Origin of the sequence: Shimia sp. CNT1-13L.2 (assembly GCF_024331145.1) — a bacterium.
Lineage (GTDB): Bacteria > Pseudomonadota > Alphaproteobacteria > Rhodobacterales > Rhodobacteraceae > Shimia.
In genome coordinates this window covers 1-111441 of the sequence record NZ_JANDJO010000001.1, presented here as the reverse complement: position 1 = coordinate 111441, position 111441 = coordinate 1, and the positions used below count along the sequence as shown (strand labels likewise).

At 62.2% G+C, this 111441-nt stretch carries 105 protein-coding genes and 1 riboswitch (1 of these 106 only partly in view); of the genes, 56 read left to right on the top strand and 49 right to left on the bottom strand.

What is annotated here, in order from left to right:
- The 4 genes from NNA36_RS00525 to NNA36_RS00510 all read right to left on the bottom strand — a co-directional run.
- Positions 1 to 228: the 5' end (the start) of a 1-phosphofructokinase family hexose kinase gene (locus NNA36_RS00525; RefSeq protein ID WP_255103248.1), read on the bottom strand. The gene continues 735 nt to the left of window position 1, outside the view; the window shows 228 of its 963 coding nt (coding positions 1–228); it begins with the start codon at positions 226 to 228; the stop codon falls past the left edge of the window.
- 11 nt (positions 229 to 239) lie between these two features.
- On the bottom strand, positions 240 to 1160 hold the full coding sequence (locus tag NNA36_RS00520) for an MBL fold metallo-hydrolase (protein WP_255103246.1): 921 nt from the start codon (positions 1158 to 1160) through the stop codon (positions 240 to 242).
- Between the two features lie 117 nt (positions 1161 to 1277).
- Positions 1278 to 2939: a tetratricopeptide repeat protein gene (locus NNA36_RS00515; protein WP_255103244.1), complete on the bottom strand. Its 1662-nt coding sequence runs from the start codon at positions 2937 to 2939 to the stop codon at positions 1278 to 1280.
- A gap of 110 nt (positions 2940 to 3049) precedes the next feature.
- On the bottom strand, positions 3050 to 3790 hold the full coding sequence (locus tag NNA36_RS00510) for a polysaccharide pyruvyl transferase family protein (RefSeq protein ID WP_255103242.1): 741 nt from the start codon (positions 3788 to 3790) through the stop codon (positions 3050 to 3052).
- Positions 3791 to 3892: 102 nt separating this feature from the next.
- Between NNA36_RS00510 and NNA36_RS00505 the strand changes: the two genes are divergently transcribed.
- The 3 genes from NNA36_RS00505 (at position 3893) to NNA36_RS00495 (ending at position 6896) form a co-directional block, all read left to right on the top strand.
- Complete coding sequence (locus NNA36_RS00505; RefSeq protein ID WP_255103240.1) at positions 3893 to 4813, top strand: hypothetical protein; 921 nt, start codon at positions 3893 to 3895, stop codon at positions 4811 to 4813.
- A 189-nt stretch (positions 4814 to 5002) separates the two neighbouring features.
- The gene (gene gltX / locus NNA36_RS00500; protein WP_255103238.1) at positions 5003 to 6328 is read left to right on the top strand and encodes a glutamate--tRNA ligase; all 1326 of its coding nucleotides are present in this window, start codon (positions 5003 to 5005) and stop codon (positions 6326 to 6328) included.
- Between the two features lie 151 nt (positions 6329 to 6479).
- Complete coding sequence (locus NNA36_RS00495) at positions 6480 to 6896, top strand: VOC family protein (RefSeq protein WP_255103237.1); 417 nt, start codon at positions 6480 to 6482, stop codon at positions 6894 to 6896.
- A 62-nt stretch (positions 6897 to 6958) separates the two neighbouring features.
- On the opposite strand, the gene NNA36_RS00490 is transcribed toward NNA36_RS00495, so the two are convergent.
- Both NNA36_RS00490 and NNA36_RS00485 read right to left on the bottom strand, forming a co-directional pair.
- A complete protein-coding gene (locus tag NNA36_RS00490; RefSeq protein ID WP_255103235.1) occupies positions 6959 to 8134 on the bottom strand; it encodes an acyl-CoA dehydrogenase family protein in 1176 nt (391 codons plus the stop codon).
- Between the two features lie 96 nt (positions 8135 to 8230).
- On the bottom strand, positions 8231 to 8803 hold the full coding sequence (locus NNA36_RS00485; protein WP_255103233.1) for a gamma-glutamylcyclotransferase family protein: 573 nt from the start codon (positions 8801 to 8803) through the stop codon (positions 8231 to 8233).
- Between the two features lie 95 nt (positions 8804 to 8898).
- Between NNA36_RS00485 and NNA36_RS00480 the strand changes: the two genes are divergently transcribed.
- The 4 genes from NNA36_RS00480 to gcvP all read left to right on the top strand — a co-directional run bounded on the left by NNA36_RS00480 (position 8899) and on the right by gcvP (position 14103).
- Positions 8899 to 9345 (top strand): Rrf2 family transcriptional regulator, encoded by a 447-nt coding sequence (locus NNA36_RS00480; protein ID WP_255103231.1) that lies wholly within the window; start codon positions 8899 to 8901, stop codon positions 9343 to 9345.
- A gap of 52 nt (positions 9346 to 9397) precedes the next feature.
- A riboswitch (glycine riboswitch) is annotated at positions 9398 to 9484 on the top strand.
- A 164-nt stretch (positions 9485 to 9648) separates the two neighbouring features.
- Entirely contained in the window at positions 9649 to 10773 is a 1125-nt protein-coding gene (gcvT, locus tag NNA36_RS00475) for a glycine cleavage system aminomethyltransferase GcvT (protein WP_255103229.1), read from the top strand.
- A 21-nt stretch (positions 10774 to 10794) separates the two neighbouring features.
- Positions 10795 to 11154 carry a glycine cleavage system protein GcvH gene (gene gcvH, locus NNA36_RS00470; protein WP_255103227.1) on the top strand — a complete coding sequence of 120 codons (360 nt, stop codon included), beginning with the start codon at positions 10795 to 10797 and terminating at the stop codon, positions 11152 to 11154.
- A gap of 123 nt (positions 11155 to 11277) precedes the next feature.
- Positions 11278 to 14103: an aminomethyl-transferring glycine dehydrogenase gene (gcvP, locus tag NNA36_RS00465; protein ID WP_255103225.1), complete on the top strand. Its 2826-nt coding sequence runs from the start codon at positions 11278 to 11280 to the stop codon at positions 14101 to 14103.
- A 122-nt stretch (positions 14104 to 14225) separates the two neighbouring features.
- Here the strand turns inward: gcvP and NNA36_RS00460 are convergent, their stop codons facing one another.
- A complete protein-coding gene (locus tag NNA36_RS00460; protein WP_255103223.1) occupies positions 14226 to 16751 on the bottom strand; it encodes an ABC transporter permease in 2526 nt (841 codons plus the stop codon).
- Entirely contained in the window at positions 16748 to 17431 is a 684-nt protein-coding gene (locus NNA36_RS00455; RefSeq protein WP_255103221.1) for an ABC transporter ATP-binding protein, read from the bottom strand. The genes NNA36_RS00460 and NNA36_RS00455 overlap by 4 nt, the downstream gene beginning before the upstream one ends.
- Before the next feature lie 15 nt (positions 17432 to 17446).
- Here NNA36_RS00455 and NNA36_RS00450 point away from each other — a divergent pair, with 15 nt between their 5' ends.
- Positions 17447 to 18106: an arylesterase gene (locus tag NNA36_RS00450; RefSeq protein WP_255103219.1), complete on the top strand. Its 660-nt coding sequence runs from the start codon at positions 17447 to 17449 to the stop codon at positions 18104 to 18106.
- A gap of 66 nt (positions 18107 to 18172) precedes the next feature.
- Here the strand turns inward: NNA36_RS00450 and NNA36_RS00445 are convergent, their stop codons facing one another.
- Positions 18173 to 18379, bottom strand: coding sequence for a cold-shock protein (locus NNA36_RS00445; protein ID WP_255103216.1), 207 nt, complete (start codon positions 18377 to 18379; stop codon positions 18173 to 18175).
- Positions 18380 to 18695: 316 nt separating this feature from the next.
- On the opposite strand from NNA36_RS00445, the gene NNA36_RS00440 reads away from it, so the two are divergent.
- The 3 genes from NNA36_RS00440 to NNA36_RS00430 all read left to right on the top strand — a co-directional run bounded on the left by NNA36_RS00440 (position 18696) and on the right by NNA36_RS00430 (position 22432).
- Entirely contained in the window at positions 18696 to 20018 is a 1323-nt protein-coding gene (locus tag NNA36_RS00440; RefSeq protein WP_255103215.1) for an NAD(P)-dependent oxidoreductase, read from the top strand.
- Positions 20019 to 20036: 18 nt separating this feature from the next.
- Positions 20037 to 21341 carry an NAD-dependent dihydropyrimidine dehydrogenase subunit PreA gene (gene preA, locus NNA36_RS00435; RefSeq protein WP_255103213.1) on the top strand — a complete coding sequence of 435 codons (1305 nt, stop codon included), beginning with the start codon at positions 20037 to 20039 and terminating at the stop codon, positions 21339 to 21341.
- 200 nt (positions 21342 to 21541) lie between these two features.
- The gene (locus NNA36_RS00430) at positions 21542 to 22432 is read left to right on the top strand and encodes a DMT family transporter (protein WP_255103211.1); all 891 of its coding nucleotides are present in this window, start codon (positions 21542 to 21544) and stop codon (positions 22430 to 22432) included.
- Between the two features lie 5 nt (positions 22433 to 22437).
- Here the strand turns inward: NNA36_RS00430 and NNA36_RS00425 are convergent, their stop codons facing one another.
- Together NNA36_RS00425 and NNA36_RS00420 are read right to left on the bottom strand one after the other, a co-directional pair.
- Entirely contained in the window at positions 22438 to 23061 is a 624-nt protein-coding gene (locus NNA36_RS00425) for a TetR family transcriptional regulator C-terminal domain-containing protein (protein ID WP_255103209.1), read from the bottom strand.
- 83 nt (positions 23062 to 23144) lie between these two features.
- On the bottom strand, positions 23145 to 23792 hold the full coding sequence (locus tag NNA36_RS00420; RefSeq protein ID WP_255103207.1) for a TetR/AcrR family transcriptional regulator: 648 nt from the start codon (positions 23790 to 23792) through the stop codon (positions 23145 to 23147).
- A 140-nt stretch (positions 23793 to 23932) separates the two neighbouring features.
- On the opposite strand from NNA36_RS00420, the gene NNA36_RS00415 reads away from it, so the two are divergent.
- From NNA36_RS00415 to trxC, 7 genes are all read left to right on the top strand, one after another.
- A complete protein-coding gene (locus NNA36_RS00415) occupies positions 23933 to 25183 on the top strand; it encodes a Zn-dependent hydrolase (RefSeq protein ID WP_255103205.1) in 1251 nt (416 codons plus the stop codon).
- A 96-nt stretch (positions 25184 to 25279) separates the two neighbouring features.
- Complete coding sequence (gene hydA, locus NNA36_RS00410; protein ID WP_255103203.1) at positions 25280 to 26737, top strand: dihydropyrimidinase; 1458 nt, start codon at positions 25280 to 25282, stop codon at positions 26735 to 26737.
- 76 nt (positions 26738 to 26813) lie between these two features.
- Positions 26814 to 27599, top strand: coding sequence for an ABC transporter ATP-binding protein (locus NNA36_RS00405; RefSeq protein ID WP_255103201.1), 786 nt, complete (start codon positions 26814 to 26816; stop codon positions 27597 to 27599).
- Between the two features lie 42 nt (positions 27600 to 27641).
- Positions 27642 to 28529 (top strand): ABC transporter permease, encoded by an 888-nt coding sequence (locus tag NNA36_RS00400; protein ID WP_255103199.1) that lies wholly within the window; start codon positions 27642 to 27644, stop codon positions 28527 to 28529.
- Positions 28526 to 29365, top strand: a complete 840-nt coding sequence (locus NNA36_RS00395) for an ABC transporter permease (RefSeq protein ID WP_255103198.1) — start codon at positions 28526 to 28528, stop codon at positions 29363 to 29365. The genes NNA36_RS00400 and NNA36_RS00395 overlap by 4 nt, the downstream gene beginning before the upstream one ends.
- Before the next feature lie 62 nt (positions 29366 to 29427).
- Complete coding sequence (locus tag NNA36_RS00390) at positions 29428 to 30417, top strand: ABC transporter substrate-binding protein (RefSeq protein ID WP_255103197.1); 990 nt, start codon at positions 29428 to 29430, stop codon at positions 30415 to 30417.
- Between the two features lie 131 nt (positions 30418 to 30548).
- The gene (gene trxC, locus NNA36_RS00385; RefSeq protein ID WP_255103196.1) at positions 30549 to 30980 is read left to right on the top strand and encodes a thioredoxin TrxC; all 432 of its coding nucleotides are present in this window, start codon (positions 30549 to 30551) and stop codon (positions 30978 to 30980) included.
- On the opposite strand, the gene NNA36_RS00380 is transcribed toward trxC, so the two are convergent.
- Positions 30977 to 32140: a geranylgeranyl reductase family protein gene (locus NNA36_RS00380; protein WP_255103195.1), complete on the bottom strand. Its 1164-nt coding sequence runs from the start codon at positions 32138 to 32140 to the stop codon at positions 30977 to 30979. The genes trxC and NNA36_RS00380 overlap by 4 nt on opposite strands.
- Positions 32141 to 32213: 73 nt before the next feature.
- Between NNA36_RS00380 and NNA36_RS00375 the strand changes: the two genes are divergently transcribed.
- From NNA36_RS00375 to NNA36_RS00365, 3 genes are all read left to right on the top strand, one after another.
- On the top strand, positions 32214 to 32600 hold the full coding sequence (locus NNA36_RS00375; protein WP_255103193.1) for an acyl-CoA thioesterase: 387 nt from the start codon (positions 32214 to 32216) through the stop codon (positions 32598 to 32600).
- A 123-nt stretch (positions 32601 to 32723) separates the two neighbouring features.
- A complete protein-coding gene (locus NNA36_RS00370) occupies positions 32724 to 33068 on the top strand; it encodes a BrnA antitoxin family protein (protein ID WP_255103191.1) in 345 nt (114 codons plus the stop codon).
- Between the two features lie 68 nt (positions 33069 to 33136).
- Positions 33137 to 33829: a DUF1353 domain-containing protein gene (locus NNA36_RS00365; protein WP_255103189.1), complete on the top strand. Its 693-nt coding sequence runs from the start codon at positions 33137 to 33139 to the stop codon at positions 33827 to 33829.
- Between the two features lie 21 nt (positions 33830 to 33850).
- Here the strand turns inward: NNA36_RS00365 and NNA36_RS00360 are convergent, their stop codons facing one another.
- The 3 genes from NNA36_RS00360 to ettA form a co-directional block, all read right to left on the bottom strand.
- A complete protein-coding gene (locus NNA36_RS00360; protein WP_255103187.1) occupies positions 33851 to 34219 on the bottom strand; it encodes a hypothetical protein in 369 nt (122 codons plus the stop codon).
- A gap of 127 nt (positions 34220 to 34346) precedes the next feature.
- Positions 34347 to 35051, bottom strand: a complete 705-nt coding sequence (locus NNA36_RS00355; protein ID WP_255103185.1) for a hypothetical protein — start codon at positions 35049 to 35051, stop codon at positions 34347 to 34349.
- A 155-nt stretch (positions 35052 to 35206) separates the two neighbouring features.
- Positions 35207 to 36874: an energy-dependent translational throttle protein EttA gene (ettA, locus tag NNA36_RS00350; RefSeq protein WP_255103183.1), complete on the bottom strand. Its 1668-nt coding sequence runs from the start codon at positions 36872 to 36874 to the stop codon at positions 35207 to 35209.
- 359 nt (positions 36875 to 37233) lie between these two features.
- Between ettA and NNA36_RS00345 the strand changes: the two genes are divergently transcribed.
- Both NNA36_RS00345 and NNA36_RS00340 read left to right on the top strand, forming a co-directional pair.
- Positions 37234 to 38535, top strand: coding sequence for an alpha/beta hydrolase (locus tag NNA36_RS00345; RefSeq protein ID WP_255103181.1), 1302 nt, complete (start codon positions 37234 to 37236; stop codon positions 38533 to 38535).
- Complete coding sequence (locus tag NNA36_RS00340; RefSeq protein WP_255103179.1) at positions 38535 to 39023, top strand: MOSC domain-containing protein; 489 nt, start codon at positions 38535 to 38537, stop codon at positions 39021 to 39023. The genes NNA36_RS00345 and NNA36_RS00340 overlap by 1 nt, the downstream gene beginning before the upstream one ends.
- Here the strand turns inward: NNA36_RS00340 and NNA36_RS00335 are convergent.
- Positions 39020 to 39895: a helix-turn-helix domain-containing GNAT family N-acetyltransferase gene (locus NNA36_RS00335; RefSeq protein ID WP_255103177.1), complete on the bottom strand. Its 876-nt coding sequence runs from the start codon at positions 39893 to 39895 to the stop codon at positions 39020 to 39022. The genes NNA36_RS00340 and NNA36_RS00335 overlap by 4 nt on opposite strands.
- A gap of 176 nt (positions 39896 to 40071) precedes the next feature.
- On the opposite strand from NNA36_RS00335, the gene NNA36_RS00330 reads away from it, so the two are divergent.
- On the top strand, positions 40072 to 40668 hold the full coding sequence (locus NNA36_RS00330) for a nicotinate-nucleotide adenylyltransferase (RefSeq protein ID WP_255103175.1): 597 nt from the start codon (positions 40072 to 40074) through the stop codon (positions 40666 to 40668).
- Here NNA36_RS00330 and NNA36_RS00325 read toward each other — a convergent pair.
- Positions 40665 to 41507, bottom strand: coding sequence for a DMT family transporter (locus NNA36_RS00325; protein ID WP_255103173.1), 843 nt, complete (start codon positions 41505 to 41507; stop codon positions 40665 to 40667). The two genes, NNA36_RS00330 and NNA36_RS00325, sit on opposite strands and share 4 nt — an antisense overlap.
- 94 nt (positions 41508 to 41601) lie before the next feature.
- On the opposite strand from NNA36_RS00325, the gene dacB reads away from it, so the two are divergent.
- The gene (dacB, locus tag NNA36_RS00320) at positions 41602 to 43092 is read left to right on the top strand and encodes a D-alanyl-D-alanine carboxypeptidase/D-alanyl-D-alanine-endopeptidase (RefSeq protein ID WP_255103171.1); all 1491 of its coding nucleotides are present in this window, start codon (positions 41602 to 41604) and stop codon (positions 43090 to 43092) included.
- Between the two features lie 25 nt (positions 43093 to 43117).
- Positions 43118 to 43885 (top strand): arginase family protein, encoded by a 768-nt coding sequence (locus tag NNA36_RS00315; protein ID WP_255103169.1) that lies wholly within the window; start codon positions 43118 to 43120, stop codon positions 43883 to 43885.
- Between the two features lie 2 nt (positions 43886 to 43887).
- On the opposite strand, the gene NNA36_RS00310 is transcribed toward NNA36_RS00315, so the two are convergent.
- From NNA36_RS00310 to NNA36_RS00300, 3 genes are all read right to left on the bottom strand, one after another.
- On the bottom strand, positions 43888 to 44328 hold the full coding sequence (locus NNA36_RS00310; protein ID WP_255103168.1) for a L,D-transpeptidase: 441 nt from the start codon (positions 44326 to 44328) through the stop codon (positions 43888 to 43890).
- Between the two features lie 77 nt (positions 44329 to 44405).
- Positions 44406 to 44828, bottom strand: a complete 423-nt coding sequence (locus NNA36_RS00305) for a tellurite resistance TerB family protein (RefSeq protein WP_255103166.1) — start codon at positions 44826 to 44828, stop codon at positions 44406 to 44408.
- 67 nt (positions 44829 to 44895) lie between these two features.
- The gene (locus tag NNA36_RS00300; protein ID WP_255103165.1) at positions 44896 to 45339 is read right to left on the bottom strand and encodes a cupin domain-containing protein; all 444 of its coding nucleotides are present in this window, start codon (positions 45337 to 45339) and stop codon (positions 44896 to 44898) included.
- Positions 45340 to 45429: 90 nt separating this feature from the next.
- On the opposite strand from NNA36_RS00300, the gene NNA36_RS00295 reads away from it, so the two are divergent.
- The 4 genes from NNA36_RS00295 (at position 45430) to NNA36_RS00280 (ending at position 50977) form a co-directional block, all read left to right on the top strand.
- Positions 45430 to 46332 carry a LysR family transcriptional regulator gene (locus NNA36_RS00295; protein ID WP_255103163.1) on the top strand — a complete coding sequence of 301 codons (903 nt, stop codon included), beginning with the start codon at positions 45430 to 45432 and terminating at the stop codon, positions 46330 to 46332.
- Between the two features lie 124 nt (positions 46333 to 46456).
- Positions 46457 to 48100 carry a lysine--tRNA ligase gene (locus NNA36_RS00290; RefSeq protein ID WP_255103161.1) on the top strand — a complete coding sequence of 548 codons (1644 nt, stop codon included), beginning with the start codon at positions 46457 to 46459 and terminating at the stop codon, positions 48098 to 48100.
- Positions 48101 to 48197: 97 nt separating this feature from the next.
- A complete protein-coding gene (locus tag NNA36_RS00285; protein ID WP_255103160.1) occupies positions 48198 to 48593 on the top strand; it encodes a DUF4864 domain-containing protein in 396 nt (131 codons plus the stop codon).
- Positions 48594 to 48694: 101 nt separating this feature from the next.
- A complete protein-coding gene (locus tag NNA36_RS00280) occupies positions 48695 to 50977 on the top strand; it encodes a glycosyl hydrolase family 28-related protein (protein WP_255103158.1) in 2283 nt (760 codons plus the stop codon).
- Here the strand turns inward: NNA36_RS00280 and NNA36_RS00275 are convergent.
- The 8 genes from NNA36_RS00275 to NNA36_RS00240 all read right to left on the bottom strand — a co-directional run bounded on the left by NNA36_RS00275 (position 50974) and on the right by NNA36_RS00240 (position 59801).
- Entirely contained in the window at positions 50974 to 51117 is a 144-nt protein-coding gene (locus tag NNA36_RS00275) for a hypothetical protein (protein ID WP_255103155.1), read from the bottom strand. The two genes, NNA36_RS00280 and NNA36_RS00275, sit on opposite strands and share 4 nt — an antisense overlap.
- 82 nt (positions 51118 to 51199) lie before the next feature.
- Positions 51200 to 52198, bottom strand: coding sequence for a type I glyceraldehyde-3-phosphate dehydrogenase (gap, locus tag NNA36_RS00270; protein ID WP_255103153.1), 999 nt, complete (start codon positions 52196 to 52198; stop codon positions 51200 to 51202).
- A 142-nt stretch (positions 52199 to 52340) separates the two neighbouring features.
- Entirely contained in the window at positions 52341 to 53735 is a 1395-nt protein-coding gene (locus NNA36_RS00265; protein WP_255103152.1) for a deoxyribodipyrimidine photo-lyase, read from the bottom strand.
- A 70-nt stretch (positions 53736 to 53805) separates the two neighbouring features.
- Entirely contained in the window at positions 53806 to 54210 is a 405-nt protein-coding gene (gene cueR, locus NNA36_RS00260; protein ID WP_255103150.1) for a Cu(I)-responsive transcriptional regulator, read from the bottom strand.
- Complete coding sequence (locus NNA36_RS00255) at positions 54207 to 56660, bottom strand: heavy metal translocating P-type ATPase (RefSeq protein ID WP_255103147.1); 2454 nt, start codon at positions 56658 to 56660, stop codon at positions 54207 to 54209. The genes cueR and NNA36_RS00255 overlap by 4 nt, the downstream gene beginning before the upstream one ends.
- 151 nt (positions 56661 to 56811) lie before the next feature.
- Positions 56812 to 57867, bottom strand: coding sequence for an NAD-dependent epimerase/dehydratase family protein (locus NNA36_RS00250; RefSeq protein ID WP_255103145.1), 1056 nt, complete (start codon positions 57865 to 57867; stop codon positions 56812 to 56814).
- A 12-nt stretch (positions 57868 to 57879) separates the two neighbouring features.
- Positions 57880 to 58701, bottom strand: a complete 822-nt coding sequence (locus NNA36_RS00245) for an SDR family oxidoreductase (RefSeq protein ID WP_255103144.1) — start codon at positions 58699 to 58701, stop codon at positions 57880 to 57882.
- A gap of 101 nt (positions 58702 to 58802) precedes the next feature.
- Positions 58803 to 59801 (bottom strand): AraC family transcriptional regulator, encoded by a 999-nt coding sequence (locus NNA36_RS00240; protein WP_255103142.1) that lies wholly within the window; start codon positions 59799 to 59801, stop codon positions 58803 to 58805.
- 178 nt (positions 59802 to 59979) lie between these two features.
- Between NNA36_RS00240 and NNA36_RS00235 the strand changes: the two genes are divergently transcribed.
- Together NNA36_RS00235 and NNA36_RS00230 are read left to right on the top strand one after the other, a co-directional pair.
- Positions 59980 to 60438, top strand: coding sequence for a (2Fe-2S)-binding protein (locus NNA36_RS00235; protein ID WP_255103140.1), 459 nt, complete (start codon positions 59980 to 59982; stop codon positions 60436 to 60438).
- A gap of 3 nt (positions 60439 to 60441) precedes the next feature.
- Positions 60442 to 62682 (top strand): xanthine dehydrogenase family protein molybdopterin-binding subunit, encoded by a 2241-nt coding sequence (locus NNA36_RS00230; RefSeq protein ID WP_255103137.1) that lies wholly within the window; start codon positions 60442 to 60444, stop codon positions 62680 to 62682.
- A gap of 276 nt (positions 62683 to 62958) precedes the next feature.
- On the opposite strand, the gene NNA36_RS00225 is transcribed toward NNA36_RS00230, so the two are convergent.
- From NNA36_RS00225 to speA, 5 genes are all read right to left on the bottom strand, one after another.
- On the bottom strand, positions 62959 to 64032 hold the full coding sequence (locus tag NNA36_RS00225) for an AbrB family transcriptional regulator (protein ID WP_255103135.1): 1074 nt from the start codon (positions 64030 to 64032) through the stop codon (positions 62959 to 62961).
- A 77-nt stretch (positions 64033 to 64109) separates the two neighbouring features.
- Complete coding sequence (gene speB / locus NNA36_RS00220; protein WP_255103133.1) at positions 64110 to 64955, bottom strand: agmatinase; 846 nt, start codon at positions 64953 to 64955, stop codon at positions 64110 to 64112.
- Positions 64952 to 66121 carry a carboxynorspermidine decarboxylase gene (gene nspC / locus NNA36_RS00215; RefSeq protein ID WP_255103131.1) on the bottom strand — a complete coding sequence of 390 codons (1170 nt, stop codon included), beginning with the start codon at positions 66119 to 66121 and terminating at the stop codon, positions 64952 to 64954. The genes speB and nspC overlap by 4 nt, the downstream gene beginning before the upstream one ends.
- 96 nt (positions 66122 to 66217) lie before the next feature.
- Positions 66218 to 67429, bottom strand: a complete 1212-nt coding sequence (locus NNA36_RS00210) for a saccharopine dehydrogenase family protein (protein ID WP_255103127.1) — start codon at positions 67427 to 67429, stop codon at positions 66218 to 66220.
- Positions 67430 to 67453: 24 nt separating this feature from the next.
- Positions 67454 to 69343 (bottom strand): biosynthetic arginine decarboxylase, encoded by a 1890-nt coding sequence (gene speA / locus NNA36_RS00205; RefSeq protein ID WP_255103125.1) that lies wholly within the window; start codon positions 69341 to 69343, stop codon positions 67454 to 67456.
- A gap of 296 nt (positions 69344 to 69639) precedes the next feature.
- Here speA and NNA36_RS00200 point away from each other — a divergent pair, with 296 nt between their 5' ends.
- The 3 genes from NNA36_RS00200 to NNA36_RS00190 all read left to right on the top strand — a co-directional run bounded on the left by NNA36_RS00200 (position 69640) and on the right by NNA36_RS00190 (position 73704).
- Complete coding sequence (locus tag NNA36_RS00200; protein WP_255103124.1) at positions 69640 to 71553, top strand: AsmA family protein; 1914 nt, start codon at positions 69640 to 69642, stop codon at positions 71551 to 71553.
- A gap of 22 nt (positions 71554 to 71575) precedes the next feature.
- The gene (locus NNA36_RS00195; protein ID WP_255103122.1) at positions 71576 to 72775 is read left to right on the top strand and encodes a multidrug effflux MFS transporter; all 1200 of its coding nucleotides are present in this window, start codon (positions 71576 to 71578) and stop codon (positions 72773 to 72775) included.
- Between the two features lie 185 nt (positions 72776 to 72960).
- Complete coding sequence (locus NNA36_RS00190) at positions 72961 to 73704, top strand: prephenate dehydrogenase/arogenate dehydrogenase family protein (RefSeq protein WP_255103120.1); 744 nt, start codon at positions 72961 to 72963, stop codon at positions 73702 to 73704.
- A gap of 62 nt (positions 73705 to 73766) precedes the next feature.
- Here NNA36_RS00190 and NNA36_RS00185 read toward each other — a convergent pair whose 3' ends face one another.
- Complete coding sequence (locus tag NNA36_RS00185) at positions 73767 to 74351, bottom strand: GcrA family cell cycle regulator (RefSeq protein ID WP_255103118.1); 585 nt, start codon at positions 74349 to 74351, stop codon at positions 73767 to 73769.
- A gap of 128 nt (positions 74352 to 74479) precedes the next feature.
- Between NNA36_RS00185 and NNA36_RS00180 the strand changes: the two genes are divergently transcribed.
- Positions 74480 to 75280, top strand: a complete 801-nt coding sequence (locus tag NNA36_RS00180; RefSeq protein WP_255103116.1) for an ABC transporter permease — start codon at positions 74480 to 74482, stop codon at positions 75278 to 75280.
- A 4-nt stretch (positions 75281 to 75284) separates the two neighbouring features.
- On the opposite strand, the gene NNA36_RS00175 is transcribed toward NNA36_RS00180, so the two are convergent.
- A complete protein-coding gene (locus tag NNA36_RS00175; protein ID WP_255103114.1) occupies positions 75285 to 76166 on the bottom strand; it encodes a DMT family transporter in 882 nt (293 codons plus the stop codon).
- A gap of 301 nt (positions 76167 to 76467) precedes the next feature.
- Between NNA36_RS00175 and NNA36_RS00170 the strand changes: the two genes are divergently transcribed.
- From NNA36_RS00170 to gndA, 4 genes are all read left to right on the top strand, one after another.
- On the top strand, positions 76468 to 77649 hold the full coding sequence (locus NNA36_RS00170) for an aspartate aminotransferase family protein (RefSeq protein WP_255103112.1): 1182 nt from the start codon (positions 76468 to 76470) through the stop codon (positions 77647 to 77649).
- 4 nt (positions 77650 to 77653) lie between these two features.
- The gene (gene argF / locus NNA36_RS00165; protein WP_255103110.1) at positions 77654 to 78580 is read left to right on the top strand and encodes an ornithine carbamoyltransferase; all 927 of its coding nucleotides are present in this window, start codon (positions 77654 to 77656) and stop codon (positions 78578 to 78580) included.
- A gap of 221 nt (positions 78581 to 78801) precedes the next feature.
- Positions 78802 to 79830: a 2-dehydropantoate 2-reductase gene (locus tag NNA36_RS00160; protein ID WP_255103108.1), complete on the top strand. Its 1029-nt coding sequence runs from the start codon at positions 78802 to 78804 to the stop codon at positions 79828 to 79830.
- 79 nt (positions 79831 to 79909) lie between these two features.
- Positions 79910 to 81313, top strand: a complete 1404-nt coding sequence (gndA, locus tag NNA36_RS00155; protein WP_255103106.1) for an NADP-dependent phosphogluconate dehydrogenase — start codon at positions 79910 to 79912, stop codon at positions 81311 to 81313.
- A gap of 60 nt (positions 81314 to 81373) precedes the next feature.
- Here the strand turns inward: gndA and NNA36_RS00150 are convergent, their stop codons facing one another.
- From NNA36_RS00150 to NNA36_RS00135, 4 genes are all read right to left on the bottom strand, one after another.
- On the bottom strand, positions 81374 to 82861 hold the full coding sequence (locus NNA36_RS00150; RefSeq protein WP_255103103.1) for an inorganic phosphate transporter: 1488 nt from the start codon (positions 82859 to 82861) through the stop codon (positions 81374 to 81376).
- Between the two features lie 91 nt (positions 82862 to 82952).
- Positions 82953 to 83411 (bottom strand): NUDIX hydrolase, encoded by a 459-nt coding sequence (locus tag NNA36_RS00145; RefSeq protein WP_255103101.1) that lies wholly within the window; start codon positions 83409 to 83411, stop codon positions 82953 to 82955.
- A 104-nt stretch (positions 83412 to 83515) separates the two neighbouring features.
- Positions 83516 to 85960: an ATP-dependent helicase HrpB gene (hrpB, locus tag NNA36_RS00140; RefSeq protein WP_255103099.1), complete on the bottom strand. Its 2445-nt coding sequence runs from the start codon at positions 85958 to 85960 to the stop codon at positions 83516 to 83518.
- 32 nt (positions 85961 to 85992) lie between these two features.
- Entirely contained in the window at positions 85993 to 86661 is a 669-nt protein-coding gene (locus tag NNA36_RS00135) for a DUF3108 domain-containing protein (protein ID WP_255103097.1), read from the bottom strand.
- 131 nt (positions 86662 to 86792) lie between these two features.
- On the opposite strand from NNA36_RS00135, the gene meaB reads away from it, so the two are divergent.
- The 5 genes from meaB (at position 86793) to NNA36_RS00110 (ending at position 90083) form a co-directional block, all read left to right on the top strand.
- Complete coding sequence (gene meaB, locus NNA36_RS00130; protein ID WP_255103095.1) at positions 86793 to 87770, top strand: methylmalonyl Co-A mutase-associated GTPase MeaB; 978 nt, start codon at positions 86793 to 86795, stop codon at positions 87768 to 87770.
- Positions 87767 to 88570 (top strand): alpha/beta hydrolase, encoded by an 804-nt coding sequence (locus NNA36_RS00125; protein ID WP_255103093.1) that lies wholly within the window; start codon positions 87767 to 87769, stop codon positions 88568 to 88570. The genes meaB and NNA36_RS00125 overlap by 4 nt, the downstream gene beginning before the upstream one ends.
- Positions 88571 to 88759: 189 nt before the next feature.
- Entirely contained in the window at positions 88760 to 89050 is a 291-nt protein-coding gene (rpmB, locus tag NNA36_RS00120) for a 50S ribosomal protein L28 (RefSeq protein ID WP_255103092.1), read from the top strand.
- 107 nt (positions 89051 to 89157) lie between these two features.
- Positions 89158 to 89505, top strand: coding sequence for a hypothetical protein (locus tag NNA36_RS00115; protein ID WP_255103090.1), 348 nt, complete (start codon positions 89158 to 89160; stop codon positions 89503 to 89505).
- Positions 89506 to 89582: 77 nt separating this feature from the next.
- A complete protein-coding gene (locus tag NNA36_RS00110; RefSeq protein WP_255103088.1) occupies positions 89583 to 90083 on the top strand; it encodes a copper chaperone PCu(A)C in 501 nt (166 codons plus the stop codon).
- 57 nt (positions 90084 to 90140) lie between these two features.
- Here NNA36_RS00110 and NNA36_RS00105 read toward each other — a convergent pair whose 3' ends face one another.
- On the bottom strand, positions 90141 to 90839 hold the full coding sequence (locus NNA36_RS00105; protein ID WP_255103086.1) for an NAD-dependent deacylase: 699 nt from the start codon (positions 90837 to 90839) through the stop codon (positions 90141 to 90143).
- Positions 90840 to 90953: 114 nt separating this feature from the next.
- Between NNA36_RS00105 and NNA36_RS00100 the strand changes: the two genes are divergently transcribed.
- Both NNA36_RS00100 and NNA36_RS00095 read left to right on the top strand, forming a co-directional pair.
- Positions 90954 to 91655, top strand: a complete 702-nt coding sequence (locus NNA36_RS00100; protein ID WP_255103084.1) for a 2-dehydro-3-deoxygalactonokinase — start codon at positions 90954 to 90956, stop codon at positions 91653 to 91655.
- Positions 91652 to 92080 carry a low molecular weight protein-tyrosine-phosphatase gene (locus NNA36_RS00095; RefSeq protein ID WP_255103082.1) on the top strand — a complete coding sequence of 143 codons (429 nt, stop codon included), beginning with the start codon at positions 91652 to 91654 and terminating at the stop codon, positions 92078 to 92080. Before NNA36_RS00100 ends, NNA36_RS00095 begins: the two co-directional genes overlap by 4 nt.
- Positions 92081 to 92145: 65 nt before the next feature.
- On the opposite strand, the gene NNA36_RS00090 is transcribed toward NNA36_RS00095, so the two are convergent.
- The 3 genes from NNA36_RS00090 to NNA36_RS00080 form a co-directional block, all read right to left on the bottom strand.
- Entirely contained in the window at positions 92146 to 93111 is a 966-nt protein-coding gene (locus NNA36_RS00090) for a LysR family transcriptional regulator (protein WP_255103080.1), read from the bottom strand.
- 149 nt (positions 93112 to 93260) lie between these two features.
- Entirely contained in the window at positions 93261 to 93581 is a 321-nt protein-coding gene (locus tag NNA36_RS00085; RefSeq protein ID WP_255103078.1) for a hypothetical protein, read from the bottom strand.
- 119 nt (positions 93582 to 93700) lie between these two features.
- Positions 93701 to 94345 (bottom strand): hypothetical protein, encoded by a 645-nt coding sequence (locus NNA36_RS00080; protein WP_255103076.1) that lies wholly within the window; start codon positions 94343 to 94345, stop codon positions 93701 to 93703.
- A 124-nt stretch (positions 94346 to 94469) separates the two neighbouring features.
- Here NNA36_RS00080 and NNA36_RS00075 point away from each other — a divergent pair, with 124 nt between their 5' ends.
- The 6 genes from NNA36_RS00075 (at position 94470) to NNA36_RS00050 (ending at position 97754) form a co-directional block, all read left to right on the top strand.
- Positions 94470 to 94790, top strand: a complete 321-nt coding sequence (locus tag NNA36_RS00075; RefSeq protein ID WP_255103074.1) for an antibiotic biosynthesis monooxygenase — start codon at positions 94470 to 94472, stop codon at positions 94788 to 94790.
- An 82-nt stretch (positions 94791 to 94872) separates the two neighbouring features.
- Positions 94873 to 95283 (top strand): universal stress protein, encoded by a 411-nt coding sequence (locus tag NNA36_RS00070; RefSeq protein ID WP_255103072.1) that lies wholly within the window; start codon positions 94873 to 94875, stop codon positions 95281 to 95283.
- Between the two features lie 23 nt (positions 95284 to 95306).
- Positions 95307 to 95711 (top strand): universal stress protein, encoded by a 405-nt coding sequence (locus NNA36_RS00065; protein ID WP_255103071.1) that lies wholly within the window; start codon positions 95307 to 95309, stop codon positions 95709 to 95711.
- A 9-nt stretch (positions 95712 to 95720) separates the two neighbouring features.
- Positions 95721 to 96218, top strand: coding sequence for a hypothetical protein (locus tag NNA36_RS00060; protein ID WP_255103068.1), 498 nt, complete (start codon positions 95721 to 95723; stop codon positions 96216 to 96218).
- Between the two features lie 30 nt (positions 96219 to 96248).
- Positions 96249 to 96830 (top strand): rhodanese-like domain-containing protein, encoded by a 582-nt coding sequence (locus NNA36_RS00055; protein ID WP_255103066.1) that lies wholly within the window; start codon positions 96249 to 96251, stop codon positions 96828 to 96830.
- Positions 96831 to 96938: 108 nt separating this feature from the next.
- Positions 96939 to 97754 (top strand): sugar phosphate isomerase/epimerase, encoded by an 816-nt coding sequence (locus NNA36_RS00050; protein WP_255103065.1) that lies wholly within the window; start codon positions 96939 to 96941, stop codon positions 97752 to 97754.
- A 2-nt stretch (positions 97755 to 97756) separates the two neighbouring features.
- Here NNA36_RS00050 and NNA36_RS00045 read toward each other — a convergent pair whose 3' ends face one another.
- The 4 genes from NNA36_RS00045 to NNA36_RS00030 all read right to left on the bottom strand — a co-directional run bounded on the left by NNA36_RS00045 (position 97757) and on the right by NNA36_RS00030 (position 100472).
- Positions 97757 to 98251 carry a HugZ family protein gene (locus NNA36_RS00045; protein WP_255103063.1) on the bottom strand — a complete coding sequence of 165 codons (495 nt, stop codon included), beginning with the start codon at positions 98249 to 98251 and terminating at the stop codon, positions 97757 to 97759.
- A 90-nt stretch (positions 98252 to 98341) separates the two neighbouring features.
- Entirely contained in the window at positions 98342 to 98812 is a 471-nt protein-coding gene (locus tag NNA36_RS00040) for an aminoacyl-tRNA deacylase (protein WP_255103062.1), read from the bottom strand.
- Between the two features lie 241 nt (positions 98813 to 99053).
- Positions 99054 to 99833: a formate/nitrite transporter family protein gene (locus NNA36_RS00035; RefSeq protein WP_255103060.1), complete on the bottom strand. Its 780-nt coding sequence runs from the start codon at positions 99831 to 99833 to the stop codon at positions 99054 to 99056.
- Between the two features lie 210 nt (positions 99834 to 100043).
- Entirely contained in the window at positions 100044 to 100472 is a 429-nt protein-coding gene (locus NNA36_RS00030) for a hypothetical protein (protein ID WP_255103059.1), read from the bottom strand.
- Between the two features lie 357 nt (positions 100473 to 100829).
- Here NNA36_RS00030 and NNA36_RS00025 point away from each other — a divergent pair, with 357 nt between their 5' ends.
- Positions 100830 to 101894, top strand: coding sequence for a DUF4917 family protein (locus NNA36_RS00025; RefSeq protein ID WP_255103057.1), 1065 nt, complete (start codon positions 100830 to 100832; stop codon positions 101892 to 101894).
- Positions 101895 to 101927: 33 nt separating this feature from the next.
- Here NNA36_RS00025 and uvrB read toward each other — a convergent pair whose 3' ends face one another.
- Complete coding sequence (uvrB, locus tag NNA36_RS00020; protein WP_255103055.1) at positions 101928 to 104111, bottom strand: excinuclease ABC subunit UvrB; 2184 nt, start codon at positions 104109 to 104111, stop codon at positions 101928 to 101930.
- Positions 104112 to 104235: 124 nt separating this feature from the next.
- Between uvrB and NNA36_RS00015 the strand changes: the two genes are divergently transcribed.
- Together NNA36_RS00015 and NNA36_RS00010 are read left to right on the top strand one after the other, a co-directional pair.
- On the top strand, positions 104236 to 104589 hold the full coding sequence (locus NNA36_RS00015) for a DUF1353 domain-containing protein (RefSeq protein WP_255103053.1): 354 nt from the start codon (positions 104236 to 104238) through the stop codon (positions 104587 to 104589).
- Between the two features lie 427 nt (positions 104590 to 105016).
- Positions 105017 to 105328, top strand: a complete 312-nt coding sequence (locus NNA36_RS00010; protein ID WP_255103050.1) for an ETC complex I subunit — start codon at positions 105017 to 105019, stop codon at positions 105326 to 105328.
- Positions 105329 to 105443: 115 nt separating this feature from the next.
- Here NNA36_RS00010 and NNA36_RS00005 read toward each other — a convergent pair.
- A partial coding sequence (locus NNA36_RS00005) for an Ig-like domain-containing protein (protein WP_255103047.1) occupies positions 105444 to 111441 on the bottom strand: 5998 nt, incomplete at its 5' end.

Sequence of the window (111441 nt, the reverse complement as noted above, 5' to 3'; positions counted from 1 at the left end):
TTCGGCCAGCAGCAGGTGACGCAGTTTCTTGCCGGTGGGACCGCCGACGGCGACGAGGGCACGGGACTGACCGCCGAGGATGCGGATCGCGCGCGAGACGTTGATCCCGCCGCCGCCGGGATCGGTTTTGGGGGGCGCACACCGCAGTTTCGGGCCTGCCGAAACGGTTTCGGCCGTGGTCGAAAGATCCACGGCCGGGTTCAGGGTGATGGTCAGGATGTCGTGCATGGGCCTCCGGCTCAGAGCATCAGTTGGTAGCTCGCCGGAACATAGTGATAGCCTTGGCCGCGTTTTTCAACATAGCCAACGCCGGGCCAGGGCATGTGATAGCCGACAAAGGGGATCTGGTCGGCGGCCATCATGTCGAGCATGGCGCGTCGGGTTTTGGCGGCGGCTTCCTTGTCGCGGTCGAATTTCACCTCCCAGTCGGGGTAGGCCAGTGACCACACGTAGTGATTGGCAAAGTCGGCCCCGAGAACAAGTTGCTTGCCCTCGCTTTCGATACGGTAGGCCATGTGACCAAGGGTGTGGCCGAAGGCGGCCATGGCGGTGACGCCGGAGGCCACTGCGGCGCCATCGTCGATCATCGACATCTGTTCGGCCAGCGGGCGGACCTTGGCCTCGAAGGTGTCATTGCCGGACATGTCCCAAGCGTTGAACTCGGCCGCGCCGGTGACATAGCGGGCGTTGGGGAAGGTGGCCCCGCCCTCGCCGTAAAGGCCGCCGACATGGTCGCCGTGCATGTGGGTGACGACAACCACGTCGATCTGCTCGGCGCTGTAGCCTGCGGCGGCGAGGGCGCCAGTGATGCTGGCCGGGCTGAGGCCGGTGTCGAAGAGGATCAGTTCCGCGCCGGTGTTGACGACCGTGGGGGTGAAGAAGAACTGAGCCACGTCGGTGGGGATGTTGGCCTGCATCGAGGCCTTGGCGAATTCGTCGGCCGAGACGTTCATACCGAAGATCGACTGCGGATTCGGAACCGGGCGGGTGCCGGCGAGGAGTGTTGTCACTTCGAACCCGCCAACCTTCATGCGGTTGAAGCGGGTGCTGGCGACGCCCATCATCTCGGCGGCAGCCAGAAGTGGCGAGGCGGCCAGCGGGGTCATGGCGGCCCCCAGAAGGACAGAGCGGCGGTTGATGTGTGGGGTCTTGAGGGTCATGAGGGGTCTCCCAGTTCGCGTTTTCAATCCAGAGGGTAGCGCTGGTTTGGGGAACGGCCACTGCAAGACTTCGTGAGGTCGTCGGCAGGGCAGGCGGACCTGCCCTGCCTAAAGGTGTCAGGTTGTGGCCAACTGTTGCGCGCGAAGTGCGGCTTCCGCTTCGAGAATGACCGGCCTGTTTGCAATGCTTTGCGGTCGCCGTGCGAGGTATTGAAGTGCCTTTTCCGGCCCTTCAAGTTGTTCGACCACTTGTGAGAGCGCCAGCCATGTCTGCACGCGGTCCTGCGCGATGCGAAGGCTGGTCTCGAACTGGGCTTTTGCGCCAACGAGATCCCCCTGTGTCTGCAGCACGGTCCCCAGGAGGGCATTGGCGGCGGCGTTTCCGGGGTGATGACCCTGGTTTTGCGTCGCAAGGTCGAGCGCCTGGTCGAGCTGGCCCTGAGCCATCAGAAGTTTGCACAGGTGCATGCAGGCGTGCATCCGCGTCGGGTCTTGCTGCAGGATGGCGCGTAACAGTGGTTCGGCCTGTTCCGGTTTTTCCTGATCCAGAAATATGCTGGCCAGTAGTTCCTGAAGACTTAGGTGGTCCGGGTGGTCCTTGACGGCTTGGCTGACAAGGGCTTCGGCCTCGTCGAGCATGTTGCGTTCCTTGAGGATACGCACGCTGCGCAGGTAGCAGGCCAAGCGGGTCGGCTCGAGATGCAGGGCTTCCTTGAAGGCCGCAAGTGCCTTGAGCGGTCGGTTACGTTGGGCAAGGAAGATGCCATACATCTGATGATCGTCTGCTGTGGTCTTCGGGTAGCCATCGACGCGCTCGAACAGTTTTCTCAGACCACCTTTTTTCCCGTTTGCGCGAAGCAGCTTGGCAAGTTCGACATGGCAGTTTGACAGACCTGTCGAGAGTTGGATCGCGCGGCGCAGTGCAGAAATGGCGTCGTCCGTCCGGCCGGCGTCAGCCAGCGCCTGTGCCAGGTTGATGAAAAGCCACTCCGGTGGGGCGGTCATCATCTTGATTGCCCTTTCATAACCGCGAATTTCTTCCTCCAGATCGCCCTGTTTGCCCTTGGCAAAGCCGCGCCGGAATGCGGGTGGAAGATCGCTATGGCGCGGCGCGACAACCCGGTGGTTCGGCGCTTCGATATTGCCTTCAAGGATATTGGCCATCAGGTCGACCCATTCATCGCAGAAGGGGGCGACGACCATATCGTTGTGTCGAAACGGAAAATCGTAGACATCGAATGGGCGCCTCATGCGAAACTCCCAGTCGGAGGTTTCGCCGCTTTTTCGTTCCAGCCCCCAGTGGGTCGCCCTGAAGAGGGTCATCGGCCCTCCGAAGCTCGAGAGTTCGTTACGGTCCAGCACATAGTAACCGGCAAGTGAGAGAAATGACATGTCGGGCGGCGTGTTGGCGATGTTCAAGGCGCGGCGGTGGGTGTCGGCGTCGTCGTCGACCAAGAACAGGTGAACGTTTTTGCAGCCTTGGGCTTTCATGCGGGAGGCGAGCGTGAACCCGATCTGGCCGCCGAGGGAAAAGCCGACGATGTTGTAGGGGCCCTCAAAGCCCGCTGACTGGATGTCGGTAAGGTAGGTCTCGACGATCTTGTCGATGTCTCCGAGGTAGAGGCCATCTTCTTGCGGAAGGGAGAATTCGTAGATCGGGTTTTGAAGGCGCTTGGACCGCAGGATCGCGGCGGTGACCTTGTTCTCGGGGGCGAGGCCGGGCATCACGAGAAAGGGGGTTCCGCTCCCGTCGGGGCGGATCACTTCGAAGTTAGGCATATTCCTGAAAATCCATCCATTTTTCAGTTTCTACGCGCAGTGTGTTTGTGCGGTGTGAAGGTAGGGTGACATGATCGCCAGCAACTGTCCACGCGGTTTTGGCAGAAGAGTCAGACCATATTCATGACCTGCGCGTGGAATGCGCGGTTCAAAGAGCGGGCGGTTGTCAGCATCTCGGGGCGGGCCTCGGCGGTTTTGATTCTTGCGCGCCAGTCTTCCGGGGCGGTTATTGGCGGGTTGTCGGGGAAGTTCAGGAACTTGTTGCTGAACGGAAGGCACAGCACGCGGCGGCCAAGGCACATGGCCCAGTAGGTGCCATGGTAGGAGTTCGTGACCACGGTTGCGCCGCTGGCGAGGAAGGCAATCGCCTCGGCCATCGTGCCCTGATCGTTGCCACGTGAGGGGATGGCCGGATCGCGAGGAAGGTCATCGGATTTCCGGGCGTGGTAGAACAGCACAACCTCGTGTTCGGGGGCGGGCGGGGTGTCGAACAGGGGCGACATGGCCGAGGCGCAGGGCACGTAGGGGCATCCATCGATGCCCCAATTGCGGGTCGAGATCAGATCGCAGCTGCCGTTCAGAATGTCGAAGTCGATGCTGCGACGGTCTTTCTGCGAGATGCCAACGCCCCAGACCACGCGTTTGCGGGCCTTGGCGGTGTCGTAGACTGCTGCGGTGACGCAGTCCTGAAACACCTGCCCACCGCCCAGAACCGCGACTTTGCAGGCAGGCATGTCTTGGGAAAAATCGAGAAAGGTGCTTGGACCAAAATCGAAGTAATGGCCCGGGGAGCAGGCCAGATCGCCGACGTTTTGGTGCCGCCTGCGGTGCATGAAGGCGAAATCGAGCATGGGGTGTCCTGTGTGCGGGGCTGTTTGGCTCTTGTGTCTTGGTCACAAGTCACCACAATGCGGGACACAGAACAAGTATTGGCGCGCGGCGCAGGGGAGCAGATGCGGAACGCCCGGATTGTCAGGTTCTATCTTCACAAGACGCTGAAAGAGCGGGCGGAGACGGGAAACCACAATTTCATCAACAAGTTTTGCGCCGTGTTGGAGCGCGAGGGCTTTAAGGTGAAGTTCCACAATGACGGCCTTGAGGAGCAGATGAAATCACGGGTGCGGCCCGGGTATTCGGTGTTCCTGATGTCCGAGCCGACCGACAGCCGTGGGGTGAGCATTCGGCTCAACTATTTCTATCCGTTCTGGAATATCGAACAGAGCGGCAAGCGCTGGGAGTGGCCGGTCGCCAAGGCGCGATTTGATGCGAGTGAGGTGCCGGAGGAAGAGGCACAGCGATTTGCCCGGTTCTGGCGCAAGCGGCTGTTTGAAGGGGCGGCAGAGGAGACGACGCGGGAGGGGCTGGTCTATGTGCCGTTGCAGGGGCGGCTGTTGACCCATCGGTCGTTTCAGGCCTGCAGTCCGATCCACATGATCGAGCATGTCCTCGAACAGGATCGCGAGCGGGAGGTCGTGGCGACCTTGCATCCCAAGGAGCATTACGGCGACGAGGAGATCGCGGCTCTGGAGGCGCTGGAGGCGCGGCATGACCGGCTGACGGTGTCACGTGAGGGCATGGTGCCGCTGTTGCAGCGTTGCGATTATGTGGTGACGCAAAACTCGGCGGTGGCGCTGTCGGGGTATTTCTTTCACAAGCCGGCGGTGTTGTTCGGGAGGATCAACTTTCACCACATTGCGGCCAATGTACACGAACTGGGCGTTGCCGGGGCGATGGCCGAAGTGGTCGGGCTTGCGCCGGATTATGACGCCTATCTTTGGTGGTTTCTGCAACACATGTCGATCAACGCGGGGCATGACGACGCGGAGGGCAAGATCCGGGAGGCGCTGGTGCGTTCGGGCTGGCTGGAGGGGTAATTTCGCCCGAAGCATCGCCTCGCAGTGTGAGGGCAATGTTGGCCCGGCGGCATCGCCGGGCTGCGCCCGCCCAGGCAGGCACGGCCCTCAAGGATGGCTTTTGGGCGGCGATTGCGCGAATGAAATCTCCTTTTCTGGACAAAGCCTGCGCCATGTGACAGGTAGCGCGCGACGTTTGGAGACTCTCTCATGACCACGACCCGTTTTGCGCCCTCTCCCACGGGCTATATCCATGTTGGCAACCTGCGCACCGCGCTGATGAACTTCCTGATCGCCAAGAAGGCGGGGGGCACGTTCATCCTGCGGATCGATGACACCGATCAGGAGCGTTCGAAGCAGGAATACGTGGACGGCATCCAGGAGGACCTGGAATGGCTGGGCATCACCTGGGACAAGATCGAGTTCCAGTCGAAGCGCCTTGACCGCTATGAAGCCGCGGCTGACCGTCTGCGCGAGATGGGCCGTTTCTACGAGTGTTTCGAGACCCCGACCGAGCTGGACCTGAAGCGCAAGAAGCAGCTGAACATGGGCAAGCCGCCGGTTTATGACCGCGCGATGTTCTCGAAGACGGCGGAAGAGAAAGACGCCCTGCGTGCTGAACGCGGACAGGGCCACTGGCGGTTCCTGCTGGACCAGCAGCGGATCGAGTGGACCGATGGCATCCTTGGCGACCTGTCGATTGATGCGGCGTCGGTGTCGGACCCGGTTCTGATCCGGGGTGACGGCCAGATGCTCTATACGCTGGCCTCGGTCGTGGATGACACCGAAATGGGTGTGACCCACGTGGTGCGTGGCTCGGATCACGTGACCAACACCGCGACCCAGATCCAGATCATCGAGGCGCTGGGCGGCACGGTGCCGACGTTTGCGCACCACTCGCTGCTGACCGGCCCGCAGGGTGAGGCGCTTTCGAAGCGTCTTGGCACCCTGTCGCTGCGTGACCTGCGGGATGCGGGTGTCGAGCCGATGGCGCTGTTGTCGCTGATGGCGCGCCTCGGGTCGTCCGATCCGGTCGAGCTGCGCAGCAACATCGACGAGCTGGCGGATGGGTTCGATCTCGGGCATTTCGGGACCGCGCCGACCAAGTTCGATGCGGATGACCTCTATCCGCTGACCGGCCGTGTGCTGCATGACCTGCCGTTGGACGCCGTTGCCGAAGACATCGCGGCGGCCGGAGTGCCGGCTGACCAGAGCGCGCAGTTCTGGGAGGTTGTGCGCGAGAACATCACCACCCGCAAAGACCTGGCCACATGGTGGGACCTGTTTGCCAATGGCGCCGATCCGGTGATCGACGACGAGGACAAGGAGTTCGTCGCCGAGGCGATGGCGCTGTTGCCCGAAGGACCGTTTGACGGTGAGACCTGGGGTGTCTGGACCAAGGCCGTGAAAGAGGCAACCGGCCGCAAGGGGCGTGGTCTGTTCATGCCGCTGCGCAAGGCGCTGACCGGCCAGAGCCACGGTCCGGACATGAGCGCGGTGCTGCCGCTGCTGCAGGTGATCAAGGCCAAGGGCTGAGGGGGGTTGCGAGGCGCTGCCTCGCGCTCCGGGGTATTTAGCCAAGAAGAAACGCCGTGGCGCAAGCTGCGGCGTTTTTGTTTTGGAGCGATGGTCTTGCATGACGGGCTTTGGCGGGGTCCGATAGGGGGACCTTGGAGAGGAGGAGGGGATGATTGCTTATGTCACGGTGGGCGCGGATGACATCGCGGCGGCGAAACGGTTCTATTGCGCCTTTCTGCCCGCCCTGGGCTATGGCCTGAAGGAAGGCCCGGAGGGGTTGAGTTTCGCGCTGCCGGTGGCGTCCGGCGCGGTGCCGGTTTGCGCCGACTTTTACGTGAAGCCGCCGTTTGACGGGCGGCGGGCCTCGGTGGGCAATGGCACGATGGTGGCTTTCGAGGCCGAGGGCCAGGCGCAGGTGCGTGCGCTGCATGCCGCGGCCTTGGCGGCGGGCGGGTCGGATGAAGGCGCGCCGGGGTTTCGGGCGGACTATGGGCCGCGGTTCTATGTCGGTTATTTGCGCGACCCGCAGGGCAACAAGGTCGCGCTGTTTTCCAGCAATCCCGATGAACCGGGACGGGACGGGTAGGCCTTGCCGGAAACGGAAAGCCCCGCCGGGTGGCGGAGCTCCGTGAGTGGTCGGGACAGGGCTTAGGTTTCGCCGAAGCCTTTCGGGATCGGCAGGGGATCGAGTGTTTTTGCACGTTTTTGCAGGCTTCGGCCAATCACGACGCGGCTGATTTCGGTGGTGCCGTCGACAATGCGCAGCATCTGGGAGAGACGCGAGAGGCGGTCGAGGCCGTAAGGTTGCAAGAGCCCCATGCCGCCGAGAACCTGGGTGCAGGTGTTGGCTGCCTTGACCGCGCAGTCGGGCACGAAACGTTTGGCGTGGGCGGCCATCAGCGGGCCTTCGTCGGTGCCGAGGGCATGGGCCGCCTTGCGATAGAGCAGGCGCGAGGCTTCGAGTTCGGTGGCGACGTCGCCGAGCATCCACTGGATGCCGTCGAGATCAAGGTTCTTGCCGCCGAACATCTTGCGGTTCGAGGAATAGGCCAGCGCGGTATCAAGCGCCGCCTGCATCAGGCCACAGCATCCCGAGGCGATGGAGACGCGGGCGATGTCGATGGCCATCAGCGAGCCTTGCAGGCCCTGGCCCACCGGCAGGATGATGTTGTCTTCGGACGCCACCACGTTGTCCATGTACATCTCGGAGAGGGGCAGGAAGTTGTAGGAGGGGGTTTCGTAGCGCGGGCCGAAGCTCAGGCCGGGGGTGTCTTTCGGGATGGCGATCATCGCCATGTCCTTGTGGCCCGGTACATCGGTTGTCTTGACCACGGTGAAGTAGATGTCGGCTTCGCCAGCGAGGCTGACCCAGGCCTTGGCGCCGCTGATTGTCCAAGTGCCATCGTCGTTGATGGTGGCGCGGGAGTACATGTTGCCCGCGTCCGAGCCGGATTGGGGTTCGGTGAGGGCGAAGTTGGCGAGCTTGCGGCCGGAGGTCAGGTCGCGGGCCCATTTTTCCTTGAAGGCATCGGTGCCGAAACCGCAGCCGGCATAGGTGCAGATATTGTGCATCGAGAGCGCGAATGCGTAGGCACCGTCACCGTAGCCGAGTTCTTCGTAGACGCGGATGCCGTCGCCCAGCGACAGGCCCTGGCCGCCGAATTCCTCGGGGGCGTAGAGACCGGTGAGGCCAAGGGCGGCGGCCTTGTCGGATGCTGCGCGGGGCCAGACGCCGGCCGCGTTCCAGGCGTCGACGTTGGGGCGGATGTCTTCGGCGCAGTGGGCGCGTGCGTTTTCCAGAATCGTATCGAGCTTGTCGGTCATATGAGGGCCTCCCGTACCCGGCTTAAATGTCTGACATTCAAATGTCTGACATTTCGAGTCGGCTCAAGAGTGACCCCACGTCACAAATTCCGAAAATCATATATCAGGGTCGCGGAGGGAAACCTTGAGGGCCCTCAGGTGGTCATCGACCAGCCCCGTCTCATCGGAGCTCAGGCTCTGGTGGCGGGGGTAGACCGGATTGGCGCGGTCGTTGAGGATGGGGGCACTCCAGCCGGCAGTGGTGTCGAAGAAATGCGCCACGCCGGCCTCGCCGAATTCTTGCAGATAGCCCTGGGCGACCACGTCGATATAGCTCAGGAGGACCGGGTGTTCCTCGGTCGGGGTGCCGTGTTTGCCATGCGGCACGGTATAGACGGCGATGTTGATCGGGTCGGTCTTGGGGTGGGTGACCGCGTGGCAGACCGGTTCCCGATCATAGGCGCGTTCGCGGTAATCCAGCGCGTCCCAGTCGTTGTTGGGGACATGGGCGATGAGGCCGTCGATCTCGGACGCGGTGTCGGGGACGGCGGTCAGATAGGCCACGGGGCGCAGATTCGTGTGCCGCCAAACACGCCGCCACCCGCGCAGACGGGCCGGGTGGGCGTCTTCGTAGGTGTGGGTTTTGCGGTTCACGAGGCTGCCGTAGCCAAAGAAATAGGGTGCGCTCATGGGGCCAAGCTGAGCATCTGTTGACATATGTCAATACGAACTGGCAGAGAATCCGTGATAATCGTGTGATCTGAATGCAGGTTTTGGAGACGCTCTTGCGCATTACCAAACGAACCAACATCGCCATCCGAGTGCTCATGTTCTGTGCGGCGCATACCGGGCGACTTGTAACCAAGGCGGAGATTGCCGATGTCTGCAAGGCGTCGGAGAACCATCTCGCGCAGGTGATCAACCAGCTTGGGCAGATGGGCGTGATCCATACCCAGCGCGGGCGTAACGGTGGTCTGGAGCTGGCACGCGATCCCAAGGAGATCGAGATCGGACCGATTTTCCGGGAAATGGAATCGCCGGTTCCGCTGGCCGAGTGCTTTGCTGATGCCGACAGCACCTGCCCGCTGGTTGAGGCCTGCCGCCTGCGGTTGGCGCTTCAGGATGCGGCGGAAGCTTTTTATGATCGCCTTGATGGCGTCACGCTGGACGGGTTGGTCTGCAACAACACGGCGCTGCTCAATATTCTTGCACCTGAGCCGTGTCACCACTGATTTCACCTCAATGTGTCGCTTGTCAGCGATAACATGTCGTAATACGATGGAAAAACGACGAGTCGGGAGAACCGGGTAGACCGGTGCCGAAGGAGCAACCGCCCCGGAAACTCTCAGGCAAACGGACCGCTTGTCATCTGAAAAACTCTGGAGAGAGGCGCAACAGGCGTCCGCCGAAGGGATAACGATCTCAGGCAGAAGGACAGAGGGGGCATCGCCTGCACGGGGGCAATCCGTGCGCTGGGTAGATGCCGGTTGTTTCCAACACACATGGAACGCGCCGGAAAGTTAGGAGCGGCGTTCATGTCGGAACTGCAACGCACACCGTTGTTCGACCTTCACCAAGAGCTGGGGGCCAAGATGGTGCCTTTCGCGGGCTACGAGATGCCCGTGCAATACGCGCTTGGCGTGATGAAGGAGCATCTTCACACACGGGCGGCGGCGGGGCTGTTCGACGTGAGCCACATGGGGCAGGTCATCCTGCGCGGCGAGAGCTATGAGGCGGTGGCCGAGGCCTTCGAGGCGCTGGTGCCGATGGATGTTCTTGGGCTGGGTGAAGGGCGTCAGCGTTACGGGCTGTTCACCAACGCCGATGGTGGCATCGACGATGATCTGATGTTTGCCAATCGTGGGGATCACCTGTTCGTGGTGGTGAACGCGGCCTGCAAAGAGGATGACATCGCGCGCATGAAGGCGGCTCTTGAGCCGTCGGTCGCGGTGGAGGTGATCACGGATCGCGCGCTGGTGGCCTTGCAGGGGCCAGAGGCCGAGGCCGCGCTGGCCCGGCTGGCGCCCTCTGTGGCCGGGATGCGGTTCATGGATGTGGCGACGGTCGAGATTGCCGGTGCCGACTGCTGGGTTTCGCGGTCCGGCTATACCGGCGAGGATGGCTATGAAATCTCGGTGCCGGAAGCACATGCCGAGGCGCTGTGCCGGGCTTTGCTGGCGATGGACGAGGTCGAGGCTATTGGTCTTGGTGCGCGCGACAGCCTGCGGCTTGAGGCGGGGCTGTGCCTTTATGGCAATGACATTGACGCCAGCACTTCGCCCATCGAGGGCGGGCTGGTCTGGGCCATTCAGAAAGTGCGCCGCGCAGGCGGGGATCGCGAAGGCGGGTTCCCCGGTGCCGAACGTGTGCTGCGCGAGATGGCCGAGGGTGCGCCGCGCAAGCGCGTCGGGCTGGTGCCCGAGGGTCGCGCACCGATGCGGGCGGGGACGCAGATTTTTGCAGGCGCCGAGGGCGGTGAGGCGGTCGGGGTGGTTACCTCTGGCGGCTTTGGCCCGACCTTCGAAGGGCCGGTTGCTATGGGATACGTCACCGCGGGGTTCGCGGCGGACGGAACAAACCTTTTTGGCGAGGTACGGGGCAAACGGATGCCCGTGACGGTGGCGAAGATGCCGCTTGTGCCCGCCAATTTCAAACGTTGATCAACACGGGAGATGGATCAGATGAAATTCACCGAAGAGCACGAATGGCTGCGCGTCGAGGATGACGTGGTGGTTGTGGGGATCACCACGCATGCCAGCGAACAGCTGGGCGATGTGGTGTTCGTGGAACTGCCTGAGCCGGGCACCGAAGTGACCAAGGACGAAGAGGTCTGTGTGATCGAGTCGGTCAAGGCGGCCTCGGACATCCTTGCGCCGATCGATGGCGAGATCGTCGAGGTAAACGAAGCCCTGGCGGATGATCCGGGCAAGGTGAACGAAGACCCGATGGGCGATGCCTGGTTCTTCAAGATCAAGGCGGCGGATGCGTCCCAGATGGACGACTACATGGACGAAGCCGCCTACAACGATTTTATCGGCTAAGCGCCTTTCCCTTGTCCGCCCGCGCCAGGGAGCGGCGCGGTGCGGATGATTGCGGGACAACTTGAAGAGGGGTGGGGCGCGGCCGGAGACGGGCGCGTCAACAGAGGATTATTGGAGGACGACATGCCGTTCAAACCGACCGACTACTTGCCTTACGACTTTGCCAACCGGCGTCACATCGGGCCGTCACCCGAAGAGATGGCGGATATGCTCGAAGTTGTGGGGGCAGAAGATCTTGATGCGTTGATCGCCGACACGGTGCCAGAGAGCATCCGGCAGGAAAAGCCGCTGGATTTTGGACGCCCGTTGTCTGAACGCGAGTTGTTGCACCACATGCGGGTGACGGCCGCGAAGAACAAGGTGATGACCTCGCTGATCGGTCAGGGCTATCATGGCACGGTCACGCCGCCGGCCATCCAGCGCAATATCCTCGAGAACCCGGCCTGGTACACCGCCTACACGCCCTATCAGCCCGAGATCTCGCAGGGGCGTCTCGAGGCGCTTTTGAACTTCCAGACGATGATTTCGGACCTGACCGGCCTCGAGATCGCCAATGCCTCGCTTTTGGACGAGGCCACGGCCTGTGCCGAGGCGATGACGATGGCCGAGCGTGTGTCGAAATCGAAATCCAAGGTGTTCTTTGTCGACCGCGACTGCCATCCGCAGAACATCGCGGTGATCAAGACCCGCGCCAAGCCGCTGGGCATCGAGGTCGTGGTGGGAAATCCCGACAAGATGGAAGCCGACAAGGTGTTCGGTGCAATCTTCCAGTATCCCGGCACCTATGGCCATGTGCGCGACTTTACCGATCACATCACCGCCCTGCACGAGAACAAGGCCATCGGCATCATCTCGGCCGATCCGCTGTCGTTGACCCTGTTGAAGGAGCCGGGCGCGATGGGGGCGGATATTGCCGTGGGCACAACCCAGCGTTTTGGCGTTCCGATGGGCTATGGCGGCCCGCACGCGGCCTATATGGCCACCAAAGATGCCTACAAGCGCAACATGCCAGGGCGGATCATCGGCGTGTCGATCGACAGCCACGGCAACCGGGCCTACCGCCTGTCGCTGCAAACCCGCGAACAGCATATCCGCCGCGAAAAGGCGACATCGAACGTCTGTACGGCGCAGGCGCTGTTGGCGGTGATGGCCTCGATGTATGCTGTGTTCCACGGTCCCAAGGGCCTCAAGGCGATTGCGCAGCGCATCCATCGCAAAACCGTACGCCTTGCGAATGTGCTTGAAGACAACGGGTTCAAGGTTGATCCGCAATCCTTCTTTGACACCATCACGGTTGATGTCGGACCCCTTCAGGCCGCTGTCATCAAGTCGGCGCTGGACGAGAACATCAACCTTCGCAAGGTTGGCGAACGCCGGGTCGGCATCACGCTGGACGAGGCCACGCGGCCTGCGACCCTTGAAGCGGTGTGGCGCGCCTTCGGGATCGAACACAAGGACGATGATTTCACCCCGGAATACCGGGTGCCCGAAAACATGCACCGGCGCAGCGACTACCTGACCCACCCGATTTTCCACATGAACCGGGCGGAAACCGAGATGATGCGCTATATGCGCCGCCTTGCCGACCGCGACCTTGCTCTTGATCGCGCGATGATCCCGCTTGGCTCCTGCACCATGAAGCTCAATTCGGCGGCCGAGATGATGCCGGTCAGCTGGCGGGAGTTCTCGCTGATCCACCCGTTTGCCCCCAAGGATCAGGCGGCGGGTTATCACGAGATGTTCCGCGATCTGTCGGACAAGCTGTGTCAGGTGACGGGCTACGATGACTTCTCGTTGCAGCCGAACTCGGGCGCGCAGGGCGAATATGCCGGGCTCCTGACCATCAAGGATTACCATGCCGCGCGCGGCGAGGGGCACCGCAATGTCTGCCTCATCCCGATGAGCGCTCACGGCACCAACCCGGCCTCGGCGCAGATGGTCGGATGGAAGGTGGTGCCGGTGAAGTCGGCGGACAATGGCGATATCGACCTCGAGGATTTTCGGGCCAAGGCCGAGACGCACAGCGCCGATCTCGCGGGCTGCATGATCACCTATCCCTCGACCCACGGGGTCTTTGAAGAGACCGTGCGCGAGGTCTGCCAGGTGACCCACGATCACGGCGGGCAGGTCTATATCGACGGGGCCAACATGAACGCGATGGTGGGCCTGAGCCGGCCTGGCGATCTGGGGGGCGACGTGAGCCACCTGAACCTGCATAAGACCTTTGCCATTCCGCATGGCGGGGGTGGTCCCGGCATGGGTCCGATCGGTGTGAAGGCGCACCTCGTGCCGCACCTGCCCGAGAAGGCAGGCGCGGTAAGTGCCGCGCCCTTCAGTTCGGCCTCGGTGCTGCCGATTTCCTGGGCCTATATCCTGATGATGGGCGGCGAGGGGCTGACGCAGGCAACGCGAGTGGCCATTCTGAATGCCAACTACATCGCCAAGCGCCTCGAAGGGGCCTTTGAGGTGCTCTACAAGGGGCCGACGGGTCGGGTGGCGCATGAGTGCATCATCGACACACGCCCCTATGCCGAGAGTGCCGATGTGAGCGTGGACGATATCGCGAAACGTCTGATCGACACAGGCTTCCACGCGCCGACCATGAGCTGGCCGGTGGCGGGGACGCTGATGATTGAGCCGACAGAGTCGGAGACCAAGGCCGAGCTGGACCGTTTCTGCGATGCGATGCTGGCGATCCGCGAGGAAATCCGCGAGATCGAGGAAGGCCGCATGGATGCGCAGAACAACCCGCTGAAAAACGCGCCGCACACGATGGAAGACCTCGTGAAGGACTGGGATCGTCCCTATTCGCGCGAACAGGGCTGTTTCCCGCCGGGATCGTTCCGCGTGGACAAGTACTGGCCGCCGGTGAACCGGGTCGACAATGCCTGGGGGGACCGCAACCTTGTCTGTATCTGCCCACCGATGGACGACTACGTCGAAGACTAAGAAAAAGGCCCCGCCAGAGCGGGGCCTTTGCCTTCGGCGAGAGTATTTTTTGTGCATTGAAACAGAGGGGGCTTCAATGCACCGGAAATACTCCGGGGTCCGGGGCAGCGCCCCGGCCTTGCCTATTCGCGGGCGCGCAGGATGCGGGCCGGACGCGCCGCAAGGGGGGCGGCGGCAAAGAACAGGCTGGCCAGCAGGGTTGCCAGAACACCGCCGGTCACGATGGTCAGCGCATTTGGCCAGATCACTGCGAAATCGGTCTCCAGCACGAAGTAGGTCACCGCCCAGGCACCGGTGATGCCCGCGGCGAGGGCGACAAAACCGGCGGCCGCGCCGGTGAGGCCTGCGCGGATCGCGAAAGAGGCGAGAACCCGGGCGCGCGGCGCGCCGAGGGTTTTCAGGATCGCGGATTCATAGATGCGGCTGGTCTGGCTGGCGGCGGCGGCCCCGATCAGCACGAGGAAGCCGGTGACCAGCATGACAGAAGCACCGTAGGAGGTGGCGTCGGCCAGCCCCGACAGCAGGTCGGACACGCGCGAGATCGCGTCGCGCACGCGGATCGCCGTGATGTTGGGATAGGCATTGGAGAGGTCGCGCAGGATGGCGGCTTCGGCCTGTTCCTCGGCATAGACGGTGGCGATGAAACTGTGCGGGGCACCGGCGAGGGCGGAGGGGTTCATGACCATCACAAAGCCCATACCGGCGGTCGAGAAATCGACGTTGCGGAAGGAGGTGATGGTGCCGGTGATGTCGCGGCCAAGGATGTTGATGGTCAGGCTGTCGCCCAGTTTCAGACCCATCTCGGCGGCCTCTTCGGCGGCGAAGCTGATTTGCGGTGCGCCGCTGTAGTCGGCGGGCCACCAGGCACCTTCGGTGACTGAGGTGGTTCCGGGAATCTCTGCCGAATAGGTAACGCCGCGGTCACCGCGAATGACCCAGTGGTCGCCGGCGACCTCCTTGGCGGGGCGGTCGTTGATGCGGGTGATAAGGCCGCGCAGCATCGGCGCGGTTTCGGTTTTCGAGACGGCCGGATCGGTGTCGAGGCGGTCGAGGAAGGCGTCGATCTGGGTTTTCTGGATGTCGACGAAGAAATAGGAGGGGGCCACGGTGGGCAGGTCGCGGGCGATGGCGTTGCGCAGATTGCCATCGATCTGGCCCACGGCAGACAGGACCGAGAGGCCGAGACCGAGGGAGAGGACCACGGGCAGGGCCGGTTCATGTGCCGAGGAGATCGCATTCAGCGCCCAGCGCAAGGCCGGACGACGTCGGGCGCGAGGGGCCGCGGATTTGGCAAGGCGGCTGATGCCCGCGGCGGCAATGGCCAGAAGGATCAGCGCCCCGAGGATACCCACGGCGGACCAGAGCGTCAGCGCCCATGAGCCGGAGAGCCAGCCGGCCAGCGCGAGAAGCAGGGCCAGCAGTGCCGCCGTTGAAAGGATGTAGCGCGCGGCGGGCAGGGTTCGGGCCGCACCGGCGGCATCGCGGAACAGGGCGGCGGCGCGCACGTCCTCGGTGCGGGCCAGCGGCCAGAGGGTGAAGATCAGCGCGGTCAAGGCGCCGTAGGTGGCGGCTTCGATCAGCGGCATCGGGTAGAGGGTGAAGATGGCCGGGACCGGCAGGCGCGATTGCAGGATCGGGGCCAGCAGGAGGGGCAGGCCGGCACCGAGGATCAGGCCGAGCAGGATGCCGACGATCGACAGCACGCCGATTTGCAGGAAGTAGGTGAGGAAGATGGTTTTGCGCTCGGCACCGAGGCTGCGCAGGATCGCGATGACGGTTGTCTTGCGCGAAAGGTAGGCGCGGATCGCGGCGGAGACGCCGATGCCACCGACGGCAAGGCCGGACAGGCCGACAAGGATCAGGAAGGCGCCGAGGCGTTCGACGAAGGTGGCAATGCCGGGCGCGCCGTTGCGGCTGTCGCGCCAGCGCAGGCCGGTGGATTCAAAACGGTTCAGCGCGTCGGACTTGGTGGCCTGAAGGTCTGCGGTTTCGGGCAGGGTGAGGCGGTACTTGGTGGTAAACAGCGTGCCGGGGGCAAGCAGGCCCGCGTTTTCAAGCGCGGGGGTGGCGACGATGGTGCGCGGGGCAAGGCCGAAACCGCCCGCGTTGTCGGGTTCGTTTTCAAGTGCGGCGGTCAGGCGGAACTCCTGTGTGCCGAGTTTGAAAGTGTCGCCGATCTCTAGACCGAGGCGGTCGATCAGGAGTTGCTGCATCACGCCGCCGGGCAGGCCGTCGTGCTGACCAAGGGCGTCCTGAAGCGGGATATCGGGAGAGAGGGTGGCCCTGCCGATCAGGGGATAGGCGCTGTCGGAGGCCTTGACCTGGGTGAGGCCGCGTTCGGTCTGGTCGTCGCGGGTGACAACGGCCATCGAGCGGAAATCGACCACCTCGGAGATTGCCGTGGCGTTGGCATCCATCCATGCGCGTTCCTCGTTGGAGGCGAAGCGGTAGGTGAATTCCATCTCGGCGTCTCCGCCGAGCAGGGCGGCGCCTTCGGCGGCGAGGCCGGCCTCGATACTGGCGCGCACCGAACCGATGGCGGCGATGGTTGCCACACCAAGGGCGAGACAGGCAAGGAAGATGCGGAAGCCGGCAAGGCCACCGCGCAGTTCACGTCGGGCGAAACGCCAGGCCAGGGCGAGGCTCATGCGGCGGCCTCTTGCTGGTCGATGCGGCCATCGCGCAGGCGGATCACGCGGTCGCAGCGGTTGGCGAGGCGATGGGAGTGGGTGACCATGACGAGGGTTGCGCCGTGGCGGTCGCGCAGCGAGAACAGCAGGTCGATGATGGCTTCGCCGTTGGTCTGGTCGAGGTTGCCGGTGGGTTCGTCGGCCAACAGAATGTCGGGGCGCGGTGCAACGGCGCGAGCAAGCGCCACGCGCTGTTGTTCACCGCCTGACATCTGGCGCGGGAAGTGATCGGCGCGGTGGGCGAGGCCGACGGCGTCGAGTTCGTCCATCGCGCGGTCAAAGGCATCGCGGTCGCCCGCCAGTTCCAGCGGGGTGGCGACGTTTTCCAGCGCGGTCATCGTAGGGACAAGGTGGAAGCTCTGGAACACGACGCCCATGTGATCGCGGCGAAACCGGGCCAGCGCGTCTTCGTTCATGGCGCTGAGATCCTGCCCCAAGGCGGAAATCTGGCCGCCCGTGGCAAGCTCGAGCCCGCCCATAAGCATCAGGAGCGAGGATTTGCCAGAACCGGAGGGACCGACAAGACCGAGGGTTTCCCCTTTCGCAACGTCAAGCGAGATGCCATGCAGGATTTCGATCCGTCCGGCATTGCCATCCAGGGCAAGACGCGCATCTTTAAGGGAGAGTACCGTAGTCATGGGGGAACCTGTCTAATGAACCGTTCTAGGCAATATGGGGGACTGTCGCGTCTGAGCAAGGCAGCGGCACTGGTTTTTGCCCTTGCAGCACCGGTTTCGGCGGAACAGGTGAGTATTCTGGCGCTTGGTGACAGTTTGACCCAAGGCTATGGCCTGATCGAGCAGAACGGGCTGGTGCCGCAGATGCGGGTCTGGCTGGCGGAACAGGGCGCAGATGTGCGGCTTGTGAATGGCGGGGTCAGTGGTGACACGACGGCGGGCGGTTTCGCGCGGGCCGAGTGGAGCCTGACCGAGGACATCGACGCCATGATGGTGATCCTTGGCGGCAACGACATGTTGCGCGGCATTGCACCCGAGGCTGCACGGGCCAACCTTGCCGGTATTCTCGAGGTGGCAAAGGCCAAGGGGGTCGCGGTGCTTTTGGTGGGTATGAAGGCATCGAACAATTTCGGGCCCGACTACAAACAGGAGTTTGATGCGATCTATCCCGAACTGTCTGCAGAATACGGCACGCTTCTGACCGAGAACTTCTTTGCGGGGCTGGGCGTGCAGGATCCGAGTGCGCTGCGCGATCTGATGCAGCCGGATGGCATCCATCCCAACGCGGAAGGCGTGGCGCTGATCGTTGAGGGGCTGGGCCCGGATGTTTTGGCGCTGGTCGCAGAGATCGAATAACCCGCGCGCGGCAAAAAAGCGCCCCGGGTGAGGGCGCTTTCGGTGTTCAAAGCGATAGCCTGAAGATCAGGCCAGAGCGATGTTGGTCGCTGCTTCACGGCCGTTGCGGCCGGTTTCGAGGTCGTAGGTGACCTTCTGGTTGTCGGCCAGACCGGTCAGGCCTGCGCGCTCAACTGCGGAAATGTGTACGAATACGTCTTTGCCGCCATCTTCGGGCGCAATAAAGCCGTAGCCTTTGGTGGTGTTGAACCATTTGACGGTGCCAGTTGCCATCGTCGTTTCTCCTGTTTTTGCTGCCCACGGAATTGCGGCAGATCGGCTTAGTCAGAGCAAGATCGAGTGACTGAGCCGCAAGGAACAGGGTGTCGATAGAGGTAACGTTGCGGTTTTTATATGCGGGTCGTGGCTGCGAATCTCAAGCAAATTCGGATCATTTTCGGATCAATCCGTGGGATTGGGGCATGAATTTTTGATGAAGAATTGGGCGTTTGCGGGTTTTTGAATGGCATTCAAATTTTACCAGTTGATAAAAAAATAAACCCATGAGACGCTGTTCTCAAATAGCCAAACGATGACACGGGGAGAGAGAATGACCAAATCACCGTTGAGCGAAGGGGTTGTGGCCGGGCGATTGGCGCCCGGGCAACTTGCCGAGAACTTTGCGGATCTGCATCCGCAACTGGAAGACCACGAGGCGTTGGTGGCGGCGGATCGCTGCTATTTCTGCCATGACGCGCCCTGCATGACGGCCTGTCCGACAGACATTGATATTCCGCTGTTCATCCGCCAGATCGCGACCGGCACGCCGGAAGCGGCGGCGAGGACGATCCTGAGCCAGAATATCCTGGGCGGCATGTGCGCGCGGGTGTGTCCGACCGAGACCCTGTGCGAAGAAGTCTGCGTGCGCGAGGTTGCCGAGGGCAAGCCGGTCGAGATTGGCCGTTTGCAGCGCTATGCCACCGACACGCTGATGGCGGCGGATGTGCATCCGTTCGAGCGTGACACGGCAACCGGCAAGAAGGTGGCTGTTGTGGGCGCCGGGCCTGCGGGCCTGTCGGCGGCGCACCGTCTGGCGATGTATGGCCACGACGTGACCGTGTTTGACGCCCGCGCCAAGGCGGGAGGTCTGAACGAATTTGGTATCGCCTCGTACAAATCGGTCGAGAACTTTGCGGCGCGCGAAGTGGACTGGCTTTTGAAGATCGGCGGTATCACGGTGGAGACCGGTAAGAAGCTTGGCGATGGCCTGACACTGGATGGCCTGAAGGCCGAGTATGACGCCGTGTTCCTTGGTATCGGGCTTGGCGGCGTCAATGCGCTTGGCGTGGATGGTGAGGACAAGTCCGGCGTGCTGGATGCGGTGGATTTCATTTCCGACCTGCGTCAGGCATCGGACCTTGCCGATGTCGAGATCGGGCGCGATGTCGTGGTGATCGGCGGTGGTATGACGGCTGTGGATGCCGCGGTTCAGGCCAAGCTGCTGGGCGCGCTGAACGTGAGCCTTGTCTACCGTCGGGGACGTGACCGGATGAACGCCAGCGTGTTCGAACAGGATCTGGCGGCCTCCAAGGGCGTGCGGATCATCACCAATGCCTCGCCCAAGGCGGTGATCGGCAATGGTGCGGTGCGCGAAATCGAATTCGAGTATACTGGCGATGATCTCGCGCCAACCGGCCAGACCGTGCGTCTTGCCGCGGATCAGGTGTTCAAGGCGATTGGCCAGACGCTGGAAGGCGAGGGGCTGCCGGCGCTGGAAGGGCGCAAGATCGCGGTGGATGGCACCGGGCGCACCAGTGTTGATGGGGTCTGGGCCGGGGGCGACTGTGCCTCGGGAGGCGACGACCTGACCGTGACTGCCGTGGCCGAGGGCCGTGATGCGGCAGAAGACATTCACGCCACGTTGATGGCGTAAGACAAGGGAGATAGCGAAATGGCCAATCTCGAAAGTGATTTCATCGGGATCAAATCCCCAAACCCGTTCTGGCTGGCCTCGGCGCCGCCGACGGACAAGGAATACAACGTTCGCCGTGCCTTTGAGGCCGGTTGGGGCGGTGTGGTCTGGAAGACCCTCGGGTCGGAAGGTCCTCCGGTCGTGAACGTGAACGGGCCGCGCTATGGCGCGATCCACGGGGCGGACCGGCGTTTGCTGGGGCTGAACAACATCGAGTTGATCACCGACCGTCCGCTTGAGGTGAACCTTGAAGAGATGACGCGGGTGAAGCGGGATTATCCCGATCACGCCCTGATCGCCTCGGTCATGGTGCCCTGCGAGGAAGACGAGTGGAAGCGCATCCTGCCGATGATCGCGGAAACCGGCTGTGACGGGTTCGAGCTGAACTTTGGCTGTCCGCATGGCATGGCCGAGCGCGGTATGGGGTCGGCTGTCGGGCAGGTGCCGGATTACATCGAGATGGTGGCGCGCTGGTGCAAGGAAGCGACTGACCTGCCGGTGATCGTGAAGCTGACGCCGAACATTACAAACATCCTGTACCCGGCCGAAGCCGCGCTGCGCGGTGGTGCGGATGCGGTCAGCCTGATCAACACGATCAATTCGATCACCTCGGTGAACCTTGACGTGATGAGCCCGGAGCCGATGATCGACGGCAAGGGCACGCATGGCGGCTATTGCGGTCCGGCGGTGAAGCCGATCGCGATGAACATGGTGGCCGAGATTGCCCGCAACCCGGCCACGGCGAACCTGCCGATCTCGGGGATCGGTGGCGTGACCACCTGGCGCGATGCGGCGGAGTTCATGGCGCTGGGGGCTGGCAACGTGCAGGTTTGCACGGCGGCGATGACCTATGGCTTCAAGATCGTTCAGGAAATGATCTCGGGTCTGTCGCAGTGGATGGACGAAAAGGGCTATGAAAGCACCGCTGATTTCGTCGGTCTTGCGACGCCGAACGTGACCGACTGGCAGTACCTGAACCTCAATCACGTGACCAAGGCCGTGATCAACCAGGACGACTGTATCAAGTGCGGCCGGTGCTATGCCGCCTGCGAAGATACCAGCCACCAGGCGATCGAGATGAGCGAGGATCGCGTGTTCACCGTGAAGGACGATGAATGCGTGGCCTGCAACCTCTGCGTCAATGTCTGCCCCGTCGAGAACTGCATCACCATGCGCACGCTTGAGGCGGGCGAGATGGACGAGCGCACGGGCAAGCCGGTTGAGGCTGACTATGGCAACTGGACCGCGCACCCCAACAACCCGATGGCGCAGGCCGCGGAGTAACACAATGTGCAACCGGGGAGTGGCCCCTGGTTGCTGAAAGTGGCCCAGAGCCGCACCGGAAACCCGTCGCGTGACTGTCCTCCAGCGGCGGGTTTTCCTTTGCCTTGCAGAAACATGTCGCATTTCGTGCATATGTCGGAAACAAGACAGTTCCCCGCGTTTCCTCCCGTCAGGCTTGGCCTTGGAAACAGGAGGCGCAGATGGGAGATTGGGGACGCAACCGCGGCATGGTGCTGGTCTTCGTGGCGGGGATGCTGTGGTCTACCGTTGGTCTTGGCATTCGACTGATTGAAGAGGCGCAGGTCTGGCAAATCCTTTTGTATCGATCCATCAGCCTGTCGGTGTTCCTGTTTGTCGTGATCCTGGTTCGGACCGGTCGCAATCCGTTCCGCATGGCGCTCGAGACAGGGGCGGCCGGGGCGATTGGAGGGCTTGGGCTGGTGGCGGCCTATAGCGGGGCGATCTTTGCGATCCAGAAGACCTCGGTTGCCAATGCGATGCTTCTGTTTGCCTGCGCGCCGTTTGCCTCGGCGGTGCTGGCGCGGCTTGTTTTGGGGGAACGCGTTCGATTTGCGACGTGGGTTGCCATTGCGGTGGCGATGGGGGGCGTGCTGCTGATGGTTTCGGATGACAGCGGACAATCCTCGTTGATTGGCAATCTTGCAGCGCTGGGCTCTTCTGTCGGGTTCGCGGTGTTCACTGTTGCTCTTCGGTGGGGCAGGAATGTCGAGATGCTGCCAGCGGTGTTCCTGTCCGGCTTGTTTGCGATCGGCATTACCGGCGTGGTGTGTCTTGTGATGGGGCTATCCTTTGTCCTGACCGCGCAGGACGGGACGGTTGCCATGGTCATGGGCGTTGCGCAGGTGGGTACCGGCCTCGTGCTCTACACCTTGGGATCAAAAACGGTGCCTGCGGTCGAACTCACCCTGTTGTCACTTGCCGAGGTGGTGCTGGGCCCGGTCTGGGTTTGGGTGTTCCTGGGCGAGACGGCGTCGCGGGCGACATTGCTGGGCGGCGCGATCCTGTTGGCTGCGATCATCGGCAACGCGGTTTCAGGGGCGCGGCGCAAGCCGCCGATCCAGATGCCCTGAGGCGATCAGGGCGTCAGCATCTTGCGGAACATGGTTTCAAGATGCTGGCCGCCGCCGTCGATCACGCCTTTTTCTCCTGCCATCAGTACCCGCACCTGCGCGTCGAAATCGGCGTAGTGCTGGGTGGTGGCCCAGATCGAGAAGATCAGGTGGCGGGGATCACAGGGCGCGAGGCGTCCGGCGTCGATCCAGGACTGGATCAGGGCGCATTTCTGATCGAACAGCGGTTTCAGCCCGCTTTCGAGGTGCGGCCCCATGCGCGGCGCGCCTTGCAGGATTTCATTGGCAAACAGCCGGCTCTCACGCGGGAATTCGCGGGTCATGGCCACTTTGCGGCGGACATAGCCGAGGAGTTCCTCAAGCGGGTCGCCCTCGGGGTCCATATGGTCCAGCGGGTCGAGCCAGCTTTCCATCAACTGGTTGAGAAGGGTGACGTGGATGTCTTCCTTGCCGTCGAAATAGTAGAGGATATTGGGCTTTGAGAGCCCGGCTTCCTCGGCGATCTGGTCGAGGGTGGCCCCACGGTAACCGTGGCGGGAAAAGACCTCGAGGGCGGCATCGAGGATGCGCTTGCGGTTGCGCAGCTGGATGCGGCTGGGTTTCTTGGCCGTTGCCTCTTGGGATGCCATTGCGATCGTCCGTTGTCAGCGTTGACGGGCAGGATACGGCAGGAGCGCGGAGGCGTCCAGCGCCGAAACGGTGCTATCGGGCGTCAGTTTTCCGCCGCGATGTCGACCCCGATGCCGCGCAGGATGATCTCTTTCACGCTGGCCTTGGCCTCTTCCCACTGGGCGTCCGAGAGCTGTTGGCCGTCGTTCAGGGTTTCGATCTGGTGGCCGAAATCGGCGTAGTGCTGGGTTGTCGCCCAGAGCATGTAAAGCAGGTGGCGCGGGTTGATCGGGGCCATCCGACCCTCGGCGATCCAGCGTTCGATGATCCGCGCGCGCCCTTCGGTCCAGTCGCGCAGGGTGGTTTCGAGATAGTCCTGAATGACCGGCGCGCGGTGCATGACCTCGGAGGCCCAGACCTTGGAGCCGTTGGGATGACGGCGCGAGATTTCCATCTTGGCGTCGATGTAGGCGCCGATTCCTTCGGCAGGTCCCTCGGCCTGATCGAAGATGTCGGCGGCCTGCAACCAGACCTGGAAGATGTTCTGCACCACCTGTCGGTAGAGTTTTTCCTTGGTTGGAAAGTAGTAGTGCAGGTTGGCTTTCGGCAGCCCGGCCACATCGGCGATCAGCTGCATGGTGGCGCCGCCAAACCCTGCCTCTGCAAAGACTTTTTCCGCTGCTGATAAAATGAGCGCTTCGCTTTCCTGGCGACGTTCTTTTTTGCTGTTGGAGCGTTGCGCTTGCGACATGACAAATTCCCGTTGCAGAAAAATCTTGACCGGTTGGTCAGACTGTGGTGCCCTGAACTTGACCATACGGTCAGGATTGATCGATTGGCAAGAGGCCCGTGAAACAAGGGTCCGTGAACAAAGACATAGGGAGTGTTGAGATGGCCGCACCCGGCGAGAACATCAAGATCAATGGCGATCGGCTGTGGGACAGCCTGATGGAGATGGCCAAGATCGGCCCCGGTGTGGCCGGTGGCAACAACCGCCAGACCGTCACGGACGAGGACGGCGAGGGCCGTGCCCTGTTCCAGAAATGGTGTGAAGAGGTCGGCTGTACCATGGGGCTGGACACCATGGGCAACATGTTCGCCGAATATCCCGGCACCGACCCCGATGCGCTGCCGGTCTACATGGGATCGCATCTTGATACCCAGCCGACAGGTGGCAAGTACGATGGCGTGCTTGGTGTTCTGGGCGGGCTTGAGGTGCTGCGCACGATCAAGGACCTGGGGATCAAGACCAAGCATCCGATCGTGGTGACCAACTGGACCAACGAGGAGGGCACGCGGTTTGCCCCGGCGATGCTGTCGTCGGGCGTTTTCGCAGGTATCCACACCGAGGACTGGGCCTATGATCGCGAAGACGCCGAGGGGCTGAAGTTTGGCGACGAGCTGAAGCGGATCGGCTGGCGCGGGGACGAACCCGTGGGCCAGCGCAAGATGCACGCGATGTTCGAGCTGCATATCGAACAGGGACCGATCCTTGAAGCCGAGGGCAAGGATATCGGGGTTGTCACCCACGGACAGGGTCTGAGCTGGACCCAGGTGACCATCGAAGGAAAAGACGCGCATACGGGATCGACTCCAATGCCGATGCGCAAGAACGCCGGGTTGGGGATGGCCCGCGTTCTTGAAAAAGTGGATGAGATCGCATGGAGCCACGCCCCGCACGCGGTGGGCGCGGCAGGTCATATCGATGTCTATCCGAACTCGCGCAACGTGATCCCGGGCAAGGTGGTGTTCACCGTCGACTTCCGCTCGCCCGAGCTGTCGGTGATCACCGACATGGAAGAGCGTCTGCGTGTCGAGGGCCAGAAGATTGCCGACGAGATGGGGCTGAGCATCGCGTTTGAAAAGGTTGGCGGATTTGATCCGGTGGCCTTTGACGAGGGCTGTGTCACCGCGGTGCGCAATGCGGCTGAGCGGCTGGGCTATTCGCATCTCGATATCATCTCGGGTGCGGGGCATGATGCCTGCTGGATCAACCAGGTGGCGCCGACGGCGATGATCATGTGCCCCTGTGTCGACGGGCTTTCGCACAATGAGGCGGAAGAGATTTCCAGGGACTGGGCGGCGGCTGGCACGGATGTGATGTTGCATGCAGTTCTGGAGACGGCAGAGATCGTGGAGTGAGACACGGGCTGGATCGGGGGCGCTGCCCCCGGACCCCCGGGGTATTTTGACCAAGAAGAAGCCGGCCCAGGAGCCAGGCGCGCAGGGAGAAGAACAATGACAACCAAGGTTATCAAGGGCGGGACCGTTGTTACCGCAGACCTGACGTACAAGGCGGATGTGCTGGTCGAGGGTGGCCAGATCATCGAGATCGGGGCGGACCTGAAGGGCGACGAGGTGCTGGACGCGACCGGCTGTTACGTCATGCCCGGTGGCATTGATCCGCACGTGCACCTCGAGATGCCCTTCATGGGCACCTATTCCAGCGATGATTTCGAAAGCGGCACGCGGGCGGGTCTGGCGGGGGGCACGACGATGGTGGTGGATTTCTGCCTGCCAAATCCGGGTGAAAGCCTGCTGGACGCGATCAAACGCTGGGACAACAAGTCGACCCGCGCGAACTGTGACTACTCGTTCCACATGGCCGTGACCTGGTGGGGTGAGCAGGTTTTCAACGACATGAAAACCATTATCGAAGATCGCGGTATCAACACCTTCAAGCACTTCCTCGCCTATAAAGGCGCGTTGATGGTGAATGACGACGAGCTTTATGCGAGCTTCAACCGCCTGGCCGAACTGGGCGGGATCGCGATGGTACATGCCGAGAACGGTGACGTGGTGGCCGAGATGACCGCCAAGCTTTTGGCCGAGGGCAACACCGGCCCCGAGGCGCATGCCTATTCGCGCCCCACGCAGGTGGAAGGTGAAGCCACCAACCGTGCCATCATGATTGCCGATATGGCGGGCGTTCCGCTTTACGTGGTGCACACCTCCTGCGAGGAGGCGCATGAAGCCATCCGCCGCGCCCGCATGCAGGGCAAGCGTGTCTGGGGCGAGCCGCTGATCCAGCACCTGACGCTGGATGAGAGCGAATATTTCAACACCGATTGGGACCATGCCGCGCGTCGCGTGATGTCGCCGCCGTTCCGCAACCAGAAGCACCAGGATTCGCTCTGGGCCGGCTTGCAGTCGGGGTCGCTGAGCGTGGTGGCAACGGACCACTGTGCCTTTACCACCGAGCAGAAACGCTATGGCGTGGGTGATTTCTCGAAGATCCCGAACGGGACCGGCGGTCTTGAGGATCGTCTGCCGATGTTGTGGACCCACGGGGTGAACACTGGCCGTTTGACGATGAACGAGTTCGTGGCGGTGACCTCGACCAATATCGCCAAGATCCTGAACTGCTATCCCAAGAAGGGCGCGGTTCTGGTGGGGGCCGATGCGGACCTCGTGGTGTGGGATCCGGAGAAGGAGAAGACCATCTCGGCCGGGAGCCAGCAGTCCTCGATTGACTACAACGTGTTCGAGGGCCATCACGTGAAGGGCCTGCCGCGCTTTACCCTGACCCGTGGCCAGGTGGCCGTGAACGACGGGGTGATCCAGACGCAGGAAGGGCACGGCAAGTTCGTGGCACGCGAGGCCAACACCACCGTGAACAAGGCGCTGAGCACCTGGAAGGAATTGACGGCCCCACGTCCCGTGGAGCGCAGCGGCATTCCGGCAACCGGCGTATAAGACATATGCGCCCTGACCGGTTCGGACGGGGCGCAACACCAACAAGCAAGCCACATTCGGCCAGCGGAGCAAGACCTTGACCAAAGACCCTGTCATCAGCGCGAAGAACCTGTCGCTGACTTTCGAGACCAACGACGGTCCGGTGCATGCGTTGAAAGACGTGAATCTTGAGATCAACAAGGGGGATTTTGTCAGCTTCATCGGCCCGTCGGGGTGTGGCAAGACCACGTTCCTGCGGGTGATGGCGGACCTTGAAAAACCCACGGCGGGCGAGATCACGGTGAATGGCGTGAGCCCGGAAGAGGCACGCAAGGCGCGGGCCTATGGGTATGTGTTCCAGCATGCGGGCCTGTATCCCTGGCGCACCATTGGCGGCAACATCCGCCTGCCGCTCGAGATCATGGGCGTGAGCAAGGCCGAGCAGGATGCGGCCGTGAAGGAAGTGCTGGAACTGGTGCATCTTGATAACTTCGAGAAGAAGTTCCCTTGGCAGTTGTCGGGCGGCATGCAGCAGCGGGCCTCGATCGCGCGGGCGCTGGCGTTCCATGCCGATATCCTGTTGATGGATGAGCCGTTCGGGGCGCTGGACGAGATCGTGCGCGATCACCTGAATGAGCAGCTTCTGGAGCTGTGGGCGCGCACCAACAAGACCATCGGTTTCGTGACCCACTCGATCCCCGAGGCGGTGTACCTGTCGACCAAGATCGTGGTGATGTCGCCCCGTCCGGGCCGGATCACCGACGTCATCGAAAGCACCCTGCCGAAGGAGCGTCCGCTGGATATTCGCGACAGCCAGGAGTTCATCGACATCGCGCACCGGGTGCGGGATGGTCTACGGGCGGGGCATGCAGATGACGAATAGGTTTCAAGGCCCCGGATCAATCATGGGGCGGGAGGTGCGCCGATGAAGGCCGTCTGGTATCGCATAGGCCCCATTCTCACGGTGGTGATCGCCATCTTTGTGTTGTGGTACGCGGGCTCGGTCGCGCTGAATGCGCCCTGGGCGTATGACAAGGCGAAACGGGCCGGGGTGGAGTTGAGCACCTCGGAACTGATCGCCGATACGATGAATCAGAAAAAGCCCAAGCTGCCGCCGCCACATCAGGTGGGGGCGGAGATCTGGAAGACCACGGGGGACATGGTGGTGCGGGGACGTGCGTTTTCGAAACGCTCGTTGCTGTACCACAGCTGGATCACCCTGAGTTCGACGCTGCTTGGCTTTGTGCTTGGCACCGGGCTTGGCATCGCGCTGGCGGTGGGCATTGTCTATAACCGTACGATGGACATGAGCATCATGCCCTGGGTGATCGCGAGCCAGACCATTCCGATCCTTGCGATTGCGCCGATGATCATCGTGGTGCTGAACGCGGTGGGCATCTCGGGGCTTTTGCCGAAGGCTGTGATCTCGATGTACCTGTCGTTCTTCCCTGTTGTCGTAGGGATGGTGAAGGGGCTGCGTAGCCCTGACCATATGCAGCTTGACCAGATGAAGACGTGGAATGCGAGCGGCAACCAGGAGTTCTGGAAGCTGCGCCTGCCGTCGTCGATGCCTTACCTGTTCACCTCGCTGAAGATCGCGATGGCGGCGTCGCTGGTGGGGGCCATCGTTGGCGAGTTGCCGACGGGTGCCGTGGCCGGCCTTGGTGCGCGCCTGCTTGGTGGCAGCTACTATGGTCAGACGATCCAGATCTGGAGTGCGCTTCTTGTGGCGGCGGCACTGGCGGCGGCCCTCGTGGGACTGATTGGCCTCGTGCAGAACGTGGTGCTTAAACGGATGGGGATGGTGCGATGATCTGGGCAATCACAGGTATCATAGCGTGGCTGGCCGGGTGGCGCCTGAATGTCTGGCTGGCCAACCAGCCGAAAACCCGCGCAACACGGCTTGCGGTGCCCATCATCTTTGGCGTGACCCTCATCGTGTTGTGGGAATGCGTGGTGCGTGGCTTCGAGATTTCGCCGGTTCTGTTGCCGGCGCCCACGATGATCGCAGCGCGCTTTGCGGTGTCGACCGGCATCCTGTGGGAAGATTTCGTGCAGACCGTGATCAAGGGGGCCTTGTCAGGCTATGTCATGGGATGCGGCGCGGCCTTCCTGACGGCGATCGCGGTGGACCGTTTTCCGTTCCTGCAACGGGGGCTTTTGCCGGTGGGGAACTTCGTGGCGGCGCTGCCGATCATCGGCATGGCCCCGATCCTCGTGATGTGGTTCGGCTTTGACTGGCAGTCGAAGGCGGCGGTTGTGGTGGTCATGGTGTTCTTCCCGATGCTTGTGAACACGGTACAGGGCCTTCAGGCCACGGATCACATGCAGCGTGACCTGATGCGGACCTATGCGGCAAGTTATGCCCAAAGCCTCATCAAACTGCGGCTTCCCGCGGCGATGCCGTTCATTTTCAATGGCCTGAAGATTGCCACCACCCTTGCGCTGATCGGTGCGATTGTGGCTGAATTCTTCGGGTCGCCCATCAAGGGCATGGGGTTCCGCATCTCGACCTCGGTAGGCCAACTGGCGCTGGATCTGGTCTGGGCCGAGATCGTGGTGGCCGCAGTGGTTGGATCGGCTTTCTATGGGGGCGTTGCGCTCCTGGAAAAGGCCGTGACCTTCTGGCACCCGTCGCAGCGGGGCTGACATATACGTTAACGATAAGTCCAAGAATAACAGGACAAAACATTCAACAAGGAGAGTAAGACATGAAAACCATCATCAAGACTTTAGGCGCCGCTGCGCTTGGCCTTGCGGCCGGCGTGGCACAGGCCGCCGATGACGTGACCCTTCAGCTCAAGTGGGTGACGCAATCGCAATTTGCAGGCTACTACGTGGCCGCCGACAAGGGCTTTTACGAAGAAGAAGGTCTGAACGTTACCATCAAGCCGGGTGGCCCGGATATCGCGCCGGCACAGGTGATCGCGGGCGGTGGGGCCGATGTGGTTCTGGACTGGATGCCGTCGGCGCTTGCCAGCCGCGAGAAGGGCCTGCCGCTGGTGAACATCGCGCAGCCGTTCAAATCGTCGGGCATGATGCTGACCTGCCGCAAGGATGCGGGCGTCTCGTCGCCAGCTGATTTCGCCGGGAAAACCCTGGGTGTCTGGTTCTTCGGCAACGAGTATCCGTTCCTGAGCTGGATGAGCAAGCTGGGCCTGTCGACCGAAGGCGGCGCGGATGGCGTGACCGTTCTGAAGCAGGGCTTCAACGTTGATCCGATCCTGCAGGGTCAAGCGGCCTGTGTGTCGACCATGACCTACAACGAATACTGGCAGATCATCGACGCCGGCCTGAGCCCCGATGACCTCGTGGTGTTCAAGTATGAAGATCAGGGCGTGGCGACGCTGGAAGACGGCATGTACGTGCTGGAAGACAACCTGAACGATCCGGCCTTTGTCGACAAGATGGTGCGCTTTGTGCGTGCGTCGATGAAGGGTTGGAAGTGGGCCGAGGAAAACCCGGCTGACGCGGCGATGATCGTTCTGGACAACGATGCTTCGGGTGCACAGACCGAAGAGCACCAGGTGCGCATGATGGGCGAAATCGCCAAGCTGACCGCCGGTTCGAACGGCGCGCTGGACCCGGCCGACTATGAGCGGACCGTGGAAAGCCTGATGTCGGGCGGTTCCGATCCGGTCATCACCAAAAAGCCGGAAGGCGCATGGACCCATGCCATCACCGACAAGGCGCTGAACTAAGTTTTGCGTCAAACCGCGGGGAGCACGCGGGGGAAGGGCCGGGGATTTCCCCGGCCCTTTTTTCATGGGGTTCACATCGGGAGTGTTGCGCTTATATATGGAAAATAGAATGTAAATGCAGGAAGTCGAATATGAGCGGCAAGAAGCTGACATGTCTTGAATGCGGGCAGGTGAACCGCGTGCCGGAAGAGCGCCTTAGCGCCGGGCCGAAGTGCGGCACCTGTGGTGCCAAGCTGATGGGCGGCAAGGTGGCCGAGGTGGACCTTGCCACGTTGCAGAAAGCCGCGCGCAACGATGATGTGCCGCTGGTCGTGGATTTCTGGGCGCCGTGGTGCGGCCCCTGCCGCCAGATGGCCCCGCAATTCAGCCAGGCAGCGCAAACCCTTTCGGGGGATGTGCGGCTTGTGAAGCTGAACACCGAGGAACACCCGCAGGCGGGCGCGAAGTTCCGCATCCGGGGCATTCCTACCATGGCGGCCTTTGCAAAAGGTAAAGAGCAGGCACGCCAGTCGGGCGCGATGCCGGCCCCGGCCATCGTGAAGTGGATCAAACAGGCGGTCTAGCGCCGGAACCGGTTGACGATATAGCGCGGCAGGCGGCGCAACACGGCCCCTGCGAGGGCCGGATATTCGACCTCGCCCGCGAGCAACTGCATGTATTGCATCCGCACCGTGCCTGAACGTCGGAAGGTATTGGTAAACGCCGTTTGCCAGCGCGGTGCAAAGATGATCCGGCGTAGGGTGCGGGCGATTTTCAGGTTGCGGTGGATGTCTTTCAGGTTGCGCTGGTAACGCGGCAGCGCGGTTTCGGGGGTGTTTTCCGAAAGGGCCTCACAGGCGGCCTGCGCGGCGAGCTGCCCGCTTTTCATGGCAAAGGCGATGCCCTCGCCGGTGATCGGATCGACCAGCCCCGCCGCGTCACCGGCAAGCAGGATGTGGCCCCGCCCCGGCACCGTACGGAAATCGCCGAAGGGCAGGTAATGTCCCTTGTAACGGGTGCGGTCGGGATCGAGGTTCAGGGTGTCGAGATAGGCCGCGAAGTGGCCCTTCATATCGGGGTTCGGGTGCAATAGCCCGCCAACCCCGACGGTGGTGGAGCCCTGTTTCGGGAAGGACCAGCCATAGCCCCATGTCGCGGCGGCAAAGTCGATGCGCAGGGGCTGATCCTCGGGGGATTGTTCGGTGGTTGATGCTTCGATTTCGAGGCCGAAACCGATGGTATTCTTGTCAAAGGGCGCGCCGAAGAGGTGGCGGGCCGTGATGGAATTCACCCCGTCCGCGCCAATCAGAACGCGGGCAGTTACCGTGTGGCCGTCCCGAAAAGTGACCGTGTTATCCGTAAGTTGCGCGATCGGCTGGCCCGTCAGGTCTACCGCGCCCGCGTCGATGGCGTGCTGGTAAAGCGTGGCGTCGAGGTCGACGCGCATGGTGAGGTTGAAGGGCGGGACGTCGGTCAGGGTGGCGAGGCAGGTGCCGTCGTGGAAAAAGCTGATCTCGTCGCGGGTGACGGCCTTGGACGGATCGAAATCCTGGCCGAAAATCTCACGATAGTAGGTCCGGCTGCGACCGGTGAACAGGCCGCCACAGAGCTTGTTGCGGGGGAAGCGGGCCTTGTCGATCAGGCCGACGCGCGCGCCCTGTTTCGCAGCCCAACAGGCGGCGGCGCTGCCGGCGGGGCCGGCACCGATTACGAGAATGTCAAAGCTGTCCTGATCCTGAGACATGCGTGCTTCTACCAGCTTTCATGCGCTTTGCCATCGGGTTAGGGTGGGGCCAGCGAAAAAAGGAAGCCAGCCGATGACTGACGAGAAAAAACCAAGTGGCGAAGCGACGTTACGCGTTGCGGCGATGCCCGCCGATGTGAACGTGAACGGTGATATTTTCGGCGGTTGGGTGCTGGCGCAGATGGATATTGCCAGCGGAATCGTCGCCGCCGGGCGCGCCAGAGGGCGGGTGACAACCGTGGCCGTGGATGCGATGAAATTCATCCGTCCCGTCGGGATCGGTGATGTGCTCTGCGTCTGGGCCTGGGTGGAACGGGTGGGACGGTCTTCGATGGCCATCCGCATCGAAGCCTGGGCAGACCGGTTCCGTTCGGACAAGACCGAGAAGGTGACGGAAGCGGTGTTCACCTATGTGGCCATCGACGAAGACGGCAAGCCGCGGCCGGTGCCGGAGGCCTGAAAATCCACGTCGGTATTGCGTCGGTATTCCGGCTGTATCGCGGAGGTGCGCCGCGCGGTGCGGTTCTGGCGTGTTAACCCCGCTCTGCGAGGGTGTGATCTGCCTGATGGAAGGAGATCACGGATGACACGACAACGGGGAACCCGCGCGCAGCGGCTGGCGCGGGAAAAGCTGATCCAGAGTTTGCAATACCTGCAACGGGACTATGCCGTCGGACCGGCGGTGCGCGACGAGGTGCCGGATGCCTGGCACACGCTCGAGCTTGATATTGACGTGGAAGAGCCGAAGGAGAAGATCACGCTCTACCTTGATCAGTCGGTGGCGCGGATGTTCCGTGGCATGGGCAGGGGATACCAGGCGCGGATCAATTGGCTGTTGCGGACATGGGTGCAGATGAAGATCGCAGGCGAGTTGGAGATCGACCGGGTGCTGGAGGCGCGGATCGCGGATATGGCGGGAGAGTTGTAGGCCCTCGGACGCGAGGCCAGATTATGCTAGGGTGGGGTATTCATTGTTTTAAGAAAGCGGATTTTCCCATGCGATTTCTCATGTCCTGTCTCGTGCTGCTGGCGCTCTCGGCCTGTGGCTATGTCAACTACAAGGATCTGAAGGCGGGGTCCTTCTCTGGCGCGGTTCATGTCTACTGGGTCGGCGAGAACAACACGGCCTTTGGTGACGGCAATTTTGTCTATGTCCCGGTGCGCGGGCAGGAGCTTACCTTTACCCGGACCCGCGCCAACGGGGAGGTGCAGGTGATCCGGCCCGAGCCGTTTTACACCGACGGCGGGTCGGTCCCGAAACCGCTGCAATCGATCGGCGGCATGTCGGCCTGGGGCTATGCGCCGGCCTATATCATTCATGACTGGCTGTTCGTGGCCCGCAAATGTGTGAATGACGGCAAGCAGCCTACGGCCCATGAGGTCGAGATCGTCGGCGACATGAGCTTTCAGGAAAGCGCGGACATCATGGGCGAGACCATCAAGACCCTGATCGAGAGCAACCGCGTCAAGCGGCGCGAACTGTCTCCGGTGGCGATTTCCTGGGCGACCGCAGGACCGGTATCGCGCAACCTCTGGAATGAGGAGACCTGCGTGCGTCTGCATCCGACACACCTTGCGAACATCCAGCATCTGATCGGCGACGGCAGGCTGGCGGGTATTCAGGCGCGCTCAAAACGTAACGAACGCACGGGTGGGCCGCAGCTGGTGGGCACCATCAGTTTCGACTGATCCGGTGCCCGGTGCCCGCTGTCAGCGGCGGAACAGGGACTGGATCAGGGTGGTCAGCGTGGCTGCGAGGGTAATCATGGTGGCGTGCCAGCCAAGGAACCAGCGCTGGCCGGCGGCGGCGTCTTCGGCATAGGAGACGGCAAAGCCGTGCTGGCCGTTCTTGGCAACCCAGAAGGCGGCGGCCGTGGCCAGCGCGAAGATGGCGAAACGGATCAGCGGTTTGACGGGCAGGAGTGCGGCGAGGCTGGCGGCAAGGATGCCGATGGGGGCGCCGTAAAGGACAACCTGCATCGACCACCACGGGTGGGCGCCGAAATCTTTCGGGAGGTTCAATTGCCAGACCACGGCCATCAGGACGGCGGCAACAAGGGCGGGGATCAGGATACGCATGGGCTCTCCTTGGGGCTTTGGGCGTGTTGGGAGAGATGTGGGGTGCCCGTCGCGCGGTGAAAGGTTTGTTTCAACGTGGTGGCGGGGATGTGAGGGGGCAGGTTCCCTCTGAAACGAATGGGGTCGTTCACCCCTCGGCGACATTGCGGAAGATGCTGACGCCAGTGATCCAGGCGATTTCTTCGAAGCCTTTGACTTCGTAGCCCGAGGCCTGGAACACGAGGATGTAGACATCGCGCGGGGCGTCCTTGAGGGAGGCCTGAATGCGGGCAAGGGCGGCGTCGAAGTAGGCGCTGCTGAAGGGGTTGAAGAAGTAGAAGACGGTCGCGCATTCGGGGGGCTGGAACAGCGCGGCGTTTTCTTCGAGCACGATGCAGGCGGTGTTGGGGAACTTGCGCGCGGTGTGGGCCAGATTGCCCCGGCACTGCTGGGCAAGGCTGGGGGAGAGTTCGATGCCGGTGGCCTTTGCGAAGCCTTCGGCCTGGGCGAGGATCAGAACCAGACCGGCACCCGAGCCGTAATCGACAAGATGGTGGTTTGAGAACGGGCCAGCTTCGGTCGCGAGCCAGCGCAGCGCCTGTGTCAGGCAATGCGGCGGGGTTGGGCGATAGCGTTCCGATTGCGACTGTGCGGTCTTGTCGGCGAAGTCGAGGTTGTCCTTTTCGATCCGCTGTCGGGTGCTGACGCCGTGACGCCAGTCGAAGGTCCATTCGCTGAGCACGTGGCGCAGCAGTTCGCGATAGGAGCGCAGGCCAAGGTTGACGCGGGCCGAGTGGGCTTCGCCGGGGGCAATGAGGGACAGCAGGGTGAAACGCGCGGGCGGGAAGTGCATGAATGGGCTTGGGTCGAAATCGCTTGGTTGGTGGGGGCTTTGGGGAAGGGTAGAGGCTCGGTTGCCGGGGAGCAATGGAAATTGCCAGCGGGACTTTTGAGCGGCAGGTTCCCTCAGAAACGAAAAGGGGCCGGATGATCCGGCCCCTGTCGTGTTCAGCGGGTGAACTTCTTGTGCTTGAGGCGTGTGGGCTCGAGCGCGTCGGGGCCGAGGCGGCGTTTCTTGTCTTCTTCGTAATCTTCGAAGTTGCCCTCGAACCATTCCACGTGGGCGTCGCCTTCGAAGGCGAGGATGTGGGTACAGATCCGGTCGAGGAAGAAACGGTCGTGCGAGATGACCACGGCGCAGCCGGCGAAATCGACAAGCGCGTCTTCCAGTGCCCGCAGGGTTTCAACGTCGAGGTCGTTGGTCGGTTCGTCGAGCAGCAGCACGTTGCCGCCTTCTTTCAGCAGGCGGGCCATGTGCACGCGGTTGCGTTCACCACCCGACAGGAGGCTCAGCTTCTTCTGCTGGTCGCCGCCCTTGAAGTTGAAGGAAGAGCAGTAGGCGCGGGAGTTCACTTGCGCGTCGCCCAGTTCGATGATCTCGGCGCCGCCCGAGATGGCTTCCCAGACGGTGTCGCCATCGTTGAGGTCGTCGCGCGACTGGTCGACATAGGACAGCTGCACGGTGTCGCCGTAGGTGATCGAGCCGCTGTCGGGCTGTTCCTGGCCGGTGAGCATCTTGAAGAGGGTCGATTTACCGGCGCCGTTCGGGCCGATCACGCCGACGATGCCACCCGGCGGCAGCGAGAAGGTGAGATCTTCGATCAGCTGCTTGTCGCCGTAGTGTTTGGCGATGTTCTCGACCTCGATCACCTTGGAACCCAGACGCGGGCCGTTGGGGATGACGATCTGGGCGCGGGTGATTTTCTCGCGCTCGGATTGCGAGGCCAGCTCGTTATAGGCGTTGATCCGGGCTTTCTGCTTGGCCTGGCGGGCTTTCTGGCCCTGACGCATCCACTCGAGTTCGCGTTCCAGCGTCTTCTGCTTGGATTTGTCCTCGCGGGCTTCCTGTTCGAGACGCTTGGCCTTCTGTTCCAGCCACGCGGAATAGTTGCCCTCGTAGGGGATGCCGCGGCCCCGGTCGAGTTCGAGAATCCAGCCGGTGATGTCATCCAGGAAGTAACGGTCGTGGGTGACGCAGAGGATGGTGCCCTTGTAGTCGATCAGGTGCTGTTGCAGCCAGGCGATGGTCTCGGCGTCGAGGTGGTTGGTCGGTTCGTCGAGCAAGAGCATGTCGGGCGCTTCCAAGAGCAGCTTGCAGAGCGCGACGCGGCGGCGTTCACCACCGGAGAGTTTCGAGACATCGGCATCGTCCGGCGGGCAGCGCAGGGCTTCCATCGAGACGTCGATCTGGGCGTCGAGATCCCAGAGGTTCTCGGAGTCGATGGCATCCTGAAGGGTGGTCATCTCTTCCATCAGCTCGTCGGTATAGTTCTCGGCCATCTCGACGGCGATCTGGTTGAAACGGTCGACCTTGGCCTTTTTCTCGGCCACGCCCAGCATGACGTTTTCGCGCACGCTCAGGCTCTCGTCGAGTTTCGGTTCCTGCGGGAGGTAGCCAACCTTGGCCCCCTCGGCGGCCCAGGCCTCGCCGGTGAAATCCTTGTCGAGACCGGCCATGATCTTCATCAGGGTCGATTTACCGGCGCCGTTGACGCCGACCACACCGATCTTCACGCCGGGCAGGAAGGAGAGGTGGATGTTCTCAAAGCATTTCTTGCCGCCGGGATAGGTCTTGGAGACCCCCTGCATGTGATAGACGTACTGATAGGATGCCATGTGGACACTCCGAACTTGGTGGGAATCTGTCGCGCAATTTCGCGTTAGCAGGGGTGATAGCGGATGGGGTGTGGGATGGCAAATGCGAGGTCAATCCGAACCCTGTAAAAACTGCACTTTCGTTGGGCCTGTTTGCCCGGCAACGCCGGGCAGCGCCCGACCCTCCCCACGGGAGGGCGCTTGGGCGCCCACCCAGGGTCGGGCGCTGCCCTTGGAGGGGAGGGGTGGCTTGTCGGCTTGCGGTATGGCGCGTTGCAAAGGGCGCGGTTTCGGGGGGGATTTGCGGCGTGGCGGATCTGTGATTTGATTTTTCAGTCAAAATGCGTTGCCCTGCCTGATAACTGGCGGAGGAAGCGGTTTTGCGGAGATATTGGGGGGCGATTGCGGCCTGCGCGCTGATCATCGGGTGTTCTGTCACCCGGACGGACCGATTGGCAGCGGTGCCGAACCTTTACAACGAGGGGCGCAACTATTCCGAAGCGCGGGTGCCCGAGACCTATCGCACGGTCACGCCCGAACTTTTGTATGTTACCAACCGCTCGCAGGACCTGCAGTCGAACGGCGTGCCTGTCTATGTGCCGGAACGGTCGGATTCGATGGGCTATGGGACGGCGCAAGTGCAGTTCGAGGGGGCCGACAGCTGGCCGGCGTTGCTGGCACATAATGGCGAGGCGATGATCGCGCATCCGGTGCGTCTGAGCGTTGTCAGCATGAAAGACAAGGTGCGGTTTTCGAAAACGCCGCTGGATGCCGAGCGTCGGGACGGGCTGGTGGTTGTCGACCCGGTGGCGCAGGCGGAATATGAGGGGTATGCCCGCCAGTTCCGCGAGGCGATCCGCGCCAAGGTTCGGGAAACCGGAACCGGGCGCATCCTGTTTTACGTGCACGGGTTCAACAACGATTTCGAAGACTCGCTGGTGACGCTGGCGAACCTCTGGCACTTTTCGGGGCGGCAGTCGATCCCGATGGCCTTTAGCTGGCCGGCGGGACACAAGGGGATCTTCAAGTATTTCAAGGATCGCGAGGCCGGTGAATTCTCGGTGTTTCACCTGAAGGAGACGCTTGATCTGTTGGCGTCGGTGCCGGAGGTGACGCAGATTGATATCGTTGCCCATTCGCGGGGGGCGGATGTGGTGACGGCGGGGCTGCGCGAGTTGATCATTCGCGAAAGGGCGCGAGGGCACCGGCCCAAGGACACGATGAAGACCGGCACTCTTATCCTTGCGGCGCCGGATCTGGATGTGGGTATTGTCCGGCAGAGGCTTTTGAGTGAGCGGTTCTCGGAGGGGTTCGAGCAGGTGAATGTCTATGTGAACCCCAAGGATCAGGCGCTGGCCTATGCGGCGCTGTTGACGCAGGGCGCGCGGTTCGGGCGGCTGGATGCCGAGGATTTCGCGCCGGGCGAGCTGGCGTCGTTGCGCAGGGTCGGGTTGATCCATTTCATACGGGTCGAGGGCGTGTCGGGGCTGGGGCATTCCTATTTCCGCGACAATCCCGGCGTGATGTCGGATATCGCCCTGGCGCTTTTGACGCGGGCCTTTCCGGGTGGGACGTTGCGACCGCTGGAGTTTGATCAGGAAAACATCTGGACCCTGCATCCAGCCTATCCGCTCGAGCGGCTGCCGGATTTGAATGACCGTTTTCTCGAGTCGCCACGCTGATGGTGGGGTTGCGGGATCTGATCGCGGGCTATGCACAGCCCGGGCGGGTGGCATGGATCGGCCTGAGAGGGGCGCGTCGGGAAGGGGTGCGCCCGGTCGATGAGGTCTGGATCGGGGCGGAGGGTCTTGAGGGGGATCACGGCCGTGCCGGCAAGCGGGCGGTGACATTGGTGCAGAAAGAACATCTGCCGGTGATCGGGGCGATGCTTGGGCGGGGGCCGGTTGCGGCGGAAGAGCTGCGGCGCAATCTGGTGATCGAGGGGCTCAACCTTGCGGCCCTGAAGGGGCGGCGCGTTCGTGTGGGGGCGGCGGTTCTGGAGATCACCGTGATCTGTGCGCCGTGCAGTCGGATGGAGGAAACCTTTGGCACCGGCGGGTATTCCGCGGTGCGCGGGCATGGTGGCTGGTGTGCCAGCGTGGTGTCCGGTGGGTTGGTGCGCATCGGGGATGCGGTTGTTCCACTCCCCGATGAGGATGCGACGCCCTAGAGGTGTTTTTCGAAGAAATGCGTGGGGTAAGGGTCGTCGTTGAAGCGGTCGATCTGGTGCCAGCCGGTTGTCTCGTAGAGGCGGATGGCCTCGGGCAGGGCGGCGTTGGTGTCGAGGCGCAGGGTGGTGATGCCGAGGCTGCGGGCCTTGTCTTCGGCGGCGTCCATCAGGCGGCGGGCGAGGCCGAGGCCGCGCGAGGCGGGGGAGACCCAGAGGCGTTTGATCTCGGCATAGCCCTTGTCGGTTCCCTTGAGGCCGACGCAGCCAAGCGGCAGCCCGTCGGAGGTGGCGACAAGGAAGCTGCCGCGTGGGGCCATCATGTCGGTGGCTTCGGGGTCGGCGGAGAGGTTTACGTCGAAGCCGGTGTCAAAGCGGCGGCCAAGTTCGGCGTAGTATTCTTCGAGACAGTAGACCGCGTCGCGGCTTTGCGGGTCGCATTCTTCCAGCGTGATCGCCTGTGCGGTGAGGGCAGAGGCGACAAGGTCCATCGCCGCCAGAAGGGTGTCGGGCTTGGGGTGGCGGGCAAGCAGGGCGTGGGCCTGCTGGTCGGAGAGGGTGTTGTAGGCGTGATATTCGGCAAGGCCTGCCGTGGTCAGGGTGGCGATGCGGCGGCGGGCGTCTTCGGGGTGGGGCGCGAGGGTGACGAGGCCTTCGTCCTGAAGGCCGCGCAGGGTGCGGCTGAGCAGGGTTTTGTCGAGGTTCAGGTAGGCGCGGATGCTGTCGAGGTCCCGGCCCTCGGGGCCGATGGAATGGATGACGCGTGCGGTGCCCAGCGGGCGGCCACGGCCAAGAAAGGACTGGTCAAGCACGCCGGTTTCGCGGGTCACGGCCCGGTTGAAGCGGCGGATGCGGGCGATGGGGTCGAGGGACATTGGTTGCCTTGTGTCAACTGTTTTGATTTACTTATGTCAACCATATGGGGGCGTCAAGAGGGCGGGTTTTGCCTGATGGTGGTGGCGGGACGCTGTGGTCCCGATCCCTGCGGGTCTTGGCTGGCGTTGCCTAAGTCCTTGTTGTGTGTCGCAAAGGGGCGCATTACATCAGAGGGATGAGCGCGGCGAGCAGATATCGGAAGGTCACGATTGGGCTGTTGGGGGGATCGTTTGATCCGGCCCACGGCGGCCATGTGCATATCACCCTTGAGGCCATGAAGCGGTTCGGGCTGGATCGGGTGTGGTGGCTGGTCAGTCCCGGCAATCCGTTGAAGGCACAAGGGCCGGCGGCGCTGGATCGTCGGATGGCGGCGGCGCGGCAGGTGATGCGGCATCCGCGCGTCGAGGTCAGCGATTTCGAGGCGCGGGCGGGCACGCGGTATACGGCGGAAACCCTGCGGGCCTTGCAGGCGGCGCATCCGGGGGTGCGGTTTGTCTGGCTCATGGGGGCGGACAACCTTGCGCAGTTTCACCTCTGGAGGGACTGGCAGGAGATCATGGAGCGGGTGCCCGTAGGGGTGCTGGCGCGGCCCGGGGATCGAGTTGAGGCGCGGACCGCGAAGGCGGCGCAGGTCTATCGTCATGCGCGGCTGCGGGCCTCGCAAAGCCATCTGTTGGCGCAGGCCGAGGCCCCGGCCTGGTGTTTCGTCAACGTGCCGATGCTGGATGTGAGTTCGAGTGATATTCGGGCGCGTGGGGGCTGGGTGCGCTAGGCACGGGCAGCGCGTTGGCCGAGGACGGCCGAGGCGAGACCCGCACCGATGATCAGGACAAGACCGGCGATGGTGAGCAGGTCAGGCAGGTCATGGAAGACCGCCCAGCCCAGGGCCGTGGCGGCGATCAGCTGAAAATAGACATAAGGTGCGAGTGACGAGGCGGTGGCGCGTTGGTAGGCGTAGAGCAGGAGCAGGTTGCCGCCTGCCGAGAAGGCGGCGCTGGCCAGGGAAAGACCCGCGATTGTCGGGGTGAGTGCGGGCGTCATGTGCCAGCAGAACGGGGTCATCATCACCGCGCTGAGGAATAGTTGGCTGAAGAACAGGCTGCCGGGGCGGCCGAGCGGGGCCAGCCAGCGCGAGGATGTCAGGAAGGCGCCATAGCAGCAGCCCGCGAGGGCCGCGAAGGCCAGGCCGGGCGAGGCATCAAAGCCGGGGCGCACAACCAGCAGGACACCGATGAAGCCAAGCGCCATGAGGGCGCTGCGCATCGGCGTGACCGCTTCGCGCAGCAGGACGGCGGAGAGCACGTAGCTGAGGATCGGGCCAACGAAAAAGGCGGCAAAGACATTGGCAACAGGGGCCGTTGTCAGGGCGATCTGGATGAAGGTGATGCCGCCGGTCAGGAACAGAGCGCGCAGCCAGATGCGCCAGTCTTTCATCAGGCGAAAGGTATCGGGGCGCAGGAAGGGCAAGGCCATGAGCGTGCCGAGCACGAAGCGAGACCAGGCCACGAAGAACGGCGAGGCCTCGTGCACATTGGTCAGAAGCTTGCCCGCGGTGTCGCCTGCGGGGATCATCGACATGGCGATGAACATGATGATGAGGGCCTGCCACATGAGCCGGCCATAGCATGTTGTTTCACGGCTGGGAAACGCAATGTTGAGCAGGTTGCATATGGACCTGCGGCGGGCGGCGTCATAGTGTCGGATCATGGTTAAGGCATTTACACGCAGGGCATTTCTGGCAACGGGCCTGGCGGGGCTGGGCTCGTCGGTTCTGGCTGCGCCGGTGACACAGTCGCTGCGTCCCAAATTGCGTCCCGAAAGCCTGCGCCAGCGGGTTGCGCCCGGGGTTGAGGCGCTGATCAAACAGGCCGGTTTGCGCGGACAATTGAGCCTTTCGGTGGTGGATGTCGGCAGTGGCCGGGTGCTGGAAGGGTACCGCGCGGGGAATGCCATGCCGCCAGCGAGTGTCGCAAAGGCGCTGACCGCGCTTTATGCACTGGACACGTTGGGGGCGGGATACAGGTTTCCTACGTTCCTGAAACGTACGGGGCCTGTGGAGAACGGGGTTCTGAAGGGTGATCTTGTGCTTGAGGGCGGGGGCGATCCGACGCTGGACACGGATGCGCTGTCCTGGATGGCGGCAGAGTTGAAAAAGGCGGGTATTCGCGAGGTTTCGGGGCGTTTTCTTGTGTATGGCGGGGCCATGCCGAAGATCGCGCGGATTGATCCGGGGCAGCCGGAACATGCCGGTTATAACCCGACGATTTCCGGGCTTTGCCTCAACTACAACCGGGTGCATTTCGAATGGAAACGCGCCAACAACGGGTACAGCGTTGCGATGGACGCACGGTCGCGGAATTACCGCCCGGACGTGAGTATCGCCAAGATGCGCGTCGTGAAGCGGCAATTGCCGGTTTACACCTATGAAAGCAAGGGCGGCACGGATCACTGGACGGTGGCGCAGGGCGCGCTGGGCAAGGGGGGCGCGCGGTGGTTGCCGGTGCGGGTGCCCGAGGCCTATGCGGGGGATGTGTTTCGCACGCTGGCGCGGGCGCATGGCATCGTGTTGAAAAGGGCCAAGGTGGTGCAGCAGGCGCCGTCGGGCGTTGTTCTGGTCACCCATAAGAGTGCGCCGCTGAGTGAGGTGCTGCGCGGGATGCTGAAGTATTCCACCAACCTGACTGCAGAGATGGTGGGGATCGCGGCGACACAGCTACGCGGCGTGGCGGTGCGCAGCCTGAAGCAGTCGGCGCAGGAGATGAACCGCTGGGCGGCGCAGTCGCTGGGGATGCAGGGGGCGGCGCTGGTTGATCATTCCGGCCTTGGTGCGGCCTCGAGGATGCGGGCGGATGCGCTGGCGCAGGCCCTGTCGGGCGTGGCGCAGCACGAGGTGCTGGGGCCGATCCTGAAGAACATCAAGCTCAAGGACCGCAAGGGCAACCTGCGCAAGAACACGGCGACTCGGGTGGTGGCCAAGACCGGCACGCTGAACTTTGTGAGCGGGCTTGCGGGCTATGTGACGCTGGCGGATGGGCGGGTGCTGGCCTTTGCGATCTTCTCGGCGGACAAGAAGGCGCGGGCGGCGATTGCGGCCAATGACAGGGAGCGGCCCAAGGGCGCGCGGGCGTGGAACCGCAAGGCGAAGTCGGTTCAGCAGCGGCTGATCGAGCGCTGGGAAGGGATCTATCTGGGATAGACGCTTTCAGAAAAGTGAGAAGCATATGAAAACCACTTGGATCGTGACGCCGTACTTCTTTGAGAACAAAGACATGGCTCTTGTAAATGCTGTGCCCAAAGGCGAGAACTTTGTGCTTAATGACCCTAGCGGAATTGCAGACCGATCTGCTGAGAGCCTGTCTAGAGGGCATCGTCCAATCGCGGACATCGTGGCCAAAGCAGCTACGAAGGGTGAGGTTCCGTTCTCCATTGCGGGAGATTGTTGTGCCAGTCTCCCCGTGATGGCGGGGCTACAGAAGGCTGGCTTGGCGCCAGTACTCGTGTGGTTAGATGCTCATGGAGATTTCAACACTTATGAGACATCCCCATCGGGATTTCTTGGGGGTATGCCGCTGGCGATGATGGTGGGCAAAGGTGATTTGTCGATTGCGCGCGCCTCTGGGCAAAGGCCCGTTACCGAGAGCGATGTCTGGCTGGTGGAAGCGCGAGATCTTGATCCGCTAGAAGCCGAGGCGGTGCGGTCGTCGAATTTGAACCGGTTAGATCTCTCCATGTTCGCGGATATTGTGCTCGACCGGCCTGTCCATCTGCATATCGACAATGATGTAGTTGACGCGGTGGACGTGCCGGCCAACAACTATCCTGTTGACGATGGTCCCCGTCTTGAAGAAGTCATCGAGGCTTGTCGGACCTTTGCCGCCCAAAACAGGATTTGTGCGGTGTCTTTGAGCGGCTGGAATGGTCATTTGGACTGTGACGGACAGACTGCAGCAGCCTGTCGGCAGTTATTGGCGGCAATTGCTGAGGTCTAAAGCTATTCCGTGATCGTGACGGTCATGTTCTCCATGCCCACCTTCTTGGTGAGGTCAAAGAGGATCTTGGCGTTGTCCGGGTGCAGGCGGATGCAGCCAGCGGAGGCGGGGCGGCCGAGGCGGGAAATCTGGTCGGTGCCGTGGATCGCGTAGTGGCTGTGGAAGAAGATCGAGTAAGGCATCGGCGCGTTGTCGTAGAGGCTTGAGCGGTGATGCCGCGACAGGAAGTAGGCGGTATAGGTGCCGGTGGGGGTGATCTTGCCACGCCGCGCGGTGGAGACAATCCAGGTGTATTTCTTGCGCCCGTTGATGAAGATCGTGACCTGTTGGTCAGACTTGTCGACGCGGGCCTCGATGGTGCGCGGGGCCGAAGTGAAGGCATAAGCGACCGCAGGTAGGGTGAGGCCGCTGGCAAGAATGAGTGTCAGTAAGAATGTACGCATGGATGTCCGAAAATTGCTTGGACACCCATGGTTGCATGAAGTGGGGCATTTTCAAAAAGAAAAACGCCCCCCTAAGTTTAGACGATGTGGCGTGCGCGGGCGCCGCGTTCGATGGCGGCGGCGTGCAGGCGGTCGATGTTCAGCTCGTAGCGGATTTCTTCCAGCAGGCGCAGTTCGGTCTCGGCCAGAGAGCCGTCGGCTGCGGCCACGTCACAGGCCAGCGCGTAAGCGGTTTCATACAGGCGTTCGGGCAGGGCTTCGTGGACCAGACCGAAAAGGGCGGCGAGGCCGTCTTCCTGTTCGAAGAGATCAAAGACGATCTGCGACACGGTTTTCAGGCGGTCGATGTCGTAGTCGGCGAAGATCGGCAGGTTGTTCACGGCGGACTGGATCTTGACCAGCTCGACGGTGCGGATGTTTTCGTCCGAGGCAGAGACGGCGACCATCACGGCAACGAGGCTGTCTTGCGGGCTGAGCGGGTTGGGAATGTCCTGGGGCAAACGCTGCGATCCTTCGTACTTGGGTTGTTCCTAGAATAAGGATGCAGGTTTGCCCCAGCAAGGGGGATCAGGCCGAGAAACGGTAGGTGATGCCGGCAAAGCTTGGTTCGGCGAAGCCATAGGCAAAGCGCAGACCGTCCGGGCCGGCGACGGTGCCGTGTTCGGCGTCGCCGGGAACATAGATGGCAACGCCCGGTGCGATCTCGTGCGGTGTGCCGTCGATGGTGACGACGCCCGAGCCTTCGAGGCCGAAGTAGAACTCGGCGGGGTCATGGCGGTGCGGCTCAAGGGTGCCGTGGGGTTCGAATTCCGCGATGCCAAGGACGAATTCCTTGGGCGCATCGGCGTTGCCATTGATCAGAGTGCGCCAGCGGACCGAGCCATAGGCCGGGTCGGTGCCACCTTCGAGGGGGACCTGCGCGGCGTTGATGGCAAAGGCGGTGCTGCTGGGTTCGGTCGGGATGTTGTCGGCAACGAGATCAAGGGTCTCGGGGGCGGTTTGCGCGGTCATGATGTCCTCCTGCTGTTGTGGCCATCTAGGAGGGTTTGACGAGTCGCGGCAATGCGCTAAAGGTGTATTGTAATATACGCTGAGGTTATGATGTCTGTGCGTCTTCCTGCCTTTTCCGGGCTGACCGCCTTTTATGCCGCCGTGCGTCACGGGACGTTGACGGGGGCGGCGCGTGAGCTGAATGTTTCGCAACCGGCGATTTCGCGGCGGATTGCGGCGCTGGAAGAGGAACTGGGGTGTCCCCTGTTTGATCGCAGCCGCAAGCCCGTGCAATTGACGCAGCAGGGCAGGGACTTGGCCCATGTTCTGCGGGGCAGTTTCGGACAGATCGAGACGGTGGTTGATCGTATCCGCAAGGGCCGGGACCAGGGTGTTGTGACCGTCACGGCGCCGTCGGGTTTTGTCGGATCGTGGCTTATTCCCAAGTTGGCAGAGCTCGAGGCGGCCTTTCCCGAGGTGACCATTCGCATCATAAGCCAAGAGTATGGTGATCCCGAGCGCCCCGGCGATGTTTCGGTGCGCTTTGGTCTGCCGGATGCAGGTGTTGCGGGCGAGGCGCGGGTTCTTGGTAACGGGGTGTTTCCGGTGGCCAGCCCGCTGTACCTGCAAAGGCGGGGTGTTGCGCCGGATGTGGCATCCTTTGACGGCATGACCCTTTTGACGATGGAGAGTGCGCGGCGGCACTGGCATGACTGGCCGAGCTGGTTCCAGTCGCAGGGGCTGGAGGTGCCGCGGGATGTGCGGCTGCTGGACTTCAATTCCTATGCGATGGTGGTGAACGCGGCGCTTGCGGCACAGGGGGTCTGTCTGTGCTGGTCGGGCTTGCTTGGGGATTTTCTCGAAAGCGGTGCCATGCTGCGTTTGGGGCAGGCACAGGCGCATTCGGCGCGGGGGTATTACGTGGCGGCCAGGGACGGATTGGCGGCGCGGGCCGAGGTGCGGGCGGTGTTTGACTGGATCACGGAGCGCGGGGCAGAGGAGGCCGTGGCGTGAGGGCGGGAAAATTGCCCTGAAAAGCGTTTGTTTTGCGTGTAAATATTGACCATGCTGCACTGGCACAATAGGAAGCCGCGGGTTGGCATACATGGGGTAGGCCGACCGACGATTGGAGAACAACATGTCTGAACTGCGCGACGCTGCAATGACCTCGAAAGCCTGGCCCTTTGAAGAAGCGCGCCGGCTTCTCAAACGGTATGCGAAGGGCGCGCCGGAAAAGGGCTATGTTCTGTTCGAAACCGGCTATGGGCCGTCGGGCCTGCCGCATATCGGCACCTTTGGCGAAGTCGCCCGCACCACGATGATCAAGACCGCCTTTGAGGCGATTTCGGACATTCCGACCAAGCTGATCTGTTTCTCGGATGACCTTGACGGGATGCGCAAGGTGCCGTCGAACGTGCCGAACCCCGAAAAGCTTGAGGCATATCTGCAGATGCCGCTGACCTCGGTGCCGGATCCGTTTGGCACCCATGACAGCTTTGGCGAGCACAACAACGCGATGCTGCGCCGGTTCCTTGATACCTTTGGCTTCGAGTATGAATTCTACTCGGCGCGCGAGTTCTATAAGTCGGGGCAATTCGACGAGGTGCTGAAGCGCGCGGTCGACAACTATGATGCGATCATGAAGATCATGCTGAAGTCGCTGCGCGAAGAGCGCGCGGCGACCTATTCGATCTTCCTGCCGCTACATCCGGAAACCGGGCGCGTTCTGTATGTGCCGATGAAAAAGGTCTGTGCAGAGACCTATACCGTGACCTTTGATGACGAGGACGGCAAGGAATGGACTGTGCCGGTGACGGGCGGCAATGTGAAATTGCAGTGGAAGCCGGACTTTGGTGCCCGCTGGGCCGCGCTTGGCGTGGATTTCGAGATGTATGGCAAGGAACACGCCACCAACGAGAAGATCTATGACGCGATCTGCCGTGCGCTGGGTGGCCGTCAGCCCGAGCACTTCTCGTATGAGCTGTTCCTTGATGAGAACGGGCAGAAGATTTCGAAGTCGTCGGGCAATGGTGTGTCGATTGATGAATGGCTGACCTATGCCTCGACCGAGAGCCTTGCCTATTTCATGTATCAGAAGCCGAAGACGGCCAAGCGGATGCATTTCGACGTGATCCCAAAGGCGGTGGACGAATACCACCAGCAGCTGCGGGCCTATCACGGGCAGGACATCAAGGGGCAGCTGAACAACCCGGTGTGGCATATCCACGGCGGTGATGTTCCGCAGTCGGACATGGTGGTGCCGTTCTCGATGCTGCTGAATATCGCCAGCGTGTCGAATGCCGAGGACAAGGAAACCCTTTGGGGCTTTATCAACAAGTATGCGCCGGATGCGACCGCTGAAACCCATCCGGGTCTGGATGCGGCGGCGGGTTTTGCCGTGCGGTATTTCCATGATTTCGTGAAGCCCGCGAAGGTGTATCGCGCGCCGACCGATCAGGAGCGCAAGGCGCTTCAGGAACTGGCGGATGCGTTGAAATCGGAAGAGGCGGCGCTGGCGGCGATTGCGGCCAAGAACGCGATGATGGGCAACGATGATGCCCTGCCCGAGGCCGATTTCGACAGCGAGGAGTTCCTGCAATCCGTGGTCTTTGCGATTGGCAAGACCAACGAGTTCGAACCGCTGCGTGCGTGGTTCTCGGCGATTTACGAAGTGCTTTTGGGCGCGTCGCAGGGGCCGCGTTTCGGTGGCTTTATCGCGCTTTATGGCGTGAACGAGACCATCGCGCTGATCGAGAAGGCATTGGCCGGCGATCTGGTCTGATCAGATTGGCCCTGCCCTTTGGGTGGGGCCTTTTTCTCTTGAAAATTGACGTGTGTCGGCGTGGCGCTAGCTTTCTCCCGATAGGGAGGAAACAGTCATGCGTGTATGGATGTCAGGGTTTATCCTTGCATGGGCGCCGGTGGTTGCCGTGGCAGAGGCCAGTATCGAGGACGTGATCGGCGCCCAGATCTCGGCGTTTCAGCAGGATGATTTCGCGGGCGCGTTTGCCTATGCCAGTCCGACCATCCAGGGGATTTTCGGCGGGCCGGATCGCTTTGGCGAGATGGTGCGGCAGGGGTATCCGATGGTCTGGCGGCCGGAAGATGTGCGCTATCTTGAGCGGCGCGAAATTGCCGGACGGGTGTGGCAGCGGGTGATGGTACGCGACACCAAGGGCGTGCTGCACATGCTGGATTACCAGATGGTGCAGGTAGATGGCATGTGGCGCATCAATGCGGTGCAGCTTTTGCAGATGCCGGGGGCGGGGGCCTGAACAGCCACCGTCACGGTGGGGTCGGGGGGCGTTAAACCCGGCCTGATACTTCCCTTTCCAAAGTGATGAGCCCGTGGGCGGGCGGCAAGGAAAGGGAAACCATGAACAAGGCGATTACCGATGGCGTGCTGCTGATGCCGCCTGCGTTTGCGGATGGGCTGGGTGTTTGGTCGAGCGGCGATGGCACGCCGGGATCGGATACCTATGACGGTGCGGTCAATGCAGCGCTGGTGCCGTCGGATGCGGACTTTGGCGGCTGTCTGGAGCTGGTGAAGACCGAGGCCACCCAGAAGCTGCGCCATATGGGGCAGACGCCGATCCTGCCGGGGTGTTACCTTCAGGTCAAAGCGCGCGTGAAGGCCGTTTCGGGGGCACTACCGGATGTGCGGATCGCGGCATGGGCCGGCAATGGCAGCAATGCCCATGTGAGCGGCCTTGTCGAGGTTGGTCCGGATGTGTCGATCACGACCTATGGCGATATTGTCGAGGTGAGCGCGATCATTGGTGGCGGCACGCGTGGTGGCGTGGACATGGTCTGGGGCGATGACGTGGTCTATGCCCATGTCGGCCTTGACCTGACCGGCGCGATTGGCGGCGTGGTGCGTATCGACGATCTCGAGGTTATCGACATTACCAGCGCCTATCTGCGGGACATGATGGATTGGGTCGACGTGCGCGATTTCGGGGCCGTGGGGGATGGGATAACCGATGACTCTGCGGCTTTTGCCGCGGCCAATGATGCCGCGGACGGGCGCGAGGTGCTGGTGTCGGAGGGGACGTATTTCCTTGATGCGGACATGACATTCACCACGCCGGTGCGCTTTGTCGGCACGGTGACGATGCCGACGGACAAGCTGTTCGGGCTGACCAAGAACTTTGACTACCAGAGTTATTTCGATGCCTTCGGGAACGAGCGGCTGGCGTTCGAGAAGGCGTTCCAGTCGTTGCTGAACAATGCCGATCACGAGTCGCTTGATCTTGGTGGGCGGCGGATCACCATCGACGGGCCGATGGATATGCAGGCCATCGTGCCCAATCGCACGCAATATGCGCAGCGCCGGGTGATCCGGAACGGGCAGTTCTATGTGACCGGCGATACGGTGTGGGACCCGGAGGTTGTGAACTCGACGGCGACTTACAACGCGTCGAACAGTAAGACCCTGAGCAACGTGACGAACGTGGCGAATATTCCGGTGGGATCGCTGGTCACGGGCAACGGGGTGGGGCGCGAGATCTATGTGCGTTCCAAGAACGAGGCGGCGCAGGAAGTTACCTTGTCCCAGCCGCTGTTCGATGCCGAAGGGGTGCAGACCTATACCTTCACGCGGTTCAAATACGTGATGGATTTCAGTGGCTTCGACAAGATTCAGTCTTTCGAGGTGGAGGGGATCGAGTTCCTGTGCAACTCGAAGGCCAGTGGCATCCTTCTGGCACCCTCGGGGCTTTTGTTCCATGTGCGCAACTGCCATTTCACGCGGCCCGCACATCGCGGGATCACCAGCCACGGTGGCGGGTGCCAGGGGCTTTTGGTGGATCACTGCAATTTCAACACGGCGGAGGGCGGCACGCGGGCGCAGGACCGTCAGAGCGTGGCGATCAACAGCAATTCGAATGATGTGAAGCTGCGCAGCAACCGTGCCAGCCAGTTCCGCCATTTCGCGGTGATCGGCGGGACCAATGCAACGGTGATCGGCAACCACTTTTTCCAGGGCGATGGCGAGACCGGCGGTGTGCGCACGGCGGGTCTTTTGATCGCGGTGTCGCATCCGATCCTGACGTTTGACGGCAACTATGTCGACAATTGCAGCATTGAATGGACCAATGAATACAGCGCTGTGCCGAGCTTCAATGGCGGTTTCTCGTTCAGCTCGCTAAGCGTGACCGACAGCGTGTTCCTGTCGGGCGACGTGGCCCCCTGGACCGGGTTCATCGTGATCAAGCCGCATGGCAGCGGGCATTACCTTGGCGGGCTGACCGTGACGGGGAACAAGTTCCGGTCGGTGCATGGTGCCGTGGACCGGGTGGATCAGGTGGACACGACCTTTGCCGATCTCGACAAGACCAAGGGCAAGCATGTGCTGTTCGAGGGGAACTCGTTTCACGCGATCACCACCCCGGTTCACAATCCGGTGCTGATCGAGCATGACCAGAACAGCCACGCGAGCACTTGGGTTGTCGAAACGGAAGGACGGCTGCCGTTTGGCTGGCGGGCGCGGGCTGTCGAGGCGGTGGTGATGAAGGGCAAGATCAAGAACACGTCGAACGTGACCGAATACACGATGCCCTATGTGTCGGTGGAAGAAGGCAGCGACGGGTCGGACGTGCACCTGAACTGGGAAAAATCGGTGAAGGGAACCGTGTGGACCAAGATCCGGATGGACTAGCGCCAGAAAGCGAGCCACTCGATCAGGTCGGCGAGTTTGCGGGCGAGGAAGAGCGAGACCTGCCCGTTCAGAAAGACCAAATCGTAGCCAAGGGCCGCGAAGATCACGAGAGCCAGGAACACGGCGATCGGGTTGGTCATAATGAAAGCGCCTCCGGATGCTTTCGAGCAGATATGCCCGAGAGTGTCCGGAGGCGCAAGTTTCAGTGCCGGATGGGACGGCTTACATGTTGCCCATCTTCACGGCGACGTCTGCCATGCGGCAGGAGAAGCCCCATTCGTTGTCGTACCATGCCAGGACGCGGACGAGACGACCGCCGATGACCTTGGTCTGGTCGGCTGCGAAGATCGAGCTTTCCTCGGTGTGGTTGAAGTCGGTCGACACCAGTTTTTCCTCGGTGTAGCCCAGAACGCCTTTCATGGCGCCGGCGGAGGCTTCAGCCATTGCGGCGTTCACGTCGGCTTCGGTGACGTCTTTCTTGGCCACGAAGGTCAGGTCAACAGCGGACACGTTCGGGGTGGGAACGCGAACCGCGGAGCCGTCGAGTTTGCCTTTGAGTTCGGGCAGAACTTCGCCCAGGGCCTTGGCGGCGCCGGTCGAGGTCGGGATCATCGACATTGCTGCGGCGCGGGCGCGGTACAGGTCCTTGTGGCGACGGTCGAGGGTCGGCTGGTCGCCGGTATAGGCGTGGATCGTGGTCATGATGCCCGATTCAATGCCGAAGGCGTTGTTCAGGACCTTGGCAACCGGTGCCAGGCAGTTGGTGGTGCAGGAGCCGTTCGAGATCATGGTGTCGGAGGCTTCGAGCATCTCGTCGTTGACACCGAAAACGATGGTCTTGTCGACGTTCTTGCCGGGGGCCGACAGGAGAACCTTTTTCGCGCCACGCTCGAGGTGCTTTTTGGCTTTCTCACCGTCGTTGAACTTGCCGGTGCATTCCAGAACGATGTCGCAGCCGCTCCAGTCCAGTTCGTCCATGTCGTAGGTCGAGTACATCTGCATCTCGCCTGCGCCGAGGTCCATCATGTTCTCGCCGATTTTCACTTCGTTGCGGAAGCGGCCGTGGACCGAGTCGTAGCGGATCAGGTGGGCAGCGGTCTCAAGCGGGCCGGTTGCGTTTACCTTGACAACCTTGATGTCTTCGCGCGCGCTTTCGGCGATGTGCATCAGGGTGCAGCGGCCGATGCGGCCAAATCCGTTGATACCTACAGTGACGGTCATGATAGACGTATCCCTTTGTCCAGAATTTGCGCGCGGTATATGCGGGAAGTTTCCTTTCGGAAAGGGGGGGCAGGGCCACTAAGGCCAGTGTTAGCGATAAACGTGACGTGGTGGCACCAGCTAGCGGTAACAAGATCGGGAGTTACGCGGTCTTGGTCTCATCGAAAGCGGCGAGTGCGCGGGCGCGCGAATCCTTCAGATCGACAAGCGGCATCGGATAGGTGGTGCCAAGCGTGATGTTTGCGGCCTTCAGGACCAGGGCCGGGGCCTCCCACGGGGCGTGCAGTGAGCGGTCGGGAAGGGCGGCGATTTCGGGGACATAGGTTCGGATATATCGGCCGTCGGGATCGAACTTCTGGCTTTGGGTGACCGGGTTGAAAATGCGGAAATAGGGCGCGGCGTCGGCGCCTGAACCTGCCACCCATTGCCACGAGGCCGGGTTGTTGGCGGGGTCGGCGTCAAACAGGGTGTCGTCGAACCAGTGCAGCCCGTGATGCCAGTGGATCAGCAGGTTCTTAACGAGGAAAGAGGCGACGATCATGCGCACCCGGTTGTGCATGTAGCCGGTTTGCCAGAGCTCGCGCATACCGGCATCCACGATGGGAATGCCGGTCTGGCCCTGTTGCCATGCCGCAAGGGGGGCGGTGGCCTCGGCCCAGGGAAAGGCATCGAACTTGGCGTTGAGATTGCGGGTGGCGATGTCGCCGTTGTGGAACAGGAGCGAATAGGAGAACTCGCGCCAGCCCAGTTCCGACAGGAAGTGGTCGCGATCCTGCGAGGCGGGCAATTGGCGGGCGCTGTGCCAGACGGTGTTCGGGGAAATCTCGCCAAAGGCAAGGTGGGGCGAGAGGCGCGAGACCTTGGGATCGGCCGGGATGTTGCGGCCGTCCTTGTAGTTGATGATGCCGTCCTGAAGGAAGGTGTCGAGACGGGCCTGTGCGCCTGCTTCGCCGGGGGACCAGTGGGCGAGGGTGTCGATATCCCAGCGCGGTGTCGGGATCAGGTTCAGGTCGTCGATCCGCGTGGGGTTCGGGGCGTCGGTGAGGGTGAGGTCCGGCGCAGGCAAGGGGAGGCGTGGTGGCGCGGCAGAGAGGCAGCCCTTGCGGTAGAAGGGGGTGAAGACGCGGTAGGGGGTGCCATCGGCTTTTTTGACTTCCCATGGTTCCCAGAGAAGCGCACCGTTTTCGGAAACGACCGAGATGCCCTGATCGGAAAGGGCGGCCTTGAGGGTCGTGTCGGTTTCGATGCCGGTGGCGTCATAGCGGCGGGTCCAGGTGACGGTTGTCGCGCCGGTCTCATTGATCAGCTGGGGCAGGATTTCCGAGGCGTTGCCGGAGACGCAGCGCAGGGTGCCGTTCAGCGCGGTGTTCAAGGCGTGAAGGGATCGGTGCAGCCAAGCGCGGCTGGCCCCGCCGAGGGGCTGGTTGTCTTCGAGGATGAAGACGGGCAGCACGGTGCCGGATTGGGCGGCGCGCAGAAGGGCGGGGTTGTCCGAGAGCCGCAGGTCGCGGCGGAACCAGTGAATCGCAATCGTCATGCGGGGCAAGCTAGGGCTTGGGGCGGGCAGGTCTAGGGAGAAATGACGAAATTCGGGGTGCGGTGTGACCCTAGCCTTTGTGGCAGGCTTTCGGGCTGGCGAGATCGTTCAGGATCGGACAGTCGGGGCGATTGTCGCCGGCGCATTCCGAGACAAGATGCGAGAGCGTGTCGTGCATGGATTGCAGCTGTTCGATCTTTTCTTCGATGCGGGTCAGGTGTTCGGTGGCGACCTGTTTCACGTCGGCGCTGGCGCGGGCCTCGTCCTTGTAGAGGGCCATCAGGGTGCGGCAGTCCTCAATCGAGAAGCCAAGGGCGCGGGCGCGGCCAAGAAAGGACAGGCGGTGCAGGTCGTTCTCGTTGAAGCGGCGATAGCCGTTTTCCGAGCGTTCCGGCAGGATCAGGCCGATGTCTTCGTAGTAGCGGATGGTTTTGGCGGGCAGGCCCGAGCGGGTCGAAATTTCACCGATGTTCATTGGGTGTCTCCTTTGGCGATGGCGGGAGAAAGCGTGCGAAGGCGCAGGGCGTTGGACAGGACGAAGACCGAGCTGAGGGCCATGGCGCCAGCGCCGAGCATGGGCGAGAGTTGCCAGCCGAGCAGGGGATAGAACAGGCCAGCGGCGACAGGGATCAGGGCAACGTTATAGGCAAAGGCCCAGAACAGGTTTTGCCGGATGTTGCGCATGGTCTGGCGCGAGATATGCAGGGCGTTGACCACGCCCGAGACGTCTTCGGACAAGAGCACCACGTCGGCGCTTTCGATGGCGACATCGGTGCCAGAGCCGACGGCGATGCCCGCATTCGCGGTGGCCAGTGCCGGGGCGTCGTTGATGCCGTCGCCGACAAAGGCGATGGGGCCGTGGGCGGCGCGCAGGGCGGTGACGGTGTCGGCCTTGCCCTCGGGCAGGATTTCCGCGGCGACATGTTCGATGCCGAGATCGGCGGCGATGGCCTTGGCCGTGGCGGTGTTGTCGCCGGTGATCATGGCGACGGTCTTGCCCATGGCGTGCAGGCGGTTGATGGCTGCGCGGGCCGAGGGTTTGACCTGATCCGCGACCGAGACGAGGCCGGCAAGCTCGCCGTCGAGCGCGATGTAGAACGGGGTCTGGCCCTTGCTGGCGAGGGATGCGGCCTGATCGGCGAGGGCGGCGATGTCGATGCCTTCGCGGGTCATCAGGCGGTCGGCCCCGATCAGGATGTCATGGCCTTCGACCGAGGCGCGGACACCAAAGCCGCCGATGGCGTTGAAGTCTTTCACGGGCGGAAGGTCGAGCCCCTGTTCCAGCGCGGCGCTTTCGATGGCGCGGGCGATCGGGTGTTCGGACTGGCTTTCGACGGCGGCGGCAAGGCGCAGGAGGGCGGCCTCGGGCATGGTGGTGGCAATCAGCGCCGACAGGGTTGGGCGGCCTTCGGTCAGGGTGCCGGTCTTGTCGAAGGCGACAACGGAGACGTCTTCGAGGCGTTGCAGCGCCTCGCCCCGGCGAAACAGGACGCCAAGTTCGGCAGCGCGGCCGGTGCCCACCATGATCGAGGTCGGGGTGGCGAGGCCCATGGCGCAGGGGCAGGCGATGATCAGGACGGATACCGCCGCGACCAGCGCATGTGACAGGCGCGGTTCGGGGCCGAACGCCAGCCAGGCGGCAAGGGCCGTCAGGGCGATGGCGATCACGGCGGGCACGAAGATCAGCACGACACGGTCGGCCAATGCCTGAACCGGCAGCTTGGCGCCCTGTGCCTGTTCGACCATGGCGATGATGCGGGCCAGCATGGTGTCGCTGCCAACGCCGGTGGCGCGGTACGTGAGGGCGCCTTGGCCGTTGACCGTACCGGCCACCACGGTGTCGCCGGTGGATTTCTCGACCGGGATCGGTTCGCCGGTGATCATGCTTTCGTCGATGAAGGATACGCCGGTTTCGACGGTGCCATCCACCGCGATGCGTTCGCCGGGGCGTAGGTGCAGGAGGTCACCGAGGATGATCTGGTCAACCGGCACTTCGGTGACGGAGCCGTCGCGTTCGACGCGGGCGGACTTGGCCTGAAGGCCGACGAGTTTCCGGATGGCCGCCCCCGTGCGGCCCTTGGCGCGGGCTTCGAGCCAGCGGCCGAGAAGGATCAGGGTGACGATCACGGCGGCGGCTTCGAAATAGACGTTGCGGGCGGCGGCAGGCAGGAGGCTGGGGGCGAAGAGCGAGACGGTGGAGTAGCCCCATGCTGCCGAGGCCCCGAGGGCAACAAGCGAATTCATGTCGGGCGTGCGCTTTAGCAATAGCGGGATGCCCTTGGTGAAAAAGGCGCGACCCGGCCAGAGCAGCACCAGCGTGGTAAGCAGGAATTGCATTGTCCACGAGGTGGTGAGGCCGATGGTCATGTGAATCCAGTGATGGAAGGGCGGGAACAGGTGGCCGCCCATTTCGCCGATGAAGACAGGAAGGGTCAGGAGCGCGGCGATGAGGAAGGCGTTGCGTGCCGTGGTGACCTTGTCGGCGTCTTCGCGGGCGGTTGTGTCGGCCCCCTCTGTGCGTGGTGTCGCGGTATAGCCCGCGCCGCGCACGGCCTGCACGATGTCTTGGGGCTGGATGGCACCGCGCAGGGCGGTGATCTGGGCGGTTTCCGTGGCGAGGTTCACATGCGCCTCGAGAACGCCGGGCAGGGCGTTCAGGGCTTGTTCGACTCGGGCCACGCAGGAGGCGCAGCTCATGTCGGCGATGTCGAGGGTGATGGTGTCTTCGCGAGCCGGGTAGCCCGCACTGCGCAGGGTGGTGCGGATGTCGGCGGCGGCAGCGCTGGTCAGGTCGACGAGGCCGGTTTCCGAGGCGAGGTTGACGGAGGCCGAGGCCTGTCCCGGCATGGCCTGAAGCGCGCGTTCGGCGCGTCCGGCACATCCGGCGCAGTTCATACCGCTGATTTCAAAACGCAGTGTGGTCATCGGGCAATCCGTCGAGTCGTGGTGTTGCCCATGTTATAAGGCTTCCAGTAGTGGGAAGGTCAAGGCTTCCTGTCGCGGGAATGTTTGAAAAAAGGCGCCAGCCCGGTGGTTCGGGTGGCGCCTTTGGCATCCGTGAGTGGGTTTGCGGATGTTAAGCCTTGTCGAAGACCCCGTTGTCGACCATCTGGGTGAACATGTCTTCCATGCTTTCGCGCAGCGGGCGGTAGGTGACGCCAAGGGTGCGTTTGCCCTTGGAATTGTCGGCCCGCCATTCGACGTTGACGTTGTTGCTGACGAACTTGCGCGGGATGCCCGAGAGTGGGCCGACCAGCCAGACCAGCCATTTGGGCAGGGCCTTTTTCGGCAGCGGATAGAGGTCGCCGTATTTCGACTGCAGCGCGAGGCCCATCTCAAGCAGGTTCGAGTTGTGGCCCGAGATGATGTGGCGGCCTTCGGCTTCGGGGGTGAAAGCGGCGGCGATATGGGCCTGCGCGAGATCGCGCACGTCAACAAGCCCGATGCCAGCACGCGGCGCACCCGCTTTCATGGTGCCATCCCCGATCTGTCGCACGATATTGAAACTCTCGGAGGTGGGGGACTGGTTGGTGGCCGGGCCGATCACAAGAGACGGGTTCACCACGACGAGATCCCATTGCGACTGATCGTTGGCGACCTCCCAGGCGGCCTTTTCGGCCAGCAGTTTGGAGTAGGAGTAGGGCTGGTACTCGAGCGAGGCGGTGGTGTTCCAGATGTCCTCGGTCAGGGTGCCGTTCGGGGCGGTGGCGCAGTCGATGGCATCGGTGTAGATCGCGGCGCAGGAGGAGGTCAGGACAACCCGTTTCACGCTGTCGGTGCGGGAGGCCTCGGCCAGCACGTTGCGGGTGCCCTTGACCGCCGGGTCGATCAGCTGTGTCTGCGGGTCTTTCACGTTGACTGAGAAGGGCGACGCGGTGTGGAAGACGATTGCGCAGCCCTGCATCGCCTCGGCATAGGAGCCTTCGTCAAGGAGGTCAGCTTTGAAGAGCCTGAGCGTGCCGGGGCTGTTTTCGGCCATCTTCAATAGGTGTTGCACCTTGCCGAGGTTTTGAGGGTTGCGCACGGGGGCGTGGACGGTGAGACCCGCGTCGAGCAGGCCTTTGACGATCCAGCCAGCGACGTAGCCGGTTGCACCGGTGACCATGACGGGGGAGGTGGTGTCGATCTGCATCACGGGTTCCTTTCAGAGGCCAAGCTGTTGTTTCAGGCCACCGATAAAGGTGGCGTCATCGAGGGCCTTGCGGTTGTCCAGAAGTTCAACCGCGTCGGCACCCGCCCGATAGCGCAGGGTATTGGTGCCATCCGTCACCGCGTCCCAGATGACCTTGGCTACCACGATGGGCTGTGAGGCGCGGGCGGCCATTTCTTCGCTGCCCCATGCGCCGAACAGGGCCTGAACAACAGGCTGGTATTCGGTCATGGCTTCGTCGTTTACGAAGTCGAAAGAGCGGCCGCCGAAATCCGTGGCGATCATACCCGGCTCAACGATCTTGGTCTTGATGCCGGCGGCTTCGAGTTCAAAGTGCATGGCTTCGGAGATGCCTTCGACTGCGAACTTAGTGCCGTGGTAGAGGGCTCCGAGGGGGAAGGTCATCTGGCCGCCGATCGAAGAGATGTTGACGATGGTGCCCGAGCCGTTGGCGCGCATGTGGGGCAGGACGGCCTTGGTGGTCTCGATCAGGCCGATGACGTTGGTGTCGAACTGGCGTTTGATGCGATCCATCGGGAACGCTTCGAGGGGGCCGTATGCGCCGTAACCTGCGTTGTTGAGCAGGACGTCAATCTTGCCAAATGCCTTGATGCCTTCGGTAACTGCGGCTTCGATTGACGCGCTGTCGGTCACGTCAAGCCGGGTGACAAGGGTGTTGGGTAGTTGCGTCAGCTCGTCTTCATGTTCGGGGCTGCGCATGGTGGCGATGACGTTCCAGCCCTTGTCGTGAAACAGCTTGGCGGTGGTTTTGCCGATGCCAGAGGATGCGCCGGTGATGAGAATGGTCTGGGTCATTGGAAACTCCTGTGGGTTCACGTTCCGCTGCCCATGAGATACGCAGCGTGGCGTGACGTTTCAAAAACGGATTGTGCCAAATGACTTGCGAATTGCGCCAATTAGTGGGCGGCCATGCCGCGTGCCTGCATCGGGGTCATGCCGGTCCAGCCCTGGAATGCGCGGTAGAAGGAGTTGGGGTCGCGGTAGGCCAGAAGATACGAGATTTCCTCGACGCTCATGTCGTCGTGGCGCAGGTATTGCAGGGAAAGTTCCGAGCGCACGCCGTCGAGGACGGACTGGTAGGTGGTGCCTTCATCGCGCAGTTTGCGCTGAAGACTGCGGCGCGACATGCAGAGGCGATCACAGGCGGAATCGACCGAAGACTGGCCAGCTGGAAGCATTTCGAGCAGGGCATTGCGCAGGCGGGTTGTGAGCGGCGTGTCGCTGTTCTTCTCTTCGAGTTGACGGGTCAGATCCTTGACGAAACCTGCCAGCAGTTCCGGGTTTTCCGAGATCAGCGGGCGGGTGGCGTCTTCGATGCTGAGGTGGATGGCGGGCAAGCCGCTGGAGCTGGGGGTCACGCCGAAGAAGTCGATCAACTCGGGCGTCAGGGTGACGCCATCGGGCAGGGTGATATCGAGCGGTACGATATGTTCGGCGGTAAAGCAGCGGCAGCATTCCACGAAATACACCAGTTCAAACATCGCCATGCAGGCGGGCATGGCCACCGTTGGATCCGAGGACTGAAAGGTGAGCGAAACCTTTACGTCGTCGCGTTCGACGCCAAGTTTGCAGGGGGCGACGAGGGGTTTGAACAAGGCCATGCGCTTGACGCCGCTTTCAATGTCGGCGCTACAGGAGAAGGCATAGACCGGCGGCACAAAGGGGCCGTGGGCGAACATTTTGCCAAGGAAAAGCGCGAGATCGTCGCGTTTGGCCTCTTGCTCGATGGCGGCGAAGATATCGAAGAACTGCCGTGCCGTGCTGCCCTTGCCTTCGTTGTCGAGATAGTCGGGCGCATAGCCCGCACGGCGCAGGACGCGTTCGGGGGAAATCTTGAGAACCTGGCAGAGCTGTTTGAATTTCTGACCGACGGGGTAGAGGTTTTTCTGGCTCATGAGGGACCTGCACGGTGGCTGATTTACACGGTTCAGAGTGGCGCGCGGGATCCCACCAATCCAGAGGTGACGCGACGTTTGGCACCATCTGAAAGGATTTTGGCGCGATCCGCAAGTTGAATGCCGGGAGTTAGTGCTAATCTGTTAGGCAAGCGATTTGGTCAACAGGAGGCAGCGCGTGCAACTGGTTGTGGACGGAAAGACTCATGAAGTGGATGTCGAAGAGGATATGCCGCTTCTGTGGGTGCTCAGGGATGAGCTGAACATCAAGGGTGTGAAGTATGGCTGCGGTGTTGCGGCCTGCGGGGCCTGCACGGTGCATATCGACGGCGTGGCGGTGCGGTCGTGCCAGACCCCGGTTGCGGATGTGGATGGTGAGGTGACCACCATCAACGGTCTGGGCCAGCCAGACGCGTTGCACGCGGTTCAGGAGGCCTGGATCGAGACGCAGGTCGCGCAGTGCGGCTATTGCCAGTCGGGACAGATCATGCAGGCGGCTTCGTTGCTGAGCGACAACCCCACCCCGTCGGACGACGAGATCGACGAGGCAATGTCGGGTAACCTCTGCCGGTGCGGCACCTATCCGCGTATCCGCGCGGCGGTGAAGCTGGCGGCAACCAAGGTGCAGGGGGCGTAAATCATGGCTAGCGTTGGAAAAATTGCCCGTCGTACATTCCTTATCGGGTCGGCTGCTGTTCTTGGAGGCGTGGCCTTTGGTGTCTACAAGGTGCGCTCACCCTCTGCGAATCCGCTGGAAGATGGTCTTGCCCAAGGGGCGGCGACCTTCAATCCGTGGGTCATCATCGAAGGCGACAAGATCACGCTGATCGGGCCGCACGGCGACAAGGGGCAGGGGGTTGCACATTCGCAGGCGGCCCTGATCGCGGAGGAAATGGACCTCGAGTTCGGCCAGTTCGATGTGAGCTTTGGCAAGCCGGCGGCGGCCTATTGGAACCGCGCTTTGGCGGACGAAGGCGTGCCCTTCATGTCCACGGACGAGAGTTTTACCGCCGAGACGATGCGCGGCGTCATGGGCGGCTTGACCAAGCTTCTCGGGATGCAGATCACCGGTGGGTCGACCGCAATGCCCGACAGTTTCGACAAGTTGCGCGAGGCAGGGGCCATCGCACGGGAGACGCTCAAGGCGGCTGCGGCTCAGAAAAGCGGGATCAATACGACCGCGCTCAAGACCGAGGCGGGTCATGTGATCCTGCCGGATGGCACGAAGCTGAGTTACCAGGAACTGGCGCCGATTGCCGCGGGTCTCGAGCCGGTGACGGACGTGACATTGCGTGATCCGAGCGCGTGGCGCCTGATCGGCAAACCGATGCAGCGTCTTGACATCATCGCCAAATCGACCGGCACCCAGACCTATGGCATCGATGTCGAGGTGCCGGGGGCCGTGCACGCGACAGTCAAGGTGAACCCGCGTCAGGGCGGGGCCTTGAACGGCTATGACGCAAGCGCCGCGAAGGAGATGCGCGGTGTGAAGGGGATTGTCGAGATCACGGGCGGCGTTGCGGTGATCGCCGACAACACCTGGCGTGCGATCCAGGCGGCGGAAGCCATCGATTTTGACTGGGGAGAGGCGCCCTATCCGGCAGAGCAGGATCAGCACTGGGAGGCCATCGCAGCGTCGTTCACCGAAGACAAGCTGGACAAGCAGTGGCGTGACGATGGCGATGCCGCGGCGGCGGTTGCGGCCGGTGGTGCCTTTGCGGCGGAATACCGTGCGCCCTATGTGGCCCATGCGCCGCTTGAGCCGTTGAACGCAACGGTTCTTGTCGAAGAGGGCGGGGTCACGGTCTGGACCGGGCACCAGATTCCGCGCCAGTTGCAGGTTCTGGTGGCCGAGATCACCGGCCATGAGCAAGAGCAGGTCACGCTGCACAACCAGTTCATGGGCGGCAGCTTTGGTCATCGTCTTGAGTTCGAACACATTAAGCAGGCGGCGGAAATTGCCAACCAGATGCGCGGCACGCCGGTCAAGCTGACCTACAGCCGGGAAGAGGATTTTGCCCATGACTTCCCGCGCCACATTGGCATGGCGCGTGCTGCCGGTGTCGTGAAGGACGGCAAGGTCGAGGCCATCGACCTTCAGGTGGCGATGCCATCGGTCGTGGAGTCCCAGATGGGCCGGGCGAAGATCCCGGTGCCGGGGCCGGATAGCCAGATCGTCGCAGGCTCGTGGAACAATCCCTATGACCTGCCGAACTACCGGATGCGCGGCTATCGCGTGCCGGGCCTTGCGCCGGTGTCGTCATGGCGGTCGGTCGGGGCCTCGGCCAACGGGTTCTTCTTTGACAGCTTCCTGGATGAGTTGATCCACGAGGCGGGGGCCGATCCGATGGAAGAGCGTCTGCGCCTGATCGGGCATGACGCGAGCCGCAAGGTGCTTGAGGCGGTGGCCGAGATGTCGTCATGGGGCGGTGAACTGGGCCCGAACAAGGGGCGCGGCGTGGCCTTTGTCGAGAGTTTCGGGGTGCCGACTGCCGAGGTGATCGAGGTGACGAACACGGATGCCGGGATCAAGATCGACAAGGTCTGGGTTGCGGCCGATGTGGGCACTGTCGTGGACCCGGTGAACTTTGAAAACCTTGTGCAGGGGGGCGTTGTCTTTGCCCTTGGTCACGCGATCAACAGCGAGATCACCTATGCCGATGGTATGGCCGAGCAGGCGAACTATTGGGATGCGGAAGGTATGCGTCTGCGCCAGTGTCCCGAGATCTTCGTGCGCGGCCTTGAGAACGGTGACAAGGTGCGGGGCATCGGCGAACCTCCGGTGCCGCCGGCAGCGCCCGCGCTGGCCAATGCGATCTTTGCTGCAACTGGGCAGCGGATTCGCGAAATGCCGTTCAGCAAGCATATTGATTTCGTCTAAGGCGCGACGGAACTGACATTTGGAAAGGCAGGGTCTTGGGCCCTGCCTTTTCAGTTGCGATGACAGAAATGGAAGTTTGCTCTCTCTGCTAGTGAAGGGCCGCGCCCGACACTGGGTGGGCGCATGAACGGTCGCGTTTTCTGCGACAGTGAAACCGACGATCTGGGCAAGGGGTCGTGCCGCGGTGAGAATGCGCCCTCCCGGGGGGAGGGTCGGGCGCGGCCCGGGCCTTTGGCCCGTGCTCGTTGAATGAGAGGTGCCGTGTCGCGGGGCGCCTTAACGCGATGTCGCGCGTCGGGCGAGGATCGAGATGACCGTGACCGTGAAGGAAATCCGGAACAGGTGATGCGCGGCAACCAGCACCGGGCTGACGCCGAGGCTCAGGGCGATCAGGCCCATTTCGGTGACGCCGCCGGGTGCAAAGCTGATGAGAACAGCCTCGAAGGGCATCGGTGAGAAGGGGGCGAGCAGCGTTGCGATCCCGAAACCGAGCCCGAGCAGAACGGCGACCACGAGAATGCCAAGGCTGAGGCAGGAAAGCAGGTGGCGCAGGGTGGTGCGGGCGAAGGTGGCACCAAGGCCGACGCCAACAATCAGTTGGGCACCGTTCAGCAGGATCGCCGGTCCGGAAATGTCCACAACACCGGTGGCCTGTAGGGTCGCGGTGAGAGCGAGGGGGCCGATCATGTGGCCTGCCGGCAGGCGCAGTTTGATCCCGACGACACCGCCGATGAGGGCTAGGGTGGCGATAAGAAGCCAATCGGTCACTTCGACGGGGGAAGCGTTGAGGTGCTGGCCAGCCGCGCTGCCGACCGTTTCGCCGGTCCAGAGGTAGAACAGGGTCGGGATGGTCACAACGACGATCACGATGCGCAGGAAGTGCTGAATGCTGAGGGTCTCGACATCGCCGCCAGCTTTCTCGCCGAGAGAGACCGCTTCGATCAACCCGCCGGGCATTGCGGCATAGGTTGCCGTGACGGGGTCATAGCGGCCGATATGGCGAAAGATGCCATAGCCGATCGCGTGGGCGGCAAAGACAAAGGGCACCATCGCGAGGATCGTGATCCAGATGCGGGGCAGTTCGCCCGCCATGTCGGCCTTGAATGTCGAACCGATCAGCACGCCGATGACGGCAATGAAGGTGGTGCGCAGGGGCTTGGGGTACCACGGTCGGGTGCCGGTGCGGGCAAAGGTCACGATGGCATAGGTTGCAACGAACACCAGGCTGCCCAGCAGAAAGGGAATGGGCAGGCCGAGAGTACGGGCCGAAAGTGCGCCGGCGAGGCCCAGAAGCAGCAGCAAGAGCAGGCCAGGAAGCTTGGGGACGAGTGCGCGCAGGTCTGAAAACATGAAAAGACCTCTGAGGAGAGGTCTCTCAGTTAACACGCGGCTAACTTGTTAACAAGTTTCCGGTCGCTGGAGGGCGATCAGGTACAGGCCGCCATCAGGCGATAGACGATCTGGGCTGCGGTGAAGTCCCATGCGGCGTTGCCGTCCGGGGCCAGTTCGACCACGTCAAGTCCGACACAGGTGCGGCCCTTGAGGGTGTGTTCCACCAGCTGCAGCGCCTGATAGTAGCCGAGACCACCGGGAACCGGTGTGCCGGTGGCGGGCATCTGGCTCGGGTCAAGGCCGTCGACATCAAAGCTGACGTAGACCAGTTCCGGGAAATCCTCGGGCAGGTCGACGGCGTGGATGTTGCCGGTGACCAGTTCCTCTGCATCCTTGAAGAAGACATCGTTGGCGGTACGGCTGTCGACTTCCTGCTGGCACAGGGCGCGTACCCCGAATTGCGCCAGCCGGATGCCTTCCTCGGCAAGGAGGTGCATGACGCTGGCGTGGCTGTGTTTGTTGCCCTGATAGGCCACGCGCAGGTCGGCGTGGGCGTCGATCTGGACAAGGCCCACAGGCTTGCCAAGGGCGCGGGCCACCCCCATCACGGCCCCGTAGGACAGCGAATGTTCCCCGCCCAGCGTGACAGGCAGTTTTCCGTCATTCACCGCAGCGCCGGTGCGCTGGGCAAGGCGTTCCATGACGTCTGGCATCGGGCCATCGCAATCAAGCGGCGCTTCGGTGAAGATGCCGCTGGCGCAGGGTTCCTTGCCGTTGCAGATGCGTTCAAGCTCGTTCGAGGCCTCGATGATCGCGGCGGGGCCGCCCTTGGTGCCCGAGCCATAGGAGACGGTGCGTTCGAGCGGCACCGGGATCACGCGGAAGCGGGCGTCTTCGCTGCGTTCTGCATCGGAAAGTTCGCTGTCGAGGAAAATGCTCATGAGAGTCTCTCTTTGAAGTCTTCGTAACCGAACTGCCTGATGAGATTGAGCTCGTCGGTCTCGCTGTTCCAGAGCGCGATGGTAGGCAGGGGCACGCCGTTGAAGGTGTTGGTCTTGACCATCGAGTAATGCGCCTGATCGAGAAAGGCGAAGCGTTGGCCGATCTTCAGCGGTTGTTCCCAGGTGTAGTCGCCGATCACGTCACCAGCGAGGCAGGAGGGGCCGCCAAGGCGGTAGGTGTGACCGATGTCGGCCTCGTCCAGAAGGGCGGGACGGTAGGGGGCTTCGATCACGTCGGGCATGTGGCAGGTGGCCGAGATGTCGGTGATGGCGAGGTTCATGCCATTCTGCGGCAGGTCGAGGATCTCGCCGACAAGAATGCCCGCATCAAGCGCCACGGCCTCGCCCGGTTCGAGATAGACCTCGAGGCCGTATTTGGAACGGATGTCCCTGATCAGCGCGATCAGCACCTCGGTGTCATAGTCGGCGCGGGTGATGTGATGGCCGCCGCCGAAGTTGATCCACTTGAGATCGTCGATATAGGGCTGGAGCTTGAACTCCACGGCCGACCACGTGCGCATCAGCGGCTCTACCCCCTGTTCGCACAGGGTGTGCATGTGAAGACCGTCGACGCCCTGCATGACCTCGGCACTCAACTGGCTGATCGGGGTGCCAAGACGCGAACAGGGGGCGCAGGGGTCGTATTTGGGAATCTCGCCCTCGGAATGTTCGGGGTTGATGCGCAAGCCCACCTGAACGCCTGCGGCCTGGGCCTTATCCAGGAAGCGGTCTTTCTGGGCGGGGCTGTTGAAGATGATGTGGTCGGACAGGGAGAGGATTTCGTCGATGTCCTGATCCTTGTAGCCGGCACAGAAGGTTGCGACCTCGCCGCCGTATTCCTCGCGGCCGAGACGGGCCTCGAAGATGCCCGACGCACAGGTGCCGCCGAGGTATTGGCGCACCAGCGGGGCCAGTGAGAACATGGAGAAGGCCTTGAGCGCCGAGAGCACATGGGCGCCGGATTGGTCGGCGACATCCCTGAGGATGGTCAGGTTGCGCTCGATGGCCTTTTCGTCGACCACGAAACAGGGCGTGGGCACGCGGGAGAGATCGAAGTCGCGGAAGGCACCGGCATCACCGGCCTGCGTGGTCATCATGTCGGACATGGGAAAGGCCTCTGGGGGTTGGTGGAAAGGCTTTTGCAAAAGCCTTTCCACGCGATTTCGAAATCGCGTCAAGCCGCTTGCAAGCGGCTTGGGCGTTTAGAAGTCGACCGGACCGTCGAGTTCGTGGACCTGCCAGGGCAGGCCGTGGTCGTTCAGCATGTCCATGAAGTTGTCGGGATCAAGCTGTTCCATGTTCCAGACACCGGGCTCGACCCAGTTGCCCTTCAGCACCTGCGCCGCACCGATCATCGCGGGCACGCCGGTGGTGTAGGACACGGCCTGCGAGCCGACCTCGGCATAGCATTCCTCGTGGTCGCAGATGTTGTAGATGTAATAGGTCTTTTCACCCGAGCCGTCCTTGGCCTGGCCGGTGGCGATGTCGCCGATGCAGGCCTTGCCCTTGGTTTCCGCGCCAAGGTCGCCGGGATCGGGCAGCAGGGTTTTCAGGAACTGGATCGGGATGATTTCCTGACCGTCGTGCATCACCGGATCGATGCGGGTCATGCCAACGTTTTCGAGCACCTTGGCGTGCATGATGTAGGCGTCACCGAAGGTCATCCAGAACCGGGCGCGTTCGATCTCGGGGAAGTGGGTCGAGAGCGATTCCAGTTCCTCGTGATACATCAGGTACATATTCTTGGGCCCGATGGCGGGAAAGTCGAACTCGACCTTGGTGGTCATGGCGGGGCTGGTTTTCCACTCGCCGCCTTCCCAGTGACGCACCTCGGCAAGAACTTCGCGCAGGTTGATCTCGGGGTTGAAGTTGGTGGCGAATTCCTGATCGTTCGAGCCGCCATTGGCGTCCAGAACGTCGATCTGGCGGATGGTGTCGAGCTTGTGCTTTTTCAGCCAGGTCGCGAAAACGCTGGTCACGCCCGGATCGAAGCCGGAACCGAGGATGGCGGTCAGGCCGGCCTCTTTGAATTTGTCCTGATAGGCCCATTGCCAGTGGTATTCGAACTTGGCCACGTCTTCGGGTTCATAGTTCGCGGTGTCGAGATAGTGGCAGCCCGCCTCGAGGCAGGCATCCATCAGCACCAGATCCTGGTAGGGCAGGGCCAGGTTGACGAGGATCTCGGCACCGGTTTCCTTGATCAGCGCGACGGTATCGGCCACCTTGTAGGCGTCCAGCGCGGCGGTCTTGATCTCGACGCCGGTGCGTTCCTTGACGCTTGCGGCGATGGCGTCACATTTCGATTTCGTGCGGCTCGCCAAGGTGATCTCGGTAAAGATATCCGAGTTCATCGCCATCTTGTGCACGGCTGCGTGGGACACGCCACCTGCGCCGACAACCAGAGTCTTACCCATGCGCTAATCTCCTGAGGCTGAGGGTTATTCGTAGTAAGTATAGCCGTTAATGCTATCGCGGTAAGCGGCCATGATCTGTTTGCGTTCCGAGGATTTCAGCATACCGGCCGAAATCGCGCCGTCGACCAGTTTGCGGAAGGCGGCGACGCAGTCGTTGGGATCGTATTCCACATAAGACAGCACCTGCGAGATGGTGTCGCCTTCCTGTTCGTGCAGCAGGTCAAAGCCGCCGTCGGCCCGCAGGTCGATGGTGACGGCGTTGGTGTCGCCGAACAGGTTGTGCAGATCGCCGAGGGTTTCCTGATAGGCGCCGATGAAGAAGACGCCGAGGTAATAGGGGTTGTCCTCGGGCAGGGAATGCACCGGCAGCGAGGGCGAGACGCCATCGGCAAGGATGAAGCGATCCACCTTGCCGTCGCTGTCACAGGTGATGTCAGAGAGCACCGCGCGCCGGTCGGTGGGTTCGTTCAGCATTTGCAGCGGCACGATCGGGTGCAGCTGGTCGATGGCCCATGAATCCGGCAGCGACTGGAAGAGCGAGAAATTGCAGTGGTAGATGTCGGCCACTTTCTCGAGCTGTTCGTCGATGTCCGAGGCGTCTTCGATGTCGGCCACAAGGGTTTTGATGCGGGCCATCAGGTGCAGGTAGACACGTTCGGCGCGGGCCATCTGGCGCAGGTCGATATAGCCGCGACGGAACAGGGCGCGCAGTTCGTTGCGATAGAAGCTGGCGTCGTTCCAGCATTCCTGGAGGCGTTCGGCAGAAAGGTAGCCGTTGACGGCGGCCAGATCGACTAGCAGGTGGTGGTCGTCTTCTTCGATCTGCGGTGCGGCGGGGGCGTCGTAGAGGGTGGTTTCCAGAACGTTGAAGATCAGGATTGACGAGGTCGCCGACACGGCGCGGCCGCTTTCGGTAACAAGGGTCGGGTGGTCAACGCCGGCTTCGTCCATCGCGTAGAGAACGGTTTCCACGACGTTGGCGCAATACTCGGCGACCGAATAGTTGATCGAGTTTTCTGCAGCCTTCTTTTCGCCGGTGTAGTCGACGCCCATGCCGCCGCCGAGATCGAGGTGGGTGAGGGGGACGCCTTCGTTGGTGAGTTCGGTGTAGTAGCGGCAGGCTTCGCCGACAGCGCGACGGATGTCGTTCACGTCGGGCACCTGGCTGCCGAGGTGGGAGTGTTGCAGCTTGAGGCAATGTAGCAGGCCCGCATCGCGCAGCTTGTCGACCACCGAGACCAGTTGATCGGTGTTCATGCCGAAAGCCGAACGGTCGCCCGAGCTTTCTTCCCATTTGCCGCTGATCTGGTTGGTCAGCTTGACGCGCACGCCTAGCATCGGTTCGACGCCGAGTTCCTTGAATACCTCGATGACGGTGTCGGCCTCTTTCGGGCTTTCCAGCACGATCACGGTGTTGAAGCCGATGCGGCGGGACAGGATGGCGAGGCGGATGAACTCGGCATCCTTGATGCCGTTGCAGACGATCAGCGCGTCCTTGGCCAGGCGATGCGCCAGCGCGATGACAAGTTCCGGTTTCGATCCGGCCTCGAGACCATAGCTAAACTCTTGTCCGAACTCGACAATCCGGTCGATGACCTGTGCCTGCTGGTTCACCTTGATCGGGAAAACGCCGCGGTAACAACCCTTGTAGCCGGTGCGCTGGATCGCGTCGCGGAAGCTTAGGTTGATGTTGCGGATCTCGTTTTCGAGGAACGAGCTGACGCGCAGGATCATCGGGACGTGCACGCCGCGTTCGTCGAGATCGGACAGGATCGCTGGCAGGGGAACCGGCGGGTTCTCGGGTTGCAGCGGGTTGAGGAGACCTATGTCGCCCTCCGGCGTAACGGTGATGAGGCCTTTGCCCCATTTATCAATACCATAGTCGAGATACGGTGCGCCGTGAGCTTGTTTCAATCAGGTGTCCCCGCGAGATTGGAGCCGGAAGTTTGAGAGCCGCCCTTTAGGGCCGTTGCGTGATTCGTCCAAGCATTATTTGGGCCTGGACACATTTTTTGGTTCCGAAAAGCCGCGTATGTTTTGCGTCGGTATTGCGACGGTATCACGGCGGTGGGCTTTGGGGAAAAAACCCGAAGGGCGGGCGGCGGCGATCAAGACGTTTTGAAGACATGGCCCCAAGATGACACGTTCCGAGTGTTGCGGCAAATTGGGTGGCGGCGTAGGCTTTGAACAAAGTTTTCTTGAGGTGTGTCATGCGTTTGATCCGAATTCTGCTGATGGTTGTTGTTGTGGTCGTTCTGGGGCTGGTTGCGCTTGTGGTGCTGCTGCCGGGTGAAAAGATTGCCAAGATCGCGGCAGATCAGGTCAAGGCGCAGACCGGGCGCGAGTTGAGCTTTGATGGCAAGGTCGGGTTGAGCTGGTATCCGGTGCTGGGTGTGAGCACGGGGGCGGTGACCCTTGGCAACGCGGACTGGTCGGATGCCGGGCCGATGTTCAGGGCCGAAAGCGCCGCGATCGGTGTGGACGCGATGAGCCTGATTGGCGGTGATATCCGGATCACCAAGATCGAAGCGGTACGGCCCGAAGTCCTTTTGGAAGTGGCCAAGGACGGGCGGGCCAACTGGGAGCTGTTTCCTGAAAGCGATGCCGCAACCGAAACCTCGGCCAGTGGAGAGAGCGGCCTTGGCGGGCTTGTTCTGGAGAGCCTGAACATCCGTGATGCGAAACTGCGGTATGTGGATCATGGCGGCGAGAGTTTCGAGATTTCCGACGTGGATGCGGCGCTGCGCTGGCTCGGCAAGGGCAAACCGGCCGAGGTGGACCTGACCCTGCGCCCCGCAGGCGACGAAGTGAGCCTGAATGCGGTGGTAAGTGACCTTGAGGGATTGCTTGGCGGCGCAGTCACAAATGTTCAGGCCAAGGTGCGCGCCGCCGGGGCAAGTGTTGATTTCGATGGGCGTGCAGCTCTTGATCCGCAGGTGGCGGGGATGCTGGACGCCAATGTGCCCGATCCGGATGCGCTCATGACGGCGCTGGGCCGTGCGCCTTCGGGCGTGGCGGGGCCGGCTGCGGTCAAGGGCGAGATTACCCTGACCAAGGAGGGGCAGTTCTCGTTGCGCAACGGCAGCATCACGGCCTTTGGCAACAGCCTGACGGCGCAGGCAGATGTCTTTACCAGCGGGCCGCGCCCCGTGGTGAATGCGCAGTTTTCGGCGGGAGGCCTTAACCTTGTGCCGCTGATGGGCAGCGGGGGCGAGAGCGCCCCAAGCGCGGCGAGATGGTCGAAAGACCCGATTGATGCGAGCGCGCTGGGGCTGATCGACGGCGAGATCGGGCTTTCGGCAGAGAGTATTGATCTGGGCAGTGCCAAGCTTGGCAAGACGCGGGCTATTGTGGCGATCAAGAATTCGCGGGCGGTGGTGACCCTGCGCGAGGCGCATATCTATGACGGTGTGGCGTCGGGCAAGGTGGTTGCCAACAACCGCAAGGGTTTCTCGGCGCGGGCGGATGTGTCGATTGCCGGTCTCGAATTGCAGAAGCTGCTGTCGGAAACGGCGGGGGTGACGCGGCTGTCGGGCAAGGGCAAGGCCGATATTTCGGTTCTGGCGTCAGGTAAGTCGATGCATGCGCTTATGAACTCGCTTGATGGCAGCGGATCTGTGGACGTTGGGCAGGGCAAGATTTCCGGCATTGATCTGGACCGCCTGCTGCGCGGCCAACCGGGGGGCGGCACCACGGTGTTTGACGCCCTGAGCGGGTCTTTCGTGATCAAGAAAGGCATCCTGAGCAATGACGACCTGTTGTTGTCGCTGCCCAGCGTGATTGCAAAGGGCGCAGGCACCGTGGGCATCGGGCTGCGCAATATCGACTATTTGTTCACACCCCAGCTGCGCAGCGAGACCGACGACGGGCTGGCGGTGCCGGTGGAGATCAAGGGCAGCTGGGACAACCCGCAGTTCATTCCGCGTCTCGACAAGGCGCTGGGACGGGATGTCGACCTCGAGATCGACAAGGTGACGGACAAGGCCAAGTCGGAGGTGAAACAGAAGCTGGAAGAAAAGCTTGGGGTGCAGTCAGGCGAAGAGCAATCGGTCGAGGATGCGCTCAAGCAGAAGCTTGAGGACAAGGCGGTCGACAAGCTCAAGAATTTGCTGGGCGGGAACTGATGACTGACTTTGGCAGGGCCGCATGATTGCTGCGGCCCGGACCCCGCCGCGTCTTTCGACGCTGATCATCCTGACGGCGGTGTCCATCCTGACCCTCAACATGTTCCTGCCGTCGCTGGCGAACATGGCAGCGGATTTCGGTGTCGATTATGCGCTGATGAACCTTTCGGTGGCCGGGTATCTGGGCGTGACGGCGGTGTTGCAGCTTGTCATGGGGCCGCTGTCTGACCGCTATGGGCGGCGACCGATCCTGCTTGGGGGGCTGGTGTTGTTCACGCTGGCCTCGGTCGGCTGTTGGCTGGCGCAGGACATCTGGGTGTTTCTTGGATTTCGGCTGTTGCAGGCCTCGGTGATTTCTGCCGCCGCGCTGTCGCGGGCGGCGGTGCGAGACATGGTGCCGGCGCAGGAGGCGGCGGCGATGCTTGGGCAGATCGGCATGGTGATGGCGATTGCGCCGATGCTGGGGCCAAGTTTTGGCGGCTTCCTTGACCAGTGGTTTGGCTGGCGGGCCAGTTTCGCGGTGTTCACCCTTCTTGGGGTGGGGATGATGGTGCTGGCCTGGGTCGATATGGGTGAGACGAATAGCACGCCGTCAGAGACCTTTGCGGCGCAGTTTCGCAGCTATCCGGAGCTGATCCGGTCGCGCCGTTTCTGGGGCTATTCCCTGTGCCTCGCCTTTTCGGTCGGGGCGTTCTATGCCTTCATCACCGGCGCTGCGCTGGTGGCGGGGGAGGTGTTTGGCCTGACGCCCGCGCAGGTGGGGATCGGGATTGGTTCGATCACCGGTGGGTTTGCCTTTGGTAATTTCCTTTCGGGGCGTCTTGCCAAGACCCGTAGCCTGACGGTGATGATGCTGGCGGGGCGCGTCGTGGCCTGCGGCGGGTTGCTGGTTGGCATCGTTCTGGTGATGGCGGATGTGGTCTCGCCGATCAGCTATTTCGGCTGCGTGGTGTTTGTGGGGCTTGGCAATGGTCTGACCCTGCCGGCAGCGAGTGCCGGGGCGATGTCGGTGCGGCCGCAACTGGCGGGGAGTGCATCGGGCCTGTCGGGGGCGCTGATGGTGGCCGGGGGCGCGCTGTTGACCATGCTGACGGGGGCGGTGTTGTCGCCCGAGAACGGTGTGGAACTGTTGCTCTGGATCATGCTGGCCTCGGCCGGGGGCGGGTTGCTGGCGGCGCTTTACGTGCGCCGGATCGACCTGCGCGAGGGGACAACCCATTGACTTGAGACAATGAGACGTGCGAGGGAGGCGGCATGACACGGACTGGCCTCATCTTCACCGTCTATTATGCCCTGACCACATAAGTGGCGGGGGTCTAATCATGTTCAACCGCCGCGGCGCGGTGAGTTGAACGAGAGGCACAATCTTCACACTGGCGCGCGGCCCAAGTGAGAAGGAGCCTTGTCATGGGGTTTCAGGAAAAGACACGCCTTGGCCTTGTGGGGTTCGGGGCTTTCGGGCGGCTGACGGCATCTGTTCTGGCCGATCATTTCGACGTGGTGGTGCATGATCCGGTGCATGTGCAGGCGGTGCTGCCGGACGGGCGGGCGCTGGAGATGGGCAGTTTGGCCGATGTGGCGCAGTGTGCGGTGATCGTGGTGGCAGTGCCGGTGGCGCGGATGCGGCACCTGTTCGGGCTGCTGGGGCCGATGCTGCGGCCGGGGGCGCTGGTGATTGACGTGGGATCGGTGAAGATGGAGCCGGTGGCCCTGATGCAGGAACTGTTGCCGGTGGGGGTGGATATTGTCGGCACCCATCCGCTGTTCGGGCCGCAGAGTGCAAAAGAGGGCGTGGCGGGCCGCAAGATCGTGGTGTGCCCGGTGCGGGGGCGCAGGCATCATCAGGTTGCGGGCTTCCTGCGGTGGCTGGGGCTGGAGGTGATTGTCGAGAGCGCCGAGGCACATGATCGCGAGGCGGCGATGGTGCAGGGGCTGACGCATCTGATTGCCAAGGTGCTGGTCGAGATGGGACCGCTGCCGGAGCGGATGACCACGGCGAGTTTCGACCTTCTGCGCGAGGCGGTCGGGATGGTGAAGGATGATCCGCCCACGGTCTTGCATGCCATCGAAGCGGCCAACCCCTTTGCCGCAGAGGTGCGCGAGGCGTTTTTCGCGCGCGCGGCCGAGGTGCGCGGACGGTTCGAGGCGTGAGGCAAAAGAAAACCCCGCGTGCCATGTGGCAGCGGGGTTCTTTGTAATTCTGCGCGGACCGATCAGCGTTTGCGGTCGCGGCGCGAGGACATCGGCTGGAAGGCGACGCCGACGTGGGCTTCGCAATAGGGTTTGCCCTGTTGCACAGGCAGACCGCAGAACCAGAAGTCTTCGGTGGCCGGATCGCCCACAGGCCATTTGCAGGTGCGCTCGGTCAGTTCCATCAGAGTGAGTTTCTTGGCCGATTTCTCGACCTCGTTCACCTTGGCAAGCGCCTCGGGGCTGATTTCGTTTGCCGAAGGTTGCGGCGGCAGCGGCTGGCCGGCGGGGATGATTGCCTTGCGGGCCGGGCTGGTGGCCGGACGTGCAGCAACGGCGGGTTCGGTCTTGGGTTCCGGCTTGGGCTCGGCTTTGGGCTTGGGCGCTTCGGCGGCCTTGGGCTTGGGAGCCGGTTTCGGTTTGGCCTCGGCCTTGGGTTTGGTTTCGGTCTTGGTCGAGGTCGCACGGTTGGACAGGCCAAGGCGGTGCACCTTGCCGATCACCGCGTTACGGGTGACGCCGCCCAGCTCTTTGGCGATCTGGCTGGCCGATTGGCCCTCGCCCCACATTTTTTTCAAAAGCTCTACGCGCTCGTCGGTCCAGGACATCCGTGAATTCCTCAGCTAAAAGGCGGCTCTTTTTTGAACCGCCCCGCATTTCTTGGTCAGGGGCCTATTTTAGCCACCCCGGTCCGAGTTACAAGGCAGAGAATCAGAAGAAGCAGGGGCAGGACGCCATGAATCAGCTTGAAATGGGTGTGCGCAGGTTTGGCCGGGTGAATTGGCTGGGGCTCTGGACACTGGCAAAGCGGGAAATTCTGCGGTTTACGGCGGTCTGGACGCAGACCCTTTTGGCACCGCTTGTGACGGCGGGCCTGTTTCTGATGATCTTCAATATCGCGATTGGCCCGCGTCGGGGCGATGTGATGGGGGTGCCGTTTATCGAGTTCCTCGCGCCCGGTATCCTGATGATGACGGTGATTCAGAACAGTTTTGCCAATACCTCATCGTCGATCGTGATCTCGAAGGTGCAGGGCAATATCGTTGACACCCTCATGCCGCCGATTGCGCCTTTGGAGATGGTGATCGGCTATCTTGCAGGGGGTGTCGTACGTGGCGTGCTGGTGGCGGTCGCGATCATGACGGGCCTTGCCCTGTTCCTCGGGATGGGCGTGGCGCATCCGCTGTGGGCCCTGCTGTTTGTCGTGATGGGGGGCGCCTTGTTGGGGTCGATCGGCATTGTTGCAGGGATTTTTGCCAACAAGTTCGACCAGATGGCGGCGATCACCAATTTCATCGTGACGCCCTTGGCCTTTCTGTCCGGCACCTTCTATTCGGTGACGGCGCTGCCGCCGGTCTTGCAGACGGTGACCCATTTCAACCCGATCTTCTATGTCATCGACGGGGCGCGGTATGGCGTCTTGGGCGTGTCGGACAGTTCGCCGGTTCTGGGGCTTGTTGTTGTGGCCGGGTGGACCTTTGCCATTGCGCTGTCGGCATGGACCATGCTGCGGACCGGTTATCGTCTGAAGAGCTAGGGCTTCAGGCGCGGCGGTTGCGGGTTTCGCGCCATGCGAGGATTGCGGCGCTGGCGAGAATCAGGGCCGCGCCGCACCAGCTTGTCCAGTCGGGCAGGACGCTGAAGACCACCGCATCATAGAGGGTGGCGAAGGCCAGTGCACAGTAGAAGAAGGGCGAGACAAAGCTCGCGTCAGCCAGGCGCACGGCGTTGATGAAACAGGTCTGGGCCATCGCCATCAACGCACCGATTCCCGCCAGTGCCAGCCATTGAAGCGGGGCGGGCGATTGCCAGACGAAGAGGACGGCCACGGTTGCGATGACAAGGCCGATGGCGTTGTTGCTGATCAGAACCTGAAAGGGTTTCTCGCGGCCCGAGAGCAGCTTGATGAAAATGAGTTCCGCGCCCATGCAGAGGGCGGCTGTCAGGGCGATGAGTGCCCCGAATTGAAGAGCGCCAGCACCGGGCCGCATGAGGATCAACGCACCGAGAAGCGCGATGGCCGCCGAGCCCCAGCGCCATGGTCCGATGCGTTCGCCGAGGAAGGGAATCGCGAACAGCATCCCGAACACCGGATTGAGAAAGCTGATGGCTGTGGCGTCGGCCAGCGGGATAAAGGATGCGGCGGCAAACATCAGGGTGACACCACCCCAGCCGAGGCTGGAACGTCCGATGTGCAGGCCGAGATGTGGTTTGGTGAACTTTGGCCGCAGGATCAGGGCCGCGATGGCAAAGCCAAGGAACGCAAAGAGAAACCGCCCGTGGCTGATTTGCAGCGCGTGAAGCGGGGTGCCGAGCGCGCCGGTGCCAAGCGCCTTGGCCAACAGGGTCGTGCCCGCTGCAAAGCCCGAGGCCGCGATGGTCAGGATGGCGGCCAGCGCCGGGTTTTGCGAGGTCTCGCTCATGGGGTGAGCATTGGATGGGATTGCAACAGGGATCAAGCGGAAATGCCGCAGGTGCAGATTGGGGGTTCTCAAGAGGGGAACGGCCCGCTAAAGGGGCGTCATGGGTAACAAGATCGCATATCAGGGCCTCCGACGCCTGCGAACCGAACGCCGCCGATAAGACCGGCCGCGTTCCCGTTGCTGTGTGAAAAACGCAGGAACTTCCCAGAAATTGCGCCTTGAGCGCGCAGCACAATCCGACATTGTTGACTTGACCGCCCGCGTGGGGCAACCACAGGGCTTCTTATCTAAGGACAGGACCATGATCCCTTCTGTTTTGCCGACCTATAACCGTGCGCCTCTGAGCTTTGTCAAAGGCGAAGGAAGCTGGATGATCGAGGCGGATGGCCGACGTTTTCTGGACCTCGGGGCGGGGATTGCGGTGAATGTTCTGGGCCATGCCAACCCGGTGCTGGTGAACGCGCTGACCGAGCAGGCGAATGCCATCTGGCACGTGTCGAACCTCTACGAGATCCCGCAGCAGCAGGCGCTGGCTGACAAGCTGGTGGCCGAGAGCTTTGCCGATACCGTTTTCTTCACCAACTCGGGCACCGAAGCCTGTGAGCTGGCGGTGAAGATGGCGCGCAAGTACTGGTATGAAAAGGGCCAGCCCGAGAAGGTCGAGATCATCGCCTTTGACGGATCGTTCCATGGCCGGTCGTCGGCGGGTATCGCCGCGGCGGGGTCGGAGAAGATGACCAAGGGCTTTGGCCCGCTGCTGCCGGGCTTCAAGCAGCTGACCTGGGGCGACGTCGCGGCGGTGAATGATGCGATTGATGACAAGACAGCCGCCATCATCGTCGAGCCGGTTCAGGGCGAAGGCGGCATCCGTCCGATGGCGGATGAAGACCTTCAGGAACTGGCGCATATCTGCAAGGAAAACGACGTGCTGCTGATCCTGGACGAGGTGCAGTGCGGTGTTGGCCGGACCGGCAAGCTGTTTGCGCATGAATGGGCGGGCATTTCGCCGGATATCATGATGGTGGCCAAGGGGATTGGCGGTGGTTTCCCGCTTGGGGCCGTTCTGGCCTCAGAAGAAGCGGCCAGCGGCATGACGGCAGGCACCCACGGGTCGACCTATGGCGGCAACCCGCTGGCCTGTGCCGTGGGCAATGCGGTGATGGACGTGGTTGCCGCGCCCGAGTTTCTTGCGGATGTGAACCGCAAGAGCGGTTTGCTCCGGCAGAAGCTGGAGGGGCTGGTGGCCTCTTATCCCGACCTGTTCGAAGAGGTGCGTGGCAGTGGTCTGATGATGGGCCTGAAGTGCTATGCGCCGAACATGGACGTGGTGAACGCGGGCTATGACAACGAGGTTGTCACCGTTCCCGCCGCCGATAACGTGGTGCGCCTGCTGCCGCCGCTGAACATTTCCGAAGACGAGATTGCCGAGGCCGTTGTGCGGCTTGAGAAGGCAGCGGCGCAGGTTGCCGCGAAGAAGGACTGAGACGATGAACCATTTCCTGGATATTCATACGACCGATGAAGCCGATCTGCGGGGCATGATCGAGAGCGCCAAGACCATCAAGAATGCGCGCAACGGCCGTCCGCGCGGGGCGCTGGACGACGACCAGCTGCTCAAGGATCACATGGTTGCGCTGATTTTCGAAAAGCCCTCGACCCGGACCCGCGTGTCGTTTGATGTGGGCGTGCGCCAGATGGGCGGGCAGACGATGGTTCTGTCGGGCAAGGAAATGCAGCTGGGCCACGGTGAGACCATCGCCGACACTGCACGTGTTCTGAGCCGCTATGTCGACCTGATCATGATCCGGACCTTTGAAGAGCAGGTTCTGCTTGAACTGGCAGAGTATGCGGATGTGCCGGTGATCAACGGTCTGACCGACCGTACCCACCCCTGCCAGATCATGGCCGATATCCTGACCTATGAAGAGCATCGCGGCCCGATCAAGGGCAAGAAGGTGGTCTGGTCGGGTGACGGTAACAACGTCTGTGCCTCGTTCATTCACGCGGCGGGCCAGTTCGGTTTCGACCTGACCTTTACCGGCCCCGAGGTTCTTGATCCGGAGCAGGAGTTCGTGGATCTGGCGCGCTCGAAAGGATCGAAGATCGAGATCGTGCGTGATCCGGTTGAAGCGGTTACTGGTGCCGATCTTGTCGTGACCGACACCTGGGTCTCGATGCATGACGCGCAGTCGGCGCGGGAACGTCGCCACAATCAGCTGCGTCCCTTCCAGGTGAACGAAGAGTTGATGAGCCACGCCAAGCCGGACGCGCTTTTCATGCACTGCCTGCCGGCGCACCGTGACGAAGAGGCCACCAGCGCCGTGATGGACGGCCCGCATTCGGTGATCTTTGACGAGGCTGAGAACCGCCTGCACGCACAGAAGGCGGTTATGCGGTGGTGCCTGGGCAAGTGATTGCCCTGAAAGGTTAATTGGAAACGCCCCGCCGGTTCGGTGGGGCGTTTTCTTTTGCGTGATCGGGCGGGTTTATGTGTAGTTGGCACATGCTGGTCGCAAATTTGCCCCAAAGGCCATTTAGGGGGTGGGGCGACCTTTTGGGGATCGCGTTTTTTGATCCTGTGCGAGTGTGATGGTTTCCTTTGGGCGGCAGAAGCCGCGGCCAAGCAGGAGAGAACATGGCTGGCAAGGAAAAGGGCAAGTCTGCCTATCCGCAGATCGTTGTTGCAGGCGCGGGCAGCGTGGGCTGTTTCGTGGGGGGATTGCTGGCGCGTGGGGCGCATTGCGTGACCCTGCTGCTGCGCGAGCGGATGCACGAGGAATTGTCGCGTCAGGGCCTGATGCTTACCGATTTTACCGGCATGGACGAGGAGCTGTCGCCGGACAGCTTTGGCCTGCAGACCGATCCCGCCTGTCTTGCGCAGGCCGATATCATCCTTGTGACCGTGAAAAGCCGGGACACGGACGAGATGGGGCAGTTGATCCGCGAACATGGGCGCAAGGATGCGGTGGTGATCAGCCTTCAGAACGGGGTGGGCAATGCCGGTGTGTTGAAACGCAGCCTGCCCGGATGGGATGTGCGCGCAGGGATGGTGCCGTTCAACGTGGTCAACATGGGCGGTGGCCGGTTCCACCGGGGCACCAGCGGGGACATCTATATCGAGAAGGGGCCGGGGCGTCTTGCCTGGCATCTGAGTGTCAACGACCTGACGTTTCACGAGCGCAGCAAGATGACCGAGGTGCAATGGGGCAAGCTCTTGGTGAACCTCAACAATGCGATCAACGCGCTGGCGGGGATCCCGCTGCGCGAGCAGTTGCGGTCGATGGCGTGGCGGCGGATCGTGGCGGACCAGATGGCCGAGGCGCTGAAGGTGGTCGAGGCGGCGGGGATTGAGGTTGTGCCACCAATGAACACGCGGATGCCGATGCGCTGGTTGCCGAAAATCCTGCGGTTGCCGTCGCCTTTGTTCAACCGCGTGGCGCGGTCGATGCTGACGATTGATCCCAAGGCACGCAGTTCCATGTGGGAAGACCTTGAACAGGGGCGGACCACCGAAATCGCAGAGTTGCAGGGCATGATCGTGGCTTTGGCCGAGCAGGAGGGGCTGGAGGCGCCTTTGAATGCGCGGGTTGCGGAACTGATCCGTGATGCCGAGTTGCGTGGCGCGGGATCGCCGAAGCTGTCGCCGAGGGCCGTGCGCAGGTAGGCAGAGCCGCACTTGCAGATCGGGGCGATCCGGCGCAGGTTGTTGGCGACAACAGGTGCGTGAGACGGGAGGCCCCTGCATGGGTAACGGTGATATTGGTGTTTTCGGTTTGGGCACCATGGGCAGCGCCCTTGCGCTGAACCTTGCGGAACAGGGATTTCGGGTCGCGGTTAGCAACCGCGAGGCCGAGTGGATTGGCGATTTCGTCAAGGAGGCCGGTACCCTTTCGGAACGGATTGTGCCTTGCGAGACATTGCCAGAGCTTGTTGCGGCGCTGGCGTCGCCGCGGGTCGTGTTGTTCATGATCCCGTCGGGCGCACCGATGGATGCGATGATCGAACAGGTCGCGCCGCTTTTGGAGGCGGGCGACACGATCATTGATGCGGGCAACGCGGATTTCAACGATACACGGCGGCGGTCGGCGGCGTTGCAGGCCCGGGGGCTGCATTTCGTTGGCATGGGCGTGTCCGGTGGCGAACGCGGCGCGCGGCACGGGCCTTCGATGATGGTGGGCGGCACCGGCCATAGCTGGCAGCAGCTGCGCCCGATGGCCGAGGCGATTGCGGCGCGGTACGAAGGGTCGCCCTGTGTGGCGCATGTCGGGCCGGATGGGGCGGGGCATTTCGTCAAGACCGTCCACAACGGCATCGAATATGCCGATATGCAGATGATTGCCGAGGTTTACGGCCTGTTGCGCGATGGTGCAGGGCAGGGTGCGGAGGAAACTGGCGCGATGTTCGGGCGCTGGAATGCGGGCGCGTTGCGCAGTTACCTGATCGAGGCGTCGGCGGCGGTCTTGTCGGCGGTGGACCCCGCCAGCGGCAAGGCGATGGTGGATGTGATCGAGGATCAGGCGGGCCAGAAGGGCACCGGACGCTGGACCGTGATCGAGGCGCTCAAGCTGGGCGAGTCGGCCAGTGCCATCGAGGCGGCGGTGGGTGCGCGGGGCTGGTCTTCGATGAAAGAGACCCGCGAGACGGCGGAAACCGTGTTGTCGGGGGGGGCGTCGGAAGCGATTGTGCCGGACGAAACCGAGCTGGCAGAGGCGTTTGAAGCGGCGCGTATCCTTGCCCATGCGCAGGGGTTTTCGGTGATGCAGGCGGCGTCTGAACAGTTTGGCTGGGGATTGGACCTTGCGCGGATTGCCGAGATTTGGCGGGAGGGGTGCATCATTCGATCGGCCCTTTTGGATGATCTGGCAGAGGCGTTGCGTGGATCGTTGCCGCATGGCGCGCTGGTTCTGGCGCCGGATATGGCCTCGCGGCTTGGGGGCACGGTTCCGGCCCTGCGCCGGGTGGTGGGGGCCGCGGTGGCGGCTGGCCTGCCGGTGCCTGCGATGAGTGCCTCGCTGGCGTGGTACGACAGCCTGCGGCAGGCGCGGGGGACGGCCAACCTGATTCAGGGGCAGCGCGACTTTTTCGGGATGCACGGGTTTGCCCGGATTGGTGAAGAGGGCAAACATCACGGTCCTTGGTGGGATTGACCCAACCGGACCTTGGATGGAAAATGGGCCCGCCTTGGCAAGGACGGGCCCGATTTCGGTTTAGTTGATGACCGCGTTCAGGATCAGGAAGATGGTGCCTGACAAGAGCGCGGCGGCCGGAACGGTGATCACCCAGGCGGCCACGATGGTCATGAAGTGGCTGCGGCGCACCAGCTTGCGGCGGCGGCGTTCTTCGGGCGCGATCCGCTTGGTCTCGGGACGCGCGGCGGCGGATTTGCGCAGGCGGCGTTCGGCGTGCCATTCACGGAAGAAACCGACCCCGAAGACACCGCCGACGGCGATGTGGGTCGACGATACCGGCAGGCCCAGCCAGGAGGCCACGATCACGGTGATGGCTGCCGACAGGGCGACGCAGTAGGCGCGCATCGGGTTCAGCTTGGTGATCTGGCTGCCGACCATGCGGATCAGCTTGGGGCCGAACAGGAAGAGGCCGAAGGAAATCCCGAAGGCACCGATCACCATGACCCACATCGGGATGGCAACCTTGCTGGCCAGTTCGCCGAACTCGGAAGCGTGCACGATGGCGGCCAGCGGGCCGACCGCGTTGGCGACGTCGTTGGCACCGTGGGCAAACGACAGCAGCGCGGCAGAGAAGACCAGCGGCAGGCCGAAGAGTACCTTGAGCGACTTGTTGCGGTTCTCAAGGCCTTCGGATTGCTTGCGGATCAGCGGGGCGGTGATGACATAGGTGATGGCACCGACGACGAGACCGATGGTCAGGGCGGTGGGTAGGTCGATCTTGACCACGCGCTTCAGGCCCTTGAGCGCAAGGTAAGAGGCGAAGGCCGCGGCCATGATGCCGACGAGAACCGGAACCCAGCGGCGGGCGGCGGCGATCTTGTCGTCCTGGTAGATGATCTTGGCCTTGATGAAGGCAAGGAAGGCGGCGGCGATGGCCCCGCCAAGGACGGGCGAGATGACCCAGGAGGCGGCGATTTTGCCCATGGTGGGCCAGTTCACGGCGGCGAAACCGGCGGCTGCGATACCTGCGCCCATGACGCCCCCGACAACCGAGTGGGTGGTCGAGACCGGAGCACCAACATAGGTGGCAAGGTTGACCCAGAGCGCCGAAGAGATCAGCGCGGCCATCATGGCCCAGATGAAGATCTGCGCATCGGCGATGCCGCTGGGATCAATGATGCCCTTGGAGATGGTCGAGACCACGTCGCCGCCCGCAAGCAGCGCGCCCGCGCTTTCGAACAGGGCGGCGATCACGATGGCACCGCCCATCGTCAGGGCGTTGGCCCCCACGGCGGGGCCCATGTTGTTGGCGACGTCGTTGGCGCCGATGTTGATGGCCATGTAGGCGCCGAAACCGGCGGCGGCGATCACAACAAGGTTGGAAGGGTGGTTGCCAAAGAAAACGCCTGCGGTGATGCCGGCGAGAACGATGAACACCAGCGCGATGCCGAGGCCAACCATCGGGCGCGAGACATATTGCGTTGCGGTTTCGAGGTGGGAAAAGCGGTCGAGGTCGCGATCAAGCGTTTCCAGGTGATCGGCGTCGTTGGGTGGTTGTGTGCTCACGGAATCGTCCCCTTGTGCAGCATGTTGGCGCCGCCGTAGGGCAGAGACCCGAGCAAATCAACCCGAGTGTCATAAAATTGTCATAAAAGTGTCACAATTGGCGCAGCAGTTGTTTCAGCTCCGGTTCGTTCACCATGTTGGCGGCCTCGTCGGGGCTTACCCATTTGCGCTTGCGTTCGTGGGCTTCGGGATAGCTGTCGGTGAGGCGCTGGACCTTGATCGGGTAGACGAGGGTTTCAACACGGACCGGCAGGCCGGTCTTGAGTTCCTTGTCATAATCGTAGGTGCCGAGGGCCTCGGAGGTGGCCTCGCCTTTCTTGACGCCAGCTTCTTCCCAGGCTTCCTGAAGCGCGGCCTCAGATGCCGACTTGCCGTCAATCGGCCAGCCTTTGGGGATGATCCAGCGGCCGGTGTCGCGGCTTGTGACCAGAAGAACCTTCTTGTCGGCCCCTTCACCGCGATAGCAAAGGGCCGCCACCTGCATCCGCTTGGGGCGGCGCAGCATCGGGGCGACCACATTGGTCAGCGCGTTTTTCAAGGCGTCAGTCATCGGATCAAAAAGGTGTCTGCTCGGGTCATGTTTTTCGTTGTATCGGAAATGTATATACATTGTCCTTACGGAACTTCAACCCCATCCCCTTATTTTGTTGGGGATCAGCGATTTCGCCGTTTTGCGCGCAGGGTTGGATCGGCCTGAGTCGGGTCTTCGGGCCAGGGGTGTTTCGGGTAACGGCCGCGCATATCCTTGCGCACGTCGTCGTAGGAACTGGCCCAGAAACCGGGGATGTCCATCGTGGTTTGCACCGGGCGTCCGGCAGGTGACAGCAGGGTGACACGCAGCGGGGTGTTGCCGACCATCGGGTGTGTGACCTGTCCGAACATCTCTTGCAGGCGGAGCGAGATTTCGGGGTGTTCGCCGGAATAGTCGATGGGGATCTTACGATCGAGCGGCGTTGTGAAATGGGCGGGGGCCAGACGGTCGAGCAATTGCATCTGGTTCCAGTCAAGCCGCGCGCGCAGGGGTTCGAGGAGGTCGAACTTTTTCCAGTGATCGGCGGTCTTGACGCCCGAAAGATTCGGCAGGAGCCAGTCTTCTATGCTCTCAAGCAGGGCCTCGGGGGACATGTCGGGCAGGTCGTGGCCGGCCTCGCGGATCAGATCGACGCGGGCGACAAAGCGGCCGGCCGCGTCCGAGAGGGTCAGGCCGAGATCGCGGACGCCATCTAGCATCGCGGTGGCGACGGCATCGGCGGGGGCGTCTTTCCAGATCCTGTCATCAAGGGCGATTGCGCCAAACATTTCCTGCCGGCGGGCGATGACGCGGCGCTCGCGTTTCGACCATGTGCAGTTGTCCTGCCATGCGATCTGATCGGCAAAGAGGCCACGGATTTCCGCCTCGGAGATCTGGATGGCCTGCCGGATGCGGGCTTCGCGAGGATTGCCGTCGGTGTCGGTGACCACGATGAGGCGGGTGCTTGCCAGCGGGTCGCCTTCGTCGAGGATGGCCCCCTTGCCGCCGGAAAGGATAAAGCGCGGGGCGTCGCCCTTGCGGTGCAGGCCAATGCGGTCGGGATAGGCGAGCGCGGCCATTTCGGCGGCGTTGAGGGGCGCGGCGTCCTTGGTCTTGGCTGTCCTTGCAAGGCGTTTCGCCTCGTCGCGGATACCGTGCAGGGCGGCGCGGTTGACCTGATAGGGGCGACGGTCGGTGAAGGCCTTGAGATTGCCAAGGGCCTCAAAGCGCAGGGAGAGATCAACCGGCGCACCACGGCCCAGGGGATCGCGGGCGGCCAGGAGGGCGGCGAGGGGCGCGGCCTGTGACCCTGCGATGGCCAGCATGTGGGCCAGACGGGGATGCAGCGGGATGGCCGCGAGAGCGCGGCCGTGTTCGGTGATACGGTTCTGGGTATCGAGAGCGCCCAACATTCGCAGGACGGTCTGCGCCTCGGCATAGGTGCCGGGGTTTGGCTGGGTCAGAAAGGCGAGGTCTTCGGGCTGCGCACCCCAGAGCGCTAGTTCGAGGGCGAGACCCGTCAGGTCGGCGGCGTCGATCTCGGCAGGGGGGAAGGGCAGGAGCGCGCCTTCTTCGCCTTTGGTCCAGAGGCGGTAGCAGGTGCCTTCGGCAACGCGACCGGCGCGGCCCTGTCGCTGGGTGGCCTCGGCGCGGGTGACGCGTTCGGTGACAAGGCGGGACATGCCCGAGCCGGGATCAAAGCGCGCGCGGCGGGCGCGGCCTGCGTCGACGACAACGCGGATGTCCTGAATGGTCAGCGAGGTTTCCGCGATAGAGGTCGCGAGCACCACCTTGCGGCCAGTTTCGGCGGGTTTGATGGCGGCCTGCTGGTCCTTGAACGGCATCGCACCAAACAACGGGCGCACTTGGCAATCGGCGGGCAGGTTCAGAAGCGACTGGGTACGGCGGATTTCGCCTTCGCCGGGCAGGAAGACAAGCACACCGCCTTGGGTTTCGTCGACCGCCCGTGTGATCAGGCGGGCCGTGGCCTCTTCGAGGCGCATGGTTTTCGGGGTGGGGGTCTCGAGCCAGCGGGTTTCGACCGGATAGGCGCGACCCTCGGAGGTGATGACCGGCACGTCGCCCATCAGCTTTGCCACGGGTTCGGCATCGAGCGTTGCCGACATGGCCAGCAGGATGAGGTCATCGCGCAGCGCCTCGGCGATTTCGAGGCAGAGGGCGAGGCCAAGATCGGCGTTGAGGGATCGCTCGTGGAATTCGTCGAAGATCACCGCGCCGATGCCCGAGAGTTCGGCGTCTGACTGGATCATGCGGGTGAGGATGCCTTCGGTGACAACCTCGATACGGGTTCTTGCGCTGACCTTGCTTTCGCCGCGCACGCGGTAGCCCACGGTTTCGCCGGGTTTCTCACCCAGGGTTTGCGCCATGCGTTCGGCGGCGGCGCGGGCAGCGAGGCGGCGGGGTTCAAGCATCAGGATTTTGCCCGAGGTCAGATCGGCATCGCGCAGGGCAAGCGGCACGACGGTGGTTTTGCCTGCACCGGGGGGCGCTTGCAGAACGGCACGTCCCCGATCGGTGAGGGCCGTGATCAGGGGGGCGATGGCGTCGTGGATGGGTAGGGTCGTCATGATGCCCTTATCCGGCAGGGGCGCGGGCGCGTCTAGTCCCGCCGTACAAGGGTGGCCGGGCCGTGGCGGCTGCGCAGTTTGAGCTTGGTGGGTCGCCAGAGGGCACCGTGGGGTTCGTAGATCACCGAGAGCGGGGTGATGGGCATTTCCTTGAGTTCTTCGACGCTGTAGCCGCCGAGGCGGTGATAGGTGCCGGAACAGATGATGCGGGAACTGCGCGTTTCGCGGGTTGTCAGGGTGATTTCGACAAGGCGCGTGCCGTCGAACTGGCGCTGTTTCAGCGAACATAGCGTGTCGGCGGGGCGATCCTTCAAAGTGAGCCAGAGCATCGTCAGCGGGTCGATGGCACCCTTCAGGGCCGCGTCAGAGATGGGGCTTGCCGGTGTCTGGTCGCCCTTGGTTTTGCGAGGGGTAGGGCGAGAGAAGTCCACGACGGTGCGCGACTGGCGGCGGCCGGTGTCGATGTCGCCTGAATAGGTGTGGGGGGTATAGGTCGACCTTTCCCGCGTGCCGCTGGTCGTGATGTCAAAGCGGATGCGAGCAAGAACGCCAGCCAGGCCGGTGGTCTTGAACGTGGCGTTGCCGGTGTAGGTGCCGGTGTCTTCCTTCATATGGACGCCAAGTTCACCGACCTTGATGCCAAAGGCATGGGCGCTCCAGGTCTGGGTCTCTTCGGCGAGGGCCGGGGTGGCGAGGCCCAAAATCAGTGCGGCGCATCGAAGCGCTGCGCTTAGGTGGCGGGAATTGGGTAGACAAGCAAACTTGGAACAAGGCATGTAAACGATCAGCATGAAAAGGGGCGCGCGACGCGCCGGAGGACACGGGAACCGTAATGGACATCGCACAGCTGCGTGACAAGATTCTTAAACAGGATCGCCGGGCCTTGGCGCGGGCGATTACCTTGGTGGAAAGTGGGCGCGAGGATCATCGGGCGCAGGCCAGCGAATTGCTTGAGCAACTGCGCGGCAGCGGCAAGCAGGCGCTGAGGATTGGTCTGTCGGGTACGCCGGGTGTGGGCAAATCGACCTTTATCGAAAGCTTTGGCACCCTGCTTACGGACAAGGGGCTGCGCGTGGCGGTTCTGGCGGTGGACCCATCGTCGGCACGTTCGGGAGGATCCATCCTTGGCGACAAGACCCGGATGGAGCGGCTTTCGCGCAACAAGAACGCCTTTATCCGCCCGTCGCCCAGCCAGTCGCACCTTGGTGGTGTCGCCCGGCGGACGCGCGAGGCTGTGGCACTGTGCGAGGCTGCGGGCTTTGACGTGATTCTGATCGAGACCGTCGGGGTCGGGCAGTCGGAAACCGTTGTGGCCGAGATGTCGGACCTGTTCCTGTTGTTGCTGGCACCGGCGGGTGGTGACGAATTGCAGGGGGTGAAGCGCGGCATCATGGAGATGGCGGACGTGATCCTTGTGAACAAGGCGGATGGCGATCTGAAACCCACCGCCATCCGCACCTGTGCCGATTATGCCGGGGCTTTGCGTCTGTTGCGCAAACGTCCGCAAGACCCGGCGGATTTCCCGAAAGCCATGACCGTGTCGGCAATCGAAGAAGACGGGCTTGAGAAGGCCTGGGAAGAGATGCAGGCGCTGAGCGGGTGGAGACGTGACAACGGCCACTGGGATGCCCGTCGAGCGGCGCAGGCGCGGTTCTGGTTCGAGGAAGAAGTGCGGCAGGGTCTGTTGGCCAAGTTGCTGCAGTCGCCGGCGCGGGAAGCCATGGCCGATCTGGCCATCGAGGTTGAAAACGGCGACGCGACGCCCAGCCGTGCCGCGCGCAGGATGCTGGAGGAGCATCTGGCCTCATGACGGCAGAGGGGCGCATCCTTTTTGACGGGGATCGCCTGCGGGCGACCCTTTTCAACGCGGACGCCAAGAAGTTGATCGTGACCTTCCGTCAGCGGGTGGCCGAGGATGGCGTGTTCTCGGAGAGCACGCCCGTACAGCGCTTTGTGAAACGCGGATATGCGCACCTGCACCTGCAAGCGCGGGTGAATGACTGGTATGTCAACGACGAAACCGGGGCCTTCGAGGCGCGGATTGCCGAGATCGCCGATCCGTACAGACGGGTTGTGGCGACCGGGTTCTCGATGGGCGGTTTCGGGGCGATGCGCTTTTCCAAGGCGCTGGGCGTTCAGCACTGCATCCTGATCTCGCCGCAGTTCTCGATTGCGCCCAAGGTGGTGCCCAAGGATCGGCGGTATCGTGACAGTGCGGATGGATTTGATCCGGTGCTGGGCGATGTGGCCTCGCGGGCGCGGCGGGGGATGCGGGGCGTGGTGCTGGCCGATCCGTTCCGGCCGCTGGATATCTACAATGCGCAGATGATCCTGCGGGCCTTTCCGAAGCTGCGACTTTGCCGGCTTGGCTGTGGCGGGCATCCGGCGACGCGGGTTCTGGGCGAGAGCGGTGGTTTCAGCCGGGTTCAGGGTCTGTTGCTGTCCGGACAGGTCGATCCTGCGGACATCGTCGCAATGCACAGGGCGGGGCGCAGGGAATCACCCACCTATTGGCGACACCTGTCGGAGAATGCGGAAAAGCGCGGACATGCGGCGCTTTCGGCCTTTGCTGCTGCGAAACATGGGGAAATGGGACGGGAAACCCCTTGAGAGTGGTGGACGGGCGGCCCTTCAATAGGTACATGGGCCTGTGCTTGAAGATTCATTGTCCTGAATCACTTGACGGCACACCGAATACGGCCTAATGACGCCGAACAAAATTCCGGGCGCTGCGCTTGGCGGCGCCCATTTCCTTTGACGGGGTACGTTCCCCGTGGACCGTAAAACGAGGATGTACCCATGTCGCGCCGTTGCGAACTGACCGGAAAAGGCCCGATGACTGGCAACAATGTCAGCCACGCCAACAACAAAACCAAGCGTCGTTTCCTTCCCAACCTGAACGACGTGACCCTGCAATCTGAAGCTCTGGGCCGTGGCGTTAAGCTGCGCATCTCGGCTTCGGCTCTGCGTTCGGTTGACCACCGCGGTGGTCTGGACGCGTTCCTGGCAAAAGCCAAGGATGCAGAACTTTCGGCAAACGCGCTGAAAATCAAAAAAGAGATTGCAAAAGCTCAGGCCGCAAACGCCTAAGTTCTTGTTAATCGGACAGTGAAGACGGCCCCGCCTGAGTATGATCAGGCGGGGCTGTTTCGTTTTGTCGCTATACATTCCCGCGCTGGAGTGCCTATATCTGCGGCATGATCCGTTTGCGTGCTTACATCGCGATTCTGCTGGTATCTGTGCTGGTGATGACCGGCCACAGCATGGCGATTGCGCGCGGGATGCCCACTGCGTCCGGCTACATGGAACTCTGCACCGGGACTGGACCGGTCATGGTGCCCATGGATGCCGAGGGCAATCCGACGGGTCCGGCTCATATCTGTCCGGAGTTCAGCCTTTCCCTTTTGGATGCCGTTGCGCCTGTCCCTGCGCTGGCAGTTCCCGTGGAAAGCCGAGGGCGGAGGATTGGAGCAGCCAAGGACGTGACCTTCCGGGTGATTCGACCGGTAGATGCGTCGGCGCGTGCCCCACCGATGTTTGGCTGAGCCCGTTTTGGGCCATTTTCCAAACGCACTCCCCCCAGAAAACCTACTGAAATCTACGAGAAGACAGGAGAGACGTTATGTCCTTCAAATCCCTTGCCATGGCCACCGTGGCCGCTCTTGCCATTGCTGCACCTGCCCTTGCCGAAGGCATCATGGTCAAAGATCCCTATGCGCGCGTTTCGGCGAAGATGTCGAAGTCGGGCGCGGCGTTCATGGAAATCATGAACCACGGCGATGCCGACGACCAGCTGATCGAGGCCCGTTCGGACGTGGCCAAGCGCGTTGAACTGCACACTCACAAGGAAAACGCCGATGGCGTGATGCAGATGCTGCATGTCGAAGAGGGCTTTGCCATTCCGGCACATGGCGCGCATATGCTGCAACGTGGCGGTGACCACGTGATGTTCATGGGCCTGACCCAGCCGCTTGAGCATGGTGACGTCGTGAGCGTGACCCTCGTGTTCGAAAAGGCCGGTGAAGTGGTTGTTGAAATCCCGGTCGATCTCGAGCGCAAGCCGAAGCACGGCATGAAGATGATGAAACATGACCACGGCAACATGAACAAGCAGACCAACTGATCCTGTTGCACAGTGTATCTGGAAAGGCCGGGCGGGCGCGTCCGGCCTTTTCGCGTTTTAGCGGGACAGTTCCTGATCCACCCAGCGCGGCACGATCTGGGTGGCCGGACCAAAACAGGTTTCGGCAAAGTCCGACACCCGTGACGAGGGTTCGAGGTTGAGTTCGATGGTGTGCGCCCCGTTGATCGCGGCCTCCTGTACGAAGGCGGCGGCCGGATAGACCTCGCCCGAGGTGCCGATTGCGACGAAGGTGTCCGCGGTGGCGAGGTGCTGCCAGATGTCGTCCATGTGGTAGGGCATTTCGCCGAACCAGACGATGTCGGGGCGCGTGGCCAGGGCGCCGCATTCGGGGCAGGTGTCGGTCTTGTGCATGTCGCCGGGGGCCGGCCAGCGGTGATCGCAGGCGGCGCAGAGGGCACCGGCGAGGATGCCGTGCATGTGCAGGACGTTCTTTGATCCGGCCTTTTCATGCAGCCCGTCGACGTTCTGGGTGACGATCAGGACTTCACCGGGGTGGTCGCGTTCCAGACGGGCCAATGCTTCGTGGGCGGCATTGGGCGTGGCGGTGGCGGCCTGCTGGCGGCGGGCGTTGTAGAAGGCGTGCACGAGATCGGGGTTGCGATGGAACCCTTCCGGCGTGGCAACATCTTCGATGCGGTGCTGCGCCCAGAGGCCGCCTTCGTCGCGGAAGGTTCCGAGGCCGCTTTCGGCGGAAATTCCGGCGCCGGTCAGGATGACGATCTTGTCGTGGCTCATTGGACGTTCCCATATGTGTTAGGCATGTCGCCATGGTGTCCGAGGGGGCGTCAGGCGGCAAGAGGTGTTGACGTCGCTGTCTGCATCCGCAACACCAAGGAAAAGGAGTTTTTCATGGCGGAATGGATCGCGGCAGAAAAGCGCGGGCGCAACGTGCGCATGTGGGCCATGCCAGAAGGCGCCCCGGTGGAGGATGCGATGGGAACGGTTGTGATGGTGGGCGGCGATGGCGCCCCGCGTCGCGCGGTGCCCTGCAAGGCAATCCCCGAAGGATTGGTGCCCGGTGCGGGGGGCGGCTTCCTGTTTCCCGCGTTGGAGTGGGAAGGCCAGCCCAGCGACGGGGCCGAGGCGCGTATCGCAGGGTTCGCGGCGCGGGATGATCGCTGGGACGGAGTCCTGTGCATCGTTGGCGAAAGCACGGTCTGGGCGCATATCAGCGCCGGTGAGGTGATTTCCTTCCAGCGTTTCGTGACCGCGCGGTTGGCGGCGGCGATCGACGTGTCCGAGATGTGGGATGATATCAAGCTGCGCGAGGCGATGGCCGATGCGATGGCGCGGCCCGAACGGCTTGCGGCCTATGTCGCGCGGGCGGGCGATGCGGGCACGCTCTGGGGCGCTTTGCTTGGGGCGGAACTGGCTGCGGCGAAACCTTATTGGCTTGGCCAGCAGGTTGTGGTGATCGGCGAAGGGCGCGCTGCCGAGGCGCTGGCTGGCGGTCTGGCCGGGCAGGGTGTGCCGGTGATGCGGGCCGACGATACCGACATGGTTCTGGAAGGCATGAAGGCGGCGGTTGCCGCACACGGAGGCGTGGCGTGAAGGTTCTGTTTGTCTGTCTCGGCAACATCTGTCGCTCGCCCGCTGCCGAAGGTGTGTTCCGGGGCATGAGCGACGTTGAAACCGACAGCGCGGGGACCAGCGACTGGCATGCCGGAGAGCCGCCCTACGGGCCGATGCAGGTGGCCGCCAAGGGGCGCGGCTATGACATCAGCGATCTGCGGTCGCGCCTGTTTACCTCTGCGGATTTTGGCCGGTTTGACCTGATCATCGGGATGGATGCTTCGAACATCGCCAATATGGAGCGGCTGCGCCCTGCGGGGAACGAGACGCCGATCCGCCTGTTTACCGACTATGCGCCGGAGCGCGGTGTGGACGAGGTGCCGGACCCCTATTACACCCGCGACTTTGACGGGGTGCTGGACCTGATCGAAGACTGCGCACGTGGGTTGAAGGCGGCGATCTAGGGTGCTGGCAGGCGCAGCCCGGCGTTGCCGCCGGGCAGTTCCATTCCAAACTTCTTGGACGTGACTTAGCCGTCGATCAGGCGCAGTTCGCCTTCCAGCCACGGCAGATTTTTCAAACCCGGTTCGATGATGTGGGTCTGGATCAGGCGGCGCATGGTCTGGCTGACGTCGCGGGGGACACGGTCGGCCCAGTCGCTGCTGGCAAACAGCGAAATATTGCGGTGGAACGGCGCAAAGGGCAGGGGGTGCGCCTCGACCTGTTCGTGGAACCGGGTGGCGCGCATGTAGCCGAGCGGGGTGGTGATGGTCCAGCCGATGCCACGCGCCACAAGGGCCATCAGGGCAAGGTGGCTGCCGATTTCGAACCGATCGGGAAAGTCGAGCCGTTCGCGCGACAGGTGGGCATCGACCATGCGTGAAATCAGCTGTTCGCGTTCGTAGCGTACGAAGGGCAGGCTGTTGAGGTGATCGAGAGTGACACCGCCCGTCGGCAGCTGGCCGCGGGGGGCGACGATGATGAAGGGATCGCGGGCCAGCGGGTATTCGGTGACCCCGCTCAGAACTTCGCCGGTGCTGGCCGAGACCCCAAGGTGCAGGTCGCGGGTTTTCATGGCCTGGGTGATTTCATGGCTGGCGGCCGTGATCAGCTTGAAGCGGCAGTTGGTGAGGCTTTCGGCCAGAACGGTCACGAGGCGCGGCGTGAGGTCGTTGTCGAAGTCGTCGATGATTCCCATGTTGAGCGTGGTCAGATGGGACAGGTCCATCACTGACAACTCGGACTGGGCCAGACGCAGTTCGGACAGAACCGAGGTGGTGCGGGCGAGGAAGCTGCGCCCGGCCGGGGTCAGGCGCATTGGGCGTTTGCCGTGGTCCACGAGGTCTGCGCCAAGGGCGGCCTCCAGGTTCTTGATTTGCTGGCTGACAGCGGGTTGCGACAGGCCGGTTGCTTCGGCGGCCTGGGCGACCGAGCCGCTGTGGGCAAGGGCCTCGAAGACTTCGAGGCCGCGCAATGTCACACCTTTGGCGAGCATGTCCTGTTTCTCCGGATTCCGATTTTGTGAAACTACGGGCGTTCGGATGGCACGCTACACGCTTCGAAAATGGCGGTAAATAAATAGATTGCCCTTTCGCCGGGCGCGAAAGGGAGGATTGTTAGTTTAAGGTGGTTGAAAAGTGCGGGTTAGTTCAGATGCCCGCAGCTGGCGGCGAAGACGCTACCGAAATCCTTGTAGCGCAGCCAGAACCGTTCGTGGCTGCGGCGGTCGGACTGGCGGATTTCCTGTGCCTTGTGGGGGTCTTTGAAGAAGGTCGCGGCGAGTTTCTGATCGTTGCGTGACAGGCTTTGATCGGCGACCTGCTGCATGCAGCGGCACATGCGGCGCGAGGCGGCCTTGCGGTCGGACTTGTTGCAGGCGCGTGAAATGACGCCGGCCTCGACCGGTTCGGGCATGGCGGGAACTACGAATGCGGCCAGCAGTGCCGCGCACAGGATACGTTTCATGTTGTCTGCCTCGACTAGCGACCGCCGGCCTCGTGTTTTCACGATGTCCCGAAGATCAGAACCTTTGTGCGAAGTATGCCAAAGGCAGGGGGCAAATTCAATTCACGGAAACGCCAGTGTCAGAATGTGTACCAAACCCCGAATTTGAAGGCGGATGGGCGCGGCGATTGGTGGAGAACGACGGCGGAGGTGAGGAAGCTGTTTTTGCCGAAGCGGTAGACGTGGGTCGGGGTGAGTGACAGGCTGTGCGTGCCGTTGGCGTGTTCCCAGGTGGATTGCAGCATGACCTTGCTACGGGCAGTGACGGTAAGGCCGAGGGTGGCTTCGAGTTTGGGGCGGTGGGTGTCGTCCTTGGGGCGCCAAGACCATGTGGTATCCAGCGCCATCCAGCCTGATTTGTCGCGCAAGAGGTAGTTGCGTCCCCATGACAGGCCGGGGCGGATCACGGGGCTTTGGAGCCCCGGATACCATTCTGCGCCCAGAGCGAGGTCGGCAGACAGGCGGCTGTGTTTTCCGTTCCATAGGGGGGTACGGGCGAAGAGGAGCGCACTACCCGATCCGGTGAAATCGCTGCCGCCGTCGAAACCCAGAGTGAGCCGAGGCCGCAGGCCATATTCGATGTAGAGCGAACTGTAGCTGGCGGAACCGGGTGTTATGGGGCTTTCCGTTGCGAAGGATGCAAAGCCATTCCCCTGGTCACGCATCCACGGCCCGGACAGGGCGGGTGTTGCGGCAAACAGGAGAAATAGCAGCGTTCGGATCATGGCACCCTCCGTTCAAGCATTTGGGAAGGAAGGTAAATTATCGGTTAACCACATGTTTCCGGTGCCAAAAACTCCTAGCCAGATTTGCCAGGGCTGGTCTAAGCTGAACTTAGAGGAGGAGCCCATGCCCAAGATTTCCAAGAATGCGAGCCATCAAACAGTCATCACGACGTTCGAAATGACGCCGGGAACCTGCCAGGATCTTATGGACGCCCTGACCGACGCCTATGAGACTTTTATCTCCAAGCAACCCGGTTTCATTGCGGCGGGGTTGCACGTGAACGATGCGCAGACGCGGATTGCCAACTACTCGCAATGGGAGAGGCGCGAGGACTTTCAGGCGATGCTGCGCAGCGACGAGATGCGCGAGAGGAACCGCAAGATCAACCAGCTGTGCCGCAGCTTCGAGCCGGTGATGTATGATGTTGCCGAGGCCTTTGACTGAGGTTGCAAAACGGGTCTGACCTGAATCAAGGCGACTGATGCGGGTTCGCCCTAGGCTTGGGACACTCGGAAGGAGTGGCGCAATGTACAAACATATTCTTGTTCCCGTGTCCTTTGACGACGATAGAAACGTCGCAGCCTCGGTCGCGGTTGCCGTCAAGCTGTTGGATGATGGTGGCAAGATCACCATGATCCACGTGATGGACCAATTGCCGGCCTATGCAATCAACTATGTCCCCGAAGGCTTTCACGAAAAGGCACGTGGTGCCATCGTGCAATCGCTTGAAGACCTGGCCCGCGATGCGGATGCTGATGTCGAGGGCGTTGTGGTTGAAGGCCATTCTGGACGCACTATTGTTGATTGGGCCGACGAACACGATGTCAATCTGATCGTGATTGCATCGCATCGGCCCGGGATGCAGGACTATCTGTTGGGTAGCACCGCCGCACGCGTTGTTCGCCATGCGCGCTGTGCCGTTCACGTTGTGCGCTGACGTCGAAAAGCTGGAGAAACGACATGTATAAGAACATCCTTGTACCGATTGCCGCGGACCACGATCCGCGCACTGCAGAAGTGGTGAAGATTGCCAAGCTTCTGGCGGATGAAGGGGCGCGTATCACGGCCCTGACCGTTCTTGAGGCGATCCCGGACTATATCGTGCAGCAGTTGCCCGAGGGCCAGATTGAGCACAACATTTCCGCCATGTCTGATGGGCTGTCGGAAGACCTGCAAGGCACCGGACTCGAAGTGGCTGTGGTATCAGGGCATTCCGGGCGGACGATCCTCGAGTACGCGGATGAGCATGATGTCGATTGCATCGTCATGGCATCACACCGGCCGGGACTGAGCGATTATCTTCTTGGCTCGACAGCAGCGCGGGTTGTGCGTCATGCGCAATGTGCCGTGCATGTGATGCGCTGAGCCTGATCCATGAAAGGTTGGATCGGTAAAGTGAGTGTACTTGCCTTGTGTCTGGGTAGTTTTTCTGCCCGGGCGCAGGACGGTGGTGGCGTAGGGTTGTCCCAAACCCAAACCGCAAAAGTTGTCAGTATCCTGGAGGAGGGATTCGAGACCTGTTCGAAGGTGGTGGCTGAGTATAAGGTTGATTGTTTTCAACAGTCCTACCGGGCCGGCGCGAAGGTGCTTTCGCATAATGCGGGTTACTGGGAAGCCGAGGTCGCCCTGACGCGAGTGAGCAGGAACCTCTACCAATTCGTGCGTGCCAACACTGACACTTCGGCGGGGCGGCTGCGGGAAGGGGGATTTCGCATGAAGGCCGTGACGCAAGAGGCGATGCCGCAAGCACGCAAAGTGTTTCGCCAGAACGTGGCACGGGCGGAAACCTTGTTGCGTGACGTCAGCCCGAGCGAAGCAAAGTATTTTACGCCGATCGCCGATGTGATTGGTCAATTCGGCGACATCAACTAGCGCCGAGACGGGCAGTATTTGGGAGAAAAAATGCGTTTATTGAAAGTTGTTTCCGCGTTGGTGATCAGCGCGATGCCGGCTTGGGCGAACGAGGTTTCTATTGCACCGGATGTTCCTTGGGTCGAGGTGCAGACGGAAGAAGGAGCCGTTGAAATCCAGCGGGTGCAGGACACGTCGAACGTGATTGGCGGTGATTGGGCGCGCACCTCGCGGCCCTGTCCGAACTTCTGTGTTCAGCCGATGGTTCCCGCGCCGGGCGTGACACCGATTGGCGAGTTGGAAATCCTTGAAATGCTGCAAGATCCCGAGGCCATTGTTGTCGATAGTCGGGTGGTGCCCAACTATGAAAGTGGCGCGATTCCCGGTGCCATCAATATTCCCTATACCGAAGCCGCAGACCGGTTGGACGAACTGGGGTGCGAGATCGATTTCGACGGGTTCATCTGTGACGAGGCCAAGAAGGTTGCGCTGTATTGCAACGGCAACTGGTGCGGCCAGTCGCCCACTGCGGCGCGCCGGATGATCGCGGCAGGGTTTCCGGCAGAAAAGCTGTTTTACTATCGCGGCGGAATGCAGGCCTGGCGGCTTTTGGGGCTGACCGTCACAGAGTAGTCCGAGGGGCGAATTTGCCTGTCTGTGGCACGTCGGTATCATGACGGTATTGCGGCGGTGCGGTTTTCGGCGCACCGTCGTTTTGTTTTGGCATTGGAGGGATGCGAGATGAGTGATTTGCCCGTGGTTGGCGCTCAGCTGAGCGTGCTGGATCTCGACAGGCACAGGGACTGGCTGTTCGAGAAGGACCGCGATCTCGAACTGCCCGAATTCTGTATGGCGGACATCCTGAACAATGCCGAGCCCTTTATCGACATGGCCAAGTCCAAGCTGGATGGCTGGGACGGGCGGCTGGGTATTCATGGGCCGTTTTCGGGCTTTGAACTGCATACGCGCGACAAGGAGGTGCGCGCGGTTGTTCAGACCCGGCTTGAGCAGGCGCTGAATGTCTGCGAGCAGTTGGGGGCGGTGCAGATGGTCATTCATTCGCCCTATGATCCCTGGGATCGGGACAATCTGGACAATGGACCGAAGGATCGCGAAAAGCGGGTCAGCGCCATTCTCGACACGCTTGGACCTGCGTTGACCCGGGCCGAGGACCTTGGGGTCGAGATGGTGATGGAGAACATCAAGGATACCGATCCGGGTGACCGGATGGCGGTGATCGAGGCGGCCGACAGCGCGGCGCTGCGGTTGTCGGTGGATACCGGGCATGCGCATTGGGCCCACACGATCTGTGGCGCGCCGCCGGCGGACCGGTTCATTTCCCATGCAGGTGCCATGCTGGGCCATGTACATTTGCAGGACACGGATGGGTATGCCGACCGTCACTGGCCCCTGGGCTGTGGCAACATCACGTGGCACGGCGTGTTCGAGGCGATCAAGCGGACCAAAGCAAACCCGCATCTGATTGTCGAGATCAACGATTTCGACCGGGTGGAAGAGAGTGTGAAACACCTCGAGGCGCTGGGGCTGGCGCAGTAGGGTCACGCGCCGCCGAGATCGCCCTCATCGAATTTGAAGGCCTTGCCAAATCCCGCGTTCAACAGGGCGCGGGTGAGGGTGAAACGTACGAAGGTGAAATCGGCAAAGTCGATGTAGAGTTTCGCCTTGGGGTGGGTCTGCAGATAGTGATCGCGCAACACCGGATGATGGCTCGTGTCGCGCGGCAGGAAGGTGGCCGTGCACTCCAGTGTCAGGCGGGGATGGGTGAGAGGATCGCCTTTTGGTCCCGGCTCGCCAAGCAGCAGGGAACAGCGGGGATCGGCCCTGAGCGCGGCAGTGTGGGAGGACAGGCTCGAGATCAGGGTGACGGGCGTGCCGTCAAGATCGGTACCGATGGCGATGCGGGTGACAGAGGGCGCCCCGGAGGCCGGGTCGAGCACCGCGAGGGCGCCGTAGGTGGCGCCGGAGATCAGCTGACGGGCGAGCGCGCGGGCGTCGTCGTCAAGCGGTTGGAACGGGTCTTTGGGGGCGGTCATTGTGCTCGGCCTTTTTCACAAAGATGGCATCGAACCTGCGGAAAGTCCAATGAACACAAGCGGAAGGCCGCCACCATCACCCAATGGTGCCTAGTGCAGACAGCAGAATGAACCGGTTTTCGCATCGCCCATGAGGCGGTCGAAGTGACGGCCTTTCATGTGCACGAGGGTGCGGTGATCGCCGGCTTCGAACCAGACGTCATCCAGACCCATCATCTGTCTGTCGATGATCGTTGGCACGCCATAGGCCACGCCGACGGGCGGCGCTGCGCCGATTTCGCAGTCTTCGAAAACCTCGGCAACCTCGTCTTCGGGCGCAAGGCCAAGGCGGCGGTCCATGATCGATTGCAGCATGTGCAGATCAACCATCATGTGGCTGGGCACCACGGCGACAAAGGGAGTTTCCTCCATGTGGATCAGCACCGATTTGGCAAGGTGATCGCCGGGGATATGCGCCTGTTCGGCGGTTTCGCTGGCGGTGGCGGTATAGGGGTGGGCAAGCATGTCGAATGGCAGGCCCTTGGCATCGAGGTGATGCTTGAGACGGGACGCAATGGCCATAGTGTCCTCCTGTGACAGAGGGCGCCGCGGCCGCGAGAATGCCTGTATCAAACGTGTCGACATCAACGGTTTTTTGCGTTGGCAAGGCTGCGCGCCCGGGCAGTTTCTGCGGTGTGGGCGCTGGGCCAGATCGCTGTTTTCAAGCGGTGTGTCGAAACGCGTGTCTGGGCGCAACCGGAGCGCCCTATAGGGTTTCGTGATGGGATCAGTGTGACGCAACAGGGGTGAGTCGGGCAAGGGGCTAGCGCAGATAGGCAAAGCGGTAGGACAGGGCGACCCCACCTGCGCCGCCGAGTATGTTGCCGAGGGTGACCCAGAGAAGGTTGCCGGCAATGGCGGAGAGGGGCACTTCGGCTCCGGCGAAAAGCCCTTGAGGGAAAAGGTACATATTGGCGACCGAGTGTTCCAGCCCCAGGAGGACAAACCCCGCGATGGGCCACAGGATGGCGAGGATCTTGCCCGCCACGGTGCGGGCCGCAAAGGTGAGCCAGACCGCAAGGCAGACCAGCGCATTGCACAGCGCCCCGCGCATGAAGGCCTCGGACGGGGAGAGCGTGGCCTTGGCGCGGGCGATGGCGCTGGCGGTATCGCCCATCGCGCCCTCGAGAAGGCCGGTGAGGCCAAAGGCGAGGGCCAGCCCCACGGCGCCGATCAGGTTGCCGAGATAGACGATGGTCCAGTTGCGCAGAAGCGCGGACAGGGGGATCTTGCGATCCACTGCGGCCATGGTCATCAGGGCGTTGCCGGTAAAGAGTTCGGCCCCGCCCACGACCACGAGGATGAGACCAAGGCAAAAGACCACCCCGCCGAGAAAACGGGCGGGGCCGAAGGTGGGGTCGACGCCGCTCATCACCATGGTGTAGGCCGCGCCGCCAAAGCCGATGAAGGCCCCTGCGAGGAGGGCGAGGGTCAGGGTTTGTGACAGGGTAAGGCGGGCCTTGGCCACGCCGGCAGTTTCGACCAGACGGGCGATTTCCGCGGGTTTGTAGGCGTCGAGGCCGGTTGGGTTGTCGGTGCTCATGGGGTCAGCATGGGCACTATCGGGCAAGACGGGCTTTGATCGGGATCATTGCGCGGGGGATGTCAGGCGGTTGCGACGGTTGGTTAATGCGCCAAATAGGGCTGCGGTATCACGTCGGTAATGCGTCGGTATTGCGACGGTATGGAGGGGCCGGCGCGACGGGTTAAGGCCGCGTGCGGTGGTTGCAGAGGCGTTAAGGGGACGGGCGGTTCAGGACAGGGCGGCGGCGGCGCAGGTGCGGAATTTCTGCACCTCGGGCGCGGCACCGGCGAGCGGCAGGACAACATCCTGAGCCCCGGTAAAGGCGCGGGCGGCGCGGTTGAGGGCGAGGCCGTCGAGAACGTTGCCAAAGCCGCTGTCGGCGACGTTCAGGGTATGGTCCTCGTCCGAGAGGGCATGGCCTTGGGTCGAGATGGTGATCTCCTGCCCGCCGACAAAGCGCATGGCGAACCAGACCGAGGGCTGCCACGGGGCATCCTTGCGGGTGATCGCGAGGGTGTAGAGCGGTTGCGCGGGATCGTAGGTCAGGAAGACATGCGCGGCGTCGGTGTCATGCGAGAGGGTGCAGACCTCGCCTACGGTGGCTTCCCACGCGAGGGCGGGGCTTGAGAGGGTGAGGGCGAGGATCAGGCCGCGCATGCGGGGGAGGATAGGGCGCAACGGGGGGATGGCAAAGGCAGGTCAGGTGCGGCTTGTTGATGGGCGTGCTCGTTGGCAGAATTGCGGGTGTATTAAACGAGTAGCGACATGGGGTGGCTCCTTTCGAGGTGGGTAAGGAAGCGCACAATAGGGCGATGTGGTGGATCGGCAAACTAGCGCGGGTAAGAGACAGTCAAACTTGTATGGTTTTTAAGTCAGAAGTGTGTCGATTTGCCCTCTATCCTGAGTTGATCAAAGGTGTCTGAATTCTCTTTGTAGTATCTCCTGAGAGGCGAGATTTACTTTTTGAAACTTAGATACTTTGAACGCCTTTGGCGAAAACTTGTGGTGGAATGAATGGGAATTTTGACTTTTCAACAGGCACTCGATCATAGTTCCGAATATAAAAAGAGACACTTATTGCTGGGCAATGGGTTTAGCATAGCGTGCAAGCCAGAGATTTTCTCTTATGGCTCTCTGTTTAACAATGCTGACTTCTCGGCAAATCCCAATCTTCCAAAGGTTTTCGATGCTCTCGGTACAACTGACTTCGAAGTTGCAATACGAGCTCTAGAGAATGCGTCCGCAATTTCTGGGATTTACGTTTCAGATTCACACGATCCAAGTGCTGATATGTTGAGAGATGCTCAAGCACTGAAAGAAATCCTAATCTCAACCGTTACTAGAAATCACCCAGACGGACCGTTTGACGTTGAAGAAGAACAATTCCTGAATTGCAGGAACTTCCTGAGCAACTTCATTGGCCCCGAAATCAATGGGCACGTCTATACTTTGAACTATGATTTGCTTCTTTATTGGACGCTAATGCATTCAGAATTTTCTGATGGTTCGAAGGTGGAGCTAAGGACAGTAGACGGTTTCGGCGATGACGACCCAAGCCACAAGGAAGACTACGTTACTTGGCAAGGCGAAGGTAGTCGGATGCACTCGAATGTGTTCTTTTTGCATGGCGCGCTGCACCTTTTTGATGGTGGTCGAGAGTTGCAAAAATTCACCTGGATAAGAAAGGATGAGAGGTTAAAGGAGCAATCTTGGGAAGCCATGAATTCTGGCAGGCTTCCATTGTTTGTTGCTGAAGGAACAACGAGTCAAAAGGCAACTAAAATTCAGCATCACGCTTATCTGTTTCAATGCTTGAAAAGTTTCAGGGCGTGTGTTGATACAATTAAGACGTGCATTTTCGTTCATGGTCATTCTTTGGCAGACAACGACGGACACATTTTTAGAGAGATAGCTCGCGGGCGTTGCCAAAGGATATACGTAAGCCTTCACGGAAACCCATCCAGCGAACCGAATAGAGAAATCATGGCAAAGGCCCAGGCTCTGGCTGCGGCTCGAAGCTCAGGCTATACGCTCAATGCCCATTTCTACGATGCCGAGAGCGCTCACGTTTGGGGATAATTTTTGGTTGGTAACTGACCGGCCAACTCGATTTCACCTCCCCCGCCTTTTCACATTCCCCCCACGTTGCCCCGGGCGGCCTGCGGTTGAACGGCCGCGGGATTTGACGGCTTGTTCGCTGGCGGCCTCGACGGCGTATTGGCGGGCCATGGGGTCGTCGGCGACGGCGAGGTCGACCGCCTCAAGCCGTTTGATCTCGTCGCGCAGGCGGGCGGCTTCTTCGAATTCGAGGTTCTCGGCTGCCTTGCGCATGTCGGTGCGCAGGCCGTCGAGGACGGCTTCGAGATTGCCGCCGTGCAGGGGCTTGTCGACCTTGGCGGTGACGCGGTTCATGTCGACGTCGCCTTCGTAGAGGCCCGCCAGCACGTCTTCGACGTTCTTTTTCACCGTCGCCGGGGTGATGCCGTGTTCCTCGTTATAGGCGATCTGGCGGGCGCGGCGGCGGTTGGTTTCGTTCAGGGCGCGCTCCATCGAGCCGGTGATCTTGTCGGCATACATGATGACGCGGCCTTCGGCGTTCCGCGCGGCGCGGCCGATGGTCTGGATGAGGGAGGTTTCCGAGCGCAGGAAGCCTTCCTTGTCGGCGTCGAGAATGGCGACGAGGCCGCATTCGGGGATGTCGAGGCCCTCGCGCAAGAGGTTGATGCCGACCAGCACGTCGAAGGCGCCGAGGCGCAGGTCGTGCAGGATCTCGATACGTTCCAGCGTGTCGATGTCGGAGTGCATGTAGCGCACGCGGATGCCCTGTTCGTGCAGGTATTCGGTGAGGTCTTCGGCCATGCGTTTGGTGAGGGTGGTGACGAGGGTGCGGAAGCCCTGATCGGCCATCTTGCGGACCTCGTCGAGGAGGTCATCGACCTGCATTTCCACGGGGCGGATTTCGACCTGCGGATCGAGGAGGCCGGTGGGGCGGATCACCTGTTCTGTGAAGACGCCGCCGGATTGTTCCATCTCCCAGTTGGCCGGGGTGGCCGAGACGAAGACGGATTGCGGGCGCATGGCGTCCCATTCCTCGAACTTCAGGGGGCGGTTGTCCATGCAGGAGGGCAGGCGGAAGCCGTGTTCGGCCAGCGTGAACTTGCGGCGGTGGTCGCCGCGGTACATGCCGCCGATCTGGGGCACCGAGACGTGGCTCTCATCGGCAAAGACGATGGCGGTGTCGGGGATGAATTCGAACAGGGTGGGGGGCGGTTCGCCGGGGGCGCGGCCGGTGAGGTAGCGCGAGTAGTTCTCGATCCCGTTGCAGTGGCCGGTGGCCTCGAGCATCTCGATGTCGAAGTTGGTGCGTTGCTCAAGGCGCTGGGCTTCGAGCAGCTTGCCTTCGCCGACAAGGATGTCGAGGCGTTCGCGCAGTTCCTTCTTGATCGAGATGACCGCCTGGTTGAGCGTCGGTTTCGGGGTCACGTAGTGCGAGTTCGCATAGACCCGAATTTTCTCCATCGTGCCGGTCCGTTCGCCGGTGAGCGGGTCGAATTCGGTGATGGCTTCGAGTTCCTCGCCGAAGAAGGAGAGTTTCCAGGCGCGGTCTTCGAGGTGGGCGGGGAAGATTTCGAGACTGTCGCCGCGTACGCGGAAGGAGCCGCGCTGGAAGGCCTGATCGTTGCGGCGGTATTGCTGGGCCACCAGTTCGGCCATGACGGCGCGCTGGTCGTATTCCTTGCCGACCTCGAGGTCCTGGGTCATGGCCGAGTAGGTTTCCACCGAGCCGATGCCGTAGATGCAGGAGACCGAGGCGACGATGATGACGTCGTCGCGTTCCAGAAGGGCGCGGGTGGCCGAGTGGCGCATCCGGTCGATCTGTTCGTTGATCTGGGATTCCTTCTCGATATAGGTGTCGCTGCGCGGCACGTAGGCCTCGGGCTGGTAGTAGTCGTAGAAGGAGACGAAGTATTCCACGGCGTTGTCGGGGAAGAAGCCCTTCATCTCGCCGTAGAGCTGGGCCGCGAGCGTCTTGTTCGGGGCAAGGATGATGGCGGGGCGCTGGGTTTGTTCGATGACCTTGGCCATGGTGAAGGTCTTGCCGGTGCCGGTGGCGCCGAGAAGCACCTGATTGCGCTCGCCTGCGTTCACGCCTGCCGAGAGTTCGGCGATGGCGGTGGGCTGGTCGCCGGCCGGTTCGAACTCGGTTGCCATGACGAAGGCCTTGCCGCCCTCGAGCTTGTCGCGGGGCGAGGTTTGCGCCGTTGGCACGGATTTGTCGGAATGGGCGTAGGGCATTGGGTGAGTCCTTTGGTTGCCCCTAGATTTGATCTCTTTTTGTTCCTGTTCAAGCCCTGTTTGGACGATGTGCGCTTCGTGCTAGGAAAGAGTGGTTTGCGGTTGGTGAAAGAGGGGTGCGGAAATGTCTTTGTATACGGAATTGAGGGACTGGTACGAGCCGATTGGCGGCATCAGGTATCGCACCACCAAGGAGATCTGCTGGGAGGTTGGGCGCAAGGGGTCGGACCTTTGGGTGATCGTGCCGACAGGCTATCCTTTCGACGTTTCGATCCCGCGTCTTCTGTGGTGGTTGCTGGATCCACACGATCCGCGGTTTCTCAAGGCCGGAGCGCTGCATGACTTTCTTTTGCATGATGCGCTTTGGGACAGGGTTTCAAGTGCAGCTGCTTTCTCGGATTCCCTTCGGGCGGAGAAGGTGGGTCGGTTCAAGCGGCTGATGATGGTTTTCGCAGTGATTGCCTGGAAATGGCGTTGATCATCCCAGTTTATGCTGCACAGCAGAAAGGCAAAGTGAGAGTGATTCTTGGCGATTTGCAGAAAGTGACGTGGGGGCATTTGGCAAAAAACTATCATTTCTGACAGGTTTTTTGAAATTCAAACTCTCGAATTGGTAAGTCGGGCTGTCCGGTTTTGTAATTTTCGAAAAGAAATTGCGGCAACTGCGAAATATTTCGTCGCAGTGCTTGTCATTTGATTCAAACACCGCGTATCATTTATTCCAGCAAGCAGCAGAACTTGGTTGTCGAGCAGGCCGCACTTACACCCCTCGCTCCCCGTGGTTTGACTGATAGCCTTTGCTGCTTGCGGCACTTTTTCCCCCTGTTTTGACCTGTTGTGGCGCATTGAACGCTTGCCCGAGTGCGCGGAATCCCGGATAACGTGGCAAGACCAAGGAGACGGACATGTTCGCACGTATCTACCAGCCAGCTCGCAATGCCATGACCTCGGGTACGGCCAAGACCCGCAACTGGATTCTGGAATATGGTCCTTCGGAAGCGAAAGAGATCGATCCTCTGATGGGCTGGACCGGTTCCGGCGACATGAACTCGCAGGTGCGCATCAAGTTTCCGACCAAGGAAGCGGCGCTGGAGTATGCCAAGGAGCACGGTATCGAGGCGCAGGTGACCGAGCCGCACAAGCGCAAGCCGAACATCCGCGCCGGTGGCTATGGCGAGAACTTTGCCACCAACCGCAAGGGCCCCTGGACCCACTGAGGGGACCTGGGTTTCCGCGATTTGACAGGGCGTGCCATCGGGCGCGCCTTTTTGTTTTGCGACGGTGACGATGTGCGCCCGGCGTGGCCGCCGGGCGGTCTGTTTTCGACGCGTATCAGAAGATGAAATCGTCTGCGTCGAGAAGCGCGATGTTGATGCCGGTCAGGCGGATCGCGGTGGCATTTGCACCGGAGATCAGCGCGTCGGCACCGGACTGGCTCAGGTGGTTGGTGACAAGGTCGGTGAAGTCGGTGATGTCCGTCAGGGCCGAGACGTCGATGTGGTCGATGTCCAGTTCGAAGTCGGTCACCACGTTGGTGGCATTGTCGAGCGGGGTGAAGATGAAGATGTCATCCCCGGCTCCCCCCGTCATGGTGTCGCTGCCGCCACCACCGGTGATCGTGTCGTTGCCGAGGCCGCCGAGGATCAACTCGCTGATGCCTGCGCCGCTGCCGGTGAAGGAGTCGTCGCCATCACCGAGGTCATAGTCGACCCGCGGCGCGGTGAAGTTGTTTGACTGCAGGGCGGTTGTATCGGTGCCGATGACGGTATCATTGCCGTCCCCCGCCGACACTTCGAGCGTGGCCGGAGAGGTGTTGACGCCGACGAAACGGGTGCCGGAGAAATCGAACAGGTTGCCTGTCGCGGTGCCGAACAGCGTGCCGGAGACGAGGTTGATCTGTTCGATGCCGGATCCGTTGACCGTTTCCGTGGCATCGTCGAAATCAAAGGCCGACATGATGAAGTTGACGCCGGCCAGGTTGGTGATGGTGTCCGTGCCAAGGCCGCCGACGATGGTGTCGAGTTCCAGCTGGTCGCCGGTGCGGATTGTGAAGGTATCGTTGCCCGCACCGCCGTTCATGCTGTCGCCGCCGGAGCCGCCTTCGAACAGGTCTGCGCCAGCCCCGCCGTTGATGGTGTCCGAACCGCCGTCGCCGAAGACGACGTTGGAGACGGTTCCGCTGACGGTGAAGAGGTCATCGCCTTCGCCCAGTTCGTAGCGCAGCTGGTTGGTGCTGAAGTTGTTGCTTTGCAAGCCGCTGACGCTGGAGCCGACAACGGTGTCGTTGCCTGCGCCGGTGTTGACCTCGGTGTTCGCAAGGTTCGTGTTTAGCGCAAGGAACTGGATCGCCGAGAAGTCGAAGTTGTCATTGCCGGTGGTGCCAAGCAGCACGTGGTTGTTGAAGGCGATCTGTTCGATGCCGGTGGCGTTGATATTGCCGCCCATCGAGGTGTTGACCATTGTCAGGGTGAAGTCGCTGCCGGTGTTGTTGACGATGCGGTCGGTGCCCGCTTCGCCAAGGTATTCCTCGGTTTCGTGGGCGGAGCCGGCGGTCAGGATGATCTGGTCGTCGCCGTCGCCGCCTTCCACGCGGTCGACGCCGATGCCGCCATCAAGCGTGTCGTTGCCCAGACCGCCAAGCAGCGAGTCATTGTCGGCCCCGCCATCGAGCACATCTGTGCCGTCACCGCCGTTGATGGTGTCGTTGCCAGCCCGGCCAAAGACCACGTCCTTGATCACCCCCGCGCCGGTGAAGCTGTCGGCGCCTGAGCCGAGGTCATAGTCGATCTGGGGGGCGGTGAAGTTGTTGGATTGCAGCGCCGCGATATTGGAGCCGGTGATGGTGTCATTGCCGTCGCCGGACATGACTTCGAAGACGGCAGGCGTGGTGTTGACCGCCGTGAAACGGGTTCCGGCGAAGTCGAAGAAGTCGCCCGATGCGGTGCCGTTGAGGCTGTTGTTGTTGAGTTGGATGGTTTCGACGCTGCTGCCGTTCAGGAGGCCGGTGCCATCATCGAAGTCGAAGAAGGACATGGTAAAGCCAAGTCCGACGCCATTGATGATGATGTCGGACCCATCCCCGCCGGCAAAGTTGTCGAGTTCGGACTGTTCGCCCGCGCGGACATAGAAGGTGTCGTTGCCCGAACCGCCGAGCATCAGGTCGGCGCCGGCCTGGCCTTCGAACCAGTCGTGCCCGCCTTCGCCCTGGATGGTGTCATTGCCGATGCCGCCATAGACTACGTCACGGACTGTGCCGGAGCCGATGAAGAGGTCATTGCCGTCGCCGAGGTCATAATCGTTCTGCGGGGCGGTGAAGCTGTTTGACTGAAGGCCCAGGATGGCAGATCCGAAGATCGTGTCATTGCCGCCGCCAGCAGAGACTTCGAGGGTAGCAGGCGACGTGTTCACAGAGACAAAGCGCGCGCCGACAAAATCGAACATGTTGCCAGCCGAGGTGCCGAACAGGGTGCCGCTGGCAAGGTTGATGTTCTCGACGCCGCTGCCGTTGACCGTGCCGGTGCCGTCGTCGAAATCGAAGACGGTCATGATGAAATTGGCCCCGGCCGCGTTGATGATGGTGTCGCTGCCCGCGCCGCCGACGATGGTGTCGAGTTCGGACTGGTCCAGCGTGCGCAGGGTGAAGGTGTCGTTGCCTGCGCCACCGTCCATGCTGTCTGCCCCGGTGCCGCCCTCGAAGAGATCAACCCCGTTGCCGCCGATCAGCGTATCGGAGCCGTCTTCGCCGAAGACCACGTTGGTGATGGTGCCGGTGCCGGTGAAGTGGTCGTTGCCCTGGCCCAGTTCATAACGGAACTGGCTGACGCCGAAGCTGTTGGTTTGAATACCAGCAAGGCCCGAGCCGATGACGGTGTCATTGCCTGCGCCGGTGTCCAGTTCGGTTGCGGCCAGCGTCGTGCTGACGGCGAGGAACTGTACGCCGCCGAGATCGAAATTGTCTCCGGTCGCGGTGCCCAGCATGCGGAAGCTGTTGAGGGCGATCTGTTCGATGCCGGTGGCGTTGATGTTGCCGCCCATCGAAGTGTTGACCATGGTCAGGGTGAAATCGCCGCCGGTGTTGTTGACGATGCGGTCGGTGCCCGCTTCGCCGAGGTATTCTTCGGTTTCGTGGGCGGAGCCGGCGGTGAGCACGATATGGTCGTCGCCGTCGCCGCCTTCTACGCGGTCGATGCCGATGCCGCCATCAAGCGTGTCGTTGCCCAGACCGCCAATGAGCGAGTCATTGTCGGCCCCGCCATCGAGCACATCGGTGCCGCCGCCACCCGCAATGGTATCGTTGCCGGCCCGACCAAAGACCACATCCTTGACCGTGCCTGCGCCGGTAAAGCTGTCGTTGCCTGCGCCGAGGTCATAGTTGTTCTCGGTGGCGGTGAAGGCGTTGGATTGCACCGCAAGGATGCTTGATCCGGTGATGGTGTCATTGCCGTCTCCGGACATGACTTCGAACACCGAGGGGGTCGTGTTGACCGCGGTAAAGCGGGTGCCGTCGAAGTCGAAGAAATCCCCCGATGCGGTGCCATTGAGGCTGTTGCTGTTGAGCTGGATGGTTTCGACGCTGCTGCCATTCAGGAGGCCGGTGGCGTCATCGAAGTCGAAGAAGGACATGGTAAAGCCAAGCCCGACGCCGTTGATGACGATGTCAGCCCCATCCCCGCCCGCGAAGTGATCGAGCTCGGACTGTTCACCGGCGCGGACATAGAAGGTGTCGTTGCCAAGCCCGCCGAGCATGAGGTCGGCACCGGCCTGGCCTTCGAACCAGTCGTTGCCGCCTTCGCCGCGAATGGTGTCATTTCCGGTGCCGCCATAGACAACGTCGCGCACGTTGCCGGTGCCGGTAAAGTCGTCGTTACCCGCGCCGAGATCATAGTCGTTCTGCGGGGCGGTGAAGGCGTTGGATTGCAGCGCGGCGATGCTTGAGCCGATGATCGTGTCATCGCCGTCACCGGACGAGACCTCGATGTTCGCGGCCGTGGTATTCGCACCGATAAAGCGTGCTCCGGCGAAGTCGAACATGTTGCCAGCCGTGGTGCCGAGGAGCACGCGGGTGGACAGGTTGATGAACTCCACGCCGCTGCCGTTCACAAGGCCGGTGGCGTCGTCGAAGTCGAAGGTCGACATGAGGAAATCGGTTCCGGTGCCGTTGACGATGGTGTCGCTGCCCGCGCCGCCGACGAGGGTGTCGAGTTCGGAGTCGTGGCCGAGACGCAGGTAGAGCGTATCGTTGCCGCCGTCGCCCTGGACAAGGTCGCCGCCTTCTTCGCCTTCGAGCCAATCGTTGCCCTCGCCACCGCGGATGGTGTCGCTGCCGGTGCCGCCAAAGACGAAGTCGACGATGCTGCCGGAGCCGGTGAAATCATCGTTGCCGGTGCCAAGATCGTAGTCGTTCCGAGTGGCGGTGAAGTTGTTCGATTGCAGGCTTGCCTGGTTCGAACCGACAACCGTGTCATTGCCGTCTCCAGTGGAGACTTCGAACAGGCTTGCCGTGGTGCTGACCGCGAGGAAACGGGTGCCATTGTAGTTCTGGTAGTCATCCCCTGTGGTGCCAAGGATCGTCAGGATGCCGGTGTTGATGGTTTCGATGCCGGAGCCGTTGACCGTGCCGGTCAGGTCGGTGACATCAAAGCTGTTGAACACCAGGTTGGAACCGCTGTTGTTGATGAGCGAGTCCGTCCCCGCGCCGCCGACATAGATGTCGCCTAGCGAGGTTGTTCCGGCGCGCACGCGGATGATGTCGTTGCCTGCACCTGCATAGATGCCATTGTCGGCGGCACTCGAGATCAGTTCGTCTGCAAAGGCCGTGCCGATCACGTCTTCGAAGTTGATGGCCGTCAGATCGGTCGTGTTGTTGCGTCCGATGTCGACGGTGCCCGCGCCGAGATCAACCCGCACGGCGCTCGTGGTGGCCAGCAGGGCGCTGGTATCAAGGGTATCCCTGCCGGTGCCGCCATCGGCGTTCATGTTGCCGTTCAGGATGGTGATCCAGTCACTCCCGCCATCGCCGCTGAAGGTTTGCCCGTTGAACTGTGACAGGTAGGGCGAGACTTCGAGGCCCGAGACCAGCACCACGGTGTCATCGCCGCCAAGCGCATTGAGGAAGTTGTTTTCAAAGGCGGTTTGCGGGAAGGCCTGAATTGCGGCGCTGAGGTCGACGGTGTCGGCCTGTTCGGTGAAGAGGCCGTCGGTGACGCCATTGATGGTCACGGTCAGGGTGGCGGTGTTGCTGTTGGCGCCAAAGTCATCCTGCACGATGAAATCGAAGGTCTCCGACAGGCTGCTGCCCGCTGTCAGGCCGTGGACCGTCGGATCGCTGTCATTGACGGTATAGAGATAGGCCCCGGTGAGGGCGTCCCAGGTCAGGGTGCCGTAAAGCCCGGCAATGCCCGTGGTGCCATCGGTGACGCCATCCACCTCGACCACCGAGGTGACGGTGCCGTCGACATCGCTGGCCGCCGAGATCAGGTTGCCGGTGCCGGTGGCGCTGATGTTGATGCCGATGCCCTCGAAGACATCCAGCGAGTCATCGCCTGCCACCGGCGCGTCGTTCACGCCGGTCAGGGCGATCGAAACGGTGGCGGTGTCGGTTTCGCCATCGGGATCGGAAATGGTGTAGCTGAAACTGTCCGCCCCCGGTGCGCCATCGGCCAGGTGATCAAAGGCGCCGCTGGGATCATAGGTGAGGGTGCCATTGACGTTGAGGGTGACGGTTGCCCCGCTGCCGCTCAGGACAACGCTGCCGCCCGGGGCAATGGCCTGCCCGTCGACCATGGTGATGGTGATCGGGTCGTTCTCGGGATCGCTGTCGTTGGTGAGAACGGCAAGGGTAACGGCGGTGTCCTCGTCGGTGCTGTCGGAATCGTCCACCGCGATGGGTGCGTCGTTGATGCCGGTCACGGTGATCACGACCTGGCCGACCGATGTGTCGGTGCCGTCGGACGCCGTGTAGTTGATGATCACGGTGTCCTGCGCGCCGCCGCCAAGATCGACGAAATTGCCATTGGTGTTGAAGGTGATGTCGCCATTGGCCTGGACCGTGGCAATGCCATCGCGGCCACCCACCGATGTCGCCACGAAGCTGGTGCCCGGGGCCACGCCACCGGCAAGCGACACCGTCAGGCTGTCGCCGCTATCGACATCGCTGTCATTGGCCAAGACGTTGCCATTGGCCGACCCGTTGACCGGCGCCACGAGGGCATCATTGACCACCGTTGGCGCATCATTCTGGCCGGTGATGTTGAGGGTGAGGGTTGTGGGCACGGTGGCGGTGCCGTCGGTGACCTGCACGGCGAAGACATCGGTGTCGGAGAAGCCGTCG

What these genes read in the sequence shown, in the direction of transcription:
- NNA36_RS00520 (WP_255103246.1), bottom strand. Translation starts at nt 1,160, where the DNA reads ATGACCCTCAAGACCCCACACATCAACCGCCGCTCTGTCCTTCTGGGG.
- NNA36_RS00515 (WP_255103244.1), bottom strand. Translation starts at nt 2,939, where the DNA reads ATGCCTAACTTCGAAGTGATCCGCCCCGACGGGAGCGGAACCCCCTTT.
- NNA36_RS00510 (WP_255103242.1), bottom strand. Translation starts at nt 3,790, where the DNA reads ATGCTCGATTTCGCCTTCATGCACCGCAGGCGGCACCAAAACGTCGGC.
- NNA36_RS00505 (WP_255103240.1), top strand. Translation starts at nt 3,893, where the DNA reads ATGCGGAACGCCCGGATTGTCAGGTTCTATCTTCACAAGACGCTGAAA.
- gltX (WP_255103238.1), top strand. Translation starts at nt 5,003, where the DNA reads ATGACCACGACCCGTTTTGCGCCCTCTCCCACGGGCTATATCCATGTT.
- NNA36_RS00495 (WP_255103237.1), top strand. Translation starts at nt 6,480, where the DNA reads ATGATTGCTTATGTCACGGTGGGCGCGGATGACATCGCGGCGGCGAAA.
- NNA36_RS00490 (WP_255103235.1), bottom strand. Translation starts at nt 8,134, where the DNA reads ATGACCGACAAGCTCGATACGATTCTGGAAAACGCACGCGCCCACTGC.
- NNA36_RS00485 (WP_255103233.1), bottom strand. Translation starts at nt 8,803, where the DNA reads ATGAGCGCACCCTATTTCTTTGGCTACGGCAGCCTCGTGAACCGCAAA.
- gcvT (WP_255103229.1), top strand. Translation starts at nt 9,649, where the DNA reads ATGTCGGAACTGCAACGCACACCGTTGTTCGACCTTCACCAAGAGCTG.
- gcvH (WP_255103227.1), top strand. Translation starts at nt 10,795, where the DNA reads ATGAAATTCACCGAAGAGCACGAATGGCTGCGCGTCGAGGATGACGTG.
- gcvP (WP_255103225.1), top strand. Translation starts at nt 11,278, where the DNA reads ATGCCGTTCAAACCGACCGACTACTTGCCTTACGACTTTGCCAACCGG.
- NNA36_RS00460 (WP_255103223.1), bottom strand. Translation starts at nt 16,751, where the DNA reads ATGAGCCTCGCCCTGGCCTGGCGTTTCGCCCGACGTGAACTGCGCGGT.
- NNA36_RS00455 (WP_255103221.1), bottom strand. Translation starts at nt 17,431, where the DNA reads ATGACTACGGTACTCTCCCTTAAAGATGCGCGTCTTGCCCTGGATGGC.
- NNA36_RS00450 (WP_255103219.1), top strand. Translation starts at nt 17,447, where the DNA reads ATGAACCGTTCTAGGCAATATGGGGGACTGTCGCGTCTGAGCAAGGCA.
- NNA36_RS00445 (WP_255103216.1), bottom strand. Translation starts at nt 18,379, where the DNA reads ATGGCAACTGGCACCGTCAAATGGTTCAACACCACCAAAGGCTACGGC.
- NNA36_RS00440 (WP_255103215.1), top strand. Translation starts at nt 18,696, where the DNA reads ATGACCAAATCACCGTTGAGCGAAGGGGTTGTGGCCGGGCGATTGGCG.
- preA (WP_255103213.1), top strand. Translation starts at nt 20,037, where the DNA reads ATGGCCAATCTCGAAAGTGATTTCATCGGGATCAAATCCCCAAACCCG.
- NNA36_RS00430 (WP_255103211.1), top strand. Translation starts at nt 21,542, where the DNA reads ATGGGAGATTGGGGACGCAACCGCGGCATGGTGCTGGTCTTCGTGGCG.
- NNA36_RS00425 (WP_255103209.1), bottom strand. Translation starts at nt 23,061, where the DNA reads ATGGCATCCCAAGAGGCAACGGCCAAGAAACCCAGCCGCATCCAGCTG.
- NNA36_RS00420 (WP_255103207.1), bottom strand. Translation starts at nt 23,792, where the DNA reads ATGTCGCAAGCGCAACGCTCCAACAGCAAAAAAGAACGTCGCCAGGAA.
- NNA36_RS00415 (WP_255103205.1), top strand. Translation starts at nt 23,933, where the DNA reads ATGGCCGCACCCGGCGAGAACATCAAGATCAATGGCGATCGGCTGTGG.
- hydA (WP_255103203.1), top strand. Translation starts at nt 25,280, where the DNA reads ATGACAACCAAGGTTATCAAGGGCGGGACCGTTGTTACCGCAGACCTG.
- NNA36_RS00400 (WP_255103199.1), top strand. Translation starts at nt 27,642, where the DNA reads ATGAAGGCCGTCTGGTATCGCATAGGCCCCATTCTCACGGTGGTGATC.
- NNA36_RS00395 (WP_255103198.1), top strand. Translation starts at nt 28,526, where the DNA reads ATGATCTGGGCAATCACAGGTATCATAGCGTGGCTGGCCGGGTGGCGC.
- NNA36_RS00390 (WP_255103197.1), top strand. Translation starts at nt 29,428, where the DNA reads ATGAAAACCATCATCAAGACTTTAGGCGCCGCTGCGCTTGGCCTTGCG.
- trxC (WP_255103196.1), top strand. Translation starts at nt 30,549, where the DNA reads ATGAGCGGCAAGAAGCTGACATGTCTTGAATGCGGGCAGGTGAACCGC.
- NNA36_RS00380 (WP_255103195.1), bottom strand. Translation starts at nt 32,140, where the DNA reads ATGTCTCAGGATCAGGACAGCTTTGACATTCTCGTAATCGGTGCCGGC.
- NNA36_RS00375 (WP_255103193.1), top strand. Translation starts at nt 32,214, where the DNA reads ATGACTGACGAGAAAAAACCAAGTGGCGAAGCGACGTTACGCGTTGCG.
- NNA36_RS00370 (WP_255103191.1), top strand. Translation starts at nt 32,724, where the DNA reads ATGACACGACAACGGGGAACCCGCGCGCAGCGGCTGGCGCGGGAAAAG.
- NNA36_RS00365 (WP_255103189.1), top strand. Translation starts at nt 33,137, where the DNA reads ATGCGATTTCTCATGTCCTGTCTCGTGCTGCTGGCGCTCTCGGCCTGT.
- NNA36_RS00360 (WP_255103187.1), bottom strand. Translation starts at nt 34,219, where the DNA reads ATGCGTATCCTGATCCCCGCCCTTGTTGCCGCCGTCCTGATGGCCGTG.
- NNA36_RS00355 (WP_255103185.1), bottom strand. Translation starts at nt 35,051, where the DNA reads ATGCACTTCCCGCCCGCGCGTTTCACCCTGCTGTCCCTCATTGCCCCC.
- ettA (WP_255103183.1), bottom strand. Translation starts at nt 36,874, where the DNA reads ATGGCATCCTATCAGTACGTCTATCACATGCAGGGGGTCTCCAAGACC.
- NNA36_RS00340 (WP_255103179.1), top strand. Translation starts at nt 38,535, where the DNA reads ATGGTGGGGTTGCGGGATCTGATCGCGGGCTATGCACAGCCCGGGCGG.
- NNA36_RS00335 (WP_255103177.1), bottom strand. Translation starts at nt 39,895, where the DNA reads ATGTCCCTCGACCCCATCGCCCGCATCCGCCGCTTCAACCGGGCCGTG.
- NNA36_RS00330 (WP_255103175.1), top strand. Translation starts at nt 40,072, where the DNA reads ATGAGCGCGGCGAGCAGATATCGGAAGGTCACGATTGGGCTGTTGGGG.
- NNA36_RS00325 (WP_255103173.1), bottom strand. Translation starts at nt 41,507, where the DNA reads ATGTGGCAGGCCCTCATCATCATGTTCATCGCCATGTCGATGATCCCC.
- dacB (WP_255103171.1), top strand. Translation starts at nt 41,602, where the DNA reads ATGGTTAAGGCATTTACACGCAGGGCATTTCTGGCAACGGGCCTGGCG.
- NNA36_RS00315 (WP_255103169.1), top strand. Translation starts at nt 43,118, where the DNA reads ATGAAAACCACTTGGATCGTGACGCCGTACTTCTTTGAGAACAAAGAC.
- NNA36_RS00310 (WP_255103168.1), bottom strand. Translation starts at nt 44,328, where the DNA reads ATGCGTACATTCTTACTGACACTCATTCTTGCCAGCGGCCTCACCCTA.
- NNA36_RS00300 (WP_255103165.1), bottom strand. Translation starts at nt 45,339, where the DNA reads ATGACCGCGCAAACCGCCCCCGAGACCCTTGATCTCGTTGCCGACAAC.
- NNA36_RS00295 (WP_255103163.1), top strand. Translation starts at nt 45,430, where the DNA reads ATGTCTGTGCGTCTTCCTGCCTTTTCCGGGCTGACCGCCTTTTATGCC.
- NNA36_RS00290 (WP_255103161.1), top strand. Translation starts at nt 46,457, where the DNA reads ATGTCTGAACTGCGCGACGCTGCAATGACCTCGAAAGCCTGGCCCTTT.
- NNA36_RS00285 (WP_255103160.1), top strand. Translation starts at nt 48,198, where the DNA reads ATGCGTGTATGGATGTCAGGGTTTATCCTTGCATGGGCGCCGGTGGTT.
- NNA36_RS00280 (WP_255103158.1), top strand. Translation starts at nt 48,695, where the DNA reads ATGAACAAGGCGATTACCGATGGCGTGCTGCTGATGCCGCCTGCGTTT.
- NNA36_RS00275 (WP_255103155.1), bottom strand. Translation starts at nt 51,117, where the DNA reads ATGACCAACCCGATCGCCGTGTTCCTGGCTCTCGTGATCTTCGCGGCC.
- gap (WP_255103153.1), bottom strand. Translation starts at nt 52,198, where the DNA reads ATGACCGTCACTGTAGGTATCAACGGATTTGGCCGCATCGGCCGCTGC.
- NNA36_RS00265 (WP_255103152.1), bottom strand. Translation starts at nt 53,735, where the DNA reads ATGACGATTGCGATTCACTGGTTCCGCCGCGACCTGCGGCTCTCGGAC.
- cueR (WP_255103150.1), bottom strand. Translation starts at nt 54,210, where the DNA reads ATGAACATCGGTGAAATTTCGACCCGCTCGGGCCTGCCCGCCAAAACC.
- NNA36_RS00255 (WP_255103147.1), bottom strand. Translation starts at nt 56,660, where the DNA reads ATGACCACACTGCGTTTTGAAATCAGCGGTATGAACTGCGCCGGATGT.
- NNA36_RS00250 (WP_255103145.1), bottom strand. Translation starts at nt 57,867, where the DNA reads ATGCAGATCGACACCACCTCCCCCGTCATGGTCACCGGTGCAACCGGC.
- NNA36_RS00245 (WP_255103144.1), bottom strand. Translation starts at nt 58,701, where the DNA reads ATGACCCAGACCATTCTCATCACCGGCGCATCCTCTGGCATCGGCAAA.
- NNA36_RS00240 (WP_255103142.1), bottom strand. Translation starts at nt 59,801, where the DNA reads ATGAGCCAGAAAAACCTCTACCCCGTCGGTCAGAAATTCAAACAGCTC.
- NNA36_RS00230 (WP_255103137.1), top strand. Translation starts at nt 60,442, where the DNA reads ATGGCTAGCGTTGGAAAAATTGCCCGTCGTACATTCCTTATCGGGTCG.
- NNA36_RS00225 (WP_255103135.1), bottom strand. Translation starts at nt 64,032, where the DNA reads ATGTTTTCAGACCTGCGCGCACTCGTCCCCAAGCTTCCTGGCCTGCTC.
- speB (WP_255103133.1), bottom strand. Translation starts at nt 64,955, where the DNA reads ATGAGCATTTTCCTCGACAGCGAACTTTCCGATGCAGAACGCAGCGAA.
- nspC (WP_255103131.1), bottom strand. Translation starts at nt 66,121, where the DNA reads ATGTCCGACATGATGACCACGCAGGCCGGTGATGCCGGTGCCTTCCGC.
- NNA36_RS00210 (WP_255103127.1), bottom strand. Translation starts at nt 67,429, where the DNA reads ATGGGTAAGACTCTGGTTGTCGGCGCAGGTGGCGTGTCCCACGCAGCC.
- NNA36_RS00200 (WP_255103124.1), top strand. Translation starts at nt 69,640, where the DNA reads ATGCGTTTGATCCGAATTCTGCTGATGGTTGTTGTTGTGGTCGTTCTG.
- NNA36_RS00195 (WP_255103122.1), top strand. Translation starts at nt 71,576, where the DNA reads ATGATTGCTGCGGCCCGGACCCCGCCGCGTCTTTCGACGCTGATCATC.
- NNA36_RS00190 (WP_255103120.1), top strand. Translation starts at nt 72,961, where the DNA reads ATGGGGTTTCAGGAAAAGACACGCCTTGGCCTTGTGGGGTTCGGGGCT.
- NNA36_RS00185 (WP_255103118.1), bottom strand. Translation starts at nt 74,351, where the DNA reads ATGTCCTGGACCGACGAGCGCGTAGAGCTTTTGAAAAAAATGTGGGGC.
- NNA36_RS00180 (WP_255103116.1), top strand. Translation starts at nt 74,480, where the DNA reads ATGAATCAGCTTGAAATGGGTGTGCGCAGGTTTGGCCGGGTGAATTGG.
- NNA36_RS00175 (WP_255103114.1), bottom strand. Translation starts at nt 76,166, where the DNA reads ATGAGCGAGACCTCGCAAAACCCGGCGCTGGCCGCCATCCTGACCATC.
- NNA36_RS00170 (WP_255103112.1), top strand. Translation starts at nt 76,468, where the DNA reads ATGATCCCTTCTGTTTTGCCGACCTATAACCGTGCGCCTCTGAGCTTT.
- argF (WP_255103110.1), top strand. Translation starts at nt 77,654, where the DNA reads ATGAACCATTTCCTGGATATTCATACGACCGATGAAGCCGATCTGCGG.
- NNA36_RS00160 (WP_255103108.1), top strand. Translation starts at nt 78,802, where the DNA reads ATGGCTGGCAAGGAAAAGGGCAAGTCTGCCTATCCGCAGATCGTTGTT.
- gndA (WP_255103106.1), top strand. Translation starts at nt 79,910, where the DNA reads ATGGGTAACGGTGATATTGGTGTTTTCGGTTTGGGCACCATGGGCAGC.
- NNA36_RS00145 (WP_255103101.1), bottom strand. Translation starts at nt 83,411, where the DNA reads ATGACTGACGCCTTGAAAAACGCGCTGACCAATGTGGTCGCCCCGATG.
- hrpB (WP_255103099.1), bottom strand. Translation starts at nt 85,960, where the DNA reads ATGACGACCCTACCCATCCACGACGCCATCGCCCCCCTGATCACGGCC.
- meaB (WP_255103095.1), top strand. Translation starts at nt 86,793, where the DNA reads ATGGACATCGCACAGCTGCGTGACAAGATTCTTAAACAGGATCGCCGG.
- NNA36_RS00125 (WP_255103093.1), top strand. Translation starts at nt 87,767, where the DNA reads ATGACGGCAGAGGGGCGCATCCTTTTTGACGGGGATCGCCTGCGGGCG.
- rpmB (WP_255103092.1), top strand. Translation starts at nt 88,760, where the DNA reads ATGTCGCGCCGTTGCGAACTGACCGGAAAAGGCCCGATGACTGGCAAC.
- NNA36_RS00115 (WP_255103090.1), top strand. Translation starts at nt 89,158, where the DNA reads ATGATCCGTTTGCGTGCTTACATCGCGATTCTGCTGGTATCTGTGCTG.
- NNA36_RS00110 (WP_255103088.1), top strand. Translation starts at nt 89,583, where the DNA reads ATGTCCTTCAAATCCCTTGCCATGGCCACCGTGGCCGCTCTTGCCATT.
- NNA36_RS00105 (WP_255103086.1), bottom strand. Translation starts at nt 90,839, where the DNA reads ATGAGCCACGACAAGATCGTCATCCTGACCGGCGCCGGAATTTCCGCC.
- NNA36_RS00100 (WP_255103084.1), top strand. Translation starts at nt 90,954, where the DNA reads ATGGCGGAATGGATCGCGGCAGAAAAGCGCGGGCGCAACGTGCGCATG.
- NNA36_RS00090 (WP_255103080.1), bottom strand. Translation starts at nt 93,111, where the DNA reads ATGCTCGCCAAAGGTGTGACATTGCGCGGCCTCGAAGTCTTCGAGGCC.
- NNA36_RS00085 (WP_255103078.1), bottom strand. Translation starts at nt 93,581, where the DNA reads ATGAAACGTATCCTGTGCGCGGCACTGCTGGCCGCATTCGTAGTTCCC.
- NNA36_RS00080 (WP_255103076.1), bottom strand. Translation starts at nt 94,345, where the DNA reads ATGATCCGAACGCTGCTATTTCTCCTGTTTGCCGCAACACCCGCCCTG.
- NNA36_RS00075 (WP_255103074.1), top strand. Translation starts at nt 94,470, where the DNA reads ATGCCCAAGATTTCCAAGAATGCGAGCCATCAAACAGTCATCACGACG.
- NNA36_RS00070 (WP_255103072.1), top strand. Translation starts at nt 94,873, where the DNA reads ATGTACAAACATATTCTTGTTCCCGTGTCCTTTGACGACGATAGAAAC.
- NNA36_RS00065 (WP_255103071.1), top strand. Translation starts at nt 95,307, where the DNA reads ATGTATAAGAACATCCTTGTACCGATTGCCGCGGACCACGATCCGCGC.
- NNA36_RS00060 (WP_255103068.1), top strand. Translation starts at nt 95,721, where the DNA reads ATGAAAGGTTGGATCGGTAAAGTGAGTGTACTTGCCTTGTGTCTGGGT.
- NNA36_RS00055 (WP_255103066.1), top strand. Translation starts at nt 96,249, where the DNA reads ATGCGTTTATTGAAAGTTGTTTCCGCGTTGGTGATCAGCGCGATGCCG.
- NNA36_RS00050 (WP_255103065.1), top strand. Translation starts at nt 96,939, where the DNA reads ATGAGTGATTTGCCCGTGGTTGGCGCTCAGCTGAGCGTGCTGGATCTC.
- NNA36_RS00045 (WP_255103063.1), bottom strand. Translation starts at nt 98,251, where the DNA reads ATGACCGCCCCCAAAGACCCGTTCCAACCGCTTGACGACGACGCCCGC.
- NNA36_RS00040 (WP_255103062.1), bottom strand. Translation starts at nt 98,812, where the DNA reads ATGGCCATTGCGTCCCGTCTCAAGCATCACCTCGATGCCAAGGGCCTG.
- NNA36_RS00035 (WP_255103060.1), bottom strand. Translation starts at nt 99,833, where the DNA reads ATGAGCACCGACAACCCAACCGGCCTCGACGCCTACAAACCCGCGGAA.
- NNA36_RS00030 (WP_255103059.1), bottom strand. Translation starts at nt 100,472, where the DNA reads ATGCGCGGCCTGATCCTCGCCCTCACCCTCTCAAGCCCCGCCCTCGCG.
- NNA36_RS00025 (WP_255103057.1), top strand. Translation starts at nt 100,830, where the DNA reads ATGGGAATTTTGACTTTTCAACAGGCACTCGATCATAGTTCCGAATAT.
- uvrB (WP_255103055.1), bottom strand. Translation starts at nt 104,111, where the DNA reads ATGCCCTACGCCCATTCCGACAAATCCGTGCCAACGGCGCAAACCTCG.
- NNA36_RS00015 (WP_255103053.1), top strand. Translation starts at nt 104,236, where the DNA reads ATGTCTTTGTATACGGAATTGAGGGACTGGTACGAGCCGATTGGCGGC.
- NNA36_RS00010 (WP_255103050.1), top strand. Translation starts at nt 105,017, where the DNA reads ATGTTCGCACGTATCTACCAGCCAGCTCGCAATGCCATGACCTCGGGT.